At 70.7% G+C, this 115343-nt stretch carries 103 protein-coding genes, 3 tRNA genes and 2 pseudogenes (1 of these 108 only partly in view); 63 read left to right on the plus strand and 45 right to left on the minus strand.

The features are described 5' to 3' along the window. Positions 1-395 precede the first annotated feature (395 nt). The 3 genes from AC069K_RS10875 to AC069K_RS10885 all read left to right on the plus strand — a co-directional run bounded on the left by AC069K_RS10875 (position 396) and on the right by AC069K_RS10885 (position 3914). A complete protein-coding gene (locus tag AC069K_RS10875) occupies positions 396-1574 on the plus strand; it encodes a LacI family DNA-binding transcriptional regulator (RefSeq protein WP_358831809.1) in 1179 nt (392 codons plus the stop codon). 160 nt (positions 1575-1734) lie between these two features. Further along, positions 1735-2895: a metallophosphoesterase gene (locus AC069K_RS10880; RefSeq protein ID WP_478615197.1), complete on the plus strand. Its 1161-nt coding sequence runs from the start codon at positions 1735-1737 to the stop codon at positions 2893-2895. A 173-nt stretch (positions 2896-3068) separates the two neighbouring features. Further along, complete coding sequence (locus AC069K_RS10885) at positions 3069-3914, plus strand: hypothetical protein (protein ID WP_365102676.1); 846 nt, start codon at positions 3069-3071, stop codon at positions 3912-3914. A gap of 201 nt (positions 3915-4115) precedes the next feature. Here the strand turns inward: AC069K_RS10885 and thiC are convergent, their stop codons facing one another. After that, on the minus strand, positions 4116-5894 hold the full coding sequence (gene thiC / locus AC069K_RS10890) for a phosphomethylpyrimidine synthase ThiC (RefSeq protein ID WP_358831806.1): 1779 nt from the start codon (positions 5892-5894) through the stop codon (positions 4116-4118). A 198-nt stretch (positions 5895-6092) separates the two neighbouring features. Here thiC and AC069K_RS10895 point away from each other — a divergent pair, with 198 nt between their 5' ends. Beyond that, positions 6093-7418 (plus strand): YibE/F family protein, encoded by a 1326-nt coding sequence (locus AC069K_RS10895; protein WP_478614556.1) that lies wholly within the window; start codon positions 6093-6095, stop codon positions 7416-7418. 24 nt (positions 7419-7442) lie between these two features. Here AC069K_RS10895 and AC069K_RS10900 read toward each other — a convergent pair whose 3' ends face one another. The 4 genes from AC069K_RS10900 to AC069K_RS10915 all read right to left on the minus strand — a co-directional run bounded on the left by AC069K_RS10900 (position 7443) and on the right by AC069K_RS10915 (position 9623). Beyond that, positions 7443-7877 (minus strand): SsgA family sporulation/cell division regulator, encoded by a 435-nt coding sequence (locus AC069K_RS10900; RefSeq protein WP_478614559.1) that lies wholly within the window; start codon positions 7875-7877, stop codon positions 7443-7445. Between the two features lie 98 nt (positions 7878-7975). Next, on the minus strand, positions 7976-8746 hold the full coding sequence (locus tag AC069K_RS10905) for an IclR family transcriptional regulator (RefSeq protein WP_365102685.1): 771 nt from the start codon (positions 8744-8746) through the stop codon (positions 7976-7978). Positions 8747-8934: 188 nt separating this feature from the next. Then, entirely contained in the window at positions 8935-9153 is a 219-nt protein-coding gene (locus AC069K_RS10910; RefSeq protein ID WP_365102687.1) for a DUF5326 family protein, read from the minus strand. A 152-nt stretch (positions 9154-9305) separates the two neighbouring features. Then, positions 9306-9623: a cupin domain-containing protein gene (locus AC069K_RS10915; protein ID WP_358831829.1), complete on the minus strand. Its 318-nt coding sequence runs from the start codon at positions 9621-9623 to the stop codon at positions 9306-9308. A gap of 49 nt (positions 9624-9672) precedes the next feature. On the opposite strand from AC069K_RS10915, the gene AC069K_RS10920 reads away from it, so the two are divergent. The 4 genes and pseudogenes from AC069K_RS10920 (at position 9673) to AC069K_RS10935 (ending at position 12768) form a co-directional block, all read left to right on the plus strand. Then, positions 9673-10053: a phage holin family protein gene (locus AC069K_RS10920; protein WP_365102690.1), complete on the plus strand. Its 381-nt coding sequence runs from the start codon at positions 9673-9675 to the stop codon at positions 10051-10053. An 11-nt stretch (positions 10054-10064) separates the two neighbouring features. Then, entirely contained in the window at positions 10065-11213 is a 1149-nt protein-coding gene (locus AC069K_RS10925) for a cystathionine gamma-lyase (RefSeq protein WP_478614564.1), read from the plus strand. A gap of 187 nt (positions 11214-11400) precedes the next feature. Further along, positions 11401-12245: pseudogene (locus tag AC069K_RS10930) on the plus strand (LysR family transcriptional regulator). A 40-nt stretch (positions 12246-12285) separates the two neighbouring features. Then, positions 12286-12768: an NUDIX hydrolase gene (locus tag AC069K_RS10935; RefSeq protein WP_365102697.1), complete on the plus strand. Its 483-nt coding sequence runs from the start codon at positions 12286-12288 to the stop codon at positions 12766-12768. 23 nt (positions 12769-12791) lie between these two features. On the opposite strand, the pseudogene AC069K_RS10940 reads toward AC069K_RS10935, so the two are convergent. After that, a pseudogene (locus AC069K_RS10940) lies at positions 12792-13919 on the minus strand (globin domain-containing protein); the annotation flags it as partial. Between the two features lie 385 nt (positions 13920-14304). Here AC069K_RS10940 and AC069K_RS10945 point away from each other — a divergent pair. Further along, positions 14305-15159, plus strand: coding sequence for a GNAT family N-acetyltransferase (locus tag AC069K_RS10945; RefSeq protein ID WP_478615201.1), 855 nt, complete (start codon positions 14305-14307; stop codon positions 15157-15159). A 64-nt stretch (positions 15160-15223) separates the two neighbouring features. Here the strand turns inward: AC069K_RS10945 and AC069K_RS10950 are convergent, their stop codons facing one another. Both AC069K_RS10950 and AC069K_RS10955 read right to left on the minus strand, forming a co-directional pair. Beyond that, entirely contained in the window at positions 15224-15646 is a 423-nt protein-coding gene (locus AC069K_RS10950; RefSeq protein ID WP_365102703.1) for a GlcG/HbpS family heme-binding protein, read from the minus strand. A 62-nt stretch (positions 15647-15708) separates the two neighbouring features. After that, the gene (locus tag AC069K_RS10955; protein WP_365102706.1) at positions 15709-16920 is read right to left on the minus strand and encodes an MFS transporter; all 1212 of its coding nucleotides are present in this window, start codon (positions 16918-16920) and stop codon (positions 15709-15711) included. A 141-nt stretch (positions 16921-17061) separates the two neighbouring features. On the opposite strand from AC069K_RS10955, the gene AC069K_RS10960 reads away from it, so the two are divergent. Both AC069K_RS10960 and AC069K_RS10965 read left to right on the plus strand, forming a co-directional pair. Then, entirely contained in the window at positions 17062-17550 is a 489-nt protein-coding gene (locus AC069K_RS10960) for a MarR family winged helix-turn-helix transcriptional regulator (protein ID WP_358831794.1), read from the plus strand. A 10-nt stretch (positions 17551-17560) separates the two neighbouring features. Beyond that, a complete protein-coding gene (locus tag AC069K_RS10965) occupies positions 17561-18013 on the plus strand; it encodes a GNAT family N-acetyltransferase (RefSeq protein ID WP_358831793.1) in 453 nt (150 codons plus the stop codon). Between the two features lie 85 nt (positions 18014-18098). Here AC069K_RS10965 and AC069K_RS10970 read toward each other — a convergent pair whose 3' ends face one another. Together AC069K_RS10970 and dnaB are read right to left on the minus strand one after the other, a co-directional pair. Beyond that, positions 18099-19475, minus strand: a complete 1377-nt coding sequence (locus AC069K_RS10970) for a serine hydrolase domain-containing protein (RefSeq protein WP_478615204.1) — start codon at positions 19473-19475, stop codon at positions 18099-18101. A gap of 151 nt (positions 19476-19626) precedes the next feature. Next, on the minus strand, positions 19627-21096 hold the full coding sequence (dnaB, locus tag AC069K_RS10975; RefSeq protein WP_365102828.1) for a replicative DNA helicase: 1470 nt from the start codon (positions 21094-21096) through the stop codon (positions 19627-19629). Between the two features lie 441 nt (positions 21097-21537). Here dnaB and AC069K_RS10980 point away from each other — a divergent pair, with 441 nt between their 5' ends. Further along, complete coding sequence (locus tag AC069K_RS10980; protein WP_478614571.1) at positions 21538-22875, plus strand: MATE family efflux transporter; 1338 nt, start codon at positions 21538-21540, stop codon at positions 22873-22875. A gap of 112 nt (positions 22876-22987) precedes the next feature. Here the strand turns inward: AC069K_RS10980 and rplI are convergent, their stop codons facing one another. From rplI to rpsF, 4 genes are all read right to left on the minus strand, one after another. After that, on the minus strand, positions 22988-23434 hold the full coding sequence (gene rplI, locus AC069K_RS10985; RefSeq protein WP_067162187.1) for a 50S ribosomal protein L9: 447 nt from the start codon (positions 23432-23434) through the stop codon (positions 22988-22990). 18 nt (positions 23435-23452) lie between these two features. Beyond that, a complete protein-coding gene (rpsR, locus tag AC069K_RS10990) occupies positions 23453-23689 on the minus strand; it encodes a 30S ribosomal protein S18 (protein ID WP_005315025.1) in 237 nt (78 codons plus the stop codon). Between the two features lie 43 nt (positions 23690-23732). Continuing rightward, positions 23733-24326: a single-stranded DNA-binding protein gene (locus tag AC069K_RS10995; protein WP_358831791.1), complete on the minus strand. Its 594-nt coding sequence runs from the start codon at positions 24324-24326 to the stop codon at positions 23733-23735. Positions 24327-24401: 75 nt separating this feature from the next. Continuing rightward, positions 24402-24692, minus strand: coding sequence for a 30S ribosomal protein S6 (gene rpsF, locus AC069K_RS11000; protein WP_067162183.1), 291 nt, complete (start codon positions 24690-24692; stop codon positions 24402-24404). A gap of 271 nt (positions 24693-24963) precedes the next feature. Here rpsF and AC069K_RS11005 point away from each other — a divergent pair, with 271 nt between their 5' ends. The 3 genes from AC069K_RS11005 to AC069K_RS11015 all read left to right on the plus strand — a co-directional run bounded on the left by AC069K_RS11005 (position 24964) and on the right by AC069K_RS11015 (position 27627). After that, positions 24964-25284, plus strand: a complete 321-nt coding sequence (locus AC069K_RS11005; RefSeq protein WP_358831790.1) for a hypothetical protein — start codon at positions 24964-24966, stop codon at positions 25282-25284. A gap of 123 nt (positions 25285-25407) precedes the next feature. Then, the gene (locus tag AC069K_RS11010; protein ID WP_358831789.1) at positions 25408-26526 is read left to right on the plus strand and encodes a lipid II:glycine glycyltransferase FemX; all 1119 of its coding nucleotides are present in this window, start codon (positions 25408-25410) and stop codon (positions 26524-26526) included. A gap of 69 nt (positions 26527-26595) precedes the next feature. Continuing rightward, positions 26596-27627 (plus strand): alanine racemase, encoded by a 1032-nt coding sequence (locus tag AC069K_RS11015; protein WP_365102717.1) that lies wholly within the window; start codon positions 26596-26598, stop codon positions 27625-27627. Positions 27628-27691: 64 nt separating this feature from the next. Here AC069K_RS11015 and AC069K_RS11020 read toward each other — a convergent pair whose 3' ends face one another. Further along, positions 27692-29218 carry a glycosyltransferase family 87 protein gene (locus tag AC069K_RS11020; RefSeq protein WP_478614577.1) on the minus strand — a complete coding sequence of 509 codons (1527 nt, stop codon included), beginning with the start codon at positions 29216-29218 and terminating at the stop codon, positions 27692-27694. Between the two features lie 120 nt (positions 29219-29338). Next, a complete protein-coding gene (locus AC069K_RS11025; protein ID WP_365102723.1) occupies positions 29339-32026 on the minus strand; it encodes a transglycosylase domain-containing protein in 2688 nt (895 codons plus the stop codon). Between the two features lie 375 nt (positions 32027-32401). Between AC069K_RS11025 and AC069K_RS11030 the strand changes: the two genes are divergently transcribed. From AC069K_RS11030 to AC069K_RS11045, 4 genes are all read left to right on the plus strand, one after another. Next, entirely contained in the window at positions 32402-33085 is a 684-nt protein-coding gene (locus AC069K_RS11030; RefSeq protein ID WP_188276669.1) for a PadR family transcriptional regulator, read from the plus strand. Positions 33086-33135: 50 nt separating this feature from the next. Continuing rightward, positions 33136-34218 (plus strand): inositol-3-phosphate synthase, encoded by a 1083-nt coding sequence (locus tag AC069K_RS11035; RefSeq protein ID WP_358833447.1) that lies wholly within the window; start codon positions 33136-33138, stop codon positions 34216-34218. A gap of 80 nt (positions 34219-34298) precedes the next feature. Then, positions 34299-35552 (plus strand): MFS transporter, encoded by a 1254-nt coding sequence (locus tag AC069K_RS11040; RefSeq protein ID WP_478614582.1) that lies wholly within the window; start codon positions 34299-34301, stop codon positions 35550-35552. Between the two features lie 108 nt (positions 35553-35660). After that, a complete protein-coding gene (locus AC069K_RS11045) occupies positions 35661-36179 on the plus strand; it encodes an LppU/SCO3897 family protein (RefSeq protein ID WP_365102729.1) in 519 nt (172 codons plus the stop codon). A gap of 168 nt (positions 36180-36347) precedes the next feature. Here the strand turns inward: AC069K_RS11045 and AC069K_RS11050 are convergent, their stop codons facing one another. Next, complete coding sequence (locus AC069K_RS11050) at positions 36348-37790, minus strand: CCA tRNA nucleotidyltransferase (protein ID WP_478614585.1); 1443 nt, start codon at positions 37788-37790, stop codon at positions 36348-36350. 240 nt (positions 37791-38030) lie between these two features. Here AC069K_RS11050 and AC069K_RS11055 point away from each other — a divergent pair, with 240 nt between their 5' ends. From AC069K_RS11055 to trxA, 7 genes are all read left to right on the plus strand, one after another. After that, entirely contained in the window at positions 38031-40361 is a 2331-nt protein-coding gene (locus AC069K_RS11055) for a DUF6049 family protein (RefSeq protein ID WP_478614587.1), read from the plus strand. A gap of 54 nt (positions 40362-40415) precedes the next feature. Next, positions 40416-42617, plus strand: a complete 2202-nt coding sequence (gene murJ / locus AC069K_RS11060) for a murein biosynthesis integral membrane protein MurJ (RefSeq protein ID WP_365102736.1) — start codon at positions 40416-40418, stop codon at positions 42615-42617. A 129-nt stretch (positions 42618-42746) separates the two neighbouring features. Further along, positions 42747-44474 carry a protein kinase family protein gene (locus tag AC069K_RS11065; protein WP_478614590.1) on the plus strand — a complete coding sequence of 576 codons (1728 nt, stop codon included), beginning with the start codon at positions 42747-42749 and terminating at the stop codon, positions 44472-44474. 70 nt (positions 44475-44544) lie between these two features. After that, positions 44545-45258, plus strand: coding sequence for an RNA polymerase sigma factor SigM (gene sigM / locus AC069K_RS11070; protein ID WP_365102739.1), 714 nt, complete (start codon positions 44545-44547; stop codon positions 45256-45258). Continuing rightward, a complete protein-coding gene (locus AC069K_RS11075; protein WP_478614593.1) occupies positions 45255-46226 on the plus strand; it encodes an anti-sigma factor family protein in 972 nt (323 codons plus the stop codon). Before sigM ends, AC069K_RS11075 begins: the two co-directional genes overlap by 4 nt. A gap of 105 nt (positions 46227-46331) precedes the next feature. Further along, on the plus strand, positions 46332-47294 hold the full coding sequence (gene trxB, locus AC069K_RS11080) for a thioredoxin-disulfide reductase (RefSeq protein ID WP_365102744.1): 963 nt from the start codon (positions 46332-46334) through the stop codon (positions 47292-47294). A gap of 53 nt (positions 47295-47347) precedes the next feature. Further along, positions 47348-47680, plus strand: coding sequence for a thioredoxin (trxA, locus tag AC069K_RS11085; protein ID WP_365102747.1), 333 nt, complete (start codon positions 47348-47350; stop codon positions 47678-47680). 108 nt (positions 47681-47788) lie between these two features. Here trxA and AC069K_RS11090 read toward each other — a convergent pair whose 3' ends face one another. From AC069K_RS11090 to rpmH, 9 genes are all read right to left on the minus strand, one after another. Beyond that, positions 47789-48406 (minus strand): GNAT family N-acetyltransferase, encoded by a 618-nt coding sequence (locus tag AC069K_RS11090; RefSeq protein WP_478614597.1) that lies wholly within the window; start codon positions 48404-48406, stop codon positions 47789-47791. 331 nt (positions 48407-48737) lie between these two features. Continuing rightward, positions 48738-49844 (minus strand): ParB/RepB/Spo0J family partition protein, encoded by a 1107-nt coding sequence (locus AC069K_RS11095; protein ID WP_365102752.1) that lies wholly within the window; start codon positions 49842-49844, stop codon positions 48738-48740. Next, positions 49841-50920, minus strand: coding sequence for a ParA family protein (locus AC069K_RS11100; RefSeq protein ID WP_358833460.1), 1080 nt, complete (start codon positions 50918-50920; stop codon positions 49841-49843). Before AC069K_RS11100 ends, AC069K_RS11095 begins: the two co-directional genes overlap by 4 nt. A gap of 279 nt (positions 50921-51199) precedes the next feature. Next, positions 51200-51919, minus strand: a complete 720-nt coding sequence (gene rsmG / locus AC069K_RS11105) for a 16S rRNA (guanine(527)-N(7))-methyltransferase RsmG (protein ID WP_365102754.1) — start codon at positions 51917-51919, stop codon at positions 51200-51202. A gap of 150 nt (positions 51920-52069) precedes the next feature. After that, the gene (locus AC069K_RS11110; protein WP_358833462.1) at positions 52070-52579 is read right to left on the minus strand and encodes a Jag family protein; all 510 of its coding nucleotides are present in this window, start codon (positions 52577-52579) and stop codon (positions 52070-52072) included. Between the two features lie 14 nt (positions 52580-52593). Beyond that, entirely contained in the window at positions 52594-53880 is a 1287-nt protein-coding gene (gene yidC / locus AC069K_RS11115) for a membrane protein insertase YidC (protein WP_365102757.1), read from the minus strand. Positions 53881-53883: 3 nt separating this feature from the next. Continuing rightward, positions 53884-54219 (minus strand): membrane protein insertion efficiency factor YidD, encoded by a 336-nt coding sequence (gene yidD, locus AC069K_RS11120; protein WP_358833464.1) that lies wholly within the window; start codon positions 54217-54219, stop codon positions 53884-53886. After that, complete coding sequence (rnpA, locus tag AC069K_RS11125; protein ID WP_101389153.1) at positions 54216-54587, minus strand: ribonuclease P protein component; 372 nt, start codon at positions 54585-54587, stop codon at positions 54216-54218. Before rnpA ends, yidD begins: the two co-directional genes overlap by 4 nt. Positions 54588-54605: 18 nt before the next feature. Continuing rightward, on the minus strand, positions 54606-54743 hold the full coding sequence (gene rpmH / locus AC069K_RS11130) for a 50S ribosomal protein L34 (RefSeq protein WP_006381191.1): 138 nt from the start codon (positions 54741-54743) through the stop codon (positions 54606-54608). A gap of 385 nt (positions 54744-55128) precedes the next feature. Between rpmH and dnaA the strand changes: the two genes are divergently transcribed. The 9 genes from dnaA to AC069K_RS11175 all read left to right on the plus strand — a co-directional run bounded on the left by dnaA (position 55129) and on the right by AC069K_RS11175 (position 67767). Beyond that, positions 55129-56928 (plus strand): chromosomal replication initiator protein DnaA, encoded by a 1800-nt coding sequence (gene dnaA, locus AC069K_RS11135; RefSeq protein WP_365102762.1) that lies wholly within the window; start codon positions 55129-55131, stop codon positions 56926-56928. Positions 56929-57822: 894 nt separating this feature from the next. Continuing rightward, positions 57823-58953, plus strand: a complete 1131-nt coding sequence (dnaN, locus tag AC069K_RS11140) for a DNA polymerase III subunit beta (RefSeq protein WP_358833467.1) — start codon at positions 57823-57825, stop codon at positions 58951-58953. Positions 58954-59071: 118 nt separating this feature from the next. After that, on the plus strand, positions 59072-59950 hold the full coding sequence (gene gnd / locus AC069K_RS11145) for a phosphogluconate dehydrogenase (NAD(+)-dependent, decarboxylating) (RefSeq protein ID WP_358833468.1): 879 nt from the start codon (positions 59072-59074) through the stop codon (positions 59948-59950). A gap of 43 nt (positions 59951-59993) precedes the next feature. Beyond that, entirely contained in the window at positions 59994-61115 is a 1122-nt protein-coding gene (gene recF / locus AC069K_RS11150; RefSeq protein WP_478614608.1) for a DNA replication/repair protein RecF, read from the plus strand. Further along, the gene (locus AC069K_RS11155; protein WP_358833470.1) at positions 61112-61663 is read left to right on the plus strand and encodes a DciA family protein; all 552 of its coding nucleotides are present in this window, start codon (positions 61112-61114) and stop codon (positions 61661-61663) included. The genes recF and AC069K_RS11155 overlap by 4 nt, the downstream gene beginning before the upstream one ends. 540 nt (positions 61664-62203) lie before the next feature. Further along, positions 62204-64267, plus strand: a complete 2064-nt coding sequence (gene gyrB, locus AC069K_RS11160) for a DNA topoisomerase (ATP-hydrolyzing) subunit B (RefSeq protein ID WP_365102770.1) — start codon at positions 62204-62206, stop codon at positions 64265-64267. A gap of 44 nt (positions 64268-64311) precedes the next feature. Further along, positions 64312-66924, plus strand: a complete 2613-nt coding sequence (gyrA, locus tag AC069K_RS11165; protein WP_358837005.1) for a DNA gyrase subunit A — start codon at positions 64312-64314, stop codon at positions 66922-66924. Positions 66925-67012: 88 nt separating this feature from the next. After that, positions 67013-67585 (plus strand): DUF3566 domain-containing protein, encoded by a 573-nt coding sequence (locus AC069K_RS11170; RefSeq protein ID WP_358837004.1) that lies wholly within the window; start codon positions 67013-67015, stop codon positions 67583-67585. Between the two features lie 108 nt (positions 67586-67693). Beyond that, positions 67694-67767: transfer RNA gene (locus tag AC069K_RS11175), tRNA-Ile, on the plus strand. 365 nt (positions 67768-68132) lie between these two features. On the opposite strand, the gene AC069K_RS11180 is transcribed toward AC069K_RS11175, so the two are convergent. After that, positions 68133-68525, minus strand: a complete 393-nt coding sequence (locus AC069K_RS11180) for a DUF6344 domain-containing protein (RefSeq protein WP_478614616.1) — start codon at positions 68523-68525, stop codon at positions 68133-68135. Between the two features lie 210 nt (positions 68526-68735). Here AC069K_RS11180 and AC069K_RS11185 point away from each other — a divergent pair, with 210 nt between their 5' ends. Both AC069K_RS11185 and AC069K_RS11190 read left to right on the plus strand, forming a co-directional pair. After that, the gene (locus AC069K_RS11185; RefSeq protein WP_003958712.1) at positions 68736-68870 is read left to right on the plus strand and encodes a DLW-39 family protein; all 135 of its coding nucleotides are present in this window, start codon (positions 68736-68738) and stop codon (positions 68868-68870) included. Positions 68871-69013: 143 nt separating this feature from the next. Then, on the plus strand, positions 69014-70339 hold the full coding sequence (locus AC069K_RS11190) for a hypothetical protein (protein ID WP_478614619.1): 1326 nt from the start codon (positions 69014-69016) through the stop codon (positions 70337-70339). A 136-nt stretch (positions 70340-70475) separates the two neighbouring features. Here the strand turns inward: AC069K_RS11190 and AC069K_RS11195 are convergent, their stop codons facing one another. Together AC069K_RS11195 and AC069K_RS11200 are read right to left on the minus strand one after the other, a co-directional pair. Beyond that, the gene (locus AC069K_RS11195; protein ID WP_478614622.1) at positions 70476-71798 is read right to left on the minus strand and encodes a serine/threonine-protein kinase; all 1323 of its coding nucleotides are present in this window, start codon (positions 71796-71798) and stop codon (positions 70476-70478) included. A 24-nt stretch (positions 71799-71822) separates the two neighbouring features. Further along, the gene (locus AC069K_RS11200) at positions 71823-72371 is read right to left on the minus strand and encodes a helix-turn-helix domain-containing protein (protein WP_358837570.1); all 549 of its coding nucleotides are present in this window, start codon (positions 72369-72371) and stop codon (positions 71823-71825) included. Between the two features lie 151 nt (positions 72372-72522). Between AC069K_RS11200 and AC069K_RS11205 the strand changes: the two genes are divergently transcribed. Then, positions 72523-72595 (plus strand) — tRNA-Ala (locus AC069K_RS11205). 83 nt (positions 72596-72678) lie between these two features. Here AC069K_RS11205 and AC069K_RS11210 read toward each other — a convergent pair. Next, the gene (locus AC069K_RS11210; RefSeq protein WP_358834268.1) at positions 72679-73374 is read right to left on the minus strand and encodes a DUF5324 family protein; all 696 of its coding nucleotides are present in this window, start codon (positions 73372-73374) and stop codon (positions 72679-72681) included. A gap of 376 nt (positions 73375-73750) precedes the next feature. Between AC069K_RS11210 and AC069K_RS11215 the strand changes: the two genes are divergently transcribed. Next, positions 73751-74284 (plus strand): peptidylprolyl isomerase, encoded by a 534-nt coding sequence (locus AC069K_RS11215; protein ID WP_365102784.1) that lies wholly within the window; start codon positions 73751-73753, stop codon positions 74282-74284. A gap of 259 nt (positions 74285-74543) precedes the next feature. Further along, positions 74544-75413, plus strand: coding sequence for a rhomboid family intramembrane serine protease (locus AC069K_RS11220; protein ID WP_478614628.1), 870 nt, complete (start codon positions 74544-74546; stop codon positions 75411-75413). Between the two features lie 357 nt (positions 75414-75770). On the opposite strand, the gene crgA is transcribed toward AC069K_RS11220, so the two are convergent. Further along, a complete protein-coding gene (gene crgA / locus AC069K_RS11225; RefSeq protein ID WP_365102790.1) occupies positions 75771-76028 on the minus strand; it encodes a cell division protein CrgA in 258 nt (85 codons plus the stop codon). Positions 76029-76170: 142 nt separating this feature from the next. On the opposite strand from crgA, the gene AC069K_RS11230 reads away from it, so the two are divergent. From AC069K_RS11230 to AC069K_RS11255, 6 genes are all read left to right on the plus strand, one after another. After that, a complete protein-coding gene (locus AC069K_RS11230; RefSeq protein ID WP_358834264.1) occupies positions 76171-76959 on the plus strand; it encodes a DUF881 domain-containing protein in 789 nt (262 codons plus the stop codon). 19 nt (positions 76960-76978) lie between these two features. Then, entirely contained in the window at positions 76979-77671 is a 693-nt protein-coding gene (locus tag AC069K_RS11235; RefSeq protein WP_478614632.1) for a class E sortase, read from the plus strand. Between the two features lie 67 nt (positions 77672-77738). Continuing rightward, on the plus strand, positions 77739-77915 hold the full coding sequence (locus AC069K_RS11240; protein ID WP_358834262.1) for a hypothetical protein: 177 nt from the start codon (positions 77739-77741) through the stop codon (positions 77913-77915). Further along, on the plus strand, positions 77912-78550 hold the full coding sequence (locus AC069K_RS11245) for an aminodeoxychorismate/anthranilate synthase component II (protein WP_478614635.1): 639 nt from the start codon (positions 77912-77914) through the stop codon (positions 78548-78550). Before AC069K_RS11240 ends, AC069K_RS11245 begins: the two co-directional genes overlap by 4 nt. Further along, positions 78547-79773 carry a class E sortase gene (locus tag AC069K_RS11250; RefSeq protein WP_478614636.1) on the plus strand — a complete coding sequence of 409 codons (1227 nt, stop codon included), beginning with the start codon at positions 78547-78549 and terminating at the stop codon, positions 79771-79773. The genes AC069K_RS11245 and AC069K_RS11250 overlap by 4 nt, the downstream gene beginning before the upstream one ends. 20 nt (positions 79774-79793) lie before the next feature. Beyond that, positions 79794-80528: a class E sortase gene (locus AC069K_RS11255; RefSeq protein WP_478614638.1), complete on the plus strand. Its 735-nt coding sequence runs from the start codon at positions 79794-79796 to the stop codon at positions 80526-80528. 90 nt (positions 80529-80618) lie between these two features. On the opposite strand, the gene pknB is transcribed toward AC069K_RS11255, so the two are convergent. From pknB to AC069K_RS11285, 6 genes are all read right to left on the minus strand, one after another. Beyond that, entirely contained in the window at positions 80619-82619 is a 2001-nt protein-coding gene (pknB, locus tag AC069K_RS11260; protein ID WP_478614641.1) for a Stk1 family PASTA domain-containing Ser/Thr kinase, read from the minus strand. Between the two features lie 189 nt (positions 82620-82808). After that, entirely contained in the window at positions 82809-84263 is a 1455-nt protein-coding gene (locus AC069K_RS11265) for a penicillin-binding transpeptidase domain-containing protein (RefSeq protein WP_478614644.1), read from the minus strand. Next, a complete protein-coding gene (locus AC069K_RS11270; protein ID WP_478614647.1) occupies positions 84260-85681 on the minus strand; it encodes an FtsW/RodA/SpoVE family cell cycle protein in 1422 nt (473 codons plus the stop codon). Before AC069K_RS11270 ends, AC069K_RS11265 begins: the two co-directional genes overlap by 4 nt. Before the next feature lie 26 nt (positions 85682-85707). Then, the gene (locus tag AC069K_RS11275) at positions 85708-87171 is read right to left on the minus strand and encodes a Stp1/IreP family PP2C-type Ser/Thr phosphatase (RefSeq protein ID WP_358834271.1); all 1464 of its coding nucleotides are present in this window, start codon (positions 87169-87171) and stop codon (positions 85708-85710) included. Positions 87172-87303: 132 nt separating this feature from the next. Then, a complete protein-coding gene (locus AC069K_RS11280; RefSeq protein ID WP_478614650.1) occupies positions 87304-87837 on the minus strand; it encodes an FHA domain-containing protein FhaB/FipA in 534 nt (177 codons plus the stop codon). 10 nt (positions 87838-87847) lie between these two features. Continuing rightward, complete coding sequence (locus AC069K_RS11285; protein WP_358834254.1) at positions 87848-88735, minus strand: DUF3662 and FHA domain-containing protein; 888 nt, start codon at positions 88733-88735, stop codon at positions 87848-87850. 379 nt (positions 88736-89114) lie between these two features. Here AC069K_RS11285 and AC069K_RS11290 point away from each other — a divergent pair. The 7 genes from AC069K_RS11290 (at position 89115) to AC069K_RS11320 (ending at position 96585) form a co-directional block, all read left to right on the plus strand. Next, positions 89115-89197: transfer RNA gene (locus AC069K_RS11290), tRNA-Leu, on the plus strand. A 232-nt stretch (positions 89198-89429) separates the two neighbouring features. Further along, positions 89430-91172, plus strand: coding sequence for a sensor histidine kinase (locus AC069K_RS11295; RefSeq protein WP_478614654.1), 1743 nt, complete (start codon positions 89430-89432; stop codon positions 91170-91172). 318 nt (positions 91173-91490) lie between these two features. After that, the gene (locus AC069K_RS11300; RefSeq protein ID WP_478615210.1) at positions 91491-92084 is read left to right on the plus strand and encodes a response regulator; all 594 of its coding nucleotides are present in this window, start codon (positions 91491-91493) and stop codon (positions 92082-92084) included. Between the two features lie 273 nt (positions 92085-92357). Continuing rightward, on the plus strand, positions 92358-93464 hold the full coding sequence (locus AC069K_RS11305; protein WP_478615213.1) for a hypothetical protein: 1107 nt from the start codon (positions 92358-92360) through the stop codon (positions 93462-93464). 174 nt (positions 93465-93638) lie between these two features. Beyond that, entirely contained in the window at positions 93639-95096 is a 1458-nt protein-coding gene (locus AC069K_RS11310; protein WP_478614657.1) for a DUF2252 domain-containing protein, read from the plus strand. Between the two features lie 170 nt (positions 95097-95266). Then, positions 95267-96109: a hypothetical protein gene (locus tag AC069K_RS11315; RefSeq protein ID WP_478614660.1), complete on the plus strand. Its 843-nt coding sequence runs from the start codon at positions 95267-95269 to the stop codon at positions 96107-96109. Positions 96110-96240: 131 nt separating this feature from the next. Then, positions 96241-96585 carry a rhodanese-like domain-containing protein gene (locus tag AC069K_RS11320; protein WP_478614663.1) on the plus strand — a complete coding sequence of 115 codons (345 nt, stop codon included), beginning with the start codon at positions 96241-96243 and terminating at the stop codon, positions 96583-96585. Between the two features lie 167 nt (positions 96586-96752). Here AC069K_RS11320 and AC069K_RS11325 read toward each other — a convergent pair whose 3' ends face one another. From AC069K_RS11325 to paaA, 6 genes are all read right to left on the minus strand, one after another. After that, positions 96753-97931, minus strand: a complete 1179-nt coding sequence (locus AC069K_RS11325; protein ID WP_478614666.1) for an acyl-CoA dehydrogenase family protein — start codon at positions 97929-97931, stop codon at positions 96753-96755. A gap of 178 nt (positions 97932-98109) precedes the next feature. Further along, positions 98110-99165 carry a 2Fe-2S iron-sulfur cluster-binding protein gene (locus tag AC069K_RS11330; RefSeq protein ID WP_365112153.1) on the minus strand — a complete coding sequence of 352 codons (1056 nt, stop codon included), beginning with the start codon at positions 99163-99165 and terminating at the stop codon, positions 98110-98112. Beyond that, positions 99166-99654 carry a 1,2-phenylacetyl-CoA epoxidase subunit PaaD gene (gene paaD / locus AC069K_RS11335; RefSeq protein WP_365112198.1) on the minus strand — a complete coding sequence of 163 codons (489 nt, stop codon included), beginning with the start codon at positions 99652-99654 and terminating at the stop codon, positions 99166-99168. An 80-nt stretch (positions 99655-99734) separates the two neighbouring features. Then, positions 99735-100478, minus strand: a complete 744-nt coding sequence (paaC, locus tag AC069K_RS11340) for a 1,2-phenylacetyl-CoA epoxidase subunit PaaC (RefSeq protein ID WP_478614669.1) — start codon at positions 100476-100478, stop codon at positions 99735-99737. Then, on the minus strand, positions 100475-100762 hold the full coding sequence (gene paaB / locus AC069K_RS11345; RefSeq protein WP_478614671.1) for a 1,2-phenylacetyl-CoA epoxidase subunit PaaB: 288 nt from the start codon (positions 100760-100762) through the stop codon (positions 100475-100477). Before paaB ends, paaC begins: the two co-directional genes overlap by 4 nt. Further along, positions 100759-101763, minus strand: coding sequence for a 1,2-phenylacetyl-CoA epoxidase subunit PaaA (gene paaA, locus AC069K_RS11350; protein WP_358833274.1), 1005 nt, complete (start codon positions 101761-101763; stop codon positions 100759-100761). Before paaA ends, paaB begins: the two co-directional genes overlap by 4 nt. A gap of 154 nt (positions 101764-101917) precedes the next feature. Here paaA and AC069K_RS11355 point away from each other — a divergent pair, with 154 nt between their 5' ends. From AC069K_RS11355 to AC069K_RS11365, 3 genes are all read left to right on the plus strand, one after another. Beyond that, complete coding sequence (locus AC069K_RS11355; RefSeq protein ID WP_478614675.1) at positions 101918-102982, plus strand: DUF5819 family protein; 1065 nt, start codon at positions 101918-101920, stop codon at positions 102980-102982. Between the two features lie 92 nt (positions 102983-103074). Further along, on the plus strand, positions 103075-104466 hold the full coding sequence (locus tag AC069K_RS11360) for an HTTM domain-containing protein (protein ID WP_478614678.1): 1392 nt from the start codon (positions 103075-103077) through the stop codon (positions 104464-104466). Continuing rightward, positions 104463-105179 carry a TrmH family RNA methyltransferase gene (locus tag AC069K_RS11365; protein WP_365112168.1) on the plus strand — a complete coding sequence of 239 codons (717 nt, stop codon included), beginning with the start codon at positions 104463-104465 and terminating at the stop codon, positions 105177-105179. The genes AC069K_RS11360 and AC069K_RS11365 overlap by 4 nt, the downstream gene beginning before the upstream one ends. 82 nt (positions 105180-105261) lie before the next feature. Here AC069K_RS11365 and paaN read toward each other — a convergent pair whose 3' ends face one another. Then, positions 105262-106935, minus strand: coding sequence for a phenylacetic acid degradation protein PaaN (paaN, locus tag AC069K_RS11370; RefSeq protein WP_365112171.1), 1674 nt, complete (start codon positions 106933-106935; stop codon positions 105262-105264). 121 nt (positions 106936-107056) lie between these two features. Here paaN and AC069K_RS11375 point away from each other — a divergent pair, with 121 nt between their 5' ends. Next, positions 107057-108583 (plus strand): 3-hydroxyacyl-CoA dehydrogenase, encoded by a 1527-nt coding sequence (locus AC069K_RS11375; protein WP_478614681.1) that lies wholly within the window; start codon positions 107057-107059, stop codon positions 108581-108583. Further along, positions 108580-109173: a TetR/AcrR family transcriptional regulator gene (locus tag AC069K_RS11380; protein WP_358833269.1), complete on the plus strand. Its 594-nt coding sequence runs from the start codon at positions 108580-108582 to the stop codon at positions 109171-109173. Before AC069K_RS11375 ends, AC069K_RS11380 begins: the two co-directional genes overlap by 4 nt. Positions 109174-109427: 254 nt before the next feature. On the opposite strand, the gene AC069K_RS11385 is transcribed toward AC069K_RS11380, so the two are convergent. Then, positions 109428-109925, minus strand: coding sequence for an Lrp/AsnC family transcriptional regulator (locus AC069K_RS11385; protein WP_358833268.1), 498 nt, complete (start codon positions 109923-109925; stop codon positions 109428-109430). A gap of 174 nt (positions 109926-110099) precedes the next feature. Between AC069K_RS11385 and pdhA the strand changes: the two genes are divergently transcribed. The 5 genes from pdhA to AC069K_RS11410 all read left to right on the plus strand — a co-directional run. Further along, positions 110100-111248 carry a pyruvate dehydrogenase (acetyl-transferring) E1 component subunit alpha gene (pdhA, locus tag AC069K_RS11390; protein ID WP_478614684.1) on the plus strand — a complete coding sequence of 383 codons (1149 nt, stop codon included), beginning with the start codon at positions 110100-110102 and terminating at the stop codon, positions 111246-111248. Then, the gene (locus tag AC069K_RS11395; protein WP_365112180.1) at positions 111245-112249 is read left to right on the plus strand and encodes an alpha-ketoacid dehydrogenase subunit beta; all 1005 of its coding nucleotides are present in this window, start codon (positions 111245-111247) and stop codon (positions 112247-112249) included. The genes pdhA and AC069K_RS11395 overlap by 4 nt, the downstream gene beginning before the upstream one ends. Further along, positions 112249-113613, plus strand: a complete 1365-nt coding sequence (locus AC069K_RS11400; RefSeq protein WP_478614688.1) for a dihydrolipoamide acetyltransferase family protein — start codon at positions 112249-112251, stop codon at positions 113611-113613. Before AC069K_RS11395 ends, AC069K_RS11400 begins: the two co-directional genes overlap by 1 nt. Before the next feature lie 279 nt (positions 113614-113892). Next, positions 113893-114744 (plus strand): DUF6457 domain-containing protein, encoded by an 852-nt coding sequence (locus tag AC069K_RS11405; protein WP_478614691.1) that lies wholly within the window; start codon positions 113893-113895, stop codon positions 114742-114744. After that, positions 114741-115343: the 5' portion of a molybdopterin molybdotransferase MoeA gene (locus AC069K_RS11410; protein WP_478614694.1), read on the plus strand. It continues 741 nt past the right edge of the window; the window shows 603 of its 1344 coding nt (coding positions 1-603); its start codon is at positions 114741-114743; its stop codon lies beyond the right edge, outside the window. The genes AC069K_RS11405 and AC069K_RS11410 overlap by 4 nt, the downstream gene beginning before the upstream one ends.

A 115343-nucleotide genomic window follows, 5' to 3' on the forward strand; every position in this document is an offset into this window, starting at 1 on the left:
CTCCTCGACCAGTCCGTCCGTACGAATACTGCTCACCCTATGAGGATTCGGCGCCCCTGCGAAGAGCCGTGGGCATCCTCCCGCTGCCGGCGGGCGCGTCCGCCGGGCCCGGGGAAACGTGAGCACGTGGGAGGGGGAGCGCTCCCTGGCGGAGCCGTGCGCCGGTGGCTCGCGCCGTGGCGCGCATCCCTCGTGCAGGTGAGTTGAGACCTCTTCGAAACATCGGGCATTCGCCAGCCGCCCACCGGTCGACAACCGCCACCAGAACGCCACCACCTCCAACTTCCATGCAAACCAAGGCCATTAGCCGCTAATGATCATGCAGAAACGTGCCTGTCAACGCGTGCATATGCACCCGGGCCAACTGTCTCCCCTCGCCCTACTATCGGCTCGCCATGACAGCAGCAGGGAAGCACCAGGTGAGCCGGTCGACCGGTCGCCGGCTGGGGCGGGCGGGCATTCGGGACGTGGCCGCCGCCGCCGGTGTCTCCATCACGACCGTCTCCGACGCGCTCAACGGCAAGGGCCGGCTCCCCGACGCCACCCGCCGCCACGTCCGCGAGGTCGCAGACCGGCTGGGCTACCGCCCATCCGCAGCGGCCCGCACGCTCCGTACCGGAAAGTCGGGCCTCATCGGCCTGACCGTGACGACGTACGGGGATGAACCTTTCACCTTCACCGAGTTCGCCTACTTCGCCGAGATGGCGAGGGCAGCGACATCCGCCGCACTCGCGCGCGGGTACGCCCTCGTCATCCTGCCCGCCACCTCACGCCGCAGCCCCGCGGACGTCTGGTCGAACGTCGCTCTCGACGGCACCGTCGTGATCGACCCCTCCGACCAGGACCCCGTGGTCACCGAACTGGTCCGCCAGGGCCTTCCGGTGGTCTCCGACGGCCGTCCGGCGGGTTCGCTGCCGGTGACCGCCTGGGTCGACAACGACCACGAGGCCGCCGTCCTCGAACTGCTCGACCATCTCGCCGACGCCGGCGCCCGCCGGATCGGCCTCCTCACCGGCACCACCACCGACACCTATACCCGGCTCTCCACCGAGGCGTATCTGCGCTGGTGCGAGCGGGTCGGGCAGGACCCCGTCTACGAGTCCTACCCCGCCCACGATCCCTGCGCGGGCGCCGTCGCGGCCGACCGGCTGCTCGCCCGCCCGGACCGGCCCGACGCCGTGTACGGACTGTTCGACCCCAACGGCACCGATCTGCTGGCGGCCGCCCGCAGATACGGACTGCGGGTGCCCGAGGACCTGCTGCTCGTCTGCTGCAGCGAGTCCACCGTGTACGCGACCACCGAACCGCCCATCACCACCCTCTCGCTCAAGCCGCGGCGCATCGGCACGGCCGTGGTCCAACTGCTCATCGACGCCATCGAAGGCATTGACCACGGTCACCCGATCGAGCAGGTGATACCGACCGAACTCATCGTCCGTACGTCGTCGCAGCGCCGGTCGCCCCGGACGACGGTCAGTCCCCCGCGCTCCCCCGTCGCGGAACCCCGCAGGGGACTCAACCAGGACCCCAACGTGCCCGACAGGAGCCCCGACAGTGATGCGGACAAGGACTAGACCAACACATTGGGGACATAACCACCGGTGAACCAGTGCCGCGCCGGGATTCACCACCCCTGGTGCGTCACACAGCACGAGCCGCATTCCTATGATGGGCGCACGACACCACGGATCCCCGCCCGACCAGGGGGGTCCCACGGTGTACGGCGGCGCGACGGTGGTGGAGGGGTCGATGACTCAGGGGGCCGGTCAGGGACCCGAGCGGACGGAGACGTTGCGTGACTTCCGGGTGCCTCCGTACGCGCAGGCTCCCGCGCAGTCCGCGCCGGTCCCCCCGCCGCCCCCACCCGTGGAGCTGCCTCCACCACCGCACCCTCCGGTGCCCGTGAACCCGGCGGAGACGTACCCCGCGGAGATCCACCCGGGGAACGCCTTTCCGGACGACGAGCCGCCCGAGGGCTACACCCCGACGGCACGCGACCTCCCGGTGATCAACCGGGGGGACACCGTGCAGGTCCGGGTGGAGAGCGACCCCGCTCCGGCGCCCCGGCCGGACGGCCTCGGCCCGCTCTTCGTCGTGGGCGACGTCCACGGCTACCTCGACGAACTCCTGGCCGCCCTGCGCGAACAGGGGCTGATCGACGTCGACGGCAACTGGGCCGCCGGCAACGCCCGCCTCTGGTTCCTCGGCGACTTCACCGACCGCGGTCCCGACGGCATCGGCGTCATCGACCTGGTGATGCGGCTGTCCGCCGAGGCCGCGGCCGCCGGCGGCTACTGCAAGGCCCTCATGGGCAACCACGAGCTGCTGCTCATCGGTGCCAAGCGCTTCGGCGACACCCCGGTCAACTCCGGGGCGGGCACCGCCACCTTCCAGGCCGCCTGGCTGCTCAACGGCGGCCAGAAGGCCGACATGGACCGCCTCCAGGACGTCCACCTGCAGTGGATGTCCCGCCTCGACGCGATCGAGGAGGAGGACGGGCATCTGCTGATGCACTCCGACACCACCGCGTATCTGGACTACGGCGACTCCATCGAAGCCGTGAACGACACCGTGCACGCGCTGCTCACCCGCAACGACGCCGACGAGTGCTGGGACCTGTTCCGCAAGTTCACCAAGCGCTTCGCCTTCCGGGACGAGGACGGCCCGCAGGCCGCACGCGAGCTGCTCTCGGCGTACGGCGGACAGCGGGTGGTCCACGGACACAGCCCGATCCCCTACCTCCTGGGCGAAGTGGGCACAGAGGACGGCGAGGAAGACTCCCGTCCGGTCGTGGAAGGTCCGCATGTGTACGCCGACGGTCTCGCCATCGCGATGGACGGCGGGGTGACCATGGCCGGAAAACTGCTGGTCGTGCGGTTGCCTCTGCATGACTGACGTCGGAATCGGGAAAACACCGGCTCGTGCGGTCGCGAGGTGATTTCGGAAACACCCTGTCACCCCGTGCCGTAACCGCTCTACCATCGGCTTATCCGTAGCAGGCTCTCCTCCGTTTCCGCCCGATTGCCCGTTCATCAGGCGGGCTTTCCGGCCCTACGGAGCATCGGGGGATGCACATGAACAGCGCTCCGCACCTGCTGACCGAGGACCGCCCGGAGTTCGAGCGGATCCTCGACGACGCACTGCGCGCCGCGCCCGACCGGCCTGAGCTGGCCGGCGTGGGAGTACGGCTCAACACCGAGCAGTTGCGCACCATGGTGCTCAACGCCGGTGCTCTCGTCTCGGCTGCCGCGGCGGCCGAGTACGACCACTACGTCAGGGCGCGGGAGGAGCTGCGCGCGCCCTCCACCCCGGCGCTCACCTCGGAACGCGGCTCGGTGATGACGCCTCCGGTGGTCGACAGCCCGGATTCCACCTCGGGGGCGGGCGTCGGCGCGGTCGTCGCGGTGCTGGCACCGGTCCTCGCCGGGACCGCCGCAGCGATCTTCCTGCTGGTGGGCTACATCCTCAAGATGCTCGACCCGCAGCCCGCGTTCGCCGACACTTTACTGACCGCTGGATGGTTCTTCGGCGCCCTCACCGCGGCCGCGATACTGGCCGCCGCGGTCAGCCTCCTGACCACCGCGATCCGCAACGGCGCCACCCAGGTCATCGCCGAGCCCGAGGAGGGCGAGGTGGGCGACGAGAGAGCCCAGGAGGTGTCCCGGGCCCGCGAGGCATGGCGGCACGCCCTGGTGGAGCGGGGCATCTACCCGTTCCTGCGGGAGGCCCTGGCCGACCCCGGCGCGGGGCCGGGTGCGTCGACGCGCCGCACCACGGGCCGGATACCCACACTCGGCTACGGGCGGCCCGACTTCGACAGCCCGGGCGACCCGTCCACGGGAACCCGGCCCAGTTTCACCAGCCCGGACTTCACCAGTCCCGACTTCGGGGGCCCCGAACACCAGCCGGAGTAGGCGGCTTCGCGAGGCGGTGTTTCACGTGAAACCAACGGGACTTCGGCGCCCCGTTCGTTTCACGTGAAACCACGGCCACGGGCGACTCCCGGGTCACGCGGAAGGGTGTGGCCGCACGACAGCGCCCACGCACCCATGGTCACGTGAAACACCGCTCCCGGACGGGTCCGTGTTTCACGTGAAACGTCGGCGTGGGGTACGTCAGTCAGCGATCGGCAGATACACGCGGTTGCCCGCCGCCGCGAACTCCGCGGACTTCTCCGCCATTCCGGCCTCGATGTCCCCCGCCGCCAGATCGCCGCCGTGCTCGCGCCGGATGTCCTGCGAGATCTTCATCGAGCAGAACTTCGGCCCGCACATCGAGCAGAAGTGCGCGGTCTTCGCCGGCTCGGCGGGCAGCGTCTCGTCGTGGAACTCCCGCGCCGTGTCCGGGTCGAGGGCCAGGTTGAACTGGTCCTCCCAGCGGAACTCGAAGCGGGCGTCGGAGAGCGCGTCGTCCCAGTCCTGTGCGCCCGGGTGCCCCTTGGCGAGGTCGGCCGCGTGTGCCGCGATCTTGTAGGTGATGACGCCCGTCTTCACGTCGTCGCGGTTGGGCAGGCCCAGGTGCTCCTTGGGCGTGACGTAGCAGAGCATCGCGGTGCCCCACCAGGCGATCATCGCGGCGCCGATGCCCGAGGTGATGTGGTCGTACGCGGGGGCGACATCCGTGGTCAGCGGACCCAGCGTGTAGAACGGCGCCTCTTCGCAGATCTCCTGCTGGAGGTCGATGTTCTCCTTGATCTTGTGCATCGGGACGTGGCCCGGGCCCTCGATCATCGTCTGGACGTTGTGGCGCTTGGCGATCGTGTTGAGCTCACCGAGGGTGCGCAGCTCGGCGAACTGCGCCTCGTCGTTGGCGTCCGCGATGGAGCCCGGACGCAGGCCGTCGCCCAGGGAGTACGTGACGTCGTACGCCGCGAGGATCTCGCAGAGCTCCTCGAAGTTCTCGTACAGGAACGACTCCTTGTGGTGCGCCAGGCACCACGCCGCCATGATCGAGCCGCCGCGCGAGACGATGCCGGTCTTGCGGCGGGCGGTGAGGGGGACGTACCGCAGGAGCACACCGGCGTGGACCGTCATGTAGTCGACGCCCTGCTCGGCCTGCTCGATGACCGTGTCCTTGTAGATCTCCCAGGTCAGCTCCTCGGCGCGGCCGTCGACCTTCTCCAGCGCCTGATAGAGCGGCACCGTGCCGATGGGGACGGGGGAGTTGCGCAGCACCCACTCACGGGTGGTGTGGATGTTGCGGCCGGTGGAGAGGTCCATGACGGTGTCGGCGCCCCAGCGGGTGGCCCACGTCATCTTGTCCACCTCCTCCTCGATGGAGGAGGTCACGGCGGAGTTGCCGATGTTGGCGTTGACCTTCACCAGGAACCGCTTGCCGATGATCATCGGCTCGATCTCGGGGTGGTTGACGTTGGCGGGGAGCACCGCCCGCCCGGCCGCGATCTCCTCGCGGACGACCTCGGGGGAGACGTTCTCGCGGATCGCGACGTACTCCATCTCCGGGGTGATCTCGCCCCGGCGGGCGTAGGCGAGCTGGGTGACGGCCTGGCCGCCGCGGCCTCGGCGCGGCTGGCGCGGGCGGCCGGGGAACACCGCGTCGAGGTTCTTCAGGCCGCCGCGCGGGGAGGTGTGCTTGAGGCCGTCGTCCTCGGGGCGGACGGGCCGGCCCGCGTACTCCTCGGTGTCGCCGCGCGCGATGATCCAGTTCTCGCGGAGCGGGGCGAGGCCGCGGCGGACGTCCGTCTCGATGTTCGGGTCGGTGTACGGCCCGGACGTGTCGTACAGCGTGACGTCCTTGCCGTTGGTGAGGTGCACCTGGCGCACCGGCACGCGGAGGTCGGGGCGCGAGCCCTCGACGTACCCCTTGTGCCAGCCGATGGACTTCCCGGCCTCGTTCTGGTTCGAGGCAGGCGTGCGTGCGTCCTGAATGGTCATGAGACCTACTCCCTACGCCGGCATTACCCGGTAACAGGTTCGGCGGTCGGCGCAGCCGCTTCCGTACGGTTCGTACGGCTTTCAGCGCCCTCTCAGCCCGGTGCTCCGAGCTCCCGCGTGTGCAAAGGTGCCACCACGCTAGCGTCATCCCCAGCGCGCTGAACAGAGGGGCCCCGCCGTTGTTGCGATGATCGGGCGGTGACGTCAGCAGAGCAGCACCCCGAAGGCTCCCACGGACACCCGCCCGCTCAGGGCCATGGGCACACGCACAGCCACGGTCCCGCGACGCCCGTCTCCCAGCATCTGCGCAAGGTGATCGCCGCCGTGCTGATCCCGTTCTCGATCGCGGTGCTCGTGGGCCTGGCGGTGCTGTGGCCCGGTGGTACCCCCGCCCATCAGCGCACCGGGGTCGGCTTCGACCGCCAGACACAACAGGCCAAGGTCGTCGCCCTCCAGAAGGTCGACTGCCGGTCGGTCAACGCGGGTCAGGCCCCGCCGCCCGGCGACGCCTCGCCTTCCGGTGGCCGGCAGGCCCGCCAGGGCCAGTGCGCCAAGGCGACCATCGAGGTCACCAGCGGCAAGGAGAAGGGCCGTACCTTCACCGAGGTCGTGCAGCCGGACGCCCCGCGCCAACTCCACAAGGGACAGGGCGTGATCGTCGCGTACGCCCCCGACGCGCCGCACGACCTCCAGTACTCGGTGACCGATGTGAACCGGCGGTTCCCGATGGCTCTGCTGGCGGGCATCTTCGCGCTCGTCGTGGTGGCCGTCGGCCGGCTGCGCGGGGTGATGGCGCTCGTCGCCCTGATCGTCTCGTTCGCCGTGCTGACGCTGTTCATCCTCCCGGCGATCCTCCAGGGCTCCAATCCGCTGCTGGTCGCGGTGGTCGGGTCGAGCGCGATCATGCTGATCGCGCTGTACATGTGCCACGGCCTCTCGGCGCGCACCTCGGTCGCCGTGCTCGGCACGCTGGTCTCGCTCGTCCTGATCGGGCTGCTGGGGTCGCTCTTCATCGGCTGGGCCTCGCTGACGGGCAACACCGACGACAACACCGGCCTGATCCACGGGCTCTATCCGGACATCGACATGTCGGGTCTGCTGCTGGCCGGCGTGATCATCGGCTCGCTCGGGGTGCTCGACGATGTGACGGTCACCCAGACGTCGGCGGTGTGGGAGCTGCACGAGGCCAACCCGGGCATGGGCCCGCGCGGCCTGTACCGGGCCGCCATCCGGATCGGCCGCGACCACATCGCGTCGGTGGTCAACACCCTGGTCCTGGCGTACGCGGGTGCGGCGCTGCCGTTGCTGCTGCTGTTCTCGATCGCGCAGAGCAGCGTGGGGACGGTGGCCAACAGCGAACTGGTGGCCGAGGAGATCGTCCGGACGCTGGTGGGCTCGATCGGTCTGGTGGCCTCGGTTCCGGTGACGACCGCCCTCGCGGCGCTGGTGGTCTCCGCCGACCGCCCGGCCGCGGCGACCCGGGGGGCGGGGCGGGGCGGCCGGGGCCGACGACGCAAGAAGTAGGCCCCGGCGCCAAGTGCGCCCGGCTCAGCCCGCGTTCTGCTCCTCGGCCAGGATCCGTCCCAGCGCCTCGTCCAGATGCCCGTCGAAGTCACCGAGTGCGCGCTCCTGTCCGAGCGGGACGAGCTTGTCGGTGCGGTCGAGGAAGGCCACCAGCGGACCGGCCCCGGCCCGGAAGCTCGCCCGTTCGCCGCCCACCTGGAGGCGGATGTGGACATCGCGGAGCTCCTCGGCCCTCGCGGGCGCGATGTGCACATCGCCGTCGCCGGTGGGGCTGTTGATGCCGTCCAGCAGGAGTTCCCGCCCGAACGTCCACGTCACGGGTTCGTCGCCGGGGAGGTGGAAGGTCATACGGACCGCGTACGGATCGTCGGCGCGGTAGGTGAGTTCCACCGGGATCCTGAAGGAGAGCTCCTCGGAGACGAGGAAGCTCATCATGACCTCTGCCAGGACCTCACGCATCGTCTACCCCGCTGTAGCTGAAATGGCCAGTAATGACCATCCTGGCCCTCGTGACGCCATCGTGCTGGAACCACTACGAGATCACAAGGAGTGAGTTTTCAGATACTGATAGAGAACGCGAGGGAACTGAGCAGGCGACCCACTTCGCCGCGGAGCTGCTCGATGGCCGGAATGAGTCGTTCTTGCTGGTGAAGCGGTAGGGAGATGGCCATCGTGGCGGCTCCGGACCCCGCCGTGATGGGAATCGCGGCACAGACTGTGCCGAGGGCATACTCCTGTCTTTCGACCACCGGTTGCATACGCTCCGTAGCCGCGAGGCGGTCCAGCAGGGCGCGTCGGTCCCGTACGGAGTAGGGCGTGATCGAGCGGACGGGGTGTCGGTCCAGGTGGTCCTCGCGGGCCTTCTCGTCCAGCTGGCTGAGCAGGCACTGGCCGATGGCGTGCGCGTGTCCCGTCTCCCGGAAGTCGGCCCACTCCTCCACGGCCGGGACCGACGGCGTGTCGGCCACTCCGGCGATCTCGATCTCCCCCTCGCGGTAGACCGCGAAGTACACCGGGACCCCGATGGCATCCCGCCACTCCGCCAGAGACCGGCTGATCTTGGTGCGACGATTCTGCTGGGCTCCGCCGCTCGCCAGCCGCTCGGCCGCCTCACCGAAGACGAACACACCGTTCTCCCGGCGCAGATAGCCCTCGTGGGTGAGGGTGCGCAGCAGGTGGTAGGCGGTGGGGAGCGGCAGTCCGGCCTCCCGGGCCAACTGTTTGGCAGGAGCGCCGTCCGCATGGGCTCCCACGGCCTCCAGCAGGCGCAACGCCCGCTGGACCGAACCGATCAGGGTAGGGACACCGGCGTTCGCAGCCGTGGCCACAGGTCACCCCCAGGCGTGCTGACGGGCAAGGAGCCCGCCCGAGGCAGCAGAGGTTTTCACCTTAACGGCCGCCTCCGGCGCCATGAGGGGTTTGGCTTCCACGTCCCTCAGCCGGGCTAATCCCTGGGCGTTCTGTACGAGTGCCGTGCCGTCGCGCGACCGCACCCGTACCGCACGCGCGCCGCCTTCTACCAGTCGCCGCGCGAGGACGTGGAGGACATGAACCGCCGTACGACGTAGATGAGACCGCCGACCAGGGCCACGAAGACCAGGACCTTGAAGAGCAGTGTGAACAGGAAACCGACCACGCTGGCGATCAGACCGCCGAACACGACCAGGGCGATGACGGGCACGGCGACCCACTTCACCCACCAGGGCATCCCCGCGAATATCTCCCGTGCCGCCATCGTCCGTACCTCTTCCGTGCTCGTGGATCTCCTGGAGTCTCGGGCCGCTGCCTCCGACACTCTCGATGCTAGGGGCGCGGGGGTGCCGAACGGGGCCGCCGCAGCCCTTGCTCTCCCCTGACCGGACCCCTAGGGAGACCCGGGGTCGGCCCTCAGCTCTCAGGCGGAGAGAACACGACCAGGACCCGCAGGTCCTCGGCGATGTGGTGGAACCGGTGGGCGACTCCGGCCGGCACGTAGACGACGCTGCCCCGCGCCACCTCGGTGGTCTCCAGGCCGACCGTGACGGACGCCCGGCCGCTCACCACGAAGTAGATCTCGTCCTGGGCGTGCGGCTTCTGCGGGTCCTGGTCGCCCGCGTCCAGCGCGTACAGCCCTGCCGACATGTTCCTCTCCCGCAGAAACTGCAGGTACGCGCCGTCGTTGGCGGCGCGCTCCGCCTCGAGTTCGTCAAGCCGGAAATGCTTCATCGCGTCCGCCCCTGCACTGGTACCGATCATGTCTGCCACGATCAGACACATGAAGAATTTCGTAGTCAAGACGCTCGCCAACGCGGCGGCCCTGGCCGTGGCCATCTGGCTACTGCACGACATCACCCTCACCGGGGACAGCACCGGCAAGAAGGCGCTGACGCTGGTCCTGGTCGCCCTGCTCTTCGGCGTGGTGAACTTCGTCGTCAAGCCGGTGGTGAAGCTCCTGTCCCTGCCGCTGTTCATCCTCACGCTCGGCCTGTTCACCCTTGTGGTCAACGCGCTGATGCTGCTGCTCACCTCGTGGCTGGCCGGGAAGCTCGACCTCAGCTTCCACGTCGAGGGCTTCTGGACCGCTCTCCTGGGCGGCCTGATCATCTCGATCGTGTCCTGGGCCCTGCACATCGCCCTGCCGGACGACGAGGACTGAGGGGAACGCGGATGACCTCCGGGGTGAACCCTCCCCAGGCGCCGGGGGACGGCACCAGAGCGGTGCGGGCCGGGCTCCCGGACCCCGTGGCGTACGAACCGTCGCTGCCGGGGCCCGTGTTCGCCGCGCACTTCCACCTGCCGGGCGAGGCCGTGGGCCCCTACACCTACGGCCGCGACACCAATCCGACGTGGACCCATCTGGAGCGCGCCCTCGCGGAGCTGGAGTCCCCCGACGTGCCCGCCGAGGCCATCGTCTTCGCCTCCGGCATGGCCGCGATCTCGGCGGTGCTGCTCTCCCACGCGCGCGTGGGCGACGCCGTGGTCCTGCCGGACGACGGCTACCAGGCGCTGCCCCTGGTGCGCGAGCAGCTCGCGGCGTACGGGGTCGAGGTGCGTGGCGCGCCGACCGCCGGTGACGCCCAGCTCGGTGTCCTGGACGGGGCCGCGCTCCTGTGGATCGAGACGCCTTCCAATCCGGGCCTGGACGTCTGCGACATCCGGCGCCTGGCGCGGGCCGCCCACGACACGGGCGCGCTGGTCGCGGTCGACAACACGCTGGCGACCCCGCTCGGCCAGCGCCCGCTGGAACTCGGCGCGGACTTCGCGGTGGCCAGCGGCACCAAGGGCCTCACCGGCCACGGTGATCTGCTGCTCGGCTATGTGGTCTGCCGGGACCCGGAGCTCGCGGCGCGCGTCCGCAGATGGCGCAAGGTCGTCGGCGCGATCCCCGGCCCGATGGAGGCCTGGCTGGCGCACCGCTCGCTGGCCACGCTCCAGCTGCGCGCGGACCGGCAGTCGGCGAACGCGCTGGCCGTCGCCGAGGCGCTGTCGCGGCGGCCCGAGGTGAGCGGGGTGCGTCACCCCGGGCTGCCCTCCGACCCCGCGCACCGGCAGGCGGCCGCGCAGATGCGCCGCTTCGGCTGTGTCGTCTCCTTCGACCTGCCCGACCGCGCCCACGCGGAGCGGTTCCTGGCGGCGCTGCGGCTGGTGGACGACGCCACGAGCTTCGGCGGGGTGCGCTCCACGGCCGAGCGGCGCGGGCGCTGGGGCGGCGACAAGGTCGCGGAGGGCTTCATCCGCTTCTCGGCCGGGGCCGAGGACACCGCGGACCTCGTGGCGGACGTACGGCGGGCGCTGGACGAGGCCGCCGGAGCATGAGGCGGGCGGTCCGAGCCTCCCCCCTCGTGGTTCGGACCGCCCCCGGTTCCTGGCCAAGAACCGTGTGACCAAGGCTAGTTGACTCTGTGTCAGTGTCCAATCACGGTAGCGACAGAGACCTATCGACATATTTATAGTTGTGTCCGGCGGGGGATGTCGTGAGGCGGTTCGGGACGGGAGGGCACGCATGGACCTCGCCCTGCTGCGGACGTTCGTCACGGTGCACCGCGCGGGCTCCTTCACCCGCGCCGCCGCCCTGCTCGGCCTCTCCCAGCCCGCCGTGACCAGCCAGATCCGCACCCTGGAGCGGCAGTTGGGGCGGCCGCTGTTCCTGCGTCAGGCGCGCGGAGTGACACCGACGACCGTCGGCGACGAACTGGCCCAGCGGGCCGCCCCGCATCTGGACGCCCTGGTCGAGATAGCGGAGTCCGGCTCGTACGAGGAGTCGGGTGTACGCACCCTGCACCTCGCCGGGCCCCCCGAGTTCACCTCGCTGCGCGCTCTGCCCACCCTGACCTCGCTCATCCCACAGGGGATCGCCCTGCGGGCCTCCTTCGGCAACGCCGAGGAGGCCCTGGAGGGTCTGGCCGCCGGCCACCACGACCTGGCGATCGCCACCGCCCGGCCGCGCGGGCGGCTGCTCTGCGCGACCCCGCTCTGCGACGAGGAGCACGTACTGGTCGCCGGGGTGCGCTGGGCCTCGCGGGTCGCGCCGGGGGCGCTGCGGCGCGGGGGCCCCGGCGTACTGGAGCACATTCCGGTGGTGGAGGTGCACGAGTCGCTCCCGTTCGTCTCGCGCTACTGGGCCGCGGTCTTCGACACCAAACCGGCGGCGGCGGGCACGGTGATCGCGCCCGATCTGCGGGCGGTCATGGAGACGGTGACCGCCGGTGCCGGCCTGGCCGTACTGCCGACCCGCCGGTACCACCGCTGCGGACCTACTTCCTGGCGGTGCGCACCGGCACGCTGGCCCTGCCGCACATCGCACGCTCGCGGGAGTGGCTGCTGCGCGCCGCGGTCGACTGGAGCTGAGTGAAGTTTCGCGGGCGCCGCCACGGGCCACATTCCTCCCATGACCGTCCGACCCGTGGTCAAGCGCACCGCACGAGCCGTCCTGCTGGACGGCGACGACCTGATCCTGATCAAGCGCACCAAGCCCGGCATGGATCCCTACTGGCTCACCCCCGGTGGCGGCGTCGAGCCGGAGGACTCCACCGTCGTCGAGGCGCTGCACCGCGAGGTGCACGAGGAACTCGGCGCGAAGATCACCGACGTGGTGCCCTGTTTCGTCGACACCGTCGAGCACATCGGCGCCGACGGCGGCGCGACCGGCGTGAAGGTGCAGCACTTCTTCGTCTGCCGGCTCGAATCCATGGACGCATCACTGCGGCACGGCCCGGAGGTGGAGGAGCCCTGCGGGGAGTACGAGATCGTCCGGATCCCGTTCACCCGCGTCGGCATCGCCTCCGTCCACCTCGTGCCGCTGTCGCTGCGGCACTACCTGGACGGCAACATCGAGGGCGTCCGCGCGATGCACGCGCCCGACCTGGGCTGACCCCCCGCCGGGCGCGGCACGCCTCAGTGGTTCGCCGCGACCAGCTCCTCGACGGAGTCGTGCCGGATGCGGTCCGAGGGGATCCCGATGTCCCGGAGCGTGGTGACCCCGCTGCGGATCATCCCCGGCGGTCCGGAGACATAGGCGTCGTACGACGTCCACGGCCCGTACTCGCGCACCGCGTCCGGAAGCCGCCCGTCGAGCCCCCGGCCCGGGCCGCCCGAGACCACCGGCCGTACCGACAGCCAGGAGTGCGTCTGCTGGAGCCGCATCAGAGTGTCGATGTCGTAGAGGTCGTGGTTGCTGCGGGCTCCGTAGAAGACCTCGACGGGGCGCCGCTCGCCGTACCGGGCGACATCCTCGACCAGCGCCTTGATGGGCGCTATGCCGGTGCCGCCACCGAGGCAGAGCAGGCCGTTGTCGGTGCTGTGGTCGACCACCATCGACCCGGCGGGCGGCCCCAGACGCAGGGTGTCCCCGGGACGTGCGCGATGGACCAGGGCGCCGGAGACCCAGCCCGCCGGAACCGCTTTGACGTGCAGCGACAGCAGTCCGTCGGTGCGGGGCGCGGAGGCCAGCGAGTAGTGCCGCCAGATCCGCGGCCACCAGGGCGTCTCCAGTGTCGTGTACTGCCCGGCCAGGAAGGGGTACGGCTGGTCGGGGCGGAGGGTGACCACCGCGATGTCCGGGGTCCGCAGGTCGTGCGAGACGACCTCGGCGTACCACCAGGCCGGCTGGAGCTGCTCGTCCGCGTCCGCCGCGTCGATCATGATCTGCGACATCGTCGTGTACGCCCGGACCCAGGCGGCCTGGGCCGCCTCGTCCCAGGTGGTCCCGGCGTACCGGGCCAGCGCCCCGATCAGCGCCTCTCCGACGGCCGGGTAATGCTCGGGCCGGGTGCCGTACTTACGGTGGCCCCGGCCCAGCTGGCGAAGATATTCAGTGAGTGCGGCGGTGTTCTCCAGATGCTCGGCGGCCGTGAGCAGCGCCTTGAGCAACCGGTCCCGCTGGGCGTCCATCGCTGCCGGGAAGAGCGTGCGCAGCTCCGGGTCGCCTATGAAGAGCAGAGCGTAGAAGTACGACGTGACCTTGTCCGCTAAGGGTGCGATCTCCGCGAGAGTGCGGCGTATCAGCACAGCGTCGGTCGACGTGTTGGTCGGAGCGTTCATCCTTGTGTCTCGCCTCGAACCTCTGGCCGCAGTTGCCGACGTCCGGGAGTTCCGTCACTCCCGTACCGGAGCATGTCAGCTTCGCGGCGGGTACGGGGCCACATAGCAGGAATACCGGGTATCCGAACCGGCATTCCCGTTAGGCTCGTGCGACCTGTGCCGGCGCGTAGGCCTCACGGAGGTCTCCTCCGGAGGAGGTGTGCGTGGCGGAGTCGTCGATGTTTCACGTGAAACCACGCACCTGCTCCCCGGTCCATGTTTCACGTGAAACATCCAGGACGAAGGCTGACAGAGCGTGGCCGAAAGCAACGTGCTGTATGCGCAAAACGGTGGACGGAGCATGGGTTCATCGGACAGCCTGATCTCCATGCCCTCACCGCTCGACGAGCTCCCGATCCGCCGCCTGACCATTGACGACCTCGTTTCCTGCGCCGACCTCTCCGAGAACCGGGGCTGGGCACGCGAGGAACACAAATGGGGACTGCTGCTCACCGCGGGAACCGGCTACGGCCTCGACGACCCGGACGGCAAGGGGCTGGTCACCGCGTGCGTGGTCACCTCGTACGAGGATCTCGCGGCCATCGGAATGGTCCTGGTGGCCGAGAAGTACGCACGGCAGGGCGTGGGGCGGCGCCTGATGCGGCACGTGCTGGGGGAGCTGGGCGACCGGCCGGTCACCCTGCACGCCACGGCGTACGGACAACCGCTCTACGAACAGCTGGGCTTCGAGACCACCGGCCGCGCCGAGATGGTCCGCGGCCACTTCCGCCCCTCGGGCCCCGCCCCCACCGTGGCGACCCGCCCGGCGACGGCGGAGGACCTGCCCGCGCTGCTGCGCCTGGACGCCGAGGTCTTCGGCCGCGACCGGACGCACATGATCACCAGGCTGCCCGCCTTCGCGGACCAGCTGCGGGTCGCCGAGGACTCCGGAGGCCTCATCGGCTACGCGGCGCTCTGGCCGAACATGGAGACCCACGTCGTGGGCCCCCTGGTCGCCCGTGACACCGAGACCGCGAAGGCGCTGGTGGCCTCGCTCGCCGCGGGGACGGACCGGCCGTTGCGCACCGATGTCGACGTACGCCACGAGGAACTGCTCGACTGGCTGAAGGCGAACGGGCTGGAACCGCTCCCCTTCTTCAACGCGGTCATGACCCGGGGCATCCCCGGTCTGCCCGGGGACTGGACCCGCCGCTTCGCCCCCCTGACGGTCGCCGCGGGCTGACGCACGTCCGCCGTACGGAGAGGGGCGCGGGATCTCTCCGTACGGCGATGGGGTCGGCAGGGGTTCAGACGAGCCGCTGGACGGCCTGCGTGGCGAAGCCGTGGTCCTGCTCGGGGGAACCGCCGCCCACACCGATGGCCCCGATCAGGCGGCCGTCACGGTGGACGGGGACACCGCCCGCGATGAAGAGCAGCGGGCGGTCGAGCGCGGTCGGCAGGGTGTGGAAGAGCCCACCGGGCTGGACCGCGTCGACGAGGTCGGCGGTGGCCGTGCCGAGCTGGAGCGCGGTGTACGCCTTGCGGGTGCTGGTCTCGCCCGCGATCAGGACGGCGCGGTCGTCGCGGCGGAAGGCCAGCAGGTGGCCGCCCGCGTCCAGGACGGTGACCGCGACAGTGGCCCCCGCCTCCTCGGCCGCGGCACGCGCCGCCTCCACGAGGGCTTCGGCGTCCTGGATGGTGAGCGGGGCTACGGCGGTGGTGGTGCTCATCGGATGACTCCTTGGTGCGTGCGGTGGAGCGGCCGGCCGGGGGCCGGTTGCCGCGGGGGTGGTCAGTGGTGCGCCGCGGTGGCGCGGGCCGGCTCGGGCGCGCTGCCCGTGACGATCCGGCCGCCGGTGCCCGTACGCCTCTCCAGGGCGCTGGAGACGAGGGCGAGGACGAGCGCCGAGGCGGCGAGCGCGGCGCCGACCCAGTTCGGGGCGGTGTAGCCGAGCCCGGCGGCGATCACGATCCCGCCGAGCCAGGCGGAGAGCGCGTTGCCGAGGTTGAAGGCGCCGATGTTCACGGCGGAGGCGAGGGTGGGCGCACCCGCCGCCTGGTCCAGGACCCGCTTCTGCAGCGGCGGTACGGTCGCGAAGCCGAGCGCGCCGATCAGGAAGACGGTGACGGCCGAGGCCGCCTTGTCGTGGGCGGTGAGGGTGAACAGGGCCAGCACGACGGCGAGGCCGCTCAGCGACGCGTAGAGCATCGGCATCAGGGCCCGGTCGGCGAAGCGGCCGCCGATCAGGTTCCCGGCGACCATGCCGAGGCCGAAGAGGACGAGCAGCCAGGTGACGGAGCCGTCGGCGTAGCCGGTGACATGGGTCATCATCGGGGTGATGTAGGTGATCGCGGCGAAGACGCCGCCGAAGCCGAGCACGGTCATCGCCATGGCGAGCAGGACCTGGACGTTGCGGAACGCGGCGATCTCGTGGCGCAGCCGGACGCCCTCGGCCTTCGGCATGTCGGGGACGAGCTTGGCGACGCCCAGGAGGCCGACCACACCGAGCGCGGCCACGACGAAGAACGTGGTGCGCCAGCCGATCTGCTGGCCGACCAGGGTGCCCAGCGGGACACCGATGACGTTGGCGACGGTGAGACCGGTGAACATCATCGCGATCGCCCCGGCCTTCTTCTCGGGGGCGACGAGATCGGCGGCGACGACCGAGCCGATACCGAAGAACGCGCCGTGCGCGAGCGAGGCGACGATCCGCCCGGCCAGCATCAGCCCGAAGACGGGCGCGACGGCGGAGAGCACGTTGCCGACGATGAAGAAGCCCATCAGCAGCATCAGCATGCGCTTGCGGGAGATCCGGGTGCCCAGGACGGTCATCAGCGGGGCACCGAGGACGACGCCCAGCGCGTAGCCGGTCACCAGGTAGCCGGCCATAGGGATGGTCACGCCGTAGGTGTCGGCCACTTCCGGGAGCAGCCCCATGATCACGAATTCGGTGGTGCCGATACCGAACGCCCCGATGGCCAGGGCTAGGAGCGCGAGTGGCATGGGATGGCCAGCCTTCCAGGAGATTGCACGAGCGCCTTACGAGCGTTCACAATAATTGCAGACGCGGGTTAATTGCAAACGCGGGCTATTGCAGTCGTGGCCTATCCTGGTCTCAAGCCGCTCCGGACGGAGGACAGACGCATGACCGCGACGGACCCCGCACTCACCGCCCTCTCGCAGGGCTGGTGTGCCCTCTCGCTGCTGCACGGCAGGATCGAGGCCCATATCGAGCGGGCCCTGCAGTCGGGGCACGAGCTGAGCGTGCGCGAGTACTCGCTGCTGGACGTCCTCGGCCGCCAGCACAGCGGCCCGGGCGGTCATCTCCAGATGAAGCAGGTCGCCGACGCCGTCGTCCTCAGCCAGTCCGCCACCACCCGGCTGGTCACGCGCCTGGAGGACCGCGGGCTGCTGACCCGCTATCTCTGCGACACCGACCGGCGCGGGATCTACACGGACGTCACGGAGGCCGGCCAGGAGCTGCTCGCGGCGGCCCGGCCCACCAACGACCGCGCCCTGCGCGAGGCACTCGACGAGGCCGCGCGGAACCCTGAGCTCGCCCCCCTGGTCAGGGCCGTCGAGCAACTCCGCGTCCCCGCCCAGCCCTCCCCGGCGGAGCTTTCCCCGGCGTAGTCTCCGGGCCATGAGCGATCTTGAGATAAGGCCCGCGACGGCCCAGGACATCCCCGCGATCGTGGCGATGCTGGCCGACGACCCGCTGGGCGCCCAGCGGGAGTCGCCGGGCGACCTGACCCCGTACCTCGCCGCCTTCGAGCGGCTGGCCGGCGACCCCCATCAGCACCTGGTCGTGGCCGTCCGCGACGACCGGGTCGTCGGCACACTCCAGCTGACCGTCATCCCCGGCCTGTCCCGGCGCGGGGCCACCCGCTCGATCATCGAGGGCGTCCGCATCCACGCCGATGAGCGCGGCGGCGGCCTCGGCACCCGGCTCATCGAGTGGGCCGTCGAGCAATCCCAGCACCTGGGCTGCCAGTTGGTCCAGCTCACCTCGGACGCCACGCGGATCGACGCGCACCGCTTCTATGAGCGGCTCGGTTTCGAGGCGTCCCACCTGGGCTTCAAGAAAGCCCTCTGACCCCCGGGGACGCAGGGCCCGGCCGCCCCGGGGGCCGTGGGAGGTTTCACGTGAAACGTGGCGTCGCCACGTTTCACGTGAAACATCAGACTCCGCGCCAGCCCTCGGGGTCGACCCCTCCCGGGACCACCTCGGCCGGTCCGTACGGCTCCCGGGTGAAGACGAACGACCCGAGGTCGAGATGGCTCACCGAGCCGTCCGGCCGGCGGACCGCCCGCAGGATCTCGCCCTGGTAGTAGCCGTTGAGGCCGACCCAGCTGCCGTCCGCCCGCGCCTCGAACCTCGACGCGCGGCCCTGACCGCGCAGCGGCTCCAGCGCCATCGTGCCGTCGGCGTTCAGCCGCAGGCCGTAGGTGTACGTCCCCCAGTACCAGGGGCCGGTGAGCTCCAGCAGGGACGGGTCGACCTCGGACAGGGGCCGCCACGGCGCGGGGAGTTTCGGCTCGGCCTCGATGACGGTCCGGATGAGATCGGCGGCGACCGACGGGGCCGTCCCCGACGTGGAGTTGGTGAGGACGGCCGCCCCTACCCCGTCCTCCACGCTGATCCAGAGTCCGGCGACGAACCCCGGCAGCGAACCCGTGTGACCGGCGAGGGTGCGGTGGCCGCCCTGGCGGCTCAGCTGGACCCCCAGCCCGTAGTTGTTCTGCCAGTCCCCCGCCTCGGGCGGTGCGGACGGGGTCCGCATCTCCCGTACGCTCGCGGCGCTCAGCACCCGGTCGTCCCCCTCGGCGAGGAACGCGGCGAAGCGGCAGAGGTCCGCAGCCGTCGACCACAGCTGGCCCGCCGGAGCCATCAGCCCCAGGTCCTCGGCCGGCTCGGGAAGCAGGGCGTCGGCCCACGGGTGCACGGCCCAGCCGCCTGCGTGCGGGGCCACCGGCCGGGTGCTCGTCCTGGTCAGTCCCAGCGGATCGAGGACCTCGCTCCGCAGAGCCTCCTCCCAGGACACCCCCCGCACGGCCTCGATCAGCGAACCGAGCAGCGTGTACCCGGGGTTGGAGTAGTGGTGCAGCCTGCCGACCGGATGCGGCTGCGGGTTCTCCCCCAGCACGTCCGAGAGCTCCGGACGCAGCGCGGCCGAGCTCCGCTCCCACCAGGCCCCGGGAGTCTCGGCGGCCAACCCCGCGCTGTGGCCGAGGAGTTGGGCGATGGTCACCTCACCGACCCCGGTGCCGGGCAGGTGCTTCTCCAGCGGGTCCCCGAGGTCCAGCAGCCCCTCGTCGCGCAGTCGCAGGACCAGCACGGCGGTGAAGGTCTTGGTGATGGAGCCGATGCGGTACTGGACGTCGGCGTCGGGGCCGTGGCCTTCGACGGAGGTGCGCGAGCCCGTCCAGACGATGCGGCCCTCGCGGACCACGGCGGCGACCAGCGAGGGCAGCCGCCCCTCGGACTGGGCGACGGCCAGGCGGTGGATCAGCGCGCGTTCGGTACCGGGCAGGAGGCCGGCGGGGGCCGTGGTCATCGGCGGGGCGCTCGGCACATGCGGGGATGAGGTCATGCCCCAGGTGTATCTCCGCACTCCACAGCCGTCGAACGGTTTTCCCCCGACACGCACCGGACGTACGCGTCGTACGGTCCATCCGTTCGCCACGGCCCCGGGGACGAAGCCCGGATCAGGTCTGCGCCATGTCCACGAAGCGCGAGTAGTGGCCCTGGAAGGCCACCGTGATCGTGGCCGTCGGGCCGTTACGGTGCTTGGCCACGATGAGGTCCGCCTCGCCCGCGCGCGGGGACTCCTTCTCGTACGCGTCCTCGCGGTGCAACAGGATGACCATGTCCGCGTCCTGCTCGATGGAGCCGGACTCACGCAGGTCGGAGACCATCGGCTTCTTGTCCGTACGCTGCTCGGGGCCACGGTTCAGCTGGGAGAGCGCGATGACCGGGAGCTCCAGCTCCTTGGCGAGCAGCTTGAGGTTTCGGGACATGTCCGAGACCTCCTGCTGGCGGCTCTCGGCGCGCTTGGAGCCGCCGGACTGCATCAGCTGGAGGTAGTCGATGACGACGAGCTTGAGGTCGTTGCGCTGCTTGAGCCGGCGGCATTTGGCGCGGATCTCCATCATCGACAGGTTCGGGGAGTCGTCGATGTAGAGCGGGGCCTGGGAGACGTCCGGCATCCGGCGGGCGAGGCGGGTCCAGTCCTCGTCGGTCATGGTGCCCGAGCGCATGTGGTGGAGCGCGACCCGGGCCTCGGCCGACAGAAGACGCATCGCGATCTCGTTGCGGCCCATTTCGAGGGAGAAGATCACGCTGGGCAGGTTGTGCTTGATGGAGCAGGCCCGGGCGAAGTCCAGCGCCAGCGTGGACTTACCCATGGCGGGCCGGGCCGCGATGACGATCATCTGGCCCGGGTGCAGACCGTTGGTGAGGGAGTCGAAGTCGGTGAAGCCGGTCGGCACACCGGTCATCTCGCCGCTGCGGGAGCCGATCGCCTCGATCTCGTCGAGCGCGCCCTCCATGATGTCGCCGAGGGGGAGGTAGTCCTCGCTGGTGCGCTGTTCGGTGACCGCGTAGATCTCGGCCTGGGCGGAGTTGACGATCTCGTCGACGTCGCCGTCCGCCGCGTATCCCATCTGCGTGATCTTGGTGCCCGCCTCGACGAGACGGCGGAGCACCGCCCGCTCGTGGACGATCTCCGCGTAGTACGAGGCGTTGGCCGCGGTCGGGACCGACTGGACCAGGGTGTGCAGATACGAGGCGCCGCCGACGCGGGTGATCTCGCCCCGCTTGACCAGCTCGGCCGCCACGGTGATCGGGTCGGCCGGCTCGCCCTTCGCGTACAGGTCGAGGATCGCCGTGTAGACGGTCTCGTGGGCCGGGCGGTAGAAGTCATGGCCCTTGATGATCTCCACGACGTCCGCGATGGCGTCCTTGGAGAGCAGCATGCCGCCGAGGACGGACTGCTCGGCGTCGATGTCCTGCGGGGGGACCCGCTCGAACCCGGACGATCCGCCGCCGTCCCAGGACTCGCTCTCGCGGCCCCGGTCGTGCTGGTCGTCGCGGCCGCGGCCCCGTCCTTCGGCGCGGCGGGGGCGGGAGACGGGCAGACGGTCACCCGGACCGCTGTCGGCCCAGGGGTCGTCCAAGGGCTCGGGAATGCTCACCGGGCCACCTCCTCCCGTCCGCTCCGCGGACCTAGCCGTGCCACTCTTTCTACGGCACGGCACTGACAAAACGAGAAGCCCGACTCCGGTTCCGGCGCGTCGGGCGCCGGTCCACGTTAGGCCCGTCGGCACCGTCAGCCAATCTGGTTATCCACAGGCCATGTGGACGACGGACCAGATGCTGTGGAGAACTCCGCAGAACCTGTGCACGGACCGGGGGACAGCACTGTGGACAAAGTCATAGCCCACCCGGCACCACCCGCTTGACCTGCGGTTTTTCCGTCCACCGGCTGTGGGGGAGAAAAACTTTCCCGGCTGGCCCAAGATCACGACAAACGGCGCACAGCCGAACCGCACTCCGGTTCCAAGGTAAGGATCGCATTGGCATTGCATCTATTACCTGTGGAAGATTAGATTGAGTTCATGACACAGGCCCCCGTGGCACCGAGGAACACCCGGCGCCGACACGACCGCGAGATCGTCTCGCTCGCCGTCCCCGCCTTCGGCGCCCTGGTCGCCGAGCCGCTCTTCGTCATGGCCGACAGCGCGATCGTCGGCCACCTCGGCACCCCGCAACTGGCCGGTCTGGGCATCGCCGCGGCCCTCCTCACCACCGCCGTGAGCGTCTTCGTCTTCCTCGCCTACGCCACCACGGCCGCCGTCGCCCGCCGCGTCGGCGCCGGAGACCTGCCGGCCGCCATCCGCCAGGGCATGGACGGCGTCTGGCTCGCCCTGCTGCTCGGTGCCGGCGTCATCGCCGTCGTCCTGCCCGCGGCCCCCTGGCTCATCCACCTCTTCGGAGCCTCGGACACCGCCGCCCCCTACGCCGTCACCTATCTGCGCGTCTCCTCGCTCGGTATCCCCGCCATGCTCGTGGTGCTCGCGGCCACCGGCATCCTGCGCGGCCTCCAGGACACCAGGACGCCGCTCTATGTGGCCATCGGCGGTTTCACCCTCAACGCGGCGCTGAACGTCGGGCTCGTCTACGGGGCCGGCCTCGGCATCGCCGGCTCCGCCTGGGGCACCGTGACCGCCCAGGTCGCGATGGCCGCCGTCTACCTCCGCGTCGTCGTACGCGGGGCCCGGCGCCACGGCGCCTCACTGCGTCCCGACGCGGCGGGCATCCGCGCCAGCGCCCAGGCGGGGGTTCCGCTGCTGGTCCGTACGCTCTCGCTGCGGGCCGTCCTGATGATCGCCACCGCCGTGGCCGCCCGCCTGGGCGACGCCGACATAGCCGCGCACCAGATCATCCTGTCCCTGTGGAGCCTGCTGGCCTTCGCTCTCGACGCCATCGCGATCGCCGGGCAGGCCATCATCGGGCGGTACCTCGGCGCGGAGGACACCGAGGGCGCCCGCCAGGCATGCCGGCGCATGGTCGAGTGGGGCATCGCGGCCGGGGTGGTGCTCGGTCTGCTGGTGGCGGTGGCGCGGCCGCTGTTCATCCCGCTCTTCACCGGCGACGACACGGTCCGGGACGCTCTGCTGCCCGCGCTCCTGGTGGTCGCCCTCTCCCAGCCGGTCTCCGGGATCGTCTTCGTCCTCGACGGAGTGCTCATGGGCGCGGGCGACGGCCCCTATCTGGCGTGGGCGATGCTGCTGACGCTCGCCTGCTTCGCCCCGGTGGCGCTGCTGGTCCCGGCGTTCGGCGGCGGGCTCACCGCCCTGTGGTGGGCCATGGCCCTGATGATGTCGGTCCGCATGCTGACGCTCTGGCTCCGCGCCCGCTCGGGGCGCTGGCTGGTCACGGGCGCGACGCGCTGAGCACCTTCCGGCAGGGGGCATGTTTCACGTGAAACATCGCCCGCCGCCGACAACGGCGAAGGGCCGCACCCCGGAGGGTGCGGCCCTTCTTATGCTCTGCTGAGCGATGCCCTTAGGCGGCGACGACCTCGACGCCAACCTTCGCGGCAACCTCGGCGTGCAGACGCACGGACACCTGGTGCGCGCCCAGGGTCTTGATCGGCGAGCCGAGCTCGACGCGACGCTTGTCCACGTCCGGGCCACCGGCAGCCTTGATCGCCGCAGCGACGTCGGCCTGGGTGACGGAGCCGAAGAGACGGCCGGCGTCGCCGGAGCGAACAGCCAGACGCACCTTCACGCCTTCGAGGCGGGCCTTGATCTCGTTGGCCTGCTCGATGGTGGCGATCTCGTGGATCTTGCGAGCACGACGGATCTGCTCGACGTCCTTCTCGCCGCCCTTGGTCCAGCGGATCGCGAAACCACGCGGGACCAGGTAGTTGCGAGCGTAGCCGTCCTTGACGTCGACGACATCGCCGGCGGCACCGAGGCCAGAGACCTCGTGGGTGAGGATGATCTTCATTTTTCGGTCACCCTTCCCTTATCGCGCGGTGGACGTGTAGGGCAGCAGCGCCATCTCACGGCTGTTCTTGACGGCCGTGGCGACGTCACGCTGGTGCTGCGTGCAGTTGCCGGTCACGCGGCGGGCACGGATCTTGCCGCGGTCGGAAATGAACTTCCGCAGCATGTTCGTGTCCTTGTAGTCCACGTAAGCGGTCTTGTCCTTGCAGAAAGCGCAGACCTTCTTCTTAGGCTTGCGCACAGGCGGCTTCGCCATGGTGTTTCTCCTGTGTGATCAAGAAGTGGGGGTACGGGCTGCCCTAGAAGGGCGGCTCGTCCGAGTAGCCGCCGCCGGAGCCGCCGGAGCTTCCGCCCCAGCCGCCACCGCCGCCACCCTGCTGCTGGCCGCCGCCGGCCGGTGCGCTGGAGGCCCAGGGGTCGTCGGCGGGAGCGCCGCCGCCCTGCGGGCCGCCACTGGGGGCTCCACCCCAGCTGCCACCGCCCTGCTGCTGGCCACCACCGCCGCCGTAACCACCCTGGCCGCCTCGACCGGTGGTCTTGGTGACCTTGGCCGTGGCGCTCTTGAGGCTGGGGCCGACTTCCTCGACGTCCAGCTCGTAGACCGTGCGCTTGACGCCCTCGCGGTCCTCGTAGGACCGCTGCTTCAGCCGGCCCTGCACGATGACGCGCATGCCTCGCTGGAGCGACTCGGCGACGTTCTCCGCCGCCTGACGCCAGACCGAGCAGGTCAGGAAGAGGCTTTCGCCGTCCTTCCACTCATTGGTCTGACGGTCGAAGGTGCGGGGAGTCGACGCGACACGGAACTTCGCGACGGCCGCACCGGACGGGGTGAAGCGCAGCTCGGGGTCGTCGACGAGATTGCCGACGACCGTGATGACGGTCTCGCCTGCCATGGGTGAACCTCTCGGCGGGGATTGCTGCTGGCTGCTGTGTTGCTACTCGGAACCCGATGACTTCTGAGCGGAAGCTCAGTGGGTCTCGGGACGGAGGACCTTGGTCCGGAGGACCGACTCGTTCAGGTTCATCTGACGGTCGAGCTCCTTGACGACCGCAGGCTCGGCCTGGAGGTCGATGACCGTGTAGATGCCCTCGGGCTTCTTCTTGATCTCGTAGGAGAGACGACGACGGCCCCAGGTGTCGACCTTCTCGACCTTTCCGTTGCCCTCACGGACGACGGAGAGGAAGTTCTCGATCAGGGGGGAGACAGCGCGCTCCTCCAGATCGGGGTCGAGGATGACCATCACCTCGTAGTGACGCATGTGGAACCCACCTCCTTTGGACTCAGCGGCCACGGTCGTTCCGTGGCAGGAGGGTCGTGATGCGTGAACAACGGTATCCGCCGCCACTGACAATCCCGCTCCGAGAGAGGGGGACCGCGTCCTGGCCAGGGCAGACACCGGTGCAGACCGTACAGAGTACCTGCACACAGGCTTCCGGTTGAAATCCGGCGGTCAGGGGCCGCAATCTGTACACATCGGGTGTGCGCGGCGCTACCCTTCGCCGCGCTCCGCTTCCGCCAGGAGGTGCCTCATGGCACAGGCAATGCGATCGAACTCGTCCGTCGTCTCCCTCTTCGCCACCGACGGCAAGCCCCATCCCCTTCAGGACGCCTTCATGGCGGTGACCGTCGTGCTCGGCGCACTGGCCTTCATCACGGCGTTCTTCCACAACCTGCACCTGCTCAGCTCCTGGGCGGGCCTGGTGGGGATCCTCACGGGCGCGTACGGACAGTTCATCTCGGTGACGACCCGCGAGCGGTTCCTGCTGATCCTCGGGCTCGGCGCCGCCGCCGTGGGCTTCTTCCTCGGCATGGCCCATGGCGGTCTCTTCGGCGGCGTCATCGGCCGCTGAGGACACCCCGCACCCGCTCAGGTCCGTACAGCCATCCGGGGCGCTCCCCGGGCGCAGTAGGCTTCGGCGCGAGAGCCGGAGCCCCTGTACCCATGGGGACACACCTGCCGAGGAGCGCCCCGCATGAGCCTGACCCTGAGGACCATCAGCCGTGAGCAGCATCTGGCGTACATCCAGAGCCTGCCCGCGGCTAGCCACTGCCAGGTCCCGGCGTGGGCTGATGTGAAGACCGAGTGGCGCTCGGAGAGCCTCGGGTGGTTCGACAAGACCGGTCAGATGGTCGGCGCCGGCCTGGTGCTCTACCGCCAGCTGCCGAAGATCAAGCGGTACCTCGCGTACCTGCCCGAGGGCCCGGTCATCAACTGGTACGCCCCGAACCTCGACGAGTGGCTCCAGCCGATGCTGGCGCACCTCAAGCACCAGGGCGCGTTCTCGGTGAAGATGGGCCCGCCGGTCGTCATCCGCCGCTGGGACTCGGCCGCCATCAAGTCCGGCATCCAGGACCCGGACGTCAAGCGTCTGCGCGACGTCGAGGCCACCCACATCGAGCCGCGTGCCTTCGAAGTGGCCGACCGGCTGCGGAAGATGGGCTGGCAGCAGGGCGAGGACGGCGGCGCGGGCTTCGGCGACGTGCAGCCGCGCTACGTCTTCCAGGTGCCACTCGCCAACCGCTCGCTCGACGACGTCCTCAAGGGCTTCAACCAGCTGTGGCGCCGCAACATCAAGAAGGCCGAGAAGGCCGGCGTCGAAGTCGTCCAGGGCGGCTACGAGGACCTGGCCGAGTGGCAGCGGCTGTACGAGATCACCGCCGTCCGCGACCACTTCCGCCCGCGCCCGCTCTCGTACTTCCAGCGCATGTGGACGGTCCTCAACAACGAGGACCCCAACCGGATGCGGCTCTACTTCGCGCGCCACAACGGCGTGAACCTGTCGGCGGCGACGATGCTCGTCGTGGGCGGGCACGTCTGGTACTCCTACGGCGCCTCCGACAACATCGGCCGTGAGGTCCGGCCCTCGAACGCGATGCAGTGGCGGATGCTGCGCGACGCGTACGCCATGGGCGCGACCGTCTACGACCTGCGCGGCATCTCGGACTCGCTCGACGAGACCGACCACCTCTTCGGTCTCATCCAGTTCAAGGTGGGTACTGGTGGTGAGGCCGTCGAGTACGTCGGCGAGTGGGACTTCCCGCTGAACAAGCTGCTGCACAAGGCGCTCGACATCTACATGTCGAGGCGCTGACGGGCACGTAGTCCCGTCCCTTCCCACCTCTGACACACCGCAGCCACCAGAAAGGTTCCGGAACCGGCCATGGCGCTCTCCCTGTACGTCGACACCGCGCGCTGGCGGGCGCACCAGAAGTCCGTGGTCGACCAGTTCCCGGGCATCGTCCCGGTCTGCAAGGGCAACGGCTACGGCTTCGGCCACGAGCGCCTGGCCGAGGAGGTGAACCGCTTCGGCTCGGACATCCTGGCGGTCGGCACCACCTACGAGGCCGCCCGTATCAAGGACTGGTTCGGCGGCGACCTGCTGGTGCTCACACCGTTCCGCCGGAGCGAGGAGCCGGTGCCGCTGCCGGACCGCGTGATCCGCTCGGTCTCCTCCGTGGACGGGGTGCACGCCCTCGTGGGCGCGCGCGTGGTCATCGAGTGCATGAGCTCGATGAAGCGCCACGGCATCAAGGAGGAGGAGCTCGGCATGCTCCACTCCGCCATCGAGGACGTACGGCTGGAGGGCTTCGCCCTGCACCTCCCGCTCGACCGCACCGACGGCTCCGACGCCGTCGAGGAGGTCATCGGCTGGATGGACCGGCTGCGGGCGGCCCGGCTGCCGCTGCACACCATGTTCGTCAGCCATCTGCGGGCCGAGGAGCAGGCGCGGCTGCAGCAGCAGTTCCCGCAGACCCGGTTCCGGGCGCGTATCGGCACGCGGCTGTGGCTCGGTGACCACGAGGCGACCGAGTACCGGGGCGCCGTCCTGGACGTCACCCGGGTCGCGAAGGGGGACCGTTTCGGCTACCGCCAGCAGAAGGCCGCCTCGGACGGCTGGCTGGTCGTGGTCGCGGGCGGCACCTCGCACGGCGTCGGCCTGGAGGCGCCCAAGGCGCTCCACGGGGTGATGCCGCGTGCCAAGGGCGTCGCCCGGGCCGGTCTGGCGACCGTCAACCGCAACCTGTCGCCGTTCGTCTGGGACGGCAAGCAGCGCTGGTTCGCGGAGCCGCCGCACATGCAGGTGTCGATCCTCTTCGTCCCCTCGGACTCCCAGGAGCCGCGCGTGGGTGACGAGCTGGTGGCCCATCTGCGGCACACCACGACGCAGTTCGACCGCATGGTCGACCGCTAGGCGCCGCGTCACCGCCCGGGACACGACGAAGGGCCCCCGCCACCGGCGGGGGCCCTTCGCGTCGCTACCAGCCGTCCTGGGCGCCCCGCTGCCCCGTTCCCCACTCCACCCGCGGCCCCTCGACCAGGGGAGCCGCGTGCCGGGGCGGATGCGCCGCCTGACCCAGGACGAAGACGTCCGGGGCGCCGTCGAGCACGCCTCCGGAGGGGTCGTCCGAGCCGTCACGCCGTACGCCGTCCCGTTCCGGCATCAGGATGTCCCGCACGATCACCGCGCACAGGTAGAGCGTCGTCAGCAGATGGGCGGCGATGGCCAGCTGGTAGCCCTCCGGCGGGAGTCCCTGGTGCTTCTCGCCGCTCATCGTGTACGCGAGGTACGTCCAGATCCCGAGGAAGTAGACGACCTCCCCCGCCTGCCAGATCAGGAAGTCGCGCCAGCGCGGCCGGGCCAGCGCGGCCAGCGGGATCAGCCACAGCACGTACTGCGGGGAGTAGACCTTGTTGGTCAAGATGAACGCGGCGACGACCAGGAAGGCGAGCTGGGCGAAGCGTGGACGGCGGGGGGCCGTGAGCGTCAGCGCCGCGATGCCCGCGCACAGCAGCACCATCAGCAGCGTCGCCAGGTTGTTCACCATGTCGACGTCCAGGGACTTGCCGGTGCGCTGCGAGATGATCAGCCAGAAGGAGCCGAAGTCGACGGACCGCTCCTGGCTGAAGGTGTAGAACTTCTTCCAGCCCTCGGGCGCCAGCAGCATCACCGGCACGTTCACCACCAGCCAGGCGCCCGCCGCCCCGAGCACGGCCGCCCCGCACTCCCGCCACTTCCCGGCCCGCCAGCACAGGAACAGCAGCGGCCCCAGCAGCAGCACGGGGTAGAGCTTGGCGGCCGTCGCCAGCCCGATGAGAATGCCGAAGGCGAGCGGGCGGCCGCGGGACCAGAGCAGCATGGCGGCGGCGGTCAGGGCGATGGCGAAGAGGTCCCAGTTGATCGTCGCGGTGAGGGCGAAGGCGGGCGCCAGGGCGACCAGCAGCGCGTCCCAGGGGCGGCGACGGTGCGTCCGCGCCACACAGACCGCGATGACGGCCGTGCAGGCCATCAGCATCCCCGCGTTGACCATCCAGTACATCTGCTCGCGGTGCTGCGTGCTGCCGCCGGACATCCACGACACCGGCCAGGAGGCCACCTCCATGAACAGCCCGGTCAGCACCGGGTATTCGAGGAAGTCCATGTCGCCGGAGAGCCGGTCGAAGTAGGGCACCTTCCCGTCGGCGAAGCCCCGGCCCACGTACAGGTGCGGGATATCGGAGTAGCAGGCGTGGGTGTACTGGGAGTTCACGCCCCGGAACCACGCCCACTCGTAGCAGGGGGCCTTCTGCGCCATCCCGAGGGCGAACATGCCAAGGGCGACCAGGGTGATCACCCGGACCGGGGTCAGCCAATGGCCCGCTCCCGAGGCCCAGCGGCCCATGGGACCGCCCAGCACCTCGCTGCCGGCCGCGGCGACCTCGTCCTGCTCCGTGGGGCGCACGACGGGTCCGGCGGACTTCCCCGGCCGGGTCTCGTACGCGCGGGCACTGGTCTCGCTCGTCATGCCGCACATCCTGCCGTACACCTCCGGGGAAATGCCGAGGGGCGATGTTTCACGTGTAACACCGCCCCCGGTTTCACGTGAAACATCGCCCCTGGCGTTCAGCCGCGTGCGCCGGGCCCGCTAGCCGTTGGGTCCCCCGAAGATGCTCCCCTGGGGGCCGCTGCCCGGTTTGGACTTACTGGGCGACGGGCTGCCGGAGGGCCCGCTGATGTCCCCGCTGGTAGCGCCCTGGTCCGTACCCGCGTCGGTACCCGCGTCCGTGCCGCCGGGGCCGCCGCCGCCGGGGCCGCCGCAGTTCCAGTCCCACTTGCCACAGGATTTGCTGGGCTTCGGGGTCGGGCGCGGGGTGAGCGACGGAGTGGGCGAGGGGCTGGCGGAGGGCGACGGCGAGTCCGACGGCGACGGGGAGGGGGTCGGGCTGGGCGACATGCCGCCGCCGAACACCTTCTCGCCGATCGGCTCGGGCGTCGGGAAGTCGACGGCCGGTACCCCGTTCAGCGCCTGCTCCATGTAGTCGTGCCAGATGGTCGACGGGAAGGACGCACCGTGGATCTTCTTCTGGCCGCCCGTCCCGAACATCGGCAGGAATTCGCGCTTCTTGCTGCTCTCGTTGTCGTCGAGGCGGTACATGCTGACCGCGGTCGAGAGCTGAGACGTGTACCCCACGAACCACGCGGAGCGGTTCTCGTCGGTGGTACCGGTCTTGCCCGCCACGTCACGGCCGCTGAGCTTGGCGTTGGTGCCGGTGCCCTTCTCGACCACGTTCTTCAGGACGTCCGTCACGTTGTCCGCAACCGCGGCGGAGAAGGCGCGGGAGGCCTTGTCCTCGTGCTTGTAGATGACGCCGCCCCGGCGCATGACCTTTTCGACCGAGTAGGCGTCGTGGTGCATCCCGCTGGTGGCGAAGGTGGCGTAGGCACCGGCCATCCGGATCGCGCTGGGGGAGGAGGTGCCGATGGAGAACGACGGCACGGTCGAGGACGCGAGGCTGTCCTTGCGGAGCCCCACCGCCAGAGCGACGTCCTTCACCTTGTCCGTGCCGACGTCCATGCCGAGCTGCACATAGGGCGTGTTCGCCGACTCCTGCATCGCGTACCGCAGGTCGATTGCGTAGCTCGGCGGGTTGTACGACTGGTTGCCGTCGTTGGTCTGCTTCCAGGGATCGCCGTTCTCGTTGGTCCAGACGCTCCCGTCGTAGTTCTTGATCTTCAGCTTGTTCATGCCGCTGTAGATGCTCTTCGGGGAGACCGGAGTGCGCTGCGACTCGCCCTGCTCCTTGGGACCCTTCGGGTCGCGCTTGCCGTACTCCATGGCGGCGGCCAGGACCAACGGCTTGAAGGTCGAGCCGACCTGCGCACCGGTCTGGTCGGCGTTGTTGGTGAAGTGCTTCGTCGCGTCCTCACCGCCGTAGATCGCCTTGATGGCGCCGGTCTTGTTGTCCACGGAGGCGGCACCGAACTGGACGAAGGTGTCGAGCGTCGGCCGCTTCTTCGTGTCGATGTTCTCCTTGCGGACCTTCTTCACGACCCCTTCGAGCGCCTGGACCTTCTTCTTGTCGAAGGTCGTGTGGATCTCGTAGCCGCCCTTGTCCAGGTCGCTGGCGGTGATGCCCTGGGTGTTGTTGTTGACGAAGTACGCCTTGGAGAGGCTGACCAGATAGCCGATCTGCCCGCTGAGCTGCGCGTTCTTCTTGGGCTTGTCGGGCATCGGGAAGGTCTTGTACTTCGCCCGCTCCGCCGCGGTCAGATGGCCGTCCTTCACCTCCTCGTCGAGGATCCAGGTCCACCGGTTCATGGCGTTCTTGGTGTTCTGCTGCGGGGTGGCCGCCGGGTCGATCTCGGTGGCGCCGGCGGGGTCGAAGTAGGTGGCGCCCTTGAGCAGCGAGGCGAGGAACGCGCACTGGCTCGGATCGAGGTCCTTGGCGTCCTTGCTGTAGTACGTACGGGCCGCCGCCTGCAGGCCGTAGGCACCGCGTCCGTAGTACGCGGTGTTCAGGTAGCCCGCCATGATCTCGCTCTTCTTCTTGGTCGCGCCGACCTTGATGGAGATGAAGAGCTCTTTGAACTTACGGGTCAGGGTCTGCGACTGGTCGTCGAGGCGGGCGTTCTTCACGTACTGCTGGGTGATCGTGGAGCCACCCTGGGTGTGGCCGCCCTTGGCCATGTTCACCAGGGCGCGCGCGATGCCCTGGGGGTCGACTCCGGAGTCCGTCTCGAAGGTCTTGTTCTCCGCCGAGATCACCGCGTACCGCATGGCGGCCGGGATCTTCTCGTAGGCGATGATCTGGCGGTTGACCTCGCCACCGGTCGCGACCATCTGGGACCCGTCGGCCCAGTAGTAGACGTTGTTCTCGGCCTGGGCCGCCTGGGCCACGTTCGGGACGCTCACCGTCCAGTAGGCGATGCCGATCGCGATCACCAGGGTGCCGAGGAAGCCCAGGCACAGCCCGCTGACCAGCTTCCACGAGGGCGTCCAGCGCCGCCACCCGTGCTTGCCGCGGCGCGGGTAGTCGATGAAGCGCTTCTTCCCCGGCCCCCGGTCGCCGGGACCCGGTCCGCCGCGGCGCCCGCCGGGGCCCGCCGGACCGCCGGGCCCGTCCACCCGTCTGCGCCCGGACCGCTGGGCGGCCCGTCGCGCCTCGGCTCGCCCACCGGCCTGCCGCTGCTCTCCGTACGCGCCGGAGGGGGACTCCGTGACGGAGTCCCGGGCGGAAGGCGCGCGGCGGCCGGACGGCTGCTGGGCAGCCCGCCGGGCCGCCGCGCGGCCCCCGCCTTGCGACTCCGGCGGTTTGCGACGGTGCTCGCTCATCGAACGACTACTCCTCGGGCAGGCGAGAGCGCCTGGAAGCGACTGGTGAGTTCCGGTCCCCCCGACAGACGGACCGGCCCTGCGCCGGGCCCGTCCGCCGTGCACCCGGTATGCCGATGGCGCGGTACGCGCCGACGCCCCCTGACGTCACTCGGCTCCCGGTGGTCTGCATGCCGCACAGACTACGCACGGTCAAAACCAGCCAGGGGTCGAAGTTCACCCCAAATCAGGCAACTTGCTTCCGATGAATTGACGATGTGACGCCGTTCACGATGGCCCCCCTTGTCGCAGGGGCTCCGCCGTTCTATCGTCAGGATGTATCGAGTCGATACATCAGCACGGCATAAAGGTCCGCGGCGGCAGAGGAGGCGAAGGGTGAGCAGACGCTCCGGCATCCTCGAATTCGCCGTTCTCGGCCTGCTTCGCGAGGCCCCGATGCACGGGTACGAGCTGCGCAAGCGGCTCAACACCTCACTGGGGATCTTCCGGGCCTTCAGTTACGGGACCCTCTACCCCTGCCTCAAGACGCTGGTCGCGAGCGGCTGGTTGATCGAGGAACCGGGCAGCGCTCCCGAAGACGCTCTCGCCGCTTCACTCGCAGGGCGCCGGGCCAAGATCGTCTACCGGTTGACGGCCGAGGGGAAGGAGCACTTCGAAGAACTGCTCTCCCACACCGGTCCCGACACCTGGGAGGACGAGCACTTCGCGGCACGTTTCGCCTTTTTCGGGCAGACGGAGCGCGAGGTGCGGATGCGCGTGCTGGAAGGTCGTCGCAGCCGGCTGGAGGAGCGCCTCGAGAAGATGCGCGCCTCCCTGGCCCGTACGCGCGAGCGCCTGGACGACTACACGCTTGAGCTGCAGCGGCACGGCATGGAGTCCGTGGAGCGCGAAGTGCGCTGGCTGAACGAGCTCATCGAGAGCGAGCGGGCGGGGCGGGATCAGCGATCCGGCCCGGCCACCGGCTCCGCTCAGCAGGACCACACATCAGGAGAGACGGGCGGCCTGCCCCGGCATCGGGACAGCACCCGGCCGGATCCGTCCGAGGACACCGCCAACTGAAGGCCCTGCGTCCGCAGGACTTCGTCGAGAACACACAGGGAGCAACCGGAATGGGTTCGGTTCGCGTAGCCATCGTCGGTGTAGGAAACTGCGCCGCCTCGCTGGTGCAGGGCGTCGAGTACTACAAGGACGCCGACCCGGCCGGCAAGGTGCCGGGTCTGATGCACGTCCAGTTCGGCGACTACCACGTCAAGGACGTGGAGTTCGTGGCCGCGTTCGACGTGGACGCCAAGAAGGTCGGCCTCGACCTCGCGGACGCCATCGGCGCCAGCGAGAACAACACCATCAAGATCTGCGACGTCCCGAACAAGGGCGTCACGGTCCAGCGTGGACACACCCACGACGGCCTGGGCAAGTACTACCGCCAGACCATCGAGGAGTCCGCCGAGGCCCCGGTCGACGTGGTCCAGGTCCTCAAGGACAAGCAGGTCGACGTTCTGGTCTGCTACCTCCCCGTGGGTTCCGAGGTCGCCGCGAAGTTCTACGCGCAGTGCGCCATCGACGCCAAGGTCGCGTTCGTCAACGCCCTTCCGGTCTTCATCGCCGGCACCAAGGAGTGGGCGGACAAGTTCACCGAGGCGGGCGTCCCGATCGTCGGCGACGACATCAAGTCCCAGGTCGGCGCCACCATCACGCACCGCGTCATGGCGAAGCTCTTCGAGGACCGCGGTGTCCGCCTGGAGCGCACCATGCAGCTGAACGTCGGCGGCAACATGGACTTCAAGAACATGCTCGAGCGTGAGCGCCTGGAGTCCAAGAAGATCTCGAAGACGCAGGCCGTCACCTCGCAGATCCGCGACCGCGAGCTGGGCGACAACAACGTCCACATCGGTCCCTCGGACTACGTGGCGTGGCTGGACGACCGCAAGTGGGCGTACGTGCGTCTCGAGGGCCGCGCCTTCGGTGACGTCCCGCTGAACCTCGAGTACAAGCTCGAGGTGTGGGACTCCCCGAACTCCGCGGGTGTCATCATCGACGCCGTGCGCGCCGCGAAGATCGCCAAGGACCGCGGCATCGGCGGCCCGATCCTCTCCGCGTCCTCGTACTTCATGAAGTCCCCGCCGGTGCAGTACTTCGACGACGAGGCCTACGAGAACGTCGAGAAGTTCATCAAGGGCGAGGTCGAGCGCTAAGTCGCTGCTTCCGTCCGCCTGTTGAGGGTCCCTGCGCCGCGCCGGCGCGGGGGCCCTCCGCGTATGTGACGCTTGCCCCCATGTCCGTCGTGCGTGATCTGCGCGTACTCCTGCGCCTGAGGAACTTCCGGCATCTGCTGGCCGTACGACTGCTCTCCCAGGCGTCGGACGGCGTCTACCAGGTCGCGCTCGCCACCCACGTCGTCTTCTCCCCCGAGAAGCAGACCTCGCCCGCGGCGATCGCCTCGGCCATGGCCGTGCTCCTGCTGCCCTATTCCGTCGTCGGCCCGTTCGCGGGCGTCCTGCTCGACCGCTGGCAGCGGCGCCAGGTCTTCCTCCACGGCAATCTGCTGCGGGCCCTGCTGGCCGGCTGCACCGCGCTGCTGCTGCTCGCCTCCGCGCCCGACGTGCTCTTCTACGCCTCCGCCCTCTGCGTCACCGCCGTCAACCGCTTCGTCCTGGCGGGGCTCTCGGCCGCACTGCCCCGCGTCGTGGACCAGGAGCGGCTGGTGATGGCCAACTCTCTCTCCCCGACCGCCGGAACGCTTGCCGCGACCGCGGGCGGCGGGCTTGCCTTCTGCGTACGGCTGGTGGTGCCGGTGGACGCCGCCGTCGTGCTGCTGGGCTCGCTCCTCTATCTGGCCGCTGCCCTGGGGTCGCTGCGGCTGCCGCCCGGGCTCCTGGGGCCCGACCCGGACGTGGCACGGCCCGGATTCGGCGCCGCGATCGGGACGACGGCGCGCGGACTCGCCGAGGGGCTGCGCCACGTGAGGGAGCGCCGGGTGGCCGCCCGCGTCCTGGCCGCGATGACGCTGATGCGCTTCTGCTACGGGGCGCTGACCGTGCTGGTGCTGATGCTCTGCCGGTACGCCTGGGCCGACGACACCTCGGACGGGCTGGCGCTGCTGGGGCTGGCCATGGGCGTCTCGAGCGCGGGGTTCTTCGCGGCGGCCGTGGTGACGCCGGGGGCGGTGGCGCGGCTGGGGCCGGCCCGGTGGATGGCGGTGTGCGCGGGGACGGCGGCGGTCCTGGAGCCCGCCCTGGGGCTGGGGTTCGCCCGTGGCCCCGTGCTGGTGGCCGCGTTCGTCCTGGGTCTCGTCACCCAGGGCGCGAAGATCTCCACGGACACCGTGGTGCAGTCCTCGGTGGACGACGCCTACCGCGGCCGGGTCTTCTCCCTGTACGACGTGCTCTTCAACGTCGCCTTCGTCGGCGCCGCGGCGGTTGCCGCGCTGATGCTGCCGCCTGACGGGAGGTCGGCCGTCCTGGTGGTCACGGTCTCCCTGGCCTACGCGGTGGTAGCGGTGTTTATGACCCGCTTTCAGCGCGGCTGAGTGTCACATCAGGGACACAGAGTCCTCGCCGATGACGGGGATGTCAGCCGGGACAGCTACCTTACGGGCGTCCTACATCATCTGTTTTCACCAAGGGGGAACCCCCACGTGTCCACTCCGCCGCCCCAGGGCCAGAACCCGTACGCGCCGCAGCCCCACGCTCCCTACGGACAGCCCCAGGGCGCAGCCCCGTACGCACAGCCGCAGGGCGGCGCACCGTACGGCCAGCCGGGTCAGCCGGGAGTCCCGCCGCAGCAGTCGCCCTACTTCAACCAGGACGGCATACCCCACGCGCCCGCGCCCGTCCCGCCGCGTCGCCGCAACATCAAGAAGATCGTCCGCATCGTCGTCATCGTGGGTGTCCTGAGCGCCGCGCTCGCGGCCTGGTACTCCAGCCGGCACGACGCCGACACCGCTAAGGTCGGCGACTGCATGAGCATCGGCAACCCTGACTCCACGACCAACCCGGACCTGAAGGTCGTGGACTGCGGCGACTCGAAGGCCAAGTTCAAGGTCGTGCAGAAGAAGGACGACGCCAGCGGCTGCGACACCACCAAGTACTCGCAGTACACGCAGAGGGGTGGCAGCAAGGACTTCACCCTCTGCCTGGAGAACTACAAGAAGTAGTCCCGGCAGCGGGCGAGGGGCGGTGTTTCACGTGAAACACCGCCCCTCGACGTACCGGGGAGCGCGATGTTTCACGTGAAACGGCGCGCGGGTTCCACGCGAAGGCACGGCCGGTGTTTCACGTGAAACCACGGCGCGTGTTTCACGTGAAACATGGCCCGGCCCGGTTCAGCCCTGCCCGGCCCACCACTCCTTGAGCGCCGCGACGGCCGCTTCGTGCTCCATCGGCCCGTTCTCCAGGCGCAGCTCCAGCATGTGCTTGTACGCCTGGCCGATCGCCGGACCAGGCCCGATGCCCAGGATCTCCTGGATCTGGTTGCCGTCGAGGTCCGGGCGGATCGAGTCGAGCTCCTCCTGCTCCTGGAGCTGCGCGATCCGCTCCTCCAGCCCGTCATAGGCCCGCGACAGCGCGGTCGCCTTGCGCTTGTTGCGCGTGGTGCAGTCCGAGCGGGTCAGCTTGTGCAGCCGGTCCAGGAGCGGCCCGCCGTCGCGTACGTAACGGCGCACCGCGGAGTCGGTCCACTCGCCCGTGCCGTAGCCGTGGAAGCGCAGATGCAGCTCCACCAGGCGCGAGACGTCCTTGACCATGTCGTTGGAGTACTTCAGCGCGGTCATGCGCTTCTTGGTCATCTTCGCGCCGACCACCTCGTGGTGGTGGAAGGAGACCCGGCCGTCCTGCTCGAACCGGCGCGTCCTGGGCTTGCCGATGTCGTGCAGCAGCGCGGCGAGGCGCAGCACCAGGTCCGGCCCGTCCTCCTCCAGGGCGATGGCCTGGTCCAGGACCGTGAGCGAGTGCTCGTAGACGTCCTTGTGCCGGTGGTGCTCGTCGCTCTCCAGCCGCAGCGCGGGAAGTTCGGGCAGCACATGGTCGGCGAGGCCCGTCTCCACGAGCAGCCGCAGGCCCTTGCGGGGGTGCGCCGAGATCAGCAGCTTGTTCAGCTCGTCCCGTACGCGCTCGGCGGAGACGATCTCGATCCGCTCGGCCATCGCCGTCATCGCGGCGACCACCTCGGGCGCCACCTCGAAGTCGAGCTGGGCCGCGAAGCGGGCGGCCCGCATCATGCGCAGCGGATCGTCGGAGAAGGACTCCTCCGGGGTGCCGGGGGTGCGCAGGACACGCTCCGCCAGGTCCTCCAGACCACCGTGCGGGTCGACGAACTCCTTCTCCGGGAGCGCCACGGCCATCGCGTTGACGGTGAAGTCACGGCGGACCAGGTCCTCCTCGATGGAGTCGCCGTAGGACACCTCGGGCTTGCGCGAGGTGCGGTCGTACGCCTCGGAGCGGTACGTCGTCACCTCGATCTGGTAGCCGTCCTTCTGGCAGCCGACCGTGCCGAACGCGATCCCGACCTCCCAGACCGCGTCCGCCCACGGGCGGACGATCCTCAGCACCGCCTCGGGGCGGGCATCGGTCGTGAAGTCCAGGTCGTTGCCGAGCCGGCCAAGGAGCGCGTCCCGCACCGAGCCGCCGACCAGGGCGAGCGAGAATCCGGCCTCCTGGAAGCGGCGGGCAAGATCGTCGGCGACCGGGGACACCCGCAGCAGTTCGCTGACCGCGCGGCGCTGCACCTGGCTCAGGGCGCTGGGATTGTCTTCATTGGCGTTCGGCACAACAAAAGAGGGTACGTGCCCGGCCGACCCGGGGCGTCACCGTTTCCGCCCGCCCCCGCCCTCACCGGCTCACGGGGTCCACGGAGCCCCGGGAGGCCGCCCCACCAGGCTCCCTGGCACACTCTTCCGATCATGTGGAGCAGTCCACGGCACTTCGCCACAGTCCACCTCGTTACCATGCGTGGACGCAGGAATCGACAACCACCGACACAGCTGACGACGACGAGGGACGGGCGACGCGTGGCCGAGGCGGCAGATTCTCAGGGGATGGGCCCCTCTCCTGCCCGCCGATGGTTGCGCCGCACAGCGGCGCTGCTCGTCGGCGCCCCCCTGATAGCCGGTCTGCTGTCCGGTACGGCCGCCACCACGGCGGCCCACGCCACCGCGGCGGCCGTACCGCACAAGGTGCCGCTCTCGCGCACGGTCCAGGTGACGCTCGACTCGATGGCCCCCAGCGCGCCCGTCAAGAGCGACACGCTGACGATCTCCGGCACGGTCACCAACACCGGCAGGCAGGCCGTCACCAGCGCCCATGTGGGTCTGCGGGTGGGCCAGCGGCTCAACGGCAGGACCGGCATCGACGAGGCCGCCCAGCGCGGTGGTGTCTCGCCGGGCCTGGACGGGGTGGAGGTCGACAAGTACACGGTCAAGTTCCCGAAGCTGGCCCCCGGGATCAGCCGTGACTTCACGCTCTCCGTGCCGGTGGCGAAGCTGGGTCTGGACGGCGACGGCGTCTACGCGCTGGGCGTCTCCGTCTCCGGGCAGACGGCGAGCCAGCCGTACGAGCAGGTCCTGGGCGGCCAGCGGACCTTCCTGCCGTGGCAGCCCGAGGCCGTCGACGGCAAGAAGTCGCAGCTCACCTACTTGTGGCCGCTGATGTCGTCCACCCACCTCACCGCCCAGACGGGCTCGGACGAGCAGCAGACGCCGGTCTTCGCCGACGACGAGCTGGCCGCGGAGCTCGCGCCCGGCGGCCGGCTGGAGCGGATGGTCGCGCTGGGCGACGAGCTGCCGGTCACCTGGGTGATCGACCCCGATCTGCTCGCCACCGTCGACGCGATGACCCGCAACTACCGGGTCAAGTCCGGCGACACCGACGTGCCCGGCTCCAACCAGGACGTCGCCAAGGAGTGGCTGGGCAAGCTGGAGGACGCGGTCCAGGGCCAGAAGGTCGTCGCCCTGCCGTTCGCCGACCCGGACCTCGCCTCGCTCGCCCACCGCGGCAAGGACGTCTCGGGCTCGCTGAGCCACCTCCAGGGCGCCACCGAGGTGGCCGAGAAGACCGTGGAGACCATCCTCCACGTGACGCCCTCGGTCGACTTCGCCTGGCCGGTGCAGGGCGCGGTCGACCCCTCCATCGTCGACGTGGCCACCTCGGCGGGCGCCCACAACGTGATCGCCCGCAGCGACAGCCTCCGCGAGACCGGCGGCCTCGCCTACTCGCCGTCGGCCGCCCGGCCCATCGGCGGCGGCACCACGGCCGTGGTCTCCGACGCCCGCCTCTCCACCGCGTTCGAGGGCGACATGTCCAGGGCCGGCACTTCCACGCTGGCCGTCCAGGAGTTCCTCGCCCAGACCCTGGCGATCACGCTCCAGGACACCGAGAAGCAGCGCAGCATCGTCGTCGCCCCGCAGCGGATGCCGTCCGCCAGCCAGGCCCAGACGATGGCGAGCGCCGTCCGCGCCCTGAGCGCGCAGCGCTGGACCCAGCCCCTCGACCTCACCGCCGCCGCCTCGGTCAAGCCGGACGCGCGCGCCACCGCCCGGGTGCCGTCCTCCTCCTCGTACCCCGGCTCGCTGCGCAGGCAGGAGCTGCCGGTGCAGGCGTTCCAGGACATGAAGAGCACCCAGGGCACCCTGGACAAGTTCCGGGTGGTCCTGACCGCCCCCGACCGTGTGGTCACGCCCTTCGGCAACGCCATCAACCGCGAGATGTCGACCTCCTGGCGCGACGACCGCGAAGGGGCCGTGATCTACCGGGCGGGGGTGCAGAGCTATCTCGACGGCCTCACCGGCGAGGTGCGGCTCATCCAGAAGTCCACGGCCACCATGTCGGGGCGCAGCGCCACGCTCGCCGTCACCGTGCAGAACCAGCTGGTCCAGCCCGTGGGCAACCTGGTGCTGCGCCTGGAGCCGAGCAACCCCTCCCGCCTCAAGGTGACCACCAACGAGGACGCCAACGGCGGGCAGCCGGTCAAGATCGACGGCGGCCACAGCCAGTCGGTGAAGTTCACCGCCACGGCGAACGCCAACGGCCCCGTCCAGGTGACCGCCCGGCTCTACACGCAGGACGGCACGCCGTACGGCGATCCGATGGAGTTCACGGTCAAGGTCTCCGAGATCACCCCGACCGTGATGCTGGTGATCGCGGGCGGCGTCCTGCTGCTCGTCCTCGCGGGTATCAGGATGTACACCCACCGCAAGCGGTCGACGGCCCTGAAGGAGACCGGCGAGGCGGACGCGGCGGAGGCGGCCGACGGTGACGATCCCGGGCAGCCGAGTGACCCGACACCGGACACCGGTCCGGAAAGCGGGGCCTCGCCCGGCACGGGTGAGAAAGTGGAGCATTGAGCTATCGCAATGCACCGCGGCCGGCCAGGCCGGGGACGACGAGGTGGGGTAACCATGAACGCGCCGTACGACGGTGACCGCGGGCAGGGCGCGGGCGGCGGCTCCGCGTCCTCCGGGAACACGCCCCCGGTGCCCCCCTACGCCGAGCAGGTGCCGCCGGTGCCTCCCTACGGCGAGCAGGTGCCCCCGCAGCAGCCCGCGCCCGACCCGTACTTCCAGGACGCCTACGGAAACGATCCGTACCGGGCGCAGGATCTGTACGCCCAGGATCCGGTGACCGAGGCGCTGTACGACCGCGCCGCGCACCCGCCGCCGCCCCCGGGCACCTACGCGGAGCCGCAGCCGCTCTACCAGCAGCCGCCCGCGCAGCAGTACGCGCCGGACCCCCGGATCTGGGCCCAGACCCCGCCGCCCGAGCCGGACGGCCCCTCGCGCCATCTGCCGTACGGCGACACGGCCGGCACCACGCAGTTCGTCGGCGTCGACGACCTGGTCACCCAGGCGGGCGAGGAGCCGCCCGAGCAGGACGCCTTCGCGTACCTCTACCGCGACCAGCAGGGCTCAGGACCGGCCCCGGCCTCCCCGGAGCCCGAGCCGCTGCCCGCCACGCCGCAGCAGAAGTCCGGTGGCCGCGCCTCCGGGCTGCTCAAGTCGAGCGCGGTCATGGCCGCGGGCACGCTCGTGTCGCGACTGACCGGGTTCGTCCGCAGCCTGGTGATCACGGCAGCGCTGGGCACCTCGGTGCTGGGTGACACCTACACCATCGCCTACACCCTGCCGACGATGATCTACATCCTCACCGTCGGCGGCGGCCTCAACTCGGTCTTCGTTCCGCAGCTGGTGCGGTCGATGAAGGACGACGAGGACGGCGGCGAGGCGTACGCCAACCGGCTGCTGACCCTCGTCATGGTGGCGCTCGGCGCCATCGTCGCCATCGTCGTCTTCGCGGCCCCGCTGCTGATCAAGCTGATGTCGGGGACCATCTCCGACGACACGGCCGCCAACAGCGTCGCCGTCTCCTTCGCCCGCTACTGCCTGCCCACGATCTTCTTCATGGGTGTGCACGTGGTGATGGGGCAGATCCTCAACGCCCGCGGCAAGTTCGGCGCGATGATGTGGACCCCGGTCCTCAACAACATCGTCATGATCGGCACGTTCGGCCTGTTCATCGGGGTGTACGGCACCTTCGGCGAGACCAGGATGGGCGTCCAGACGATCCCGCCGGAAGGCATCCGCCTGCTGGGCATCGGCACCCTGCTCGGCCTGGTCGTCCAGGCGCTGGCGATGATCCCGTACCTGCGGGAGACCGGCTTCCGCTTCCGGCCGCGCTTCGACTGGAAGGGCCACGGCCTGGGCAAGACGGTCCACCTCGCCAAGTGGACCGTGCTGTTCGTGCTCGCCAACCAGGCCGGTGTGCTCGTCGTGACCCAGCTCGCCACCGCGGCAGGCAAGGCCTCCGGGGAGCACGGAGCCGGCTTCCTCGCCTACTCCAACGCCCAGCTGATCTGGGGCATGCCGCAGGCGATCATCACGGTCTCGGTGATGGCGGCCCTGCTGCCGCGCATCTCCCGCGCCGCGCACGACAACGACCCGGGCGCGGTCCGCGACGACATCTCGCAGGGCCTGCGCAACTCGGCCGTCGCGATCGTCCCGGTCTCGTTCATGTTCCTCGCGCTCGGCGTCCCGATGTGCACCCTGCTGTACTCCACCAGCGGCCTCGAGGCCGGCCGGACCATGGGCTTCATCCTCATGGCGTTCGCGCTGGGCCTGATCCCGTACTCGGTCCAGTACGTCGTCCTGCGCGGCTTCTACGCGTACGAGGACACGCGGACGCCGTTCTACAACACGGTCATCGTGGCGGCGGTCAACGCCGCGGCCTCGGCCGCCTGCTATGTCGTCCTGCCCGCGCAGTGGGCGGTCGTGGGCATGGCGGGCGCCTATGGTCTGGCCTACGCCGTCGGCGTGGGGGTCGCCTGGCGCCGGCTGCGCAACCGGCTCGGCGGCGACCTGGACGGGGCGCGTGTGCTGCGTACGTACGCGAGGCTCTCCCTGGCGGCCGTACCGGCGGCGGTGGTCGGCGGCGCGCTCGGCTTCGTCGTCCTCAAGGCCGTCGGCCAGGGGGCGCTCGGCTCGCTGGCCGCGCTCGTGGTGGGCGGGACGGCCCTGCTCCTGGTCTTCTTCGTCGCGGCGAAGAAGATGCGGATCGAGGAGCTCAACTCCATGGTCGGAATGGTGCGCGGGCGCCTCGGACGCTGAGTGCGGCAGCCCGCGCACAACCATCGTCCGCCGCCGCGTGTCGTGCATAGCGCCGGACTGTGGGCACAATTGGCAGGACTTTGCATGGCTGGCCGACAGCACGCAACGGATGGGGAGGCAGGAACGACGGTGGCGGAACGTAGCACGGCTGCCGTCGACGTGGCCGACAACAGCGGCGACAACCCGCTGACCGCCAAGGCGGACGGGGCCACGACCGACGGGGTGGCGGAATCCATCGACACGGCAGACACAGCGGAGCAGGGCACCGGCGACACGGGCGGTGAACGAAAGCCCGCCGAGCCCTCCATCGCCACACCGGAGCTGCACAGCGGCCACAAGCTCGCCAGACGCTATCGGCTCGAAGAGTGCGTCACCCGTCTGGACGGTTTCAGCAGTTGGAGAGCGGTCGACGAAAAGCTCCGCCGCGCCGTCGGCGTCCATCTGCTCCCGGCGGACCATCCGCGGGCGCGTTCCGTCCTCGCGGCCGCCCGTTCGTCCGCCCTCCTGGGGGATCCGCGCTTCGTCCAGGTCCTGGACGCGGTGGAGGAGAACGACCTCGTCTACGTGGTCCACGAGTGGCTGCCGGACGCCACGGAGCTGACGGCACTCCTCGCCGCCGGCCCGCTGGAGCCGCACGACGCCTACCAGCTGGTCACCCAGGTGTCCCAGGCCATGGCCGCGGCCCATCGCGAGGGCCTCGCCCATCTGCGGCTGACCCCCGGCGCGGTCCTGCGGACCTCCTCGGGCCAGTACCGCATCCGCGGGCTCGCGGTGAACGCCGCGCTGCGGGGCATCACCTCCGACACGCCCCAGCGCACCGACACCGAGGCGATCGGCGCCCTGCTGTACGCCTCGCTGACCCAGCGCTGGCCGTACGACAGCGACGCCTACGGCCTGCACGGCCTGCCCAAGGGCGTCGGTCTCATCGCTCCCGACCAGGTGCGCGCGGGCGTCCACCGAGGCCTGTCCGAGCTCGCCATGCGGGCGCTGGTCAACGACGGTGCCACCGCCTCGCGCCAGGAGCCGGCCTGCACCACGCCGGACGAGCTGGTCAAGGCCGTCTCGGCGATGCCGCGCATCCGGCCGCCGGAGCCCGCCTTCACCGCGCCGCCCGAGTACCAGCGCACCACCTACCAGCAGGGCACCTACGGCCGCCCGCCCGCGGGCCCGCACCCCGCTGTCACCCAGGTCGTGCCCGCTCCGCCGCCCGCCCTCCAGGGGCGTACCGGCAAGGCGATCAAGTGGGCCGTCTCGGCGCTGCTGATCGCCGCGCTCGGCCTGGGCAGCTGGCAGCTCGCGGACTCGCTCCTGAGCCACGAGAAGGGCTCCGGCGAGTCCGGGACGACCCAGCAGCCGAACAAGAGCGAGGGCGACAAGCCGAAGGCACCGATGCCGCTGCGCATCCAGGGCGCCCAGGAGTACGCCCCGGACGGCAAGCCGCAGAACGCCAAGGACGTGGGCAACACCTACGACGGTGACACCTCCACGTACTGGCGCTCCAAGAGCTACGTCGGCGGCCCCAGGCTCGCCCCCTTCAAGCAGGGCATCGGCATCGTCTACGACCTCGGGTCCGAGAAGGACGTCTCGACGGCCTCGATAGGGCTCCGGTACGAGGGCGACCACACGACGCTGACGCTCTACGCGGTCAACTCCCTGTCGCCGAGCACGCCGGTCGACTCCATGAAGCAGATCGCCACCACGACGACGAGCGGCACCTCCGCCGCTCTCAAGGTGAAGAAGCCGGTCAAGACCCGCTATGTCCTTCTGTGGATCACGGCGGCGCCCTACGCTGCCACCGACGAGTTCAGCGGTTCCGGTTTCAAGCAGGCCATAACGGACGTCAAGTTCACCGGCTGACCCTGCCGGGCCCGGTTCGGCGAACCGGGCCCGGCAGGGATATCCGACAGCGCGGGGAGGGGGCTCATCGTTGGACGACGCCGCGTACGGCGACACGAGCGACCAGGACCTCCTGGCACGCCATGTCGACGGTGACGCCGACGCCTTCGGCGAGCTGGTCCGGCGCCACCGGGACAGACTCTGGGCGGTCGCCCTGCGGACGCTGGGCGACCGCGAGGAGGCCGCCGACGCCGTCCAGGACGCCCTCGTGTCCGCCTACCGGGCCGCCCACACCTTCCGCGGCCAGTCGGCCGTGACGACCTGGCTGCACCGGATCACCGTGAACGCCTGCCTGGACCGGGCCCGCAAGGCCGCGTCCCGCAAGACCTCGCCGGTCGACGACGCGGAACGCCTGGAGCTGCTCCTGGAGCCCCATGAGTCGGCCGAGGCCCCGGCGGAGCGCCAGGACCTCCAGCGGCAGCTGGTGAAGGCCCTGGGGACGCTTCCGGCGGAACAGCGCGCGGCCCTGGTCCTCGTCGACATGCAGGGCTACCCGGTGGCCGAGGCGGCGGAGATCCTCGACGTGCCCGTCGGCACGGTCAAGAGCCGCTGCGCCCGGGGCCGGGCGCGGCTGCAACCCCTGCTCGGCCACCTGCGCGGTGATACGGACGACACGGGGGATAGCCAGGAGGGTGGTGGGGGAAGGAACCGGACGCCGGGGACATCCGTCCCACCTGCGTCGGGACAAAGGGATGCGGGACCGCAAGATCCTGCTGCTGTGAAGGGCGGAGGTGGGCGCACGTGACATCCACGGCCGACATGGCTCAGCACCCGGACGTCTCGGAGATCTCCGACCTCCACGAGGGCCTGCTGCCCCCCTCCCGTGCCGCCGCCGTTCGCCGGCACCTGGACGGCTGCGCCCTCTGCGCCGACGTCCACGCCTCCCTGACGGAGATCCGCGACCTCCTCGGCACCCTGCCCGGACCGCCGCGCATGCCCGCCGACATCGCGGGGCGGATCGACGCGGCACTGGCCGCCGAGGCGCTCCTCGACGCCACGGCGCCCACCGGGACGCCCGTCCCCGTCGGAGCGACGGCGGTGTCTTCCTCCATGAGTGAGCTTCCCGGGGTGGAGACGGGCGACGGCGCGGCGCGTGTTTCACGTGAAACATCGCTCGGCGGCGACCCGGCGGAGGCTCCCGCCGCGGACCGGCCGGCCGGGCATCCCAGGGCCGCCACCGGACCGGGCCGAAGGCGCACCCCCCGGCGGCGGCGCAACGCGGTGCTCGGGGCCGTCTTCGGTGCCGCGGCGCTCGGCGTGGGTGTCCTCCTCGTGCAGACGTGGCAGTCCTCCGACGGCTCCCAGGCCGACAAGTCCGTCACCGCCTCACCCCGGGTGGACGGGCCCGACCTCTCCGCCGCCTCCCTCGCCGGTCAGGTGCGGACCCTGCTGTCCTCCCAGCCGGCCGGGCAGAGCGACGGGATCTCTCCGTCCGGCAAGAAGCCCAGTCTCGGGGTGACATCGGACTCACCGAAGCTCGCCACCGAGGTCTCCGTGCCGACGTGCGTCCAGGCCGGCACCGGCCGCACCGCGCAGGCCCCGCTCGCCGCGGAGACCGGTGACTACCGGGGGACCCGGGCGTATCTGGTCGTCTTCCCGCATCCCACGGACGCCTCGCAGGTCCAGGCGTACGTCGTCGACGCGGCCTGCGAGAGCGCGGGGCCCGACGCCAAGGGCAAGCTGCTGCTGACCCACGTCTATCCCCGTCGGTGAGACGCTCCGGGAATGCTCGCCCCGTAGGATCCGTTGGGTGGGGTGAGAGTCCTGGACCGGGCCCCGGTAGGCAGTAGGCAGTCCGCAGAGACGAGGAAGAAACCCGTGAGCGACGTCCGTAACGTGATCATCATTGGCTCCGGGCCGGCCGGCTACACGGCCGCGCTCTACACCGCGCGTGCGTCGCTTCAGCCGCTGGTGTTCGAGGGCGCCGTCACCGCCGGCGGTGCGCTGATGAACACCACCGAGGTGGAGAACTTCCCCGGCTTCCGTGACGGCATCATGGGCCCCGACCTCATGGACAACATGCGGGCGCAGGCCGAGCGCTTCGGCGCCGAGCTCGTTCCGGACGACATCGTGGCCGTCGACCTCAGCGGCGAGGTCAAGACCGTCACGGACACCGCCGGCACCGTCCACCGCGCCAAGGCCGTGATCGTCACCACCGGCTCCCAGCACCGCAAGCTCGGGCTGCCGAACGAGGACAAGCTCTCGGGCCGCGGTGTCTCGTGGTGTGCCACCTGCGACGGGTTCTTCTTCAAGGACCAGGACATCGCCGTGGTCGGCGGCGGCGACACCGCGATGGAGGAGGCGACCTTCCTCTCGCGCTTCGCCAAGTCGGTCACCATCGTCCACCGCCGGGACAGCCTGCGCGCCTCCAAGGCGATGCAGGAGCGTGCCTTCGCCGACCCGAAGATCAAGTTCGCCTGGGACAGCGAGGTCGCCGAGATCCACGGCGACCAGAAGCTCTCGCACCTGACCCTGCGCAACACCAAGACGGGCGAGACCTCCGAGCTCGCGGTGACCGGCCTCTTCATCGCCGTCGGCCACGACCCGCGCACCGAGCTCTTCAAGGGCCAGCTCGACCTGGACGACGAGGGCTACCTCAAGGTCGCCGCGCCCTCCACCCGCACCAACCTGACCGGTGTCTTCGGCGCCGGTGACGTGGTGGACCACACCTACCGCCAGGCGATCACCGCCGCCGGTACGGGCTGTTCCGCCGCTCTCGACGCCGAGCGCTTCCTGGCCGCGCTCGCCGACGGCGAGAAGGCCGGCGCGACCGCCGTCTGATCCCCCCGCTCTTCCTCACCACCCCCTCACCCACACCCCGCAAGGAGGCTGCCGTGGCCGGCACCCTGAAGAACGTGACCGACGCCGACTTCGATGAGGTCGTCCTCAAGAGCGACAAGCCCGTCCTCGTCGACTTCTGGGCGGCGTGGTGCGGCCCGTGCCGTCAGATCGCCCCGTCCCTGGAGGCCATCGCGGAGGAGCACGGCGACCAGATCGAGATCGTCAAGCTCAACATCGACGAGAACCCGGCCACCGCCGCCAAGTACGGCGTGATGTCCATCCCGACCCTGAACGTCTACCAGGGCGGCGAGGTGGCCAAGACGATCGTCGGCGCCAAGCCGAAGGCCGCTCTGCTGCGCGACCTCGACGGCTTCATCGGCCAGTAAGTCGCCGCCGTTGTTTCACGTGAAACAACGGATACGGGCCCGGCCCCCTCGGGGGTCGGGCCCGTTCGCGTTTCCGGGAGCCGGTGTCCTTCCGCCGGGCCGTGGCTTCTACAGGGGCCGCAGGGCGGGCTCCTTCTGGACCGCTCCCAGCAGCCGGTCCAGCGCCAGTTCGACGTCCTCCTTCCAGGAGAGCGTCGTCCTCAGCTCCAGCCGCAGCCGGGGATACCGGGGATGCGGCCGTACGGTCTTGAAGCCCACGGCCAGCAGGTGGTCGGCGGGGAGCACACACGCGGATTCGCTCCAGCGGGCGTCCCCGAACGCCTCGATGGCCTTGAAGCCCCGGCGCAGCAGGTCCTTGGCGACCGTCTGCACCATCACTCTTCCGAGCCCCTGCCCCTGGTACTCCGGCATGATCCACGCCGTGATCAGCTGCACCGCGTCGGGAGAGACCGGACTGGTGGGGAAGGCGGTGGAGCGCGGTACGTAGGCGGGCGGAGCGTAGAGGACGTAGCCCACCGGCACATCGTCGACATAGACGACCCGGCCGCAGGAGCCCCACTCCAGGAGCACCGCCGAGATCCAGGCTTCCTTCTCCAGCTCGGGCGTGCCCGCCTTTATCGCTGCCTCTCCGCTGACCGGGTCGAGTTCCCAGAAGACACAGGCGCGGCAGCGCTGGGGAAGGTCCGGAAGGTTGTCCAGCGTGAGCGGTACAAGCCGACGCCCCATGAAGGGTGTTCCTCGCTTCCCTCGCCTGCCGCCCCCTGGGCGGCTGCCAGTGCACTCCGCTCCCGGAGGAGGCTGCCGACGAAACCGCCGAACGCCCCGAGGCCCAGCCCCGCCGTCACCAGTCGGGTACGGCTCACCGTTCGCATGGCGCTCCGCCCTCCCTCCGAAGTGGCCCAAGGTGGATGTGCCATACCAGAACGCATCGTATCCACCCACCGTCGGTGCGGATACCGCGCAACAGCAAAGGGCGGGCTGTGTTCCCGTATGCATCGGAACACAGCCCGCCCTTCAACGACAACTGCCCTGGCCGAGCGGTGAGGAGATCACCGGCTCAGGCTTCGTCGCCCTCCTCGGACTCCTCGGCGAGACTCTTGTCGAGGACCCGCCCCTCGCCCGGGGCGAGGGTGCCGAGGATCCGCTCCAGATCGTCTATCGACGCGAACTCGACGACGATCTTTCCCTTCTTCTGACCGAGGTCGACCTTGACCCGTGTCTCAAAGCGGTCCGAGAGCCGGGAGGCCAGATCGGAGAGCGCCGGCGAGAGCCGGGCACCGGCACGTGGGCCCTTCGCCTTGGCGGCGCTCTTGGGCTCCGAGTTCAGCAGGGTGACGATCTCCTCGACCGCCCGCACCGAGAGTCCCTCGGCCACGATGCGGTGCGCCAGCCGGTCCTGCTCCTCCGAGTCGTCCACGGAGAGCAGCGCCCGGGCGTGGCCCGCCGAGAGCACCCCGGCCGCCACCCGGCGCTGCACCGGCGGGGAGAGCCGCAGCAGACGCAGGGTGTTGGAGACCTGCGGGCGGGACCGGCCGATGCGGTCCGCCAGCTGGTCATGGGTGCACGCGAAGTCCCTCAGCAGCTGGTCGTAGGCCGCCGCCTCTTCCAGAGGGTTGAGCTGGGAGCGGTGCAGGTTCTCCAGGAGGGCGTCCAGGAGCAGCTTGTCGTCGTCGGTGTCCCGCACGATCGACGGGATCCGCTCCAGCCCCGCCTCACGGCAGGCCCGCCAGCGCCGCTCGCCCATGATGAGCTCGAAGCGCTCGGACGACAGCTGGCGTACGACGACGGGCTGGAGCAGCCCGACTTCCTTGATGGAGGTGATGAGCTCGGCGAGGGCGTCCTCGTCGAACACCTCACGCGGCTGGCGCGGGTTGGGCGTGATCGCGTCCAGCGGCAGCTCCGCGAAGTACGCCCCCGCGGGCGCCTTCAGCTGCGGCGCCGCGGGCTCGGGCGCCTGGACCGGCACCGGTGTTTCACGTGAAACAGGCACCGCCGCGAGCGTGGCCACCTTCGCCGCCGCCACCCCGCGCTCGGCGGTCAGTACCGGTACCGCCGCCGGGGACGTGGATGCCGTCCCCACCGAAGGCGCGGCCTGCTTCTCCTGCGGGGCGGCCGGGATCAGCGCACCGAGCCCGCGTCCCAGACCTCTACGTCGCTCACTCACTGGATCCCCTCCGACATGCTGTGCTGGTTGTTCTGAGTGCCCGCGGGGATGTGCGTCGTCGGGTCGTAGTTGATGCCGACCCCGCGCAGTGCGATCTCGCGGGCGGCTTCGAGATACGAGAGCGAGCCGCTGGAGCCCGGGTCATAGGTGAGCACCGTCTGGCCGTAGCTCGGGGCCTCCGAGATACGGACCGAGCGCGGGATGCTCGTGCGCAGGACCTCGTGGCCGAAGTGGCTGCGCACCTCGTCGGCCACCTGGGAGGCGAGCCTGGTCCTGCCGTCGTACATGGTGAGCAGGATCGTCGAAACGTGCAGGGCGGGGTTGAGATGCCCGCGCACCAGGTCGACGTTCCGCAGCAGCTGACCCAGTCCCTCCAGCGCGTAGTACTCGCACTGGATGGGAATGAGAACCTCCGCACCGGCAACAAGAGCGTTGACGGTGAGGAGTCCCAGGGAAGGCGGGCAGTCGATGAGGATGTAGTCCAGCGGCTGCTCGTACGCCTGGATGGCGCGCTGCAGCCGGCTCTCCCGTGCCACCAGGGACACCAGCTCGATCTCCGCGCCGGCCAGGTCGATCGTGGCCGGCGCGCAGAAGAGACCCTCCACGTCCCGGACGGGCTGGACGACCTCGGAGAGCGGCCTGCTGTCCACCAGGACGTCATAGATCGAGGGGACCTCGGCGTGATGGTCTATCCCCAGCGCCGTGGAGGCATTGCCTTGCGGGTCGAGGTCGACCACCAGGACCCGGGCACCGTGCAGCGCCAGGGAAGCGGCGAGATTGACCGTGGTCGTGGTCTTCCCGACGCCGCCCTTCTGGTTGGCGACCACCATGATGCGTGTCTGATCAGGCCGGGGCAGGCCCTCGCCGGCGCGGCCGAGAGCTTCCACCGCCAGCTGGGCAGCACGACCGATGGGGGTGTCGTCCATCGGGGGCGGTGTTTCACGTGAAACATCCTCCCCCGGCGATTCGGTACGGGGACCGGGGACCGGGTCGGTCATCGGTCCCGCGATGTTGGCGTCGGACCGCAAGGATTCACTCTCCTCGACTTCAGGCTCGCAATGCACAGAGCCTGCCATGCTTTCGGGGTCGTGAACCAGCGAGGCCCGTTCTTCTGTGGATGAATCCACCGTTGTGGACAACTCCGTAGCCCGTGAAGGGGACTCCGGGGCCCCGCCCAAGGGCTTGCGGTCGCGCGGCGCGGCATTACGGCCGCGGCTGATGATTCCATGCAGCAAAGAGCGACGTTTCACGTGAAACACGATGCACGCGCCCTGCGGTCAGATGGTCACGACACTCCGAAATGCGTACGTATCGCACCTTCTATGGAGCATCCGCCCCCGCGCGAGCCCCACGGGTCAGCGGCGGCGCCTGGTGCGGCCGGTCCTGGCGGCCTTGGCGCGCTTCGCGGCGAACCGCACCCCGCCCGGGCTCTCCCCGACCTCGACGCGTACGACCGTGGACAGCGGGTCCACGACGCCCTCGCCGACGTGCAGCACTGAGGTGTTCACCACACCGAGCTTGCTCAACGCGGCCCGCGCACCCTGGATCTCCTCCTCGGCGGTGTCGCCCTTGAGCGCCAGCATCTCGCCGTAGGGGCGCAGCAGTGGCACACCCCATCCGGCCAGCCGGTCCAGCGGGGCCACCGCACGGGCCGTGACCACGTGCACCGGCTGCACCTTGCCCAGCATCTCCTCGGCGCGGCCGCGCACCACGGTGACATGGTCCAGGCCCAGCAGCTCCACGACCTCCTGGAGGAAGTTGGTGCGCCGCAGCAACGGCTCCAGGAGCGTGATCTTCAGATCCGGGCGCACCAGTGCCAGCGGGATACCGGGCAGACCGGCACCGGAGCCGACATCGCAGACCGTGACGCCTTCCGGAACGACCTCGGAGAGCACGGCGCAATTGAGCAGATGGCGCTCCCAGAGGCGGGGCACCTCCCGCGGGCCGATCAGACCGCGCTTGACTCCCGCGTCCGCGAGCAGCTCGGCGTACCGGACGGCTTCCGGGAAGTACTCGCCGAATACCGTGCGCGCCTCTTCGGGCGGCTGGGGAAGCTCTGCTGCTGCCTCCGTCACGGGGGACCGTCCTTCCGTACCGCGCTTCCCGCGCTGGGGTGGCTGACTATCAGGCTGACAAAGATCGGCCCCGTCTGCGAACAGACGGGGCCGAGGCCGGGAATCCCGGGGGCGGGCCCCCGAGATCCCCGGCAGAGGACTACAGACCGCTCAGGCGGGGAGCACGATGACGAAGCGCTGCGGCTCCTCGCCCTCGGACTCGCTGCGCAGACCGGCGGCGGCGACCGCGTCGTGCACGACCTTGCGCTCGAACGGCGTCATCGGCTGGAGCTTCACCGGCCGACCCGAGTTCTTGACCTCGTCCGCGGTCTTGGCACCCAGCTCGGACAGCTCCGTACGCTTCTTGGCCCGGAAGCCGGCGATGTCGAGCATCAGACGGCTGCGGTCACCGGTCTCCCGGTGCACGGCCAGCCGGGTCAGCTCCTGGAGCGCCTCCAGCACCTCACCGTCACGGCCGACGAGCTTCTGCAGGTCACGGCTGTCGGCATCGCTGATGATCGAGACCGCGGCACGGTCCGCCTCGACGTCCATGTCGATGTCGCCGTCCAGGTCGGCGATGTCGAGCAGGCCCTCCAGGTAGTCGGCGGCGATCTCCCCCTCCTGCTCCAGGCGGGACAGGGTGTCGACACCCTCGGCGGCCGGGATGGTGCCTTCCGTCACGGATGGACTCCTTCTTACTTCTTGGACGGGTGCTTGGGCCGCTGCTGACCCTTGCGCTGTCCTGACTGGGCCTTGCTGCGTGCGGTACCGGAGGCGGGCTTGCCCGCCGTCTTGGACTTGGCAGCCTGCGGCGCGTCCTGCTTCGCCTCGGCACCCTCGTCCGACGTGCCCTTTTCCAGCGAGGTCCTCGCCGGCTCATCGCCGTCGCCGCCACCCTGCGCGGCGGTCGCGGCGGCCTGGCGCTGGGCCTTGGTCAGACGCTTGGGCTGCTGGCGCCTGGCGCCGGCGGCCTCCGCCTCGGCCACGGCGGGGTCGCTCTTGACCACACTGCCGTCGGCCTGGGCCGCGAAGCCCTGCTTGGCCAGGCCCGAGATGAACTTGCGCTCGTTGTCGTTGCGGTCCGGGCCCTTGGCCACGATCGCCTGCACGACGGCCCGGCGGCGCTTGCCCCGCACCTCGTTGTGGGCGGCGACGCTCTTGCTCAGCCGGTCCAGGTAGCTGGCCTGCGCCTTGGAGCCCGGCGTCGGGTTCTGGTTGATCACGTACATCTGCTGGCCCATGGTCCACACGTTGGTGGTCAGCCAGTAGACGAGGACACCGACGGGGAAGTTGACACCCATCACGGCGAACATGACCGGGAAGACGTACATCAGCATCTTCTGCTGCTGCATGAAGGGCGTCTTCACCGACAGGTCCACGTTCTTCGTCATCAGCTGGCGCTGGGTGAAGAACTGCGACGCGGACATCAGCACGATCATGATCGCGGTCACGACGCGGACGTCGGTCAGCGTCGCGCCCAGGGCGTCGACCTTGGAGGCGCTGTCCGTGAACTTCGCGGCCAGCGGTGCGCCGAAGATGTGGGCGTTACGCGCGCTGTCGAGCAGCGACTGGTCGATGACGCCGACCTTCTTGTTGTTCGCGATGTTGCTGAGCACGTGGTACAGCGCGAAGAAGAAGGGCGACTGCGCCAGGATGGGAAGGCACGAGGAGAGCGGGTTGGTGCCCGTCTCCTTGTACAGCTTCATCATCTCTTCGGACTGACGCTGCTTGTCGCTCTTGTAGCGCTCCTGGATCGCCTTCATCTTCGGCTGGAGCGCCTGCATGTTCCGGGTCGACTTGATCTGCTTCACGAAGAGCGGGATCAGACAGATCCGGATCAGCACCACCAGGGACACGATGGACAGTCCCCAGGCCCAGCCGGTGTCCGCCCCGAAGATCGCGCCGTACAACTTGTGGAACTGGACGATGACCCAGGAAACAGGCCAGGTGATGAAGCTGAACAGACTGGCAATCGTGTCCACTAATCAGGCTCCTTGAGCATTGGGCGAGGTCTCTGCGGCCGGGCTGGGCTCGGTCTCAGCGGCGGAGTGCCCGCCCTTGCTGCCGCGCCAGGCGTTGCGCAGCGCCTCGTGCCAACGAGGGCGCTTGCGCTCGGGGACGTAGTCCACGCCGCCCGGCGACCACGGATTGCACCGCAGAATGCGCCAGGCGGTCAGTGCCGTGCCCTTCACCGCGCCATGCCGGTCAATGGCCGTGAATCCGTAGTGGGAACACGACGGGTAGTACCTGCAGACGGGCCCGAGCAGCGGGCTGATCGTCCACTGGTACAGCTTGATCAGGGCCAGCAGCGGGTACTTCATCGCGCACCCCCTCCCAGCAGCCGCTGGAGGGCGGCGTCCAGGTCTCGGGCCAGATGTGCATGATCGGCATCACCCGCGCCGGGCAATGCTCGTACGACCACCAGGCTACCGGGGGGCAGCTGGGAGAGCCGATCGCGCATCAGATGGCGAAGCCTGCGCTTCACCAGGTTGCGGACGACGGCCACACCCACGGCCTTGCTGACGACGAAACCCGCACGCGTCGGGGGAGCGCTCTCCCCAGGCGCGTGCGGGTCCGTTGCACCGCTGCGTAGATGGACGACGAGGAGCGGGCGACCGGCCCGGCGTCCTCGGCGTACCGCGGTCGCGAAGTCTTCGCGCCGCCTCAGCCGATTCTCGGTAGGCAGCACGTCATGACCTGTATGCGATTAGGCGGACAGGCTGGCGCGGCCCTTGCCACGACGGTTCGCGAGGATGGCGCGGCCGGCACGGGTACGCATCCGCAGGCGGAAGCCGTGGGTCTTGGCACGACGGCGGTTGTTCGGCTGGAAGGTGCGCTTGCTCACTCGGGGGCTCCAGAACTGATTCGGTGGTGGCGGGACATCGCCTGGCTGTCACCGTGCGCCCACGAGAAGCTCGCAATACACGAAGCTCGTACAACGCCCGAGTGCACCGCTTCACGATCACAGACCGTGATCTTTGCCCATCGGAGGCAGGCGGCAGCAGCCATCGACAACTCGACCTGGTTACGGTACGCGCGGCTACGCCATCCGGTCAAACCAGCGTCTTCCCGGGGCCCGCTGTGCACAGCCTGTGGACAACAACTTGAACCACGTCAGTCGCCGCGACTACCGTGGCTCGACCCCGACTCTTTTCCTTTCTGTCCTTGCCTGTCCTTCCATCCCGTCCCGAGAACCACACATTCGTGGGACCTGCGAGAGAGCGTGCCCTGTGGCTGACGTACCTGCCGATCTTGCCGCAGTGTGGCCACGCGTGCTGGAGCAGCTCCTCGGGGAGGGCCAGCAGGGCATCGAGCCCAAGGACAAGCAGTGGATCGAGCGCTGCCAGCCGCTCGCCCTGGTCGCCGACACGGCGCTGCTCGCCGTTCCCAACGAATGGGGCAAGCGCGTCCTGGAGGGCCGCCTGGCCCCGCTGATCAGCGACACGCTCAGCCGTGAGTGCGGCCGCACGATCCGGATCGCGATCACCGTCGACGACTCCGTGGGCGAGCCTCCCGGCGGCGGCCAGTCCGCGCCGCAGCAGCAGCCCCCGCGCTACCAGGACGACGGCTACGGCCGCCCGGCCGACGACGGCCTGCCGACCGTGCGCCCGGCCTACCCGGAGTACCAGCAGCAGCGCCCCGAGCCCGGTGCCTGGCCGCGCGCCCAGGAGGACCACTCCTGGCAGCAGCAGCGCCTCGGCGGCTTCCAGGAGCGCGACCCGTACGCGACCGCCCGCCCGCAGCAGCCGCAGCACGACTACCGGCAGCCGCAGATGCCCGAGCGTTCGCCGTACGAGCAGCATCAGCAGCAGCAGTACGAGCAGCAGGAGCGGCAGCCCTACAAGCAGGAGCGCCACGAGCTGTCCGAGCAGCAGGGCCAGCAGCACCACGGCGGCCCCCAGCACGGCGGGGGCGGCCAGCACGGCGGGGGCGCCCCGCGTCCGATGGGCGGCCCCTCGTCCTCCTCGGCGGCCCAGCCGGGCGGCCCCGGCGAGCCGCACGCGCGCCTGAACCCCAAGTACCTCTTCGACACGTTCGTCATCGGTTCCTCGAACCGGTTCGCGCACGCGGCGGCGGTGGCCGTCGCCGAGGCGCCCGCCAAGGCGTACAACCCGCTCTTCATCTACGGGGAGTCGGGCCTGGGCAAAACGCATCTGCTGCACGCGATCGGGCACTACGCCCGCAGCCTCTACCCCGGCACACGGGTGCGCTACGTGAGCTCGGAGGAGTTCACCAACGAGTTCATCAACTCGATCCGCGACGGCAAGGGCGACACCTTCCGCAAGCGGTACCGGGACGTGGACATCCTCCTGGTCGACGACATCCAGTTCCTGGCGAGCAAGGAGTCGACGCAGGAGGAGTTCTTCCACACCTTCAACACGCTCCACAACGCCAACAAGCAGATCGTGCTCTCCTCCGACCGGCCGCCCAAGCAGCTGATGACCCTGGAGGACCGGCTGCGGAACCGTTTCGAGTGGGGTCTGACCACCGATGTGCAGCCGCCGGAGCTGGAGACGCGTATCGCGATCCTCCGTAAGAAGGCGGTGCAGGAGCAGCTCAACGCCCCGCCGGAGGTGCTGGAGTTCATCGCGTCCCGGATCTCGCGGAACATCCGTGAGCTGGAGGGCGCGCTGATCCGGGTGACGGCGTTCGCGTCGCTCAACCGGCAGCCGGTGGACCTCGGGCTCACCGAGATCGTGCTGAAGGACCTGATCCCCGGCGGCGAGGACTCGGCGCCCGAGATCACGGCCGGCGCCATCATGGCGGCGACCGCCGACTACTTCGGGCTCACCGTCGAGGACCTGTGCGGATCCTCGCGCAGCCGGGTGCTGGTGACGGCCCGCCAGATCGCCATGTACCTGTGCCGCGAGCTCACCGACCTCTCGCTGCCGAAGATCGGCGCGCAGTTCGGCGGCCGCGACCACACCACGGTGATGCACGCCGACCGCAAGATCCGCGCGCTGATGGCCGAGCGGCGCTCCATCTACAACCAGGTCACCGAACTCACCAACCGCATCAAGAACGGCTGAGCAGACCGCTCACAGAGCCTCACAGGGCGCCCGGGACCACGTCCCGGGCGCCCTTTTCGTCGCCCCGCGACGGCCCTCCACGCGCGCGTACGCCGTCGTCCCCACCTCTGTGGACGGCCCGCGGGACCGTTCCGTACGGCTCGCTCCGGCCGCCGGTGTTCGAATACGCGCCGGTCAGCGGGGGTTCTCCACAGATTCGGGGACTTTTCCCCGTCCACACCCTGGGGACTGTTCAGTTGTCCAGATTGCTTCCACAGGCCAGTGCCCTGATACTCCATCACCCCAGGTCACGTGGTTGTGGATTTGTGCGCGACCGTGCTCCACAGGCTGTGGACGAAATCTCTGTCCACAGCCTGTGGTCAACGTTGTCCACCGGCGGCCCACAGGCTGGGGCATGTTGCCCACAGCTTCTCCACAGCGCTGTCCACTGTTCGGCAACGCAACACCCCCCGTCACCGGGTCGAGTGAAAGGCGTCACACCAACGCGCCCGGTTGGGCTGTGGGGAACCGGGGTAAAGCTGGGGACAGCTCTGGGGAGAAGTGGGCCCTGCCTGTGCATCGGGTGTGCAGAACTTTCGGATGTCCACAGAACCGGTGGGTTTTCCACCGGCTCCACCCACAGGCACGGTGGACAAAAAACTGGGTCTGACCTGCGAAAACGGGGTTATCCACGGTTTCCACAGGCCCTACTACTACTGCCACTTAGAGTTAGCCCGGATTCCGCTTCGAAGTGGGGCCTGTGCACAACTCGGCCTCGGTGGCTCCCGGACCGCTCGGCACGACTTGACCCCGACTCGCACCGAGTGTCAGCGGCGTACGTCAGACTGGTCCCCGGCGATACAGCCGACGACGAAAGCCAGCAGGGCGAGCCAGCAACAGCAGGAGGCGGTTCCGGTGAAGATCCGGGTGGAGCGCGATGTTCTCGCGGAGGCGGTGGCGTGGGTGGCCCGCAGCCTCCCGGCCCGTCCGCCCGCGCCCGTGCTCGCGGGCCTTCTTCTGAAGGCGGAGGACGGCGCCCTCAGCTTCTCCAGCTTCGACTACGAGGTCTCGGCGCGGGTCTCGGTCGAGGCCGAGGTCGACGAGGACGGCACGGTGCTCGTCTCCGGCCGTCTGCTCGCCGACATCTGCCGCGCCCTCCCCAACCGCCCGGTGGAGATTTCCACAGACGGTGTACGGGCGACGGTGGTCTGCGGCTCCTCCCGCTTCACCCTCCACACCCTGCCTGTGGAGGAGTACCCGGCGCTGCCGCAGATGCCCACCGCGACGGGCACCGTTCCCGGTGAGGTCTTCGCCTCCGCCGCCGCCCAGGTCGCCATCGCCGCCGGGCGCGACGACACCCTCCCGGTGCTGACCGGTGTGCGGATCGAGATCGAGGGCGACACGGTCACCCTCGCCTCGACCGACCGCTACCGCTTCGCGGTCCGCGAGTTCCTGTGGAAGCCGGAGAACCCGGACGCCTCCGCGGTCGCCCTGGTGCCCGCCAAGACGCTCCTGGACACCGCCAAGGCCCTGACCAGCGGTGACACCGTCACGCTCGCGCTGTCGGGCTCGGGCGCCGGTGAGGGCCTGATCGGCTTCGAGGGCGCCGGCCGGCGCACCACCACCCGCCTGCTCGAAGGCGACCTGCCGAAGTACCGGACGCTGTTCCCCACCGAGTTCAACTCGGTCGCGGTGATCGAGACCGCGCCCTTCGTCGAGGCGGTCAAGCGCGTCTCCCTGGTCGCCGAGCGCAACACGCCGGTCCGGCTCAGCTTCGAGCAGGGCGTGCTCATCCTGGAGGCCGGCTCCAGCGACGACGCACAGGCTGTGGAAAGGGTCGACGCCAACCTGGAGGGCGACGACATCTCGATCGCCTTCAACCCGACCTTCCTGCTCGACGGCCTGAGCGCCATCGACTCCCCGGTCGCCCAGCTCTCCTTCACCACCTCGACCAAGCCGGCGCTGCTGAGCGGCAGGCCCGCGCTCGACGCCGAAGCGGACGACGCGTACAAGTACCTGATCATGCCGGTGCGCCTCTCCGGCTGACCCGGCTGACCGGTGCGGGGCCGTGTTCGTCTGAGCGGCCGACCCCACAGGTGTGTGCCCGTGTCCGGGCGTAGTCTCGGTCACGGGTACGAACGCCACAACGTCAAAGGATCATGTGATGGAGCTCGGTCTCGTCGGCCTCGGCAAGATGGGCGGCAACATGCGCGAGCGGATTCGCCGCGCAGGCCACACCGTCATCGGTTACGACCGCAACCCGGACGTCGCCGATGTCCACAGCCTCGAAGAACTTGTGGGCAAGCTCAAGGGTCCCCGGGTGGTCTGGGTGATGGTCCCGGCCGGTGCCGCGACCCAGTCCACCATCGACGAGCTGGCGGAGCTGCTCTCCCCCGGCGACGTCGTCGTCGACGGCGGCAACTCGCGCTGGACCGACGACGAGAAGCACGCGGTCGAGCTGGGCCTCAAGGACATCGGCTTCGTCGACTGCGGTGTCTCCGGCGGCGTCTGGGGCCTGGAGAACGGCTACGCGCTGATGTACGGCGGTGACGCCGAGCACGTGGCGAAGGTCCAGCCGATCTTCGACGCGCTCAAGCCCGAGGGCGAGTTCGGCTCGGTCCACGCGGGCAAGGTCGGCGCCGGCCACTTCGCCAAGATGGTCCACAACGGCATCGAGTACGCGATGATGCAGGCGTACGCCGAGGGCTGGGAGCTCCTGGAGAAGGTCGACTCCGTCACCGACGTCCGCGAGGTCTTCCGCAGCTGGCAGGAGGGCACGGTCATCCGTTCCTGGCTGCTGGACCTGGCGGTCAACGCCCTCGACGAGGACGAGCACCTCGACCGGCTGCGCGGCTTCGCGGCGGACTCCGGCGAGGGCCGGTGGACCGTCGAGGCGGCCATCGACAACGCCGTTCCGCTGCCCGCCATCACCGCGTCGCTGTTCGCGCGGTTCGCGTCCCGGCAGGACGACTCCCCTCAGATGAAGATGATCGCGGCGCTGCGCAACCAGTTCGGTGGCCACGCGGTCGAGTCCAAGAAGTAATCCACAGGCTGTTGGCAGGGCCGGGGGAGGTCGGCGCACCACCATGCACGTCACGCATCTCTCGCTGGCCGACTTCCGCTCGTACGCCCGGGTCGAGGTTCCGCTCGACCCGGGCGTCACCGCTTTCGTCGGCCCCAACGGCCAGGGCAAGACCAATCTCGTCGAGGCGGTCGGCTATCTGGCGACCCTCGGCAGCCACCGGGTCTCCTCGGACGCGCCCCTGGTGCGCATGGGCGCCGAGCGGGCCGTCATCCGCGCGGCCGTGACCCAGGGCGAGCGCTCCCAGCTGATCGAACTGGAACTCAACCCGGGCCGCGCGAACCGGGCCCGCGTCAACCGGTCCTCGCAGGTCAGACCGCGTGACGTGCTGGGGATAGTGCGGACCGTCCTGTTCGCGCCGGAGGACCTGGCGCTGATCAAGGGCGACCCCGGCGAGCGGCGGCGGTTCCTGGACGAGCTGGTCACCGCGCGCTCGCCGCGCATGGCGGCCGTCCGCTCCGACTACGACCGCGTCCTCAAGCAGCGCAACACCCTGCTGAAGTCGGCGGCGATGGCCCGGCGCCACGGCGGCCGCGGCATGGACCTGTCCACCCTCGACGTGTGGGACCAGCATCTGGCGCGGGCCGGCGCCGAGCTGCTCGCCCAGCGGCTCGACCTGATCGCCGCGCTCCAGCCGCTCGCCGACAAGGCGTACGACCAGCTGGCGCCCGGGGGCGGTCCGGTGGCGCTGGAGTACAAGCCGTCGGCGCCGGGCGGCGAGAGAACCCGCGAGGACCTGTACGGGCAGCTGATCGCCGCGCTCGCCGACGTCCGCAAGCAGGAGATCGAGCGCGGGGTGACCCTGGTCGGGCCGCACCGCGACGAACTGCTGCTCAAGCTCGGCCCGCTCCCCGCCAAGGGGTACGCGAGCCACGGCGAGTCCTGGTCGTACGCGCTGGCGCTCCGGCTCGCCTCCTACGACCTGCTGCGGGCCGAGGGCAACGAGCCGGTGCTGGTCCTGGACGACGTCTTCGCGGAGCTGGACGCCCGGCGCCGCGAACGCCTTGCGGAGCTGGTGGCCCCGGGCGAGCAGGTGCTGGTGACGGCGGCCGTGGACGACGACGTGCCCGGCGTCCTGGCGGGCGCCCGGTACGAGGTCACCGCGGGAGAGGTGGCGCGGGTATGAGCGAGCACTCCGGAAACGAGACGCCGGCGCCCAGGGTTCCCGAGTCCTCCGGCGTCGACCTCGCGCGCGTGGCGCTGCGCGCCGCCAAGGAGCAGGCCAAGGCACGGGGCGCCGCCGCACAGCAGAAGAAGCAGGCCCGCCGGGGCGGCGGCCTGCGCTCGGGCGCCCGCGCGGACGGCCGCGACCCGCAGCCGCTGGGCGCCGCGATCAACCGGCTGATCACCGAGCGCGGCTGGGAGACCCCGGCCGCCGTGGGCGGTGTGATGGGCCGCTGGCCGCAGATCGTCGGCGACGACCTGGCCAACCACTGCGTACCGCTGCGCTACGACGAGGACCCCGACGAGCGGGTCCTCACGGTGCAGTGCGACTCCACGGCGTGGGCGACGCAGCTGCGCCTGCTGGCGCCCCAGCTGGTGGCCCGGCTCAACGCCGACCTGGGCCAGGGCACGGTCCGGTTGATCAAGGTCCTGGGTCCGGGCGGACCGCCCACGCGGTACGGGCGTCTGCGGGCGCCGGGGAGCACGGGGCCGGGCGACACCTACGGGTGAGGCGGGGTGCGGGCCGGGCCGCGTCCCGGGCTGCCCGCCGCGTCGGCCCCGCAGCGGTACTACCGCGGCTCGCCTCGGCCCTCTTTCGCCCGCTGCGCCCACGGCTCCGCCGCCCGGCACCAAGGGGCCGCCGAGCCCCTCGGAGCGCCCCTGCGCGCGCGCAGGGGCGCTCCGAGCCTTCTCCCCTCGCGCGGGGTCCGTCCGGCGGCCTCCGCGCGGCAGGAAACCGGGCGGTACGGGTGAGGCGTCCCTCACGGTAGCGGGAGGTTGACAGGCCGAAGCGCTGAATGCCCGTGTGAGGCTCTTAGAGCCCCTGCCCGGATATGGGGAGTCGGTCGCCGCCCGCTCAGGGCGGCACATGCGGACTCAGGTACCGGCAAACCCCCATTCATGTCGGCGCTACCGGTAGACTGGTCAATAATCCCGCCCTCCTCGCGGGACCCACCGAAATGACGCGGTCGGGTGATGCCCCCAACGGCACCGCCCGGCGCTGACCATCGCTGAACGACGCAGCTGCTCCTGCCTGCCCAGGGGAAGGCTGTGCTGTGCCAGAAAGGGCGCTTCGTGGCCGATTCCGGCAACCCCAACGAGAACACCCCGTCCGCTGCCGCCGGCCAGAACGGCGAGGTCACCGCCTCGTACGACGCCAGCGCCATCACCGTCCTCGAAGGTCTGGACGCGGTCCGCAAGCGACCCGGCATGTACATCGGCTCGACGGGCGAGCGCGGCCTGCACCACCTGGTGCAGGAGGTCGTCGACAACTCGGTCGACGAGGCCCTCGCCGGTCACGCGGACACGATCGACGTCACGATCCTCGCCGACGGCGGCGTGCGCGTCGTCGACAACGGCCGCGGCATCCCCGTGGACATGCACCCCGTGGAGAAGAAGCCGGCGGTCGAGGTCGTCCTGACCGTGCTGCACGCGGGCGGCAAGTTCGGCGGCGGTGGCTACGCCGTCTCCGGTGGTCTGCACGGCGTCGGCGTCTCCGTGGTGAACGCCCTCTCCACCAAGCTCGCCGTCGACATCAAGCGCGACGGCTACCGCTGGACCCAGGACTACAAGCTCGGCGTCCCGACCGCCCCCCTGGCCAAGCACGAGCAGGTCGAGGAGAGCGGCACCACGGTGACGTTCTGGGCCGACCCGGACGTCTTCGAGACCACCGAGTACTCCTTCGAGACGCTCGCGCGCCGCTTCCAGGAGATGGCCTTCCTCAACAAGGGCCTCACCATCAGCCTCACCGACGAGCGGGAGTCGGCCAAGGCCGTCTCCGGGGCGGACTCGGCCGAGGAGTCGGAGGAGGAGCGGGCGCTCTCGGTCTCGTACCACTACGAGGGCGGCATCGTCGACTTCGTGAAGTACCTGAACTCCCGCAAGGGCGAGCTGATCCACCCGACCGTGATCGACGTGGAGGCCGAGGACAAGGAGCGCATGCTCTCGGCCGAGATCGCGATGCAGTGGAACTCCCAGTACTCCGAGGGCGTTTACTCCTTTGCGAACACCATCCACACGCACGAGGGGGGTACGCATGAGGAGGGATTCCGCGCCGCGCTCACGGGCCTGGTCAACCGGTATGCCCGGGACAAGAAGCTGCTGCGCGAGAAGGACGACAACCTCTCCGGCGAGGATATCCGCGAGGGTCTGACGGCGATCATCTCCGTCAAGCTGGGCGAGCCGCAGTTCGAGGGCCAGACCAAGACCAAGCTGGGCAACACCGAGGCGAAGACGTTCGTCCAGAAGGTGGTGCACGAGCACCTGACCGACTGGTTCGACCGGAATCCCAACGAGGCCGCGGACATCATCCGCAAGTCCATCCAGGCCCAGACGGCCCGTGTCGCCGCCCGCAAGGCGCGCGACCTGACCCGTCGCAAGGGCCTGCTGGAGAGCGCCTCCCTGCCCGGCAAGCTCTCCGACTGCCAGTCCAACGACCCGACGAAGTGCGAGATCTTCATCGTCGAGGGTGACTCCGCCGGTGGTTCGGCGAAGTCCGGCCGCAACCCGATGTACCAGGCCATCCTGCCGATCCGAGGCAAGATCCTGAACGTCGAGAAGGCCCGTATCGACAAGATCCTGCAGAACACCGAGGTCCAGGCGCTGATCTCGGCCTTCGGCACCGGAGTCCACGAGGACTTCGACATCGAGAAGCTCCGCTATCACAAGATCATTCTGATGGCGGACGCCGATGTCGACGGCCAGCACATCAACACCCTGCTGCTGACCTTCCTCTTCCGCTTCATGCGGCCGCTGGTCGAGGCCGGGCACGTGTACCTGTCGCGCCCGCCGCTCTACAAGATCAAGTGGGGCCGGGACGACTTCGAGTACGCGTACTCGGACCGGGAGCGCGACGCGCTCGTGGAGCTCGGCAAGCAGTCGGGCAAGCGGATCCGCGAGGACTCGATCCAGCGCTTCAAGGGTCTGGGCGAGATGAACGCCGAGGAGCTGCGGGTCACCACCATGGACGTCGACCACCGCGTCCTGGGCCAGGTCACCCTGGACGACGCGGCCCAGGCCGACGACCTGTTCTCGGTGCTGATGGGCGAGGACGTCGAGGCGCGGCGCTCGTTCATCCAGCGCAACGCCAAGGACGTCCGCTTCCTCGACATCTGAGTCGGTCCGTCGCTGACCGCTTCGAAAGGACTTGAGAACCAGCAATGGCCGACGAGAACACTCCCGCGACCACTGAACCCACCGAGGAAGAACCTGTCCTGCGCATCGAGCCCGTCGGGCTCGAGACGGAGATGCAGCGCTCCTACCTCGACTACGCGATGTCCGTCATCGTCTCGCGCGCGCTGCCGGACGTACGGGACGGCCTGAAGCCCGTCCACCGCCGTGTGCTGTACGCGATGTACGACGGCGGCTACCGGCCCGAGAAGGGCTTCTACAAGTGCGCCCGCGTCGTCGGCGACGTCATGGGCACGTACCACCCGCACGGCGACTCCTCGATCTACGACGCGCTCGTCCGCCTCGCCCAGCACTGGTCGATGCGGATGCCGCTGGTGGACTCCAACGGCAACTTCGGTTCCCCGGGCAACGACCCGGCCGCCGCCATGCGGTACACCGAGTGCAAGCTGATGCCGCTGGCCATGGAGATGGTCCGGGACATCGACGAGGAGACCGTCGACTTCCAGGACAACTACGACGGCCGCAACCAGGAGCCGACGGTCCTGCCGGCGCGCTTCCCGAACCTGCTGGTCAACGGCTCCGCCGGTATCGCCGTCGGTATGGCCACCAACATCCCGCCGCACAACCTGCGCGAGGTCGCGGACGGCGCCCAGTGGTTCCTGTCGCACCCCGACGCCTCGCACGAGGAGCTTCTGGACGCGCTCATCGAGCGCATCAAGGGCCCCGACTTCCCGACCGGCGCCCTCGTCGTCGGCCGCAAGGGCATCGAGGAGGCGTACCGCACCGGGCGCGGCTCCATCACCATGCGCGCGGTGGTCGCGGTCGAGGAGATCCAGAACCGCCAGTGCCTGGTGGTCACCGAGCTTCCATACCAGGTCAACCCCGACAACCTGGCCCAGAAGATTGCCGACCTGGTGAAGGACGGCAAGGTCGGCGGCATCGCCGACGTCCGGGACGAGACCAGCTCCCGCACCGGCCAGCGCCTGGTCATCGTGCTCAAGCGCGACGCGGTCGCCAAGGTCGTCCTCAACAACCTGTACAAGCACACCGACCTCCAGACGAACTTCGGCGCCAACATGCTGGCGCTCGTCGACGGCGTGCCGCGCACGCTCTCGCTGGACGCGTTCATCCGCCACTGGGTGACGCACCAGATCGAGGTCATCGTCCGGCGCACCAGGTTCCGGCTGCGCAAGGCCGAGGAGCGCGCCCACATCCTGCGCGGTCTGCTCAAGGCGCTCGACGCCATCGACGAGGTCATCGCGCTCATCCGGCGCAGCGACACCGTCGACGTCGCGCGCGAGGGCCTGATGGGCCTGCTCTCCATCGACGAGATCCAGGCCAACGCGATCCTGGAGATGCAGCTCCGCCGGCTCGCCGCCCTGGAGCGCCAGAAGATCGTCGCCGAGCACGACGAGCTCCAGGCGAAGATCAACGAGTACAACGCGATCCTCGCCTCGCCCGAGCGCCAGCGCCGGATCATCAGCGAGGAGCTGGCCGCGATCGTCGAGAAGTTCGGCGACGACCGGCGCTCCAAGCTGGTGCCCTTCGACGGTGACATGTCCATCGAGGACCTGATCGCCGAAGAGGACATCGTCGTCACCATCACCAACGGCGGCTACGTCAAGCGCACCAAGACCGAGGACTACCGGTCGCAGAAGCGCGGCGGCAAGGGCGTCCGGGGCACGAAGCTGAAGCAGGACGACATCGTCGACCACTTCTTCGTCTCCACCACGCACCACTGGCTGCTGTTCTTCACCAACAAGGGCCGCGTCTACCGGGCCAAGGCGTACGAGCTGCCGGACGCCGGCCGGGACGCGCGCGGCCAGCACGTGGCGAACCTGCTGGCCTTCCAGCCGGACGAGAAGATCGCCCAGATCCTCGCCATCCGCGACTACGAGGCGGCGCCCTACCTGGTCCTCGCCACCAAGTCCGGTCTGGTGAAGAAGACGTCGCTCAAGGACTACGACTCGCCCCGATCGGGTGGTGTCATCGCCATCAACCTCCGTGAGACGGAGGCCGGCGGCGAGGACGAGCTGATCGGCGCCGAACTGGTCTCCGCCGAGGACGATCTGCTGCTCATCAGCAAGAAGGCGCAGTCCATCCGCTTCACCGCTACGGACGACGCGCTGCGCCCGATGGGCCGTGCCACCTCCGGCGTCAAGGGGATGAGTTTCCGCGAAGGCGACGAACTGCTCTCGATGAATGTCGTCCGGCCCGGTACGTTCGTGTTCACCGCCACCGACGGCGGGTACGCGAAGCGGACCCCCGTCGACGAGTACCGCGTCCAGGGTCGTGGTGGCCTCGGTATCAAGGCCGCCAAGATCGTCGAGGACCGGGGCTCGCTGGTCGGCGCGCTGGTGGTCGAGGAGACGGACGAAATCCTCGCCATCACGCTCGGCGGTGGTGTGATTCGTACGCGAGTCAACGAGGTCAGGGAGACGGGCCGTGACACCATGGGCGTCCAACTGATCAACCTGGGCAAGCGCGATGCCGTCGTCGGCATCGCTCGTAACGCCGAAGCCGGTCGCGAGGCTGAAGAGGTCGACGGTCCCGAGGGGATCGAGATCGACACGGCCGAGGGCGAGTCTGCCGAGGCCGCAGTCGAGGGCATGGAGCCTTCGGCCGGGGAGCACGAGGAGTAAAAGCGTGAGTGGAGCCACGGGCGCCGGATCGGCCGCTTCCGGAGCGAACGGTGCCCGTGGCCCAGCCGCGGACTCCCAGGGGGTAACGGTGACCGACACCCGCGGGCCTGAGGCCCGGTCCGACTACGGCGCGCTGCCCGGCGAGCGCGAGAAGCCCGCCACGGGAGCCGCACAGCCGTACCACCCGCCGCAGGCCTACCCGACGTCCCAGAACGGGACGCAGGGCGGCCAGCAGCGCGGTGGCGGCCCCGCCGTCCGCCGCCCCCGCACCGGGGCGCGTACGACGCCGCGTACGCGCAAGGCACGGCTGCGGGTGGCCAAGGCCGACCCGTGGTCGGTGATGAAGGTCAGCTTCCTGCTCTCCATCGCCCTGGGCGTGTGCACGGTGGTGGCGTCGGCGGTGCTGTGGATGGTCATGGACGCGATGGGCGTCTTCTCGTCGGTGGGCGGGACCATCAGCGAGGCCACCGGCTCCAACGAGTCGAACGGCTTCGACCTCCAGTCCTTCCTGTCGCTGCCGCGCGTGCTGATCTTCACCTCGGTGATCGCGGTCATCGACGTGGTGCTCGCCACCGCGCTGGCGACGCTCGGCGCGTTCATCTACAACCTCTCGGCCGGTTTCGTGGGTGGCGTCGAGCTCACCCTGGCCGAGGACGAGTAGCGCGGCCGCCGCAGGTCGGACCGGGGGCGGCCATCGATTTTGGGACTGGCCCCCACGTGCGCTAATCTTCAGAGGTCAGCGCGCGGGGGACACCCCGCAGAGCGCGGCGGGGCTATAGCTCAGTTGGTTAGAGCGCATCCCTGATAAGGATGAGGCCACAGGTTCAAATCCTGTTAGCCCCACAGTGCAGAAGGTCCCCGGACGAATCGTCCGGGGACCTTTTCGTTGTGCCGGGGGGCGGGGACGGGTCGGGAACCCGGGCCGGGCCCCGTGGCGGAGGCCCGTCGTGGGCGCGGGGCGGGCGGGTCGTCGTGCGGGTGTCGCCGTGTCGGCGGGACTTCGCCGGGGCAGCGGGACTTCGCCGGGCAGTGGGACTTCGCTGTGCAAGCGGGACTTCGCCGGGTCAGCTGTATCCCGCCGTGCCGTGGTCCCGGTGGCGTGTCCTTCGCGTACGTACTACGTACGTACGCGCACGAAGAAGCCCGGCGACTCGGGGGAGTCGCCGGGCTCGTGGGTCGCGGGCTCGGGCAGGAGCCGGTGCGCGGGATCAGGAGGCGGGAGGCGGGGCCTCGCCGTCCCCGGCGGGGGCGCGCGTGCCCCCGGGTGCTTCGGCCGCCTCGTCGGAGGCGGGGGTCTGGGACCCGTCGCCGCCCTCGTTCTCGTCGTGGGCGGTGGGCAGGTGCCTGCTGGACGGCGAGGAGCCGTGGGCCTCGGCGCGGATGCGCTGCTTCATCGTGGGCGGCAGGGCCGAGGCGCTGGGCAGGGCCCATCGCACGTTCGGCGTCGCGGGAGCCGCGGCTTCGCTCAGGTGGCGCGGGGCGCCCTGCTGGGGTACGGAGGCGGCGGCGGCCGTCTGACCGGTCAGGCCGAAGAAGGCGAAGAGGGCGACGAGCGCGCCGATGAGTGCGGTCCACCACGTCGTGAGCTTGCTGGTTGCCATGACTTCCTCGCTTCTGTGCCGTTCCGGGTTGCCCGATTTGCGTTGTATCTCATGATGTGTAGGAGCGGCGGAGAGCGAGGGCGCGACGCACCGTTATGGGCGGATCTTCGGATGAACTGCACTCGGATGGACCATCACCGATTGATATCGATCGGTGTGTATAGTCGGGCGGCAGAGGTCCCTTACGTCAAGGAAAGACGAGGTCGCGCGGTGAAGAAGCTCCTCCTGGTCGCACTGGCCGCCATCGGCGGGCTCCTCGTGTACCGCCAGATCCAGGCGGATCGCGCCGAGCAGGACCTGTGGACGGAGGCGACCGACTCCGTGCCCGCAGGTTCGGGTGTGTGAGCCCCACAGAGTCCCGTTGCAGAGCCCCGGCCGCCGACGCGGCCGGGGCTCTGTGCTGTCATGGGCCCCGGGGTTGCGGCCCCACGGGTTCACCTGCGCGAATCAATGGCTTGCGGAAGCAAAATTGAAGGGGGCGCGGCGGGATGAGGAACCAGCGGGGGAAGGGCCGGGCCGTGGCCGCCCTGGGCGTCGTGGCCGTGTCGCTCTGCACGCTGACGGCCCTCCCCGGGCAGGGTGTGCGGGCGGCCGAAGGGCCCCGGCAGCACCGCCCGGACCGCGCTGAGAGCCCCTACCGCTACGACCCCCGCGCCCAGCCCGTCGCCGGCGCCGCGACCGGCCGGGACGCGCCCCGGCTGGTGGCCGGAGCGGTCTACCGTTCGGCTCTCGAGCCCGGCACCAAGGCGTACTTCCAGGTCGACCTGGGCGCCACCGGCGACGCCTATGTGTCGGCCGTGGTCGTGCCGAAGCCGGACGCCGAGGTGGTCTTCGGCGACGGCATCGAGCTCACCCTCCAGGACCGCGACGGCAACACCTGCGACACCGGCCGCGCGACCTTCGGCTCGCCCCAGTACCCGAGGCCGGTCGCCGCGTACGTCTCACGGGGCACGGCCGGTCACCGGACGTCCTGTCAGACGGCGGGCCCCTACCACCTGTTGGTCCGGCGGATCGGGGACGCGGCCTCCGCGCCCGGCGAGTGGGGGCTGGAGCTCCGGCACGTGAGGGAACCCGCGCTCACGGCCCCGGAGCCCACGGCCGCGCCCACCTCATGGGCGACCGCCTCCCCCTCCGCGCCCTCCCCGTCCGCGCACACGGCCCACGGGAGCACCGGCTTCGCCGACGCGCCCCGGCTGGGCCCCGGCGCCTGGCGCGACACGCTCAGGCCCGGCACCACGCTCTTCTACCGCGTCCCGGTCGGCTGGGGGCAGCAGCTCTTCGCGACCGCCGACCTCGGCCGGGCCGCCGGCAGCGGATACGTGCCCCACGCCATCGACTTCCAGCTCTACAACCCGGCGCTCGGCCAGGTCGCGGACGCGGAGATGGGGTACGACGGCACGCCCGCGTCCGTCTCCTTCCCGCCGCTCCCGGCGGTCGCGTACCGCAACCGCTACTCCACCTCGGGCCAGGTCGGCGCGCTGCGCTTCGGAGGCGACCACTACCTGGCGGTCAGCCTCAGCCCCGAGACCGCCCGGACGCTCGGCGCGGGGCCGTACCCCGTGACGCTCCGGGTGGGGGTACGGGGCCGGGTGGGGCCGGGCCCCGCGTACGAAGGGGCCGCGCCCGACTTCGCGCCCGGCGGCCGGACCACCGCTCCCGCCGCGGGCCCGGCCGCCACGGGGCGCGACGGCGACTCGACGAGAATGCGTCTGCTGGCGGCGGCGGGCATCGGGACGGGGACGCTGCTGGTGCTGTGGGCCGGGGTGCGGACGGTCGTGGCGCGGCGGCGTGCGGGGCCGGCGGGGCCGGGCTGAGCGCCTGGGCGTACGGGCGTACGGGCACGGGCGTCCGGGCGTACGGGCACGGGCGTCCGTAAGGACGAGGCCGCAGGCACCGGGCACGGAGGCCGCCAGCGGGCGCAGCATCGTCCGTACGGCGTCGCCGTCTCCGTCAGACCTGGCTGAGCGCCCAGAAGCCGACGGCGAAGCAGAGCAGAGCGAGCAGCAGGACCGGGACCGTCGCCCTCGGGACCGTCGCCTTCGGGGGCGCCCCGGCGCGCTTGTGCCGGGCCGCGGGGGGCGGGGCGACGGGCCCCGGCGGCGGGGGCGTGCCGGGCTGGGAGACCGGCGCGGAAGTGGGCGCCTGCGCGCTCCGGCCGGTGTACCGCCTGGTGACGGGGGTGGGGGTGTACGAGGGCGGATACGGGGGCGGGACCGGCGGGAATCCGTCCGCCGGGGAGGGCGTGGGCGTCGGCAACCGGTGGACAGGGGGGCCGGGTTGGTGACCCGGCCGTTCCTGACCCTGCGCCTGCCCCGGTGAGGGGCTCGCGGGCCCGGCCGGGCCCCCGGCCGCGTGCTGGGGCGTCCCGGACGTCTGCGGGTGCCGCAGGACCGGCGGGAGCTCGCGCGGTACGAACCCCTCGGGAAGCGGACCCACTTGGTCGAAGACCTCGACCGGCTCCTCGTCGGGCAGGGCGTCCGGCAGCAGCTCCACGGCCGAGGCCAGCGCCTTGCGCGCCCCCGTGGCCGTCCTGAAGCGCACGTGCGGGTCCGGCTGGAGCAGACCCGCCAGGACCTGCCACAGCGGCTCAGGGACGCCCTGGGGGGCTCCCGGCGTGCCGTGCGTGGCGAAGTACTCCACCAGCGCCCGGGCGTCCGGCTTCTGACCCTCCAGCAGATAGAGCGCGACCAGGCCGACCGCGAACAGGTCGGACGGGAAGTCCGGATCCGCGCCCATGATCTGCTCGGGCGCGAAGTACCCCGGCGTCCCCATCACGTAGTTCGTCTCGGTCAGCCGCGGCTCGCCCTTGCGCATCGCGATGCCGAAGTCGGACAGCCGCAGATGCGGCCGCCCGGTGCCGGTGGCCTCCAGGAGGATGTTGGCCGGCTTGATGTCGCGGTGGACGACGCCCTCGGCGTGGACCGCCGCAAGACCGGAGAGCAGCTGGTCCAGCAGGACGCAGACGAACCGGGGCGGGAGCGGCCCGTAGTCCCCGATCAGATGGGCCAGCGAGCCGCCGGTGACCAGGTCCATGGTGAACAGGACCTTGTCGTCGTCGGCGGCCCAGCTCGCCGGGGCCAGCACATGGGGGTGGTCGATCCTCAGGGCCTGCTCGCGGACGAAGCGCAGCAGGGTGTGCGCGTCGCTCTGCTGGAGGACCTTCGCCGCCACGCAGCGGCGGCGGCGGTGGTCCCAGGCGCGCCAGACGGCGCCGACGCCACCGCGGCCGATCGGGTCGATGAGTTCGTACCGACCGGCGAAGACCTCACCCACCCGACATCCCCGCCCCCATGGCCGTCAGCTCTGGTGCGCCTCGTAGTGGGCGACCGCCTCCGCGGTGCGTCCGGCGCCGTACACCCGGAGGAACTCTGCCAGCTCGGGGTGGGCCGGGGCGAGGGTGTCGGCGGCGTCGATGATGTCCCCGGCGGCGGCCACCGAGCGGAGCAGCGACTGGATCTCGCGCACCACGCGGCGCACGGTGGGGGCACCGGAACTCGTCGTGGTCTGGCCGGTGTTGGTCAGGACGGAACCGCCCTGGGACTTCTTGATCTCGTCCATCCGGTCGGTGGCCTCGGCGGCGCTGACACTGCCGTCGGCGACCTGGCCGGCCAGGTCCTGGAGGGCCTGGACACGCTGGACGACCGCCGGGTTGCCGATCTTGGCGCGCTGACCGCTCATCAGCTGGGACAGCATGGGGGCCGAGAGGCCGAGGACGCCGGCGAGCCTGGCCTGATTCAGTCCCAGGTCGTCTATCAGTCGTCGGAAGAGCGCCCCCAGCGGCTCTCCGTACCAGCTCCGCTGAAGCTCCCTCGCTCTTGCGGTCGCTTCTTGTTGCGTTGCGTCCATTGCGCGTCTCCCCATCGCTTCCCCATCGAGGCGCTTCGCTGCCGCGAACCCCGACGAGCATCTTACGGAGAGTGGTCGCCCACCGGGAGTCCCCATCTTTTTGCGGGATACCCGTCTTCACCCGGTACTCTGGTCTGCGCATCACCTTTCCGGGGCCTTAGCTCAGTTGGTAGAGCGCTGTCTTTGCATGGCAGATGTCAGGGGTTCGACTCCCCTAGGCTCCACAGCACGACGACGGCGGGTGCCGTGGACCGTTCATCCGGTCCACGGCACCCGCCGTTTCGCTGTGTACCGCCGAGGCCGGGGGTCAGTGGCCCCCGCCGCGCTCCTCGCCGAATTCGGCCTCCTCGGCCTCCTTCGCCTCGACCTCCGGGTCCAGGGCCCCGCCGCTGCCGTCGACGGCGCTCAGCGGGGTCGGCTCGGCGACCTCGGTGGGGGCCGGGGGCTCGACCAGCCAGTCCGGGTTGGCCTGCTTGTCCCACCACTTCCAGGCGGCGACGGCGCCACCCGTCAGGATGCCGGCGACCGCGAGGTACTTGGCCAGGCGTCCGGCGCGGGCCCGGCGCCGCTGCTTCTTCACCAGCTTCTCGATCTGGCGCGGGGTGACCTGTCCGCGCAGCGCCGCGATCGCGGCCGCGGAGCGGGCCATCGCCTCTTCGCGGACCGGCTGGGCGGCCGCGACCGCCTGGCTGACCCGGGGCGCCGTGTACTCGGCCGCCTGGCGCGCGGCGCGGCGGGAGCGGGCCGCCGCTTCCCGGGCCACCTCGTCGACCTTGGGCGGCACGTGCGGCGCGACGTACGAGCCGTACTGCTGCTGGGCCTGGCTGCGGGCCTGCTGGGCGGCCTTGGCCACCTTGGGCGCGAGCCGTACGCGCGTCTCGTGCGCGTAGTGCGCGGCCTGGTTCTTGGCCGAGTCGGCGTAGGGCGCCACCACTTCCGCGGCGTGCAGCACGCTCTCCTTCGCCGAGCCGGTCGCGGCGCGCACGCTCTCCATGCGGGTCACGTGATCCTCCTCCTTGGTGGCGGGGTTCAGGGCGGTCCGGTGGGTTGTCGCCGGAATGAGCACAGTGTCGCCTTTCCACCCATCTCGAAATCATGCCTGTCGGACGGGTACCCGGCATGCGCGGAAAGGCATCCGGGTCACACGGATCGACTTCGGAAGAAGTACGGGTCGGCTTCGGAAGTACGGGTCGGCTTCGCAAGAAGGACGGCACGACGGCGCGAGGGCGGGGCGGGGAGTTCGCGTCCGACGATGCCACGGCGGGGCCCCGCGCCGCGGCTGTTCGGCGGGATCGGCGGCACACGGCGGCGTTTCCTTGCCGCGGCGCCCTCCGTGCGAGGATCGTGGGACGTCAGCGCAGACCAAAGGAAGGCAGACCGTGGCCGAGCAGCTTTACGCCACCTTGAAGACCAACCAAGGGGACATCGAGATCCGGCTCCTGCCGAACCACGCCCCCAAGACGGTCAGGAACTTCGTCGAGCTGGCCAAGGGCGAGCGCGAGTGGACGCACCCGGCGACCGGCAAGCAGACCACGGACCCGCTCTACGACGGCACCGTCTTCCACCGCGTGATCAGCGGCTTCATGATCCAGGGCGGTGACCCGCTGGGCAACGGCACCGGCGGTCCGGGGTACGAGTTCGCCGACGAGTTTCACCCGGAGCTGGCCTTCGACAAGCCGTACCTGCTGGCCATGGCGAACGCGGGGCCGGGCACCAACGGCTCGCAGTTCTTCATCACGGTGTCCCCCACGGCGTGGCTGACCCGCAAGCACACGATCTTCGGGGAGGTCTCCTCCGACGCCGGCCGGAAGGTCGTGGACACCATCGCGGGCCTCCAGACCAACCCGCGCACCGACCGCCCCGTCCAGGACGTGGTGATCGAGTCGGTCGTCGTCGAGTCCCGCGAGGGCTGAGGCCGGCGGGGGCTGAGTCCCGCGAGGTCGGAGGCCCGTGACGGCTGAGGCCCGTGACGGCTGAGGCCCGTGAGGTCTGAGTTCCGCCGGGGGCGTGGGTCTCGCGAGGGCTCCAGCCGCGCCCCGCATCGACGGCACCCTTTCGGGGGGAACCAAACCGCCCCGCCCGTCCGTATGACTGACGTGCGGGGCGGACCGCTTGCCGTCTCGCGCGAAGAACGCGTACCGCGACCCGCGCACACCGAGCACAAGGAGCCCGATGGACCAGGCGAGCCTGCCGAGCTGCTACCGGCACCCGGGCGTGCAGACGGGCATCACCTGCACCCGCTGCGAGCGCCCGATCTGCCCGGAGTGCATGGTCAGCGCCTCGGTCGGATTCCAGTGCCCGCAGTGCGTCCGGGGCGGCTCGGGCACCGGCCACGCGCCGGCGGCCAACCAGCCGCGCACGATGGCGGGCGCGGTGATCGCGCCCGGCGACCCGCATCTGCTCACCAAGATCCTCATCGGGCTGAATCTGGTGGGCTTTCTGCTCCAGCTGGCGATCGGGGACAAGTTCGAGTACGCGTACGAACTGCTGGGGCGGGCCTACACCCCCGGATCCGCCTCGTACCAGGGCGTCGCCGAAGGCCAGTGGTACCGCCTGGTCACCTCGATGTTCCTGCACGGCGGCCCCATGCACATCGCCTTCAACATGCTCAGCCTGTGGTGGATCGGCGGGCCGCTGGAGGCCGCGCTCGGCCGGGCGCGCTATCTGGCGCTCTACTTCGTCTCCGGTCTGGCCGGAAGCGCCCTGACGTACTGGCTCGCCGAGCCGAACACCCCCTCGCTCGGCGCCTCCGGGGCGATCTTCGGTCTTTTCGGCGCCACCGCCGTGCTGATGCGCAAGCTGAACTACGACCTGCGCCCGCTGATCGTGCTCCTGGTGATCAACCTGGCGATCACCTTCAACCCCTGGGGCGGAATCGCCTGGCAGGCCCACATCGGCGGCCTGGTCGGCGGCACGGTGATCGCGTACGCCATGGTCCACGCGCCCCGCGAGCGCCGGGCGGTGATCCAGTGGGGGACGTGCGCGGCGGTCCTGCTGGCCGTCCTGGTCATCGGCATAGCCAGGACGGCGGCGCTCACCTGAGCTCCGGGCCGGCCGCCCGGTCGGGCACACGGAGTCGGGCTTTCCCCCAAGGTTGTCCACAGTGTGTGCCGGATCTTGTGCACCCGGTGGGGAACAGCTGTGCCCCTTGTCGCTGACCTGGGTTTTCCCAGCAAGGACAAGGGGCGGGCCGTGGGCCGGTGTGGAAGAGTGCAGTCACACCGGCGTCAACACGGCGGAGGTTATCCACAGATCGTCTGACCTTTTCCCCAGTGTGGATAGCGTTGTGGATAACCTGTGGGCAAGGCTTGACGAGGAGGCTGTGGACCAGCTACTTCAGCCGCGCCCGCCCGGACGCGTCCTTACGGCCGCGCTGCTCGGCCGAGCTGCTCGACGGCGCTACTTCCACTGCGTGGAGACACCGAAGCCGCCGGCGATGAAGCCGAAGCCGACCACGATGTTCCAGTTCCCGAGGGACTTCAGCGGCAGGTCGCCCTCGGTCACATAGAAGAGGACGATCCAGGCGAGCCCGATCAGGAAGAACGCCAGCATCACCGGGGCCACCCAGCTCCGGCTGCCCAGCTTGATGGCGGTGGCCTGCTTCGCCGCCGGCGGCGGCGTGAAGTCGGCCTTCTTGCGGATACGTGACTTCGGCACGAGGAACACTCCTGTCGATGCGCTGCGTGACCGCGCAGGGAACTGTGGCTGGGCGGCGGCGGAGGGGCAACCGGGGATCACTGCTGCCCCCAGGCGTCCGTTAGCGTAGTGCTTCCGTGGCGCCGAAGGAGATAAGGGTACGTTGAGCAATTCAGCCGACTCCCCCGAAGGGCTCCCCCACGAGCCCGCAGGCCCGGGCCGCCGCTTCCGCGCCCGCCCCGTCCGGCTGCTCTCCGCCGCCGTCTTCGCCCTCGCCGGACTCATCTTCGTCACCAGCTTCAACACCGCCAAAGGCACCAACATCCGTACGGACGCCTCACTGCTGAAGCTCTCCGACCTGATCCAGCAGCGCAGCCGCAAGAACGCCGAGCTCGACCAGTCCACCGCCACCGTCCGCGACGACGTCGACGCCCTCGCCCGGCGCGACAACGGCTCCACCCAGGCAGAGGACCGGCAGTTCGCCGCCCTCAAGGACGCGGCCGGCACCGAGAAGGTCGCCGGCAAGGCGCTCACCGTCACCCTCAACGACGCCCCGCCCAACGCCACGGCCGCCCCCGGCTACCCCGCCCCCCAGCCCAACGACCTGGTCATCCACCAGCAGGACCTCCAGGCCGTGGTCAACGCGCTGTGGCAGGGCGGCGCCCGCGGCATCCAGGTCATGGACCAGCGGCTCATCTCCACCAGCGCCGTGCGCTGCGTCGGCAACACCCTGATCCTCCAGGGCCGCGTCTACTCACCCCCGTACAAGGTCAGCGCCGTCGGCGACCTGGGGAAGCTGCGCCGGGCGCTCACCGACTCCCCGGCGATCCAGAACTACCAGCTGTACGTGAAGGCCTACGGGCTCGGCTGGAAAGTCGACGAGCACAAGGCGATGACTCTGCCCGGCTACTCGGGCACAGTGGATCTCCACTACGCGAAGCCGGTGGGATAGCGCGGGAGGGGGCGGCCCGGTGGCTGGGGACCCGGTGCGGCTGGTCGTCAGGACGCTCAGCGAACTGTGCCTCACGGCCGGCACCCTGATCGTCCTCTTCGTCGTGTACGTCCTGTACTGGACCGGGGTGAAGGCGGACAGCGCCGCCGACAGCCAGATCTCCGACCTGCGCCACCAGTGGGCGCGCGCGCCCACCGCGAGCCCGCCCCCGAGCACCGGGCCGCCCGCTCCCGCCCCGTACACCGAGGGCACGTCCTTCGCGGTCATGTACATCCCCAGGCTGGGCAGGGACTGGCACAGGCCCGTACTGGAGGGGACCGGCGTCAAGGACCTCCAGAAGGGCCTCGGGCACTACGCCACCACCACACGGCTCGGACAGCCGGGCAACTTCGCGGTGGCCGGGCACCGGCGCACCTACGGCGACCCGTTCAAGGACTTCCCCGAGCTGCGGCCCGGCGACGCGGTGGTGCTCACCGACGGGACGACCTGGTTCACCTACCGCCTCGACAACCGGCCCTACCGGACCGTGCCGAGCGATGTCGGCGTCATTGACCCGGTCCCCGCCAAGTCGCCGTTCCGCTCCCCGGGCCGCTATCTGACCCTCACCACCTGCGACCCGGAATGGGGCAGCAGCCACCGGCTGATCGCCTGGGCCCACCTCGACTCCACCCGGCCCGCGGCCCGGGGCAGGCCACCGGCTTTGACCGGCTGAGCCCCTGTCCACGGCGCCGCCCCTTAGTCTGGTGCGGTAACGATCGTCGGAAGGGACAGCGGACCGCATGTACGGCTGGATCTGGCGGCATCTGCCGGGCAACGCGTGGGTACGGGCGTTCACTTCGCTCGTCCTGGTACTGGCGCTTGTCTATGTGCTCTTCCAGTACGTCTTCCCGTGGGCGGAGCCGCTGCTGCCGTTCAACGATGTCACCGTCGACCAGGGCAGGGGAGCGACCCGATGAGCGCACGCGTTCTCGTCGTGGACAACTACGACAGCTTTGTCTTCAACCTGGTCCAGTACCTGTACCAGCTGGGCGCCGAGTGCGAGGTGGTACGCAACGACGAGGTGTCCCTGGAGCACGCCCAGGACGGCTTCGACGGCGTGCTGCTCTCGCCCGGCCCGGGCGCGCCCGAACAGGCCGGCGTCTGCGTCGACATGGTGCGCCGCTGCGCGGAGACCGGGGTACCGGTCTTCGGCGTCTGCCTCGGCATGCAGTCGATGATGGTCGCGTACGGCGGTGTCGTCGACCGGGCGCCCGAGCTGCTGCACGGCAAGACCTCGCCGGTCCTGCACGAGGGCGTCGGCGTCTTCAAGGGGCTGCCCTCGCCGTTCACCGCGACCCGGTACCACTCGCTGGCCGCCGAGCCCTCGACGCTGCCCGCCGAGCTGGAGGTCACCGCCCGGACGGCCGACGGGATCGTCATGGGGCTGCGCCACCGGGACCTGCCGGTGGAGGGCGTCCAGTTCCACCCGGAGTCGGTCCTGACCGAACACGGCCATCTGATGCTCGCCAACTGGCTGGTGCGGTGCGGGGACGCGGGAGCCGTCGAGCGGTCGGCAGGCCTGGCACCGGTGGTGGGCAAGGCCGCGGCGTGACGGCCGTCCGGCCCGAGCACGAGTACGACCCGCTGACGGACCCCCTCCCTGCGGGTGGTCACGGGTCGCCTTGGTTCAGGGCGGACAACATCCCGCAGGGGCAGGGGCAGGGGCAGGGGCAGGGGCAGGGGCACGGGCACGGGCAGGCCGTGGCCGAGGCGCCTCCGCAGCTCCAGCCGCAGGCCCAGCCCCAGCCGCAGGCCCAGATGCCGCTCCCGGCCGAGCCGCAGGCCCCGTTCTCGGCTCAGGTGCCGGGCGGCGATGCCTACGCGCGCGTGGAGGAGACCCCGGCGGCCGCCCCGGACCAGGAGTGGTACGCCGAGCCCGCCGCCCACCCCGTGCCCGAGGCCGTCCCCCTCGACGACGCCACCATGGCGCTCAAGCCCATAGCCGACGCGCCCGCGCCCCCGACCGGTGGGCGGGCCGAGCGGCGCCGCGCCGCCAAGGCGCGCGGACACCGGGCCCCGGCCCCGGCCGCGCCCGCCGGTCCGGCGGAGGGCGGGCGTCCGCGGACCCGCGCGGAGGCGCGCCGCGCCGCGAAGGCGCGCAAGGACAGCGCGGCCGTGATCGCGAGCCGGATCATCGGGGAACTGTTCATCACGCTCGGCGTGGTGATGCTCCTCTTCGTCACGTACCAGCTGTGGTGGACGAACGTCCGCGCCCATCAGCAGGCGGGCAGCGAGGCGAAGAAGATCACGCACGGCTGGGACAGCGGCAAGAAGGCCCCCGGCGCCTTCGAGCCCGGCGAGGGCTTCGCGATCATGCACATTCCGAAGCTGGACGTCGTCGTCCCCGTCGCCGAGGGCACCAGCAAGCACAAGGTCCTCGACCGGGGCATGGTCGGCCACTACGGGCAGGGCAGCCTGAAGACCGCGATGCCGGGCGACAGGACGGGCAACTTCGCGGTCGCCGGGCACCGCAACACGCACGGCGAGCCCTTCCGCTACATCAACCGGCTCAAGCCGGGGGACCTGGTGATCGTGGAGACCCAGCAGGCGTACTACACGTACGCGGTCTCCGGCATGCTCCCCTCGACCAGTCCCAAGAACGTCTCGGTGCTCAAGCCGATCCCGGCCGGCTCGGGGTTCACCCGGCCGGGCCGCTATCTGACCCTGACGACCTGCACACCCGAGTTCACGAGTACGTACCGAATGATCGTGTGGGGCAAGATGGTCGACGAACGACCGCGCAGCAAGGGCGTGCCCGACGCGCTCGCCGGCTGACGGAACGACAGACAGGTGCCGTGGAGTTGAGGACCGAGCACGACGAGCAGCAGACCGAGGCCCCCGTCCCGCCGCGCCCGCGCCGCCGCGGTGTCGTCGCGGGAGTCGTCAGCGTCGTTGGCGAGCTGCTGATCACGGCCGGGCTGGTGCTCGGCCTCTTCGTCGTCTACTCGCTGTGGTGGACCAACGTCATAGCCGACCGTGAGGCCGCCAAGCAGAGCAAGGACGTGCGGCGCGACTGGGCGAACAGCGGCCCCGGGGCCCTCGACACCAGGGACGGCATCGGCTTTCTGCACGTACCCGCCATGAGGAACGGCGAGGTGCTGGTCAAGAAGGGCACCGACACCAAGGTGCTCAACGGGGGCGTCGCGGGCTACTACACCGAGCCGCTGAAGGCGGTCCTGCCCGGCAGCGGCGCCAAGGGCAACTTCACGCTGGCGGCGCACCGCGACGGTCACGGCGCCAAGTTCCACAACATCGACAAGGTCAGGACCGGCGATCCGATCGTCTTCGAGACCAAGGACACCTGGTACGTCTACAAGGCGTACGCGGAGCTGAAGGAGACGTCGAAGTACAACGTCGACGTCCTGCAGCCGGTGCCGAAGGAGTCGGGCGCCAGGAAGCCGGGCCGCTACATCACCCTGACGACGTGCACGCCCGTCTACACCTCGGACTACCGCTACATCGTGTGGGGCGAGCTGGTGCGCACCCAGAAGGTCGACGAGCACCGCACCAAGCCTGCCGAGCTGCGCTGACGGCCTCCGCCCGGCCCCGCGGCGCAAGGCGTACGTACGGGAAAGCCCCGGCCCCCTGGGAAGGGGACCGGGGCTTCGTCGTGCCGGTGGTCAGCGGCCGGACGGGCCGCCGAACGGGAAGTTCCCGCCGTCCTGGCCCTGGTTGCCGCCTCCGCCGATCGTCGTCAGGACGATCGCCGTGGTGGCCGGGTCGGACAGGGTGGTGGCCGGCGGGGTCTGCGAGGTGACCCGCGCCTTGTCGTCGTTGGAGCTGCCCGGCGCGAACTGGATGTTGCTGAATCCGGCCGCGTTGAGCTTCTCCGTGGCCTGCTTGACGGTCATCCCGAAGACGCTGGGAACCGGGACCTGCGCGGGCGTCTGCGGGCCCTTGGAGACCTTCAGGACGATCTGGACGTCCTTGGTCTGGTTGGTGTTGCCCTTGGGCGTCTGGTCGACGACCTGGCCCGCGGGCTTGTCCGAGTCGACGTCCTGGCGCGAGAAGTTGGTGAAGCCGAGCGTGGTGAGCTGGGCCGCCGCCGCGGTGTAGTCGGTGTTCGTGACGTCGGGGATCTTGAACGTCTTCTTCTTGGCGATCGAGAGCGTGACCTCGGTGCCCTTCTCGGCCTGCTGCCCGCCCTTGGGGTCCTGGCTGACGACCGTGCCCTCCTCGGCGTCGGCCTCCACCGTGGTGATCTTCCACGTGAAGCCCTTGTCCTGGAGGAGCTGGGTCGCGTTGTCCTTCTTCTTCTCCGTGACGTCCGGGACCTCGACCTTGGGCGCGCCCGCCGAGACGACGACCGTGACCGCCTCGCCCTTGTCCAGCTTGCCGCTGGCCGGGGTCTGGCTGCAGATGCTGTCCTTGGGCTGGTCGGCGCAGGGCTCGGTCTTGGCCACGGTCAGCTTGAGGCCGACGTTCGCCGTCAGGGTCTCGGCGGACTTCCGGGTCTCACCGACGAGCTGCGGCACCGGCACCTGGCCGCTGTCACCGTTCCCGCCGAAGACCGACTTGCCGATCAGGATCGCGCCGACGAGCACCAGGACACCGGCCAGCACCAGCAGGATCGTCGAGGTGTACGACTTCTTCTGGCGGCGGCGGTCGGGGCGGTCGTCGTAGCCGTAGCCGTCGTCCGGGCCGACCGGGGGCAGCATGGACGTCTGGCCCGCCGCGTCCGCGGGGCGCAGGGCGGTCGTGGGCTGGTCCTGGGGGCCGGAGGTGTAGGCGTCGTAGCCGCCGTAGCCGACCGCGCCCATGGCGGCGGTCGCGGCGACCGGCTGGCCGTCGAGGCAGGCCTCGATGTCGGCGCGCATCTCGTCGGCCGACTGGTAGCGGTAGTCCGGGTCCTTGACCAGCGCCTTCAGGACGATGGCGTCCATCTCGGGCGTGATCTCGGGGTCGAAGTTGCTCGGCGGCTGCGGCTCTTCCCTTACGTGCTGGTAGGCGACCGCGACCGGCGAGTCGCCGACGAACGGCGGCCGCACGGTCAGCAGCTCGTAGAGAAGGCAGCCCGTCGAGTACAGGTCGGAGCGGGCGTCGACCTGCTCGCCCTTGGCCTGCTCCGGGGAGAGGTACTGGGCGGTGCCGATGACGGCGGCGGTCTGCGTCATCGTCATGCCGGAGTCGCCCATGGCGCGCGCGATGCCGAAGTCCATGACCTTGACCTGGCCGGTGCGCGTCAGCATGACGTTGGCGGGCTTGATGTCGCGGTGGACGATGCCGGCGCGGTGGGAGTACTCCAGGGCCTGGAGGATGCCGACCGTCATCTCCAGCGTGCGCTCGGGCAGCAGCTTGCGCCCGGAGTGCAGCAGCTCACGCAGGGTGGAGCCATCGACGTACTCCATGACGATGTACGGGATGGAGATGTTGTCGACGTAGTCCTCGCCGGTGTCGTAGACAGCGACGATCGCCGGGTGGTTGAGCGAGGCGGCGGACTGGGCCTCACGGCGGAACCGGGCCTGGAAGGACGGGTCGCGGGCGAGGTCGGCCCGCAGCGTCTTCACGGCGACGGTGCGGCCGAGCCGGGTGTCGTGCGCGAGGTAGACCTCCGCCATGCCACCACGGCCGAGCACCTGGCCCAGCTCGTACCGGCCGCCGAGGCGACGCGGCTCTTCCATAACGTTCCAGCCCTCTCCGTCAGTCCCGACCGCACCCGTGTGTGTGGTCCGGCGGTGTGCTGTTCGCGCATACGCTACCGGGCACCGGTAGCTGATCCGTCCGCGACCGTCACCTGATACCGGACCGGTACAGGTCGCGAGAGACGTTTCACGTGAAACGAGGACCGTTTCACGTGAAACGTCCGTGGATCACTTCTTGAGCACCGCCCGCATCACGGCCTTGGCGATGGGGGCGGCCAGACCGCCACCGGAGATGTCGTCGCGGTGCGCCTCGCCGTCCTCGACGACCACGGCGACCGCGACCGGGGAGCCCTCGCTGGTCTTGGCGTACGAGATGAACCAGGCGTACGGCTTCTCGCTGTTGTTGAGGCCGTGCTGGGCGGTGCCGGTCTTGCCGCCGACGGTGACGCCCTCGATGGCGCCCTTCTTGCCCGTGCCCTCGGCGACGACGTTCTCCATCAGCGCCTGGACCTTCTGGGCGTTGGCCGCCGACAGCGGCTGGCTCATCTTCTCCGGCTGCGTCTTGGACAGGACGTCGAGGTTGGGCGCCTGGAGCTGGTCGACCATGTACGGCTTCATCAGCTTGCCGTCGTTGGCGACGGCGGCGGCGACCATGGCCATCTGGAGCGGGGTGGCGCGGTTGGAGGCCTGGCCGATGCCCGCCATCGCGTTCTGCGGGCGGTTGTCCTTGGGGTAGACGCTGGCGTCGGCGCGGACGGGGGTGAAGATCTCGTCGTTGAAGCCGAACTTGTTGGCCTCCGCGATCATCTTGTCGTTGCCGAGGTCATCGCTGATCTTGCCGAAGACGGTGTTGCAGGACCACTGGAGGGCCACCTTGAGCGTGGCGTTCTCACAGGGGATGGTCCCCTCGTTCTTCAGCGGCATCGTCGACTGCGGCAGCTGGTACGGCACCGGCGAGCGGGTCGGCTCGTCGATGCTGGAGTACAGCCCGTTCTCCAGCGCCGCGGAGGCGGTGACGACCTTGAACGTGGAGCCGGGCGGGTAGGTCTCGCGCAGCGCCCGGTTCAGCATGGGCTTGTCTTTGTCCTTGAGCAGCTTCTGGCGGGCCTCGCTGTCCGCCTTGGTGTTGCCCGCGAAGACCGACGGGTCGTACGACGGCGTCGAGGCCAGCGCCAGAATCGCGCCGGTGCGCGGGTCGATCGCGGCGACCGCGCCCTTCTTGTCGCCGAGCCCCTCGAAGGCGGCCTTCTGGGCGGCGGTGTTGAGGGTGGTGACGACGTTGCCGCCCTGCTTCTTCTCTCCGGTGAACATCGAGAGCGTCCGGTCGAAGAAGAGCCGGTCGTCGTTGCCCGAGAGGATCTTGTCCTCGATGTTCTCCAGCTGCGAGGAGTCGAAGGCCTGCGAGTTGTACCCGGTCACCGGCGACCACAGGGCGCCGTTGTTCCAGGTCCGCTTGAACTTGTAGTCGCTGCCCGAGGTCTCCTTGGAGGCGGTCATCGGCTGGCCGTCGGCCGTGATGATGTTGCCGCGCTCGTGCGCGAACCGTTCGATCTGGACGCGCCGGTTGTACTTGTGCGCGTTCAGCTCGTCGGCACGTACGTACTGGAGCCAGTTGTCGCGGATCATCAGGGCCATGATCAGCAGCCCGCAGAAGATCGCGATCCGTCGCAGGGGCTTGTTCACGGTCGGACCACCTGGGTCATCTCGGCGTCGGGGGACGGGGCAGGGGCGGGCGCCGGGCGGCGGGCGGTGTCACTGATGCGGATGAGGATGCCGATCAGTGCCCAGTTGGCGATGACGGAGGAGCCGCCCTGCGCGAGGAACGGCATGGTCATACCGGTCAGCGGGATGAGGCCCATGACACCGCCGGCGACCACGAACACCTGGAGGGCGAACGCGCCCGAGAGGCCGATCGCCAGCAGCTTGCCGAACGGGTCGCGGGCGGCGAGCGCGGTGCGCACGCCCCGCTCCACGATCAGACCGTAGATGAGGAAGATCGCCATCATCCCGGCCAGGCCCAGCTCCTCGCCGACGGTGGAGAGGATGAAGTCGGCGTTGGCGGCGAAGCCGATCAGGTCGGAGTTGCCCTGGCCCAGGCCCGTACCGAGCGTGCCGCCGGAACCGAACGACATGATCGCCTGACCGATCTGCTCGCAGGCCCCGGTCTTGTCGGTCTTGTAGCAGGCGAACGGGTCGAGCCAGGCGTTCACCCGGGACTGCACGTGCGGTTCGAAGGAGGCCACGGCGACCGCGCCGACCGCCGACATCAGCAGACCGAAGACGATCCAGCTGGTGCGCTCCGTCGCCACGTACAGCATGATCACGAAGAGGCCGAAGAAGAGCAGCGAGGTGCCCAGGTCGGTCTCGAAGACCAGGATGAGGATCGAGACGCCCCACACCACGAGGATCGGACCGAGGTCGCGGCCGCGCGGCAGGTACAGACCCATGAAGCGGCGGCTGGCCAGCGCCAGCGCGTCCCGCTTGACCATCAGGTACCCGGAGAAGAACACCGCGATGATGATCTTCGCGAACTCGCCGGGCTGGATCGTGCCCAGACCGGGGATGGAGATCCAGATCTTGGCGCCGTTCACCGCCGGGAAGAACATCGGCAGGATCAGCAGGAACAGCGCGAACGCCATCGAGATGTACGTGTAGCGCTGAAGGATCCGGTGGTCCTTCAGCAGCATGAGCACACCGATGAACAGCGCCACGCCCAGCGCCGTGTACAGCATCTGCTTGGGCGCGTCCGGGTGGAAGGCACCGAAGGCGCTCTTGGCCCGCTGGATCAGGCGGGGCGACTGGTCCAGGCGCCAGATCATCACCAGGCCCAGCCCGTTCAGCAGCGTCGCCAGCGGCAGCAGCAGCGGGTCCGCGTACGGGGCGAACTTGCGCACGACGAGGTGCCCGACGGCCGCGAGCAGCCCGAGGCCGAGACCGTAACCGAGCATGCCCGAGGGCAGCTTGCCGGTCATGGCCAGGCCCACGTTGGCGTACGCGAACACCGGGATGACGACGGCGAAGACGAGCAGCGCGAGCTCGGTGTTGCGGCGGCTCGGTGCGTCGATCGCGCCGATGGTGGTCGTGTTGGTGACAACGCTCATGGTGTGGAAAGGCCCCCTACGGCTGCCTACTGCTTACCGCACTGCGGGACCAGCTTCTGCTCTTCCTCCGAGAGGCTGGGGCCGGGCGTGGGAGTGGCGGTGGTCTTGGTGGACCCGGTCTTGCCGGGCGACGGAGAGGCCGTCGTTCCGGTCTTCGGCGGGTTCTGGCTCTCGGCGGCGCGCCGCTGCTCGTCCTTCTTGCACGCCGACGCCTGCGTGGACAGTTCGGTGATCTTGGCCTGGGCCTTGCCGAGGCTGCCCTCGGCGATCGTCGCCTCGACCTGCTTGCGCTGGTACGGCGGCAGGTACTTGAGTTCGATCTCGGGGTGGTCGGTCTCCACCTTCGACAGCTTCACCCAGGCCAGGTCCTGGCTGATGCCCTGGTAGAGCGCGACGTGCTCGTCCTTGGTGCCCACGAAGTACTGGGTCTGCGTCCAGCGGTAGCCGCCGTACAGACCGCCGCCGATCACGGCCAGGGCGAGCACGATGTAGACGGATCTCTTCAGCCACCTGCCGCGCCGCGGCTTGACGAAGTCCTCGTCCGAGTAGGTACCGAAGGCGCCCTCGGGCGGGGCGCCGTAGCCGCCGTCCTCACCGCTGCCGGGCGGGCCGAAGCCCCCTTGCGGCGAGGAGGGACGGCCCAGGCCCGAGGCGCGGCCCGCCGGGGTCTGCATGGCCCCGTCGTCGTTGAGCTGGAGCTGGTTCTCGGCGACGGCACCCACGATCACCGGGATGTCGCTGAGCTGCCCGGCCAGGGTGTCGCCGGAGTCGACGTCCAGGACGTCCGCGACGATCACCGTGATGTTGTCCGGGCCGCCGCCGCGCAGCGCGAGCTGGATCAGCTCCTGCACCGTCTCCTGCGGGCCCTGGTAGCTGGCGAGGGTGTCCTCCATCGTCTGGTGGGACACCACCCCCGACAGGCCGTCGGAGCAGATCAGATAGCGGTCGCCGGCCCGCACCTCGCGGATCGACAGGTCCGGCTCCACATGGTCGCCGCTGCCCAGCGCGCGCATCAGCAGCGAGCGCTGCGGATGCGTCGTCGCCTCCTCCTCGGTGATGCGGCCCTCGTCCACGAGCCGCTGCACCCAGGTGTGGTCCTGGGTGATCTGGGTCAGCACGCCGTCGCGCAGCAGATACGCGCGCGAGTCGCCCACGTGCACCAGGCCCAGGCGCTGGCCCGTCCACAGCAGAGCGGTGAGCGTGGTGCCCATCCCCTCCAGCTGGGGGTCCTCCTCGACCATCATGCGCAGCTGGTCGTTGGCGCGCTGCACCGCCGTACCCAGCGACGTGAGGATGTCGGAGCCGGGCACGTCGTCGTCGAGCGTGACCAGGGTGGAGATCACCTCGGAGGAGGCGACCTCGCCGGCGGCCTGGCCGCCCATGCCGTCGGCGATGGCGAGGAGACGCGGACCCGCGTAACCGGAGTCCTCGTTGCCCTCGCGGATCATGCCCTTGTGGGATCCGGCGGCGAAGCGCAGGGAGAGACTCATGCCCACCTCGCCCGTCGGCTCGGGGTACAGCCGGTCATGTCGAGCCACACTGCCCACCCTCCGGTCGGGAGCCCGTCCCGGTCCGTCGTCCGGACCGCCGCGGCTCGCTCGCTCCGCTCGCTCATTGTCGTACTACTTCCGCAGCTCGATGACGGTCTTGCCGATGCGGATCGGCGCGCCCAGCGGAATCGGGGTCGGGGTGGTGAGCCGCGTCCGGTCCAGGTAGGTGCCGTTGGTGGAACCGAGGTCCTCGACGATCCAGTTGCCGTCACGGTCCGGATAGATCCTGGCATGCCGGCTCGACGCGTAGTCGTCGTCGAGGACGATCGTCGAGTCGTGCGCCCGGCCCAGCGTGATGGTCTGCCCCTGGAGCGCCACCGTCGTGCCGGTCAGCGTCCCCTCGGACACCACCAGCTTGGTGGGCGCGCCACGGCGCTGGCGGCCGCCCGAGGGCGCGGCCTGCTGGCCGCGCTGCTGCGGCGGCGCGGCAGCGGCGGCCTGCCTGCCGGTCAGCTGGCGGCCCGTGTCCCCGCCGCGGCGCGAACCGCGCTGGGTGACCCGCGTACCGAACAGATCACTGCGAATGACCTGGACGGCCACGATGACGAACAGCCACAGTACGGCGAGGAAACCCAACCGCATGACCGTGAGGGTCAGCTCTGACATTGCCCCCGCTTCACCCTTCGGCTTGCCGGTAAACGATGGTGGTGCTGCCCACGACGATCCGCGAGCCGTCGCGGAGCGTAGCGCGGGTGGTGTGCTGCCCGTCCACCACGATGCCGTTGGTGGACCCGAGATCCTGGATCGTCGAGGGCGTTCCGGTCCGGATCTCACAGTGCCGGCGCGAGACGCCGGGGTCGTCGATCCGCACATCGGCGTCGGTGCTGCGACCCAGCACCAGCGTCGGGCGGGAGATCTGGTGGCGGGTGCCGTTGATCTCGATCCAGCGCCGCACCTGGGAGCCCGGCATGGGGCCGGGAGCCGTCGGGCGGCGGTCCGCGCCGGGGCGGCCGGGGCCGCCGTTCCCGCCGGGGGGCGGGGCGGCCGGCATCGGCGGTGCGGCGGAGGGCGGATAGCCGTAGCCGCCGCGGCCCTGGGCGGACTGCGGCGGTGCGACGGGAGCGGGACGGGCCGGACCCGGAGGTCTGCCGTGCTGCTCCTGCTGGCTGTGCAGGTCCTGCTGGTCGGTGCTGGAGGCGAGCGTACGACTGCGCACCCGGTACAGGCCGGTGTCGAGGTCGTCGGCCTTCTCCAGATGGACCTTGATCGGCCCCATGAACGTGTAGCGCTGCTGCTTGGCGTAGTCGCGGACCAGGCCGGACAGTTCGTCGCCCAGCTGGCCCGAGTACGGGCTCAGACGCTCGAAGTCGGGCGCGCTGAGCTCGACGATGAAGTCGTTGGGGACGACGGTCCGCTCGCGGTTCCAGATCGTCGCGTTGTTGTCGCACTCGCGCTGGAGGGCGCCGGCGATCTCGACGGGCTGGACCTCGGACTTGAAGACCTTCGCGAAGGTGCCGTTGACCAGGCCTTCGAGACGCTGCTCGAAACGCTTCAGGACTCCCATGGGGCACCTCCTCCGTCGTTGTCGTCCTGGTACTGCTTACTGATCGTATCCACGCGTCGGGAAATCGGCTGGTTCCCCTTCTGTGACCGGTGGACGAGTGTCACCTCTCACACGGATCGTAGAGGTGGCCTCCTCACAGTGTCCCGCACCCGGGGTGCACCGTGGAGGAGTGGGTGCGGCTCCTCCGCGTTGCCTCGAGCACCCTGTGAGGTTCCTGTGGGTCCCCGGGCCGTCGCTGTACGTCGTCGTTCCTTCCCCTCTCCTGCCCGCCAGGGGCGGCGGAAACAACGGATGTGAATCCACCCTGCGCAGCGTGCTAATCTTCTCGACGTCGCCAGGCAAGCGCACCGAAAAGGTGCGAAGGCCTCGGACACCACTCGGGCGAGTGGCGGAACGGCAGACGCGCTGGCTTCAGGTGCCAGTGTCCTTCGGGACGTGGGGGTTCAAATCCCCCCTCGCCCACAGAACGGAAGCCCCGCAGGTCAAACGACCGGCGGGGCTTCCGCGTTCCCGCATGCGCGGAGAACTTCGCGGCGCTGAATGCTGCGCGCCCAAAGGCCGAAGCAGTCCAAGGCACTCCACGGCAGGCGACGGCACTCCACGGCAGTCCAAGACCGTCACGGAGACTTTCGTCTCGGCGGGGCGCGACGAAAGAGAGCCGCCCGGCCCCCGGCCGGCTGCCTAGGGTGCGGCCGTGGACGTGTCATCGAAACTCCAGGACGTGCGCCTGCGGCTGGCGGGACCCGAACCCTGGTCGCGCCGCCGGATCGTCGGCGAGTCGGCCCTCGCCCTCCTGCTGGCCCTGGCCGCGTCCGGCGCGAGCCGGCTGGCCCACGGCGGCCTGGTGGCGCCCGCCCTGGTGACCGCCGCCGTCCTCGTCCTGTCGCCGCTGCGCCGCAGGTTCCCCGCGAGCGTGCTCGTCGCCACGGCCGCCCTCGCCGGCGCCAGCGCGGGCGCCACCCTGCTGCTGCTCGTGGTGGCCTGCTCGGCGGGCCGGCGCATCGCCGGAGCCGGGCGCGCCCTGGCCGCGTTCTGCGCCGCGTTCGCCGGATACCTGGCCGCCGTCGCGCTCACCGAGTCCGGCGAGGGCCCGCTGTTCGTCATCGCCCTGTTCGCGGCGCTGTTCTTCATGGTGATCGCCGTGGTGCCGGGCCTCGCCAGCCGCTACTGGTACCAGCGGCGCACCCTCCTGCAGACCATGCAGGAACGCAACGCGCAACTGCTGCGCGAGCGCGCGATGGTCGCCGGACAGGCCCGGCTGCGCGAGCGCCAGCGCATCGCCCAGGACATGCACGACAGCCTCGGCCACCAACTGGCCCTCATCTCCGTGCACACCGGGGCCCTGGAGGTCGATCCGGCACTGACCGGCCGCCAGCGCGAGGCCGTCGGCGTCCTGCGGGAGGCGTCCGTCGCGGCCATGCACGAACTGCGCGCGGTCGTCGGCATCCTGCGCGACGGCGTCGAAGCCCCCGACCGCGCCACGGACGAGGCACAGCGCGCCGCCCGCGGCACGGCCGGCGTCGAAGCCCTGGTGGCCGCCGCCCGGGCCGCGGGCACCACCGTCGAACTGCGCGAGACCGGGGAGCTGCGGCAACTGGCCGCCGCCTCCGACCACGCGGCGTACCGGATCGTCCAGGAGGCGCTGACCAACGCGTACAAGCACGCACCGGGCGCCCCCATCGGCGTGGAACTGCGCTACGAGCCCGACGCGCTCGTCGTCGAGGTCGTCAACGGACCGGTGACCGGCCCCCCGCCGGACGACGTGGTCAGCGGCGGCCAGGGCCTGACCGGCCTGCACGAACGGGCCCGGCTCGTCGGCGGCATGGTCCACACGGGACGGACCGGGGACGGCGGCTTCCGCGTGGCCGGCGTACTGCCCTACGGGGCCGTGGAGGCGACGACCTTCGTCGATCCGGCGGACGACTTCCGACAGCAGCCGGGTGCCCTCCCGCTCGGCGACGGTGGTGCCGCCGGCGCGACGGGGACCGGCCGGCACCAGGCCGGCCGGCACGGCGGCTGGGACGTCGACCTGAGTGTCGCGGAGAGGGAGTTGGCGATGAGTGGCAGGAGCAGGGGCGGCGGCGTCGCCCTGGGGTGCGGGATCGCCTTCGCGGTGGTGGTGCTGCTCGCGGTGGCCGCGGGTGTCGGACTGTTCTTCCTCGCCGGGTCCGCGGACAAGGCGATGATCGACCCCGCCGAGTACCGGGACATCAAGGTCGGCAGCTCCGAACAGGAGGTACGCGACCGGCTCCCGGACGGCGACACGTTCCTGGCGAAGGGCCTGCCCGGCAAGGGACCCGCCGAGCCGGCCGGAGCGAGCTGCCTGGTACTGCTGTCCTCCGACTTCGGCGACAGCATCGACACCGACCCGGTTTTCCGGTTCTGCTTCAAGGACGGCAAGCTCATCGAGAAGCGGTCGTACGAGGTGGAGCGGTAAAGGTAACCGTACGAGGTGGAGCGGTGGAGGGCGTCGTACGCGGTGGAGCGGTAGAAGTAGCCGTACGACGTCCAGCAATGGAGGTTGTCGTACGAAGTCGAGCGGCGGTGCGTTGGCGGTAGCGGTGGAGGTCGCCGAGCGGCGGCGGCGCGGCAGGGTCGGCGGGAACGGTGGCGCGGTGGCACGGCGGGAGCGCTGTGGCGCGGCGCGAGGACGGGAGCAGGCGTGACGGGTCCAGACGGTCGAGGGGGTGCGCTCGGTCCGCGGATCAAAGTCGTGATCGCGGACGACGAACCGCTGATCCGGGCGGGGATCAGGATGATCCTCACCTCGGACCCGGCCATCGAGGTCGCCGCCGAGGCGGCCAACGGCCGTGACGCCGTTGAAGCGGCACGCGCCCACGGCGTCGACGTGGTGCTGCTCGACATCCAGATGCCGGTGATGGACGGCCTCACCGCCTTGGCCGAGCTGCGCAGGAGCACCCCGGCGGCCCGCGTGATCATCCTGACGACGTTCGGCGAGCGGGAGAACGTTCTGCGCGCACTGGAGCACGGGGGTGCCGGGTTCCTCCTGAAGGACACCGCCCCGGCCGAGCTGATCGCCGCGGTACGGGCGGCGGCGGCCGGGGACGCCTATCTGTCACCCGGGGCGACACGGCACGTCGTGGACCAGCTGGCCCTGGGGCGCGCGGCGACCCGGGGAGAGGAGGCGCGGCGCCGGGTGGAGGTGCTGTCGGCGCGGGAGCGGGACGTGCTGGCGCTGCTCGGGGAGGGCCTGTCCAACGCGGACGCGGGGAGGCGGCTCCATATGAGCGAGGCCACGGTGAAGACGTATGTGAGCCGCATCCTGGCGAAGCTGGAGTGCGAGAACAGGGTGCAGGCGGCGTTGCTGGCGCGGGACGCGGGGCTGTAGGCCCGGGGGCAGGGGCAGGGGCAGGGGCAGGGGCAGGGGCAGGGGCGGAGCGGGAGGGGTTGTTCTGCGTTCCTGGTGTTTCACGTGAAACAAGTCCTGTGGGGGGATGCGGTCCGGGCCTTTGAGCTGGGTGTTCGCCATTCCCCAAAAGTGGTTGTACAGTACAACGTATCGAGTGAGTTGTATAAGCCAACCATTGGAGTTGTGGTGTCCCCCGGTACCGCTCCCAGCCCTCTGCGCCATGTGCTCAGCCATCTCCTCACCCCGCTGCTGATGTGCGTCGGGATGGGCCTCGCGTATCTGGGCGCCTTCCACAACCCGCAGCCGCACGACCTGCGGGTCGACATCGTCGGCTCGGGCCCCAGCGCACAGGTGCTCGCGCAGACCCTCCAGGACAAGGGCGCGGGCGCCCTCGACGTCCGTACCGTGCCCGACCGCGCCACCGCCGTCCACAGCCTTGAGCAGCAGCACGTGTACGGCGCCTACATCCCCGGCGCCAAGCCCGAACTGCTCGTCGCCTCCGCCTCCTCCGACACCAGCGCCACGGCCGTCGAGAAGGTCTTCACCAAGGTGGCGGCGGCACAGGACGCGCCCCTGAAGGTCACCGACGTGACGGACCTCGCCAAGGGCGACCCGACCGGCCAGGGCATCTTCTTCCTGCTGGTCGCGCTGAGCATCGGCTCCTACGCGTCCGTCGCCGTGATCGGCGGAGCCGGCGCCGTCCTGCCCCTGCGGATCAGGGCACTGCTGGCGCTCGGCATGTCACTGCTGGTCAGCGGTATCGGCGCGGTCTTCGCGGGCCCGCTCTTCCACCTCGTCGACACCGGCCTCGGCGGCGTCTGGGGCATGGCGTGGCTGTACTCGGCCGGAATCCTGCTGATCGGCGTCGGCCTGCACACCTTCCTCAAGAGGTGGACGACCCTCGGCGTGATGGTCCTCTTCGTGATGCTCAACTTCACCAGCTCCGGCGGCATCTTCCGGCCCGAACTCCAGCCCGGCTTCTTCGGCGCCCTGCACGCCTTCTGGAACGGCGCCGGGTTCGTCGAGGGTGCCCGCAGCCACGTGTACTTCGCGGGCAACGGCCTCGGCCGCCATGTACTGGTCCTGGCCCTCTGGCTGCTGGCCGGTGTCGCGATGATGGGCATCGCGGGGCTGGCCGAGCGGAGGCGGGCCGCTGCGGGTTCGGAGGCCGGTGCGGGTGTGAATGCGGCTGCTGGGGCTGGGGCCGTATCGGGTGCCGGGTCCGGTGTGGCTTCGGGTGCCGGCGTTGGCGCCGGTGCCGCGGCTGCCGGGGACCGGGGCGACGACGGCCGCGAAGGCCGCATCCGCGAGGGAGAAGAAGAGCTCGAAGAGGAGCTGGAGGAAGCGGTCGGCGTCTGAATCCCGCTGCGTGCGGAGCTGTGGACAACTCCCGCCGGTGGCCTGCCTGATGGCCGCCCCGGGAGTTATCCACAGGGGGAGACGGGTGTCGGCAGCCAGCGGTACCGTCATGGCATTCGAGCTGCAGAAATGCGAACTGCTGACGGTGAACGAGTACGGGGGAGGCGGCACGCGATGAGCGATGTCGAGGCGGTGATTCCGGCCCAGCGAGCGGTGCCCGGCAACGGACGGATCCGGATCCCCGAGGTGCCCGGTTTCCGACACCACAAAGGTGTGGGCCCCGGCCACAAGGACGGCTCGCCCAAGAGCGACGGCAAGGCCCTGCGCCACCGGGTGCCCCGCTCCTCACACGACTCTCTGGTCCTCTCCACCGACCGGCCCGACGCGGTCCGCGCCGTCGAGGAATCGAACCTGGGCCGCGTGCCCGAGCTCACGCCGATCCGGGTGGGCCGCATGGCAGCCACCCCGTTCGCCTTCCTGCGCGGCTCCGCCGGACTGATGGCCCACGACCTCGTCGGCACCCCCATCACCGGAATCGGCGCCCAGATCTGCGGCGACGCCCACGCGGCGAACTTCGGTCTCTACGGCGACGCACGCGGCGGCCTCGTCATCGACCTCAACGACTTCGACGAGACCGTCACCGGCCCCTGGGAATGGGACCTCAAGCGCCTCGCCGCCTCCCTGGTCCTGGCCGGCCGGGAAGCAGGCGCCGACGAGGACACCTGCCGGACCGCCGCCTTCGACGCGGTCGGCGCCTACCGGCGCACCATGAGACTCCTGGCGAAACTGCCGGTGCTGGACGCGTGGAACGCGATAGCCGACGAGGAACTGGTCTCCCACACCGACGCGCGAGACCTGCTCGGCACCCTGGAGAAGGTCTCGGCCAAGGCCCGCAACAACACCAGCGCCCGCTTCGCCGCCAAGGCCACCGAGCGGAGAGCCGACGGACACCACCACTTCGTCGACGCGGCACCGGTACTGCGCCGGATACCCGACGCCGAGGCAGCCGCCGTGGCCGCCTCGCTCGGCCCCTACCTGGAAACCCTCTCGGAAGACCGCCTGCCGCTGCTCGCGCGGTACGCGATACATGACGTGGCCTTCCGGGTCGTCGGCACCGGCAGCGTCGGCACACGGTCATACGTGGTGCTGCTCCTCGACCATCGCGGTGAGCCGTTGGTGCTCCAGGTCAAGGAGGCCCGCGCCTCTGCCCTGCTGCCGCACCTGGCCAAGGCCGGCTTCCCAGCCCCGGACGCGGGACACGAAGGACAGCGGGTGGTCCTCGGGCAGAAGCGCATGCAGGTCGTCAGCGACATCCTGCTCGGCTGGACCACGGTCGACGGGCACCCCTATCAAGTGCGTCAGTTCCGCAACCGCAAGGGCAGCGTCGACCCGGCGGCCCTGGCCGCCGACCAGCTGGACGACTACGGCCGCATGACAGGCGCACTGCTGGCGCGCGCCCACTCCCACAGCGCCGACCCGCGCCTGATAGCGGGGTACTGCGGCAAGAACGAAGAGCTCGACGAGGCCCTGGCCGGCTTCGCGGTCCTCTACGCCGACCGTACGGAGTCGGACCACGCCATGCTCCTGGCCGCGATCAGGGACGGGCGGGTGGAGGCAGAGCTGGGGGTGTGAGGCAGAGCTGGGAGGGTGAGGTCGGGGTCGGGCCTGGCTCAGCTGGGAGTGTGAGGCTGAGCCCGGGCTCTGCTGAGCTGGGGCTTTGAGGCGGGGTGGGGTGGAGGGGCGGGGGTGGGGGGAGGGGGAGGGAGGGGCCCCCACCCCCCCCGCGCCCGTACGCTGGACCGGTGACGGACGAACCTGCCGAAGACACAACCGCCCGCCCCCACGCCCCAGCGAACGCGGAAGAGAACGCGGAGCGGCCCGAAGCCCGGCTGGACCGGGCTGTGCGGGCGGCCGAGCAGGCGTTGATCGAGTTCGAGATCGCGGTCGAGACGTTCCGCGTGGAGGTGGAGAACTTCTCCCGCCTGCACCACCAGAAGCTCGGCCCGATGTACGCCCGGCTCGACGAGCTCGACGCCCAGATCGCCGAGGCCAGGGCCTCGCTCACCGGCGATCCGGAGGACCTGCGCAAGGCACGCGAGGCGCGAGCCGCCGTCATGCCCATGCCCGGGGTCGACGAGCTCTTCCACGACTGGATGGACTCCGACGGGATCTCCCCCGAGGCCGCCTCCATGCTCACCGACCAGCCCGTACGGCCGCCGAAGCGGGTCCGCCCCAGCGAGGAGGCGCGCAGGCTCTACCGCGAGCTGGCCCGCAAGGCGCACCCCGACCTCGCGCAGGAGGAACAGGAACGGGCCCGGCGCGAGGAATTCATCACCCGGGTCAACGCCGCGTACGGCCGGGGCGACGAGGAGCTGCTGCGGGAGCTCGCCGAGGAGTGGGCGGCAGGCCCCGTGCCGGAGGAAGCGCGCCCCAGCGAGAGCGAGGAGCTCTACGCCCGGCTGGAGTGGCTGGCCCAGCGCAAGGAGCTGCTGGCCGTGCTGGCCCGTGAGCTGGAGGACAGCGCGATCGGCTCGATGCTGCGGATGGCGCCCGACGATCCGGACCGGCTTCTGGAGGAGATCGCCGAGCAGCTGTTGGCCGAGCTCGCCGGGCGCGAGGCGGTTCTGGCGGAGCTGGTGCAGTAGCGTTCCCCGTGACCTGGCCACACGGCTGACCTCGCTGACCGGCCGGTACCGGTGACCGGCCGAGACGTCCGTCGCGGCTGCTTCGGCGCCGTGACCGGGACAGCCGACGCGTACGAGAGAAGGCATGACCCATGAATTACGCCCAGCTGCCGTCCGTGGAGGCCGCCGCCGTGCCGGCCGACGCCCTGGTGCTGGACGTCCGTGAGGACGACGAGTGGGCGGCCGGGCACGTCGAGGGCGCGCTGCATGTGCCGATGAGCGGTTTCGTGGCGCGCTTCGGCGAGGTGACGCAGGCTGTCGAGGACGGCCGCCGGGCGTATGTGATGTGCCGGGTCGGCGGCCGGTCCGCGCAGGTCACGCAGTATCTGGTGCAGCAGGGGATCGACGCCGTGAACATCGACGGCGGCATGCAGGCGTGGGACGCCGCGGGGCGCCCGATGGTCAGCGACAACGACAGCCCGGCTTTCGTCCTCTGACCGGCTCTCGCCCCTGACGGGCCGTGGTCTCTGACGGGCTTTGGTACCTGACCGGCGTCGTCGTCCGACCAGCTGCATCGTCCGACCGGCGCCGCAGCCCGGCCTTGCGCCGCAGTCGGAGCCGCTCGTACGCGGTAGACCACGCGTGAGCGGCCGTGTGCGGTCCGCTATCCGAGTGGGTGCGCGGCCAGCAGGTCGCCGAGGGCTTCCTCGTGGGCCGCGGCTGGGCCGAGTGACAGTTCCAGTTGTTTGGCCCAGGCGTGGTAACGGTGCAGGGGGTAGTCGGTGTCGGCGCCGAACCCGCCGTGCAGATGCTGTGCGGTCTGTACGACTCTGCGTACGCCGTCGGAGGCCCAGATCTTCGCCACCGCCACATCCCCCGATACGGGCAGTGGACCCCCGGTGCCCAGGCCCGCACCCGCCCCCGTGTCCGTGCCCGTGCTCGTACTGATGCGCCACGCCGCCTGCCACAGGGTGGCTTCCATCGCGCGCAGGTCGATGTACCGATCGGCCGCCTGGACGGCGACCGCCTGGAAGGTCGCGATCGGGAACCCGAACTGTTCGCGCTTGCCGGTGTACGCGCTGGTCATCCCCAGTACGGCTTCTCCGAGACCCAGTGCGAGCGCGCAGGTGCCGGTGGCCAGCAGCTCGCGCAGCCACTCCCAGGCCCCTTCGGCCGTGACGACCGCGCGTGCTTCGATCCGTACGGAGTCGAGGCGGACCTCGGCGAAGCGCTCTCCGCTGGTGGAGACCTGGTCGGCGAGAGTAATCCCGTCGTGGACACGGGGGACCAGCGCGAGTACGGCGCGGCCCTCGCCGGTGTGGGCCGGTACGGCGATGCGGTCCGCGTTCTGCGCCCAGGGCACCCCGGTCTGTACCCCGTCGAGCACCCAGTCGCCGTCTCCGGCGCTCTCCTGCCGTGCCGTGACGGCGAGTTCGGCGGGGTCATGGCCGGTGCGGCCGTTGGCCCCGACGGTGAACACGAGCCCGCCCCGGCCTGCGGCGGGGAGCAGTTCACGGGCCAGCTCGGTGTCCCCGTACCGCTGTACGGCCATCGCCACCGCGCTGCTTTCCAGCAGCGGTACCCGGGCCAGCACCTTCGCGGACTCGCGCAGTACCAGGCAGAGGGCGATGGGGTCGAGGCCCGCGCCCCCGTACTGGGGGTCGATGACCAGGCTCAGCAGGTCCGATTCCGCGAGCTTGGCCCACAGCGGGCGGTCGAACTCCTCGGCCACCGCGCCCTGGGTCAGCGCGGGGCTCGGTACGGCGTCGGGCGCGACCCCCGAGAAGACCGCCTTTGCCACTTCGACGGCCGCCTGCTGTTCCTCGCTGAAGGTGAAGTCCACAGCCCTGTCCTCCCGCGCGCGCAGCGGATCTGATGGGCCGTCAAGATAGAACAGGTTCTAGCGGATGGGAATGGGTGGGACCGCCGGACGAGAAGTCGAACCTTGGGGGCCCTCCCCCCCCCGCCCCCTCCCCCCACCTCCCCAAGCCCCGCCCTCAGCCCCAACCCCCGCGCCCCCCTCACCGATCGAAGTCCAGCTCCACTTCCTTCGTCGCCGGGCGGGACTGGCAGGCCAGCACATAGCCCGCCTCCGTCTCGTCCTCCTCCAGGGCGAAGTTTCGGTCCATGCGCACCTCGCCCTTGACCAGGAACGCCCGGCAGGTGCCGCACACCCCGCCCTTGCAGGCGTACGGGGCGTCCGAACGCGCCCGCAGCACCGTGTCCAGGAGCTTCTCGCCGTCCTGGACCGGCCAGGTGCCGGAGCGGCCGTGGAGCGTCGCGGTCAGCGCGGCGTGCGCCGGGGCCGAGGCCGCGGCGGTGCTGGGCGCCGGGGCCTCGTCGACGTGGAAGATCTCCTCGTGGATCCGGCCGCGGGCGACGCCCAGTTCCCGCAGGGCCCGTTCGGCGCCCTGGACCAGGCCGAACGGTCCGCAGAGGTACCAGCCGTCGACGTCCTCCACCGGGAGCAGCGCGGGCAGCAGGGCCGTCAGCCGTTCCTGGTCGAGCCGGCCGGAGGGCAGTCCGGACTGCTGCTCTTCCCGGGAGAGGGCGTTGACCAGCTGGAACCGGTCGGGGAAGCGGTCCTTCAGGTCGGCCGTCTCCTCCAGGAACATGGTGGACGACACCGTGCGGTCGCTGCGTATGAGGCAGAAGCGGGCTTCGGGTTCCCGTTCCAGCAGGGTGGTGGCGATGGACAAGACCGGGGTGATGCCGCTGCCGCCGACTATGGCCACGAAGTATCCGGGGCGGGGCTCCAGGATGAAGCGGCCCATCGGTTCCATGACGTCGACCGTGTCGCCGACGGTGAGTTCCTTGAAGGCGTACGTGGAGAACTCGCCGCCCTCGACGAGGCGGATGCCGACGCGCAGGACGGGGGTGCCGGGCTGTTCGACGGCGGGCGCGCAGATCGAGTACGTACGGCGGATCTCCTGGCCCTGCACGGTGCGGCGCAGGGCGAGGTGCTGGCCGGGGCGGTGCCGGTAGGCCTCGCGCAGCTCCGGTGGTACGTCGAAGGTGACGGTCACCGCGTCGTCGGTGAGCCGTTCGACCTCGCTCACCCGGAGTGGATGGAACATCTACAACTCCTTGAAGTGGTCGAACGGTTCGCGGCAGGCGACGCAGCGGCGCAGTGCCTTGCAGGCCGTGGAGGAGAACCTGCTCAGCAGTTCGGTGTCGGTGGAGCCGCAGTGCGGGCAGCGCACGGCCAGGGTGAGCGCGACGGGGCCTTCGGCGGCGCTCTGCGGCCGGGGTGGTGCTATCCCGAACTCGGCCAGTTTGCGGCGGCCTTCGTCGCTGATGTCATCGGTCGACCAGGCGGGGGAGAGGACGCGGACGACGGTGACGTCCGGGATTCCGTTCTCGTGCAGGACCTGTTCGATGTCGGCGGTCATCGCTTCGATGGCGGGGCAGCCGGTGTAGGTGGGGGTGAGTCGGACGGTGACCTTGCCGGGGCTGTCCAGGTGGACTCCGCGCAGCACGCCGAGTTCCTCCAGGGTGATCACGGGCAGCTCGGGGTCGGGGACGGATCCGGCGAGCCGGGCGAGGTCCCGTTCGAGCGGGGTCATCTCGGCCGTGGCCGTGGGTGTGGCCCTGGCCGTGGCTGTCGCCGTGGTCGGGGTGATGGCTTTGGCTGCGGTCGTGTCGGTCACCATGTCGCCCCTGGGTGGCTGCGGTGCAGGTGCTGCATTTCGGCGAGCATCCGTCCGAAGGGTTCGGTGTGCAGGCCCTGGCGGCCGGCGCCTGCGGCCCAGGCGCCGGTCCTGGGGCCTTCGGGGACGGTCAGGGTGGCCTGCTCCAGCACGGAGGTGATGGAGGTGAGCCAGGTCTGCTCGGTCTCCTGCCAGTCGATGTCGACGCCGTCGACGGGCTGGAACATCTCTCCGGTGAACCGCCACAGCGCCTCGCAGGCACGCTGCATGCGGCCGTGGCTCTCGTCGGTGCCATCGCCCAGGCGCAGGGTCCACTGTTCGGCGTGGTCCTGGTGGTAGGCGACTTCCTTGACCGCCTTGGCGGCCAGCCCGGCGAGTTCGCTGGCGCCTGTGGCGAGCTGTCCGTAGAGCAGTTTCTGGTAGGTGGAGAAGTAGAGCTGGCGGGCGATGGTGTGGGCGAAGTCGCCGTTGGGCTGTTCGACCAGCTGGAGGTTGCGGAAGGCGCGCTCTTCGCGCAGGAAGGCCAGCTCGTCCTCGTCGCCTGCGAGGGAGAGCAGGACGCGCGCCTGGCCGAGCAGGTCGAGCGCGATGTTGGCGAGGGCTACTTCCTCTTCGAGGACGGGGGCGTGTCCGGCCCACTCCCCCAGTCGGTGCGAGAGCACCAGTGCGTCGTCGCCGAGGGCGAGGGCGGCCGCGACCGCGGGTGTGTGGGTCGTGGGCGCGGGGGTCGGGGCCGTCACAGGTGCTTCACTCCTTCCGGGATCTCGTAGAAGGTCGGGTGGCGGTAGGGCTTGTCGCCGGCCGGTTCGAAGAAGGAGTCCTTCTCGTCGGGGGAGGAGGCGGTGACGGCGCTGGAGGGCACGACCCAGATGGAGACGCCTTCGGAGCGCCGGGTGTACAGGTCGCGTGCGTTGCGCAGGGCCATCTGGGCGTCCGGGGCGTGCAGGCTTCCGGCGTGGGTGTGGGACAGTCCGCGGCGCGAGCGCACGAACACCTCCCACAGCGGCCAGTCGTGTGCGGTCATGCCGTTGCCTCCCCGTTCCTGTGCTGCTTGGTCGCGTACGCGGCTGCCGCGTCGCGGACCCAGGCGCCTTCCTCGTGGGCGCGGCGCCGCTGGGTGATCCTTTGTTCGTTGCAGGGGCCGTTGCCCTTGAGGACGTCCCAGAACTCGGTCCAGTCGATCGTCCCGAAGTCGTGGTGTCCGCGCTCCTCGTTCCACCGCAGGTCGGGGTCGGGGAGGGTGAGGCCGAGTGCTTCGGCCTGGGGGACGCAGATGTCGACGAAGCGCTGGCGGAGCTCGTCGTTCGAATGCCGTTTGATCTTCCAGGCCATGGACTGCGCCGAGTGGGACGACTCGTCGTCGGGCGGGCCGAACATCATCAGTGAGGGCCACCACCAGCGGTCCACCGCGTCCTGCGCCATGGCGTGCTGCTGCGGGGTGCCCTGGGAGAGGGCGAGGAGCAGTTCGTAGCCCTGGCGCTGGTGGAAGGACTCCTCTTTGCAGACGCGGACCATCGCCCGTGCGTACGGCCCGTAGGAGCAGCGGCAGAGGGGGACCTGGTTGGTGATGGCGGCGCCGTCCACGAGCCAGCCGATGGCGCCGACGTCGGCCCAGGTCAGGGTGGGGTAGTTGAAGATCGACGAGTATTTCTGGCGGCCGGAGTGGAGCTTGTCGAGCAGGTCGTCGCGGCTGACGCCGAGGGTTTCCGCAGCGCTGTACAGATACAGCCCGTGGCCGGCCTCGTCCTGCACCTTCGCCATGAGGATCGCCTTGCGGCGCAGCGAGGGTGCTCGGGTGATCCAGTTGGACTCGGGCTGCATGCCGATGATTTCGGAGTGGGCGTGTTGCGCTATCTGGCGGACGAGGGAGGCCCGGTAGGCCTCGGGCATCCAGTCGCGCGGTTCGATGCGCTCGTCGGCGGCCACCGCGGCGTCGAACGCGGCCTCGTACGCCGACGTGTCCTGCTCGTCCGCCGTCGGTGTGCCGTGCTTGTTGGTGCCGGTCTCCGCGGTCACTGCCGTCATCCGAGCCCCCTGCCGAGCTGTCGATTCCGGGTCGTCCGCCGGGCCACTCGCGCCCGACCGATCGTTCGGTTCATTGACTTCAATGGTGAGTCGACGGCCCGTAGGGTGTCAACCCTGTGGATAACCCAGTGGAGCCAACCGGGATCGGGGCGGGATGGATTCGTACGACGACAAGGACGTGCCGGGCGGGGAGGATCGGCTCCGGCGGCCCGGGCCGGACGCCGCCGACGGCGGCCCGCAGGCCGCTCCTGGCGCTGCCGCACTCGCTCCCACCAGCGACGACGTGATCGCGCCCGGCGGTCCTGCGAGCCCGCGCGGCGACGAGGCGCCCCGGCCCGGCGACGCCTCGGACGCATCGGCTCCCGCGACCGGCGCCACGGCGGCGCCCGCCCCCGCGCCCGGCGCGCCGAACCCCGCGCCCGGCGCGCCCACGCACGCCGCCCCGGCCTCCCCGCCCTCCGGCTCCCCCGCCGCCCCTGCTCCGGCGGCCTCCGACGCCCCCGGCTCCCCGGCTCCCCAGGCCTTCGAGTCCCCGGCTCCCGGTGTCCCCGGGCGCGGTATCGCCGGGCTGTCGCTGCCGTATCAAGTGGCGGGCGCGCTCGCGCTGGCCGTCGTCGCGGTGGTGGGGATCGTCCACGTCGCCATGGTGTTCCTGCACGTCGCGCCGTCCAACACGGTCACCAAGCAGCACGGCAAGGTTATCGACGACTGGATCTACCCCGAGTTCGAGCAGAACTGGAAGCTCTTCGCGCCCAACCCGCTCCAGCAGAACATCGCGGTCCAGGCCCGGGCCGAGATCCGTATGCCGGACGGGAACCGGAAGACGACCGACTGGATCGACCTGACGGCCGAGGACGGCTCCCACATCCGCGGCAACCCGCTGCCGAGCCACACCCAGCAGAACGAGCTCCGCCGGGGCTGGGAGTTCTTCATCAACTCCCACACCGACGACAACAAGCCCAACGGGCTGCGCGGCGAGCTGTCCGACCGCTACATCCACCGGATCGTGATGCTCCGCCTCGGCGCGCACCACGACGGCGGAACCGTCGAGCGTGTACAGGTCAGGTCCGTGACGAGGTCCGTGAAGGCTCCGGCGTGGAGCGACGAGAAGATCGACACCCGGCCGTACTACCGGGTCGTCCCCTGGTGGACCGTGACCGCCGCCGACCTCCCGGGCGGCGCCGGTTCCGCCGAGGCGCGCACGGAGGCCGGCCGATGAACGAGTCCACGAGTGAGTCCACCAGCGGATTCACGAGCGAGTCCCCGGGCGGGGCCATGAGTGAAGCTGCGAGCGGCCCCGGGCGCGGGTCCGTGAACAGCGCGACGGGCGGGCCCGCCGAGGAGCAGCCCCAGGTGTCACGTACGACTCCTGAGCCCCAGGGGTGGCACTGGCACGCCTCCCTCGAACACCAGACACTTCAGTCCCCTCAGGCCCCCCAGCCCCCCCAGCCCCCCTCCCCGGCCCCTGACGCCCGTACCGCCCCGGCGGCCCCGCCCTCCCCTACTCCGGCCCATGCTCCGGCCCCCGAGTCCAAGCCCGCCCAGGCGCTGCGCCGGGTCACGGGCGCGGCGCTGGGTCCGTACCAGAGCGCCGTCGTGCGCATCGGCTTCTCCGCGACCTGGCTGCTCTTCCTGCTGCGCGAGCTGCCGCACCGCCGGGAGCTGTACGGTCCGGACGGCCCGTGGAGCTGGGACATGGCCCAGCGGCTGGTGGACGGCAACCACGCCTTCACGGCGCTGCTGTGGACGGACAGCACGCTCTGGTTCGAGGTCGTCTACGCCGTCGCCGTTCTCTCCAGCGCCCTGCTGCTGCTCGGCTGGCGCACCCGCACCATGTCCGTGCTGTTCATGGTGGGTGTCCTGTCGCTGCAGAATCGGTCCGTCTTCATGGGGGACGGCGGGGACAACGTCATCCACCTCATGGCGATGTACCTGGTGCTCACCCGCTGCGGCCAGGTCTGGTCGCTGGACGCGCGCCGGCGCGAACGGGCCGCGGCGCGCGCCGCCCGGACCGGCGAGGTGGTGGCGGACCGGGTGGGTCCGGTGCTGTGGAGCGTCCTCGGTGTCTGCCTCCTCGCCGTCACGCTGCTCGGCGACGCGAGCGGCGGCTGGCTGTTGATCTTCTGGGGTCTGTGGGCGGTGCAGGCGCTGTGGTGGGCCGCCGGGCGGTACGCGCAGGGCGACCCGCGCGCGCTGCTCGACGTCGTCGCCAACCTCGCGCACAACGCCACCATGGTCGTGATCATGGCCGAGGTGTGTCTGATCTACGCCACCGCCGGCTGGTACAAGATCCAGGGTTCGCGCTGGCAGGACGGCACCGCGCTCTACTACCCGCTGCACCTGGACTACTTCTCGCCCTGGCCCGCCCTGTCGGACATCCTCGGCGGCAGCGGCCTGATCGTCATGCTGCTCACTTATGGAACGGTCGCCGTCCAGGTCGCGTTCCCGTTCACGCTCTTCAACCGGCGGGTCAAGAACGTCCTGCTGGTGGCGATGATGATGGAGCACGCCGGGATCGCCCTGCTGCTGGGGCTGCCGTTCTTCTCGCTCGCGATGATCGCGGCCGACGCGGTGTTCCTGCCGACCGGGTTCCTGCGCTGGCTGGGCGGCCGTGCCGGACGGCTGTGGGACCGGCTGGCGGGCCGGGCGGCCCCGCGGGGGCGTGCGGACGAGGAGCAGCGGCCCCGTACGCTCGTGGCGTGAGCAGCGAGACCAGCCCCAGCCCCTCCTCCGGCGCCGAGCACCCGGCGCCGGAGCCGCTTCAGAGCCCGGAGCCGCTTCAGTACGACGACGGTTTCGCGCCGGAGGTCGGGGTGGGGCCGCATCCGCTGCCCTGGCCCGAGGGCGAGCGGTACGACCCGGAGCTGCTCGCGCACGGCGACCGGCGCAATGTCGTCGACGCCTACCGCTACTGGACGCGTGAGGCGATCGTCGCGGACCTGGACACCCGCCGCCACGACTTCCATGTGGCGGTGGAGAACTGGGGCCACGACTTCAACATCGGCTCCGTCGTACGGACCGCCAACGCCTTCCTCGCGAAGGAGATCCACATTGTGGGGCGGCGGCGCTGGAACCGGCGCGGCGCGATGGTCACCGACCGCTACCAGCACGTACGCCACCACCCCGACACCGAGTCGCTGACGGCGTGGGCGGCCGCCGAGGGGCTGGAGATCATCGGGATCGACAACCTCCCGGGCGCGGTACCGCTGGAGCGCACCGTCCTGCCCCGCCGGTGTGTGCTGCTGTTCGGGCAGGAGGGGCCGGGCCTCACCGAGGAGGCGCGCGAGCACGCCTCGGCGGTGTGCTCGATCGCCCAGTTCGGCTCGACCCGGTCGATCAACGCGGGCGCCGCGGCCGCGATCGCGATGCACGCCTGGGTGCAGCGCTACGCCACCATCCCGGACCCGGCGCTCTGAGGCAGCCGGGCCCGGCGCGGACGCCCGGTACGCGCGTCCGGGTGTCCGCTACGCGCGCGTCCGGGCGTCCGCCACGCGCGGGTCAGGCCTGGCGGCGGACCTCCACCACCCGGAAGCGGTTGGCCACGAACGCGCTGTCGCACAGGGCCGCGTTCGCCGCCGGGTTGCCGCCGGAGCCGTGGAAGTCGGAGAACGCCGCCGTCTGGTTGACGTAGACCCCGCCCGTCAGGTTCAGGGAGAGCTGCGCGGACTCCTCCAGGCAGACCTCCTCGACCGCGCGCTCCACCTCCTGCGACGTCGTGTACGCGCCGACCGTCATGGCGCCCTTGTCGCGGACCGTGCGCCGCAGCAGCTCCAGCGCGCCGTCAGTGGAGTCGACGGCCACGGCGAAGGCGACCGGGCCGAAGCACTCCGACAGATAGGCCGCCTCGGCGTCCGGCTTGGCGCCGTCCAGCTTGACGATCACCGGGGTGCGCACCACCGCGTCCGGGAACTCCGGGTTGGTGATCTCGCGGGAGGGCAGGGCGACTTCGCCGAGCCCGGACGCGGCCTCCAGGCGGGCCTTCACGTCCGGGTTGACCAGCGCGCCCAGGATCGCGTTGGCGCGCGCGTCGTCGCCGAGCAGGCCGCCGACCGAGGCGGCGAGGTCGGCCACCACCTCGTCGTAGGACTTCTCGCCCGCGTCGGTGGTGATGCCGTCGCGGGGGATCAGCAGGTTCTGCGGGGTGGTGCACATCTGGCCGCTGTAGAGGGACAGCGAGAACGCCAGGTTGGAGAGCATCCCCTTGTAGTTGTCGGTGGAGTCCACCACGACCGTGTTGACGCCGGCCTTCTCGGTGTAGACCTGCGCCTGGCGGGCGTTGGCCTCCAGCCAGTCGCCGAAGGCGGTCGAGCCCGTGTAGTCGATGATCTTGATTTCGGGGCGGACGGCCAGCGTCTTGGCGATGCCCTCGCCGGGACGCTCGACGGCCAGGGCCACCAGGTTCGGGTCGAAGCCCGCCTCGGACAGGACCTCGCGGGCGATCCGGACGGTCAGGGCCAGCGGCAGCACCGCGCGCGGGTGCGGCTTGACCAGGACGGGGTTGCCGGTGGCCAGCGAGGCGAACAGGCCCGGGTAGCCGTTCCACGTCGGGAAGGTGTTGCAGCCGATCATCAGCGCGATACCGCGGGCGGCGGGGATGAAGGTCTTGCTGAGCTCCAGCGGGTCGCGCTTGCCCTGGGGCTTGGACCAGTGCGCCGCGTCCGAGGGCGTGCGGGTCTGCTCCTGGTACGCGTACGCCACCGCCTCCAGGCCGCGGTCCTGGGCGTGCGGGCCGCCCGCCTGGAACGCCATCATGAAGGCCTGGCCGCTGGTGTGCATGACCGCGTGCGCCAGCTCCGGGGTGCGCGCGGAGACGCGGGAGAGGATCTCCAGGCACACCAGGGCGCGCAGCTCGGGTCCGGCCTCGCGCCAGGCGCCCATGCCGGCCCTCATCGCCGGGAGCAGCACCTCCAGGTCGGGGTGCGGGTAGGTGATGCCCAACTCCGTCCCGTACGGGGAGACTTCCGCCCCCGTCCAGTCGTCGGTGCCGGGCTGGTCCAGGTCGAAGCGGGAGCCGAGCAGGGCGTCGAAGGCGGCCTTGCCGTCGTTCTCGTACGCCTTGGGGTGCTCGGGGTGGGGGGACCAGTACGCACGGGTGCGGATCGCTTCCAGGGCCTGGTCGAGCGTGGTCCGGTGGGACTCGGTGAGCTGCTGGGGGCTGAGCTGGGCGGCCATACGGACCAACTCCTCGTCGAGCTGGGCAGGGACGGGCGGACAGAGTTAGAGTAACCGAACGATCGGTCGGGACAAGGGGGTCCGTCGAACCTGTGGACAACGCATCGGGGAGGATCGCGTCATGACCGCCATCGAACCAAGCCCTGCCGTCGGGCCGGACCGCGCCGTCGCCGTAGTCGGCGCCGGGACCATGGGGCAGGGCATCGCCCAGGTGGCCCTGGTGGCCGGGCACCCCGTGCGGCTCCACGACGCCGTCCCCGGCCGGGCGCGCCAGGCCGCCGAGGCCATCGCGGGCCGCCTGGACCGGCTCGTGGAGAAAGGCCGGATCACATCGGCCGAGCGCGACGCGGCGCTCGCCCGGCTGCACCCGGCCGAGGAACTCGCCGAGCTCGCGGACGCCGCGCTGGTCGTCGAGGCGGTCCTGGAGCAACTCGACGTCAAGCAGCGGCTCTTCACGGCCCTGGAGGACATCGTCGCCGAGGACTGTCTGCTCGCCACCAACACCTCCTCCCTGTCCGTGACCGCCGTCGCGGGCGCCCTGCGCCATCCGGGCCGCTTCGTCGGGCTGCACTTCTTCAACCCCGCGCCGCTGCTCCCCCTCGTCGAGGTCGTCTCCGGCTTCGCCACCGAGGAGGCCGCCGCCACGCGCGCGTACGAGACGGCCAGGGCCTGGGGCAAGACCCCGGTGCGCTGCGCCGACACCCCGGGCTTCCTGGTCAACCGCATCGCGAGGCCCTTCTACGCCGAGGCCTTCGCCGTGTACGAGGAGCGCGGCGCCGACCCCGCCACCATCGACGCGGTGCTGCGCGAGAGCGGCGGCTTCGCCATGGGCCCCTTCGAGCTGACCGACCTCATCGGCCAGGACGTCAACGAGGCCGTCACCCGCTCGGTGTGGGAGGCCTTCTTCCAGAGCCCCAAGTTCACCCCCTCACTGGCCCAGCGCAGGCTGGTCGAGGCGGGCCTGCACGGCCGCAAGAGCGGACGCGGCTGGTACGGCTACGGAGAGGGCGCGGCGCGCCCCGAGCCGCACACCGCCGAGCCCGCCGAGGCGCCCGCCGCCGTCACCGTCGTCGGTGACCTCGGCCCCGCCGCCGAGCTCGTCGCGATGATGCGCGAAGCCGGGATCGAGGTGAAGAGCGTCGAGTCGGGCGGCCCCTACATCGGGCTGCCGGGCGACGGCCAGCTCGTCCCCGCCGACGGGCGCACCTCCGTCGAGTACGCGGACGTCGTCTACTTCGACCTGGCCCTGGACTACCGGGGCGCCACCCGCATCGCGCTCTCGGCGAGCGAGGACACCTCCACGCGCGCGGTGAGCGAGGCCGTCGGCCTCTTCCAGAAGCTCGGCAAGAAGGTCAGCGTCATCGGGGACGTACCCGGCATGATCGTCGCGCGGACCGTCGCGATGCTCGCGGACCTGGCCGCCGACGCGGTCGCCCGGGGCGTCGCCACGCCCGAGGACGTCGACACCGCGATGCGCCTGGGCGTCAACTACCCCCTTGGGCCCATCGAGTGGAGCCGCAGGCTCGGCCGGGACTGGGCGTACGACCTGCTGTCGGCGATGCACGAGCGCTGCCCCACCGGACGGTACGCGCCCTCGCTCGCCCTCTACCGGCAGTCGTACAGCAACGGCGAGGAGACCGCCTCATGACCACCGCCAAGCGGGACACCTACACCCCGGAGACCCTGCTCACGGTCGCGGTGCGGGTCTTCAACGAGCGCGGCTACGACGGCACCTCCATGGAGCACCTGTCCAAGGCGGCCGGCATCTCCAAATCGTCGATCTACCACCATGTGGCCGGCAAGGAGGAGCTGCTGCGGCGGGCCGTCAGCCGCGCCATCGACGGCCTGTTCGCCGTCCTGGAGGAGCCGGGCGCCACCCGCGGCCGGGCGATCGAGCGGGTCGAGTACGTCACTCGGCGTACGGTCGAGGTGCTGATGGCGGAGCTTCCGTACGTCACCCTGCTGCTGCGCGTACGGGGCAACACCAAGACCGAGCGGTGGGCGATGGAGCGCCGCAGGGAGTTCGACCAGCGGGTCTCCGACCTGCTCAAGGCCGCGGCCGCCGACGGCGACCTCCGTTCCGACATGGACATACGCCTGGCGACCCGGCTGCTCTTCGGCATGGTGAACTCGCTGGTGGAGTGGTACCGGCCGCAGCGCGAATCGGAGGCGGAGCGCGCCCAGGTCACCGAGGCGGTCGTCCAGCTGGCCTTCGACGGGCTGCGCACCCATCCCTGACGCGCGCGTGACAAGGACAAGGCCCTGGCGCCGGGCCGGGAGGGCTTCCAGGTACTGGCCGTGCACTCCACCGGTGACGACGTCGCCGAGATCGGCGGAGCGGCCGCCTATCTGCGCGCCAGGGGCGCCGGGAAACAGACGACCCCCGGAACTGGTCCACGGTGCCGGCCTTCCTGAAGAAGCACCGCGCCTGACCACCAGACCGCCTGACGACCCCACCTGAACGGCCACCCGGCCTGGCTCTACCCGCCCGCCTACGGTGTGGCGGGGCCCGGGTCCAGGTCGGTCTCCTCGAAGACCAGCAGCGTCCGGGTGGACAGCACTTCGGGGATCGACTGGAGCTTGGTGAGGACCAGTTCGCGCAGCGCCCGGTTGTCCGGCGAGTGCACCAGCAGCAGGACGTCGAAGTCGCCGCTGACCAGGGCGATGTGCGCGGCCCCCGGCAGTGCCTGGAGCTGCTCGCGGACCGTGCGCCACGAGTTCTGCACGATCTTGAGGGTGATGTAGGCGGAGGCGCCCTGCCCCGCCCGCTCGTGGTCCACGCGCGCGGTGAAGCCCCGGATCACGCCGTCGTCCAGCAGACGGTTGATCCGGGCATAGGCGTTGGCGCGCGACACGTGCACGCGCTCGGCCACGGAACGTATCGACGCGCGCCCGTCGGTCTGGAGCATGCGCAGGATGTCGCGGTCCACGGCGTCCAGCGGCCGTGCCGCGGTGCCCTGGCCCTCGTCGGCCATTTGTTCAGCTGCCATGTCCCCCCGCCTCCCTAGCATGGACGACCTGTCTCTATCCCAGGCTGTGCAGAACCGTTTGTCCACAGGCTCGCGGTGCCTGTAGCCAAAATGCGCTCTCGACCGAACAATCGGTAGGTGAGGCGCATCACACTGCCGTGCCTCCTTCCCGCTCTCACGAGGAGGTGCTTCGTCATGACGGTCCAAGAGCTGCCCGGTGCCGGTGCCGCCGCCTACCGGCCCACCCCTCCCCCTGCCTGGAGGCCCCGCACCGACCCCGCCCCGCTGCTCCCGGACCCCGAGCCGTACCGCGTGCTCGGCACGGACGCCCCGCTCGACCGCACCCTGATGCTGCGGCTGTACGAGGAACTGGTCCGCGGCCGGCGGTACAACGCGCAGGCCACCGCTCTCACCAAGCAGGGCCGCCTCGCCGTCTACCCGTCCTCCACCGGCCAGGAGGCCTGCGAGGTCGCCGCCGCGCTGGTGCTCCAGGAGCAGGACTGGCTCTTCCCCAGCTACCGGGACACCCTCGCCGCCGTCGCCCGCGGACTCGACCCCGTACAGGCCCTTACCCTGCTGCGCGGCGACTGGCACACCGGATACGACCCGCGCGAGCACCGCATCGCCCCCCTGTGCACCCCCCTCGCCACCCAGCTGCCGCACGCGGTGGGCCTGGCGCACGCGGCCCGCCTCAAGGGCGACGACGTGGTGGCGCTCGCCATGGTCGGCGACGGCGGCACCAGCGAGGGCGACTTCCACGAGGCGCTGAACTTCGCGGCCGTCTGGCAGGCACCGGTCGTCTTCCTCGTGCAGAACAACGGCTTCGCCATCTCCGTGCCGCTGGCCAAGCAGACCGCGGCCCCCTCCCTCGCCCACAAGGCCGTGGGGTACGGGATGCCAGGCCGGCTGGTCGACGGCAACGACGCGGCGGCGGTCCACGAGGTGCTGGCCGACGCCGTCGCGCGCGCCCGCCGGGGCGGCGGCCCCACGCTGGTCGAGGCCGTGACGTACCGGATCGAGGCGCACACCAACGCCGACGACGCCACCCGCTACCGGGTGGACGCCGAGGTGGCGGCGTGGCGCGACCACGACCCGATCCAGCTCCTGGAGGCCGAACTGACCAGCCGCGGATTCCTCGACGAGAGCGGGAAGAAGGCCGCGGCCGAGGCAGCGGAGAGCATGGCCGCCGCCCTGCGCGAGCGGATGAACGCGGACGCGGAGCTCGACCCCATGGACCTGTTCGCCCACGTCTACGCGGAGAAGACGGCCCAGCTGCGCGAACAGGAGGCCCAGCTGCGGGCCGAGCTGGCGGCGCACGAGGACGAGGAAGAGGGGCAGCGATGACCACGGTCGCGGCGAAGCCCGCCACCATGGCGCAGGCACTGCAGCGCGCCATGCGCGACGCGATGGCCGAGGACCCCTCGGTCCACGTCCTGGGAGAGGACGTGGGCACGCTCGGCGGCGTCTTCCGGATCACCGACGGGCTCGCCAAGGAGTTCGGCGAGGACCGCTGCACCGACACCCCCCTCGCCGAGGCCGGCATCCTCGGCACGGCCGTCGGCATGGCGATGTACGGGCTGCGGCCCGTGGTGGAGATGCAGTTCGACGCCTTCGCCTACCCGGCGTTCGAGCAGCTGATCAGCCATGTTTCCCGGATGCGCAACCGCACCGGCGGCTCCATGGGCATGCCCCTGGTGGTGCGGGTGCCCTACGGCGGCGGGATCGGCGGCGTCGAGCACCACAGCGACTCCTCCGAGGCCTACTACATGGCGACCCCGGGTCTGCACGTGGTGACGCCCGCCACCGTCGAGGACGCGTACGGCCTGCTGCGCGCGGCCATCGCCTCGGACGACCCCGTCGTCTTCCTGGAGCCCAAGCGGCTCTACTGGTCGAAGTCCTCCTGGTCGCCCCAGGCGCCCACCGAGGTCGCGCCCATCGGCAAGGCGGTGGTGCGCCGCCCCGGCCGCAGCGCCACGCTCATCACCTACGGCCCGTCCCTCCCGGTCTGCCTGGAGGCGGCCGAGGCGGCCACCGCCGAGGGCTGGGACCTGGAGGTCGTCGACCTGCGCTCCCTGGTGCCCTTCGACGACGAGACGGTGTGCGCCTCGGTGCGGCGTACGGGCCGCGCCGTCGTCGTCCACGAGTCGACCGGCTTCGGCGGCCCGGGGGGCGAGATAGCGGCCCGGGTCACCGAGCGCTGCTTCCACCACCTGGAGGCGCCGGTGCTGCGCGTCGCGGGCTTCGACATCCCGTATCCGCCGCCGATGCTGGAGAAGCACCACCTGCCGGGCGTCGACCGGGTCCTGGACGCGGTGGCGCGGCTTCAGTGGGAGGCGCAGAGCTGATGCCCAAGGTCCTGGAATTCAAGCTGCCGGACCTCGGCGAGGGCCTCACCGAGGCGGAGATCGTGCGCTGGCTGGTGGCGGTGGGCGACGTCGTGGCGATCGACCAGCCGGTGGTCGAGGTCGAGACCGCCAAGGCGATGGTGGAGGTGCCCTGCCCGTACGGAGGCGTGGTGACGGCGCGCTTCGGTGAAGAGGGCACGGAGCTGCCCGTCGGCGCGCCGCTGCTGACCGTCGCCGTCGGCGCGCCCGAGGCCCCCGAGGCGGCCGACGCGGAGTCCTCGGAGTACTCGGGCAACGTCCTGGTCGGTTACGGCACGGGGGAGGCCGTGCGGCGGCGGCGCCGGGTGCGCCCGGCACCCGTGGGCGCGACACCCGCCACCGCGTCTTCCGCCTCGCCGGTGGCGTCCGCGCCGGCCAGCGCGCGCCCCGCCGCTCCGACCGCGAGCGCGCCCGCGCCCGCCGCGCCCGCCTCCCTGGGCGTGGGCCCGGTGCCCGTCATCTCGCCCCTCGTACGGAAGCTGGCGCGGGAGAACGGGGTGGACCTGCGCGCACTGACCGGCTCCGGGCCGGACGGGCTGATCCTGCGCGGCGACGTGGAGTCGGCGCTGCGGACGGCGGCCCAGCCGGTGACCGCCGCCGCCGCGACGGTGCCCGTGGCGGCCGGTTCCGCCGCCGCCGGGACGCGGATACCGCTGCGCGGGATACGGGGCGCGGTCGCCGACAAGCTGGCGCGCAGCCGTTCCGAGATCCCCGACGCCACGTGCTGGGTCGACGCGGACGCCACCGAACTCATGGCGGCGCGAGCGGCGATGAACGCGGTGGGCGGCCCGAAGATCTCCGTCCTGGCGCTGCTGGCCAGGATCTGCACGGCGGCCCTCGACCGCTACCCCGAGCTCAACTCGACGGTGGACACCGCCGCCCGGGAGATCGTGCGGCTGCCGGCCGTGCACCTGGGCTTCGCCGCCCAGACCGAGCGGGGCCTGGTCGTACCGGTCGTCCGGGACGCGCAGGCGCGCAGCGCGGCGTCGCTGAGCGAGGAGTTCACGCGGCTGACCGAGGCGGCCCGGGCGGGCACGCTGACGCCCGGCGACCTGACCGGGGGCACCTTCACGCTCAACAACTACGGCGTGTTCGGGGTGGACGGCTCCACGCCGATCATCAACCACCCCGAGGCGGCGATGCTCGGAGTCGGCCGGATCGTGCCCAAGCCATGGGTGCACCAGGGCGAGCTGGCGGTACGTCAGGTCGTCCAGCTGTCGCTGACGTTCGACCACCGGGTGTGCGACGGGGGTACGGCGGGCGGCTTCCTCCGGTACGTGGCGGACTGCGTGGAGCAGCCGGCGGTACTGCTGCGGTCGCTGTAACCGGGACGGGACCCCGGGGAATGGGGCGGCGGGTGCCGCCGCCCCTTCGCGCCCGGGCGGCCCGCCGCCCCCCGCCGCGCCCCGCGCAGCCCGTCGCGGCGCCCATCGCGCCTGGGACGCCCTTGATGTCCTGGCCACGGCTCGGCACCCGGCCGTCCCAGGCCTGCCGTCCCACAGCCTGCAACCCGTCGCCCGTCGAGCCGCGCCCCGCGCAGCCCGTCGAGCCGCACGCCGTGCCCGGGCCGCCGTCCCGGTGCGGCGTGCGCCCATACTGCTGGGATGACGACGCCCTATGACGCCATCGTGCTCGCCGGAGGGGCCGCGAGGCGGCTCGGCGGGGCGGACAAGCCCGGGGTGCGGGTAGGAGGCAGGGCGCTGCTCGACCGGGTGCTCGCCGCCTGCGCCGGGGCCGGGGTCACCGTGGTCGTCGGAGGGCGCCGCACCACGGCGCGGCCCGTGCGGTGGACGCGGGAGGAACCGGCCGGCGGCGGGCCCCTCGCCGCCCTCGACGCGGGACTCCGGCCGACCACCGCCCCCGTGGTGCTCGCGCTCTCCGCCGACCTGCCCTTCCTGGGGCAGCCCACCGTCACCGCCCTGCTCGACGCCCTCGGCGCGGGCGGGCGCGAAGGCGTGCTGTGCGTCGACGAGAGCGGGCGGGAACAGCCGCTCGTCGCCGTCTACCGGACCGAGCCGCTCCGCCGCGCACTCGCCCTCCTCACGGCCGAGCACGGAGGTCTGGCGGGCCTCCCCCTGCGGCTGCTGACCCGGGAACTCGACCTCGCCCGCCTCACCGCCCCCCAGGCCCTCGCCTCCTTCGACTGCGACACCTGGGAGGACATCGCGACGGCCCGCGCCCGGATCAGGGAGCATGGGAACGTGCTGGACGAATGGATCACCGCAGTCAAGGACGAACTCGGCATCGACCTGGACGTCGACACCGGCGTACTGCTCGACCTGGCCAGGGACGCCGCCCACGGCGTGGCCCGGCCGGCGGCGCCGCTCACGACGTTCCTGGTCGGCTACGCGGCCGCCAAGGCGGGCGGGGAGGGCGCCGACGTCGCCGAGGCGGCTCGCAAGGCCGCCGCCCTCGCCACCCGGTGGGCGGCCGAGAAGGACGAGCTCAACCCGTGACGGGCGCCGAGCCGTCCGTGTCGCCCGTCGACGACGGGGTGGAGGAGGCGCTGGCCCTCGTGAGTGCTCCCGTTCCCGCCCCCGTGCCCGCGCCGGAGCCCCGCTCCCGCCCCCGCCACCGTGCCGCGCCCTGGCACCACGCCCGGGACGCCGCCATCGCGGCCGGACGGGCGGCGCCCCGCCGCAGCCACCGCGTGCCGCTCGCCCAGGCGCTGGGCGAAACTCTGGCCGCCCCCCTCGCGGCCCTCACCGACCTGCCGTCCTTCGACACCTCCGCCATGGACGGCTGGGTCGTCGCCGGCCCCGGGCCCTGGCGGATCCGGGACGCGGCCGACGGCATCCTCGCCGGACACGCGGCGCCCGCTCCCCTGGCGGACGGGGAGGCCGTACGGATCGCCACCGGCGCGCGCATCCCCGCCGAGGCGACCGCCGTCATCCGCAGCGAACACGCCCGCACGGACGCGGCCCAGGCGGTGCTCCATGCCCAGCGGGAGGTCGTCACCGGACAGGACATCCGCCCGCGCGGCCAGGAGTGCCGCTCCGGAGACCGGCTGCTCCCGGCGTCCGCGCTGGTCACCCCGGCCGTGCTGGGGCTGGCG

The sequence above is a fragment of the Streptomyces sp. NPDC043908 genome (assembly GCF_056435525.1).

Coding starts and splice junctions, on each gene's coding strand:
- AC069K_RS11355 (WP_478614675.1), top strand. CDS start 101,918: ATGGATTCGTACGACGACAAGGACGTGCCGGGCGGGGAGGATCGGCTC.
- AC069K_RS11200 (WP_358837570.1), bottom strand. CDS start 72,371: ATGGACGCAACGCAACAAGAAGCGACCGCAAGAGCGAGGGAGCTTCAG.
- AC069K_RS10875 (WP_358831809.1), top strand. CDS start 396: ATGACAGCAGCAGGGAAGCACCAGGTGAGCCGGTCGACCGGTCGCCGG.
- AC069K_RS11190 (WP_478614619.1), top strand. CDS start 69,014: ATGAGGAACCAGCGGGGGAAGGGCCGGGCCGTGGCCGCCCTGGGCGTC.
- gyrA (WP_358837005.1), top strand. CDS start 64,312: ATGGCCGACGAGAACACTCCCGCGACCACTGAACCCACCGAGGAAGAA.
- AC069K_RS11035 (WP_358833447.1), top strand. CDS start 33,136: ATGGGTTCGGTTCGCGTAGCCATCGTCGGTGTAGGAAACTGCGCCGCC.
- AC069K_RS11280 (WP_478614650.1), bottom strand. CDS start 87,837: ATGTCAGAGCTGACCCTCACGGTCATGCGGTTGGGTTTCCTCGCCGTA.
- AC069K_RS11375 (WP_478614681.1), top strand. CDS start 107,057: ATGACCGCCATCGAACCAAGCCCTGCCGTCGGGCCGGACCGCGCCGTC.
- AC069K_RS10910 (WP_365102687.1), bottom strand. CDS start 9,153: ATGGCGGCACGGGAGATATTCGCGGGGATGCCCTGGTGGGTGAAGTGG.
- thiC (WP_358831806.1), bottom strand. CDS start 5,894: ATGACCATTCAGGACGCACGCACGCCTGCCTCGAACCAGAACGAGGCC.
- AC069K_RS11220 (WP_478614628.1), top strand. CDS start 74,544: ATGGACCAGGCGAGCCTGCCGAGCTGCTACCGGCACCCGGGCGTGCAG.
- paaD (WP_365112198.1), bottom strand. CDS start 99,654: ATGACCCCGCTCGAACGGGACCTCGCCCGGCTCGCCGGATCCGTCCCC.
- AC069K_RS11400 (WP_478614688.1), top strand. CDS start 112,249: ATGCCCAAGGTCCTGGAATTCAAGCTGCCGGACCTCGGCGAGGGCCTC.
- murJ (WP_365102736.1), top strand. CDS start 40,416: ATGAACGCGCCGTACGACGGTGACCGCGGGCAGGGCGCGGGCGGCGGC.
- AC069K_RS11100 (WP_358833460.1), bottom strand. CDS start 50,920: ATGGCAGGCTCTGTGCATTGCGAGCCTGAAGTCGAGGAGAGTGAATCC.
- AC069K_RS10945 (WP_478615201.1), top strand. CDS start 14,305: ATGCCCTCACCGCTCGACGAGCTCCCGATCCGCCGCCTGACCATTGAC.
- AC069K_RS10970 (WP_478615204.1), bottom strand. CDS start 19,475: ATGACCACGGCCCCCGCCGGCCTCCTGCCCGGTACCGAACGCGCGCTG.
- pdhA (WP_478614684.1), top strand. CDS start 110,100: ATGACGGTCCAAGAGCTGCCCGGTGCCGGTGCCGCCGCCTACCGGCCC.
- AC069K_RS11090 (WP_478614597.1), bottom strand. CDS start 48,406: ATGGGGCGTCGGCTTGTACCGCTCACGCTGGACAACCTTCCGGACCTT.
- AC069K_RS11285 (WP_358834254.1), bottom strand. CDS start 88,735: ATGGGAGTCCTGAAGCGTTTCGAGCAGCGTCTCGAAGGCCTGGTCAAC.
- AC069K_RS10935 (WP_365102697.1), top strand. CDS start 12,286: ATGACCGTCCGACCCGTGGTCAAGCGCACCGCACGAGCCGTCCTGCTG.
- AC069K_RS10995 (WP_358831791.1), bottom strand. CDS start 24,326: ATGGCAGGCGAGACCGTCATCACGGTCGTCGGCAATCTCGTCGACGAC.
- AC069K_RS11010 (WP_358831789.1), top strand. CDS start 25,408: ATGAGCCTGACCCTGAGGACCATCAGCCGTGAGCAGCATCTGGCGTAC.
- AC069K_RS10900 (WP_478614559.1), bottom strand. CDS start 7,877: ATGCGTGAGGTCCTGGCAGAGGTCATGATGAGCTTCCTCGTCTCCGAG.
- pknB (WP_478614641.1), bottom strand. CDS start 82,619: ATGGAAGAGCCGCGTCGCCTCGGCGGCCGGTACGAGCTGGGCCAGGTG.
- AC069K_RS11025 (WP_365102723.1), bottom strand. CDS start 32,026: ATGAGCGAGCACCGTCGCAAACCGCCGGAGTCGCAAGGCGGGGGCCGC.
- AC069K_RS10950 (WP_365102703.1), bottom strand. CDS start 15,646: ATGAGCACCACCACCGCCGTAGCCCCGCTCACCATCCAGGACGCCGAA.
- AC069K_RS10925 (WP_478614564.1), top strand. CDS start 10,065: ATGACCTCCGGGGTGAACCCTCCCCAGGCGCCGGGGGACGGCACCAGA.
- AC069K_RS11245 (WP_478614635.1), top strand. CDS start 77,912: ATGAGCGCACGCGTTCTCGTCGTGGACAACTACGACAGCTTTGTCTTC.
- AC069K_RS10885 (WP_365102676.1), top strand. CDS start 3,069: ATGCACATGAACAGCGCTCCGCACCTGCTGACCGAGGACCGCCCGGAG.
- gnd (WP_358833468.1), top strand. CDS start 59,072: ATGGAGCTCGGTCTCGTCGGCCTCGGCAAGATGGGCGGCAACATGCGC.
- AC069K_RS11395 (WP_365112180.1), top strand. CDS start 111,245: ATGACCACGGTCGCGGCGAAGCCCGCCACCATGGCGCAGGCACTGCAG.
- AC069K_RS10920 (WP_365102690.1), top strand. CDS start 9,673: ATGAAGAATTTCGTAGTCAAGACGCTCGCCAACGCGGCGGCCCTGGCC.
- AC069K_RS11330 (WP_365112153.1), bottom strand. CDS start 99,165: ATGTTCCATCCACTCCGGGTGAGCGAGGTCGAACGGCTCACCGACGAC.
- rpsF (WP_067162183.1), bottom strand. CDS start 24,692: ATGCGTCACTACGAGGTGATGGTCATCCTCGACCCCGATCTGGAGGAG.
- AC069K_RS11040 (WP_478614582.1), top strand. CDS start 34,299: ATGTCCGTCGTGCGTGATCTGCGCGTACTCCTGCGCCTGAGGAACTTC.
- paaA (WP_358833274.1), bottom strand. CDS start 101,763: ATGACGGCAGTGACCGCGGAGACCGGCACCAACAAGCACGGCACACCG.
- AC069K_RS11180 (WP_478614616.1), bottom strand. CDS start 68,525: ATGGCAACCAGCAAGCTCACGACGTGGTGGACCGCACTCATCGGCGCG.
- AC069K_RS11300 (WP_478615210.1), top strand. CDS start 91,491: ATGATCCTCACCTCGGACCCGGCCATCGAGGTCGCCGCCGAGGCGGCC.
- AC069K_RS11240 (WP_358834262.1), top strand. CDS start 77,739: ATGTACGGCTGGATCTGGCGGCATCTGCCGGGCAACGCGTGGGTACGG.
- AC069K_RS10960 (WP_358831794.1), top strand. CDS start 17,062: ATGACCGCGACGGACCCCGCACTCACCGCCCTCTCGCAGGGCTGGTGT.
- recF (WP_478614608.1), top strand. CDS start 59,994: ATGCACGTCACGCATCTCTCGCTGGCCGACTTCCGCTCGTACGCCCGG.
- AC069K_RS11155 (WP_358833470.1), top strand. CDS start 61,112: ATGAGCGAGCACTCCGGAAACGAGACGCCGGCGCCCAGGGTTCCCGAG.
- AC069K_RS11005 (WP_358831790.1), top strand. CDS start 24,964: ATGGCACAGGCAATGCGATCGAACTCGTCCGTCGTCTCCCTCTTCGCC.
- yidD (WP_358833464.1), bottom strand. CDS start 54,219: ATGAAGTACCCGCTGCTGGCCCTGATCAAGCTGTACCAGTGGACGATC.
- AC069K_RS11270 (WP_478614647.1), bottom strand. CDS start 85,681: ATGAGCGTTGTCACCAACACGACCACCATCGGCGCGATCGACGCACCG.
- AC069K_RS11305 (WP_478615213.1), top strand. CDS start 92,358: ATGTGCGTCGGGATGGGCCTCGCGTATCTGGGCGCCTTCCACAACCCG.
- AC069K_RS11310 (WP_478614657.1), top strand. CDS start 93,639: ATGAGCGATGTCGAGGCGGTGATTCCGGCCCAGCGAGCGGTGCCCGGC.
- AC069K_RS11380 (WP_358833269.1), top strand. CDS start 108,580: ATGACCACCGCCAAGCGGGACACCTACACCCCGGAGACCCTGCTCACG.
- AC069K_RS10965 (WP_358831793.1), top strand. CDS start 17,561: ATGAGCGATCTTGAGATAAGGCCCGCGACGGCCCAGGACATCCCCGCG.
- AC069K_RS11385 (WP_358833268.1), bottom strand. CDS start 109,925: ATGGCAGCTGAACAAATGGCCGACGAGGGCCAGGGCACCGCGGCACGG.
- AC069K_RS10955 (WP_365102706.1), bottom strand. CDS start 16,920: ATGCCACTCGCGCTCCTAGCCCTGGCCATCGGGGCGTTCGGTATCGGC.
- AC069K_RS10915 (WP_358831829.1), bottom strand. CDS start 9,623: ATGAAGCATTTCCGGCTTGACGAACTCGAGGCGGAGCGCGCCGCCAAC.
- AC069K_RS11020 (WP_478614577.1), bottom strand. CDS start 29,218: ATGACGAGCGAGACCAGTGCCCGCGCGTACGAGACCCGGCCGGGGAAG.
- rplI (WP_067162187.1), bottom strand. CDS start 23,434: ATGAAGATCATCCTCACCCACGAGGTCTCTGGCCTCGGTGCCGCCGGC.
- AC069K_RS11405 (WP_478614691.1), top strand. CDS start 113,893: ATGACGACGCCCTATGACGCCATCGTGCTCGCCGGAGGGGCCGCGAGG.
- AC069K_RS11015 (WP_365102717.1), top strand. CDS start 26,596: ATGGCGCTCTCCCTGTACGTCGACACCGCGCGCTGGCGGGCGCACCAG.
- AC069K_RS11275 (WP_358834271.1), bottom strand. CDS start 87,171: ATGAGTCTCTCCCTGCGCTTCGCCGCCGGATCCCACAAGGGCATGATC.
- rpsR (WP_005315025.1), bottom strand. CDS start 23,689: ATGGCGAAGCCGCCTGTGCGCAAGCCTAAGAAGAAGGTCTGCGCTTTC.
- paaB (WP_478614671.1), bottom strand. CDS start 100,762: ATGACCGCACACGACTGGCCGCTGTGGGAGGTGTTCGTGCGCTCGCGC.
- AC069K_RS11320 (WP_478614663.1), top strand. CDS start 96,241: ATGAATTACGCCCAGCTGCCGTCCGTGGAGGCCGCCGCCGTGCCGGCC.
- paaN (WP_365112171.1), bottom strand. CDS start 106,935: ATGGCCGCCCAGCTCAGCCCCCAGCAGCTCACCGAGTCCCACCGGACC.
- AC069K_RS10980 (WP_478614571.1), top strand. CDS start 21,538: ATGACACAGGCCCCCGTGGCACCGAGGAACACCCGGCGCCGACACGAC.